We start from the raw sequence: 113,452 nt of genomic DNA on the forward strand, positions 1-113,452 counted from the left end.
GCTGTCGCCGGTCAGCGTGATCTTGTCGAGCAGCCAGACCGCGACGGCCAGGGCCCCCGCGTTGGCGATCGTCTTGACTACGAAATTCATCATGTGTCTGATCGTGGCAGACGAGACCAGTGGCACGACGGTGACGAGTGTGGACAGTGAGGTCGACGAGGCGATGAAGGCATTCCGGCTGGACGAACTGGAGGCGGAGCGCGTCGCCAACGACGGCGCGTATCTGCAGTTCCTGCGCGAGCGGAACATGTCGGTCGGGTTGTACGCGCTGGACGCGGGGGAGCCCGACCCGCAGCAGCCGCACCAGCAGGACGAGGTCTACCTCGTGGTCAGCGGGCGCGCCTCGATCACCGTGGGCATGGAGACCACGCAGGTCGGCCGCGGCAGCGTGGTGTACGTGCCGGCGGGCGTCGCCCACAAGTTCCACCACATCAGCGAGGACCTGCGGGTTCTGGTCGTCTTCTCTCCCCCGGAGAGCTGACCCGGGACTCCGGGGTTCCCTAAGGGGCGGGTCAGGGGAGGACAAGGGATCGCCGGGCCCCACAGGATCCCCGGGCGTGCCAGCATCGATGCAGGAAGTCGGAAGAGTCCCGGCAAGGGCCTCGAAAGCGAAGGAGCGATGGCAGTGCGAGAGATATTCGCGAGCATGCCGTGGTGGGTGAAGTGGGTCGCGGTGCCGGTCATCGCCCTGGTCGTGTTCGGCGGGCTGATCGCCAGCGTCGTCGGATTCGTGATCGGCCTGCTCTTCAAGGTGCTGGTGTTCGCCGCGCTGGTCGGTGGACTCATCTACGTCGTACGGAAGTTCATGGCGGGGTCGTCCTCGCGCGGCGACTGGTGAGTCGCGGCGCGACGGTGGGTGAGAGTCGGGGCGGTCGCGCGGGGCGACCGTTCGCACGACCGGGGGAAGTTTCCGTTCCGGGCCCACCCCGACCGGTGGCCAAGGATTAAAGTCCGGAATCCGACGGCTCCACCCCCGTGAGCCAGGGGTACGCGGGGGACCCTCGCGTACCGGGAGTGAACCTTGGCCACGGCTGATCCCGCCTCCGCAGCCCCGCAGACGCTCATCGGCTCGGTCCAGCGCGCCATGCGGTTGCTCGAAGCGGTCGCCACGCACGACGGAGGCGCTCCTGCCAAGCAACTCGCCCGGGAGGCCGGGGTCGCCCTTCCCACGGCGTACCACCTGCTGCGCACGCTCGCCCACGAGGGCTACCTCCGCAAGGAGAAGGGCGTCTTCATGTTCGGGGACGCGGCCGAGCGGCTGAGCACCAGCGGAGCGCAGCAGAATCGTCGCGGCATGATCACCGACGCGCTGCGGCACTGGCGGGACGCCCTCGGGGTCCCCGTCTACTTCGCGATCTACCGTGAGGGTGAGATCGAGATCATCGCCGTCGCCGACTCCCCGGCCAGTCCGGCCGTCGAGGAATGGGCGGATTTCCGCGAGACCGGCCACGCGCACGCCATCGGCCAGTGCCTGCTCTCCCAGCTCGGCGAGGAGGCACGCCGGGACCACCTCGACCGCTACCCGGCCCGGTCCATCACCCCGTATTCGGTGCGTGACGGCCGGACACTGCTGCGCAAGCTGCGGACCGTGGGGCGGATGGAGCCGCTGATCGAGCGCCAGGAGTACGCGCTCGGCACGGCCTGTGCCGCTTTCCCCGTCACCATCGGTTCGACCGCGGCGGCCCTGGCCATCTCTCTGCCTTCCCGTCAGGCCGACAAACTGCTGCCCGTCGCACGCCGGTTGCAGGACGAGATCGGCGCCCTCGTAGGGACACTCGCCTTCTCTATCAGCATCTGAAAACTCACTCCTTGTAATCTCCCGTGTACGTTGAGCAAGATGCCAAGCAGTGTCAGGAAGGTCATTCCTGGCCAACGACGGCAAGTTGACGGGGTAGGCGATGCGCGAGTCAGTCCAGGCAGTTCAGGCAGAGGTCATGATGAGCTTCCTCGTCTCCGAGGAGCTGTCCTTCCGCATCCCGGTGGAGCTCCGGTACGAGGCCGGGGATCCGTACGCGGTACGCCTCACCTTCCATCTCCCCGGCGACGCGCCCGTGACCTGGGCGTTCGGCCGGGAACTCCTCGTCGACGGGGTCAACGGGGCGACCGGCGACGGCGATGTGCGGATCTCGCCGGTGCAGCTCGCCGGGGGCGGCGACACCGACGAGCTGCCGGGCGAGGTGCACATCCGGCTCCAGGTCGGCGTCGATCACGCGCTGTTCCGGGCCGGTGTCGCGCCCCTCATCGCCTTCCTCGACCGCACCGACAAGCTCGTCCCGCTCGGTCAGGAACAGGCACTGGCCGACTACGAAGCCGAACTCGACGAGGCGCTCGACCGGATCCTCGGCGAGGAGCAGAACGCCGGCTGATCCTCGAAGGAGACCGGGCAGGGCAGTTGACGTAACGCTTCAGCAGCGCGGTGCACCCGAGCCGTTCCGCGCCGCTCAGCGCTTGCGTCGCCGCCCTCTGCCACCGCGGGCCGGCGCGGGCTGCGCGGTGCCAGGGGCCCCCGGCCGGTCGGCGGAGACCACCAGCGCGGCCAGCGCCGTGGTCACCGGTACCGCGGCCACCAGTCCGATCGAGCCGACCAGCGTGCGCACGATCTCCTCGGCCACCAGCTCGCTGTTGGCGACGTCGACCACGCTGCTCTGCGCGATCGAGAAGAGCAGCAGCAGCGGCAGCGCCGCACCCGCGTACGCGAGGACCAGGGTGTTGACCACGGACGCGATGTGGTCGCGGCCGATCCGGATACCCGCCCGGTACAGGCCGCGCCAGCCCATCGTGGGGTTGGCCTCGTGCAGCTCCCACACGGCCGACGTCTGCGTCACCGTCACGTCGTCCAGGACGCCCAGGGAGCCGATGATGACGCCGGCGAGCAGCAGACCGCTCATGTCGATGTGCGGGTACAAGCCGTGGATGAGGCCGGTGTTGTCGTCCGTGTTGCCCGTCAATGCGGCCCAGCCGATGAACAGCGAACCCAAGAGGCCGATGAGCAGCAGCGAGACGAGGGTGCCGAGCACGGCGACCGAGGTGCGGGCCGTCAGGCCGTGACACATGTAGAGCGCGATCAGCATGATCGCGCTCGCCCCGACCACCGCCACCACCAGCGGGTTCGAGCCTTGCAGGATCGCCGGAAGGATGAAGAGCGTCAGCACCAGGAAGCTGACCGCGAGCGCGACCAGTGCCATCACACCGCGCAGGCGCCCCACCACGACCACGGCCAGGGCGAAGATCCCGGCCAACAGCGCCATGGGGAACTTACGGTTCACATCGGTGACCGAGTACTGCAGATCCTTCGGCGCGTCCGGCGCGTAGGCGACGATCACCTTCTGCCCCTCGCTCAACTGCCGCGGCGAGTCGGGCTGGACGACATCCGTGAACGTACGGCCCTTGTCCTTGCCGGTCTCGACCCGGATGGTCGCCTTGCCGCAGGTGCCGGCGGCCTGTTGCTGCGTGACCGCGCCTTCGGCCGTGGAGGTGGGAGCGGAGCCCGGGGCGTTCACGGACTTGCAGTCGACCTTCTCGACCCGTGCCACCGTGGCCTGCTGCGTCTGCCGGTCGAAGCCGACGCCGGTCCGCTCATGAGCCGGGGCGCCTCCGGGCCACAGCACCGCGAGACCGACGACGACCGCGACGGAGAACGGCACCAGGATCGCCGCGATGACCTTGCGCAGATGCTTGGAGACGGGTGTCGCAGGACCATGACTGTGCGAGTGGCCATGTCCGCCGGGGCCGTGCCCCGCGCCGGACGGGCCCGAACCGTGCGGCGGTTGGGAGGGCGGAGGCGGGGGCTGTTGCGTGGTGGTCACCGCCCGATCATCGCAAGAACGGCAGAGGCCCTCTGTTCAACGCGTCCGAAGGGACGCTAGCGTGGAGGCACCTTTGCAAACGCGGGAGCTCGGAGCACCGGGCTGAGAGGGCGCTGACCTTCGTCCCAGCGCGTTTCACGTGAAACAACGTGGAGCGCCCATGGCGAACATCGCTGCGTCGACCGCCGAACCTGTTACCGGGTAATGCCGGCGTAGGGAGTAGGTCTCATGACCACCACGGACGTAAGCACGCCTGCCTCCAGCGGCTCCGAGCCGGAGACCGGGAAGTCCATCGGCTGGCACAAGGGGTACATCCAGGGCTCGCGCCCCGACCTCAACGTGCCGGTCCGCCAAGTGCATCTCACCAACGGCCAGGCCGTCACGGTGTACGACACCTCCGGCCCGTACACCGATCCGACCGTCGACACCGACGTCCGCAGGGGCCTCGCGCCGCTCCGGGAGAACTGGATCATCGCCCGGGGGGACACCGAGGAGTACGCGGGCCGACCCGCCCGCCCCGAGGACGACGGCCTCAAGCACACCTCGCCGCGTGGCGGGCTGCGCAACCTCGACGCGGTCTTCCCGGGCCGCCCGCGCCAGCCGCGCCGCGGCAGGAGCGGCGAGCCCGTGACCCAACTCGCGTACGCCAGGCGGGGGCAGATCACCCCGGAGATGGAGTACGTGGCCATCCGGGAGAACGTGGCCCCCGAGGTCGTGCGCGAGGAGATCGCGGCCGGCCGCGCGGTCCTGCCCGCCAACGTGAACCATCCGGAGATCGAGCCGATGATCATCGGCAAGCGGTTCCTGGTGAAGGTCAACGCCAACATCGGCAACTCCGCGGTCACCTCCTCCATCGAGGAGGAGGTGGAGAAGATGACGTGGGCGACCCGCTGGGGCGCCGACACCGTCATGGACCTCTCCACCGGCCGCAACATCCACACCACGCGCGAATGGGTGCTGCGCAACTCCCCCGTCCCGATCGGCACCGTGCCGCTCTACCAGGCCCTCGAAAAGGTCGACGGCAAGGCCGAGGAGCTGACCTGGGAGATCTACAAGGACACGGTCATCGAGCAGGCCGAGCAGGGCGTGGACTACATGACGGTCCATGCCGGCGTCCGCCTGCCGTACGTCCCGCTGACCGCCAACCGCAAGACCGGCATCGTCTCGCGCGGCGGCTCGATCATGGCCGCGTGGTGTCTCGCGCACCACAAGGAGAGCTTCCTCTACGAGAACTTCGAGGAACTCTGCGACATCCTCGCGGCGTACGACGTCACGTACTCGCTCGGTGACGGCCTGCGGCCCGGCTCCATCGCGGACGCCAACGACGAGGCGCAGTTCGCCGAGCTCAGGACCCTCGGCGAGCTCAATTCCATCGCCAAACGGCACGGCGTCCAGACCATGATCGAGGGCCCGGGCCACGTCCCGATGCACAAGATCAAGGAGAACATCGACCTCCAGCAGGAGATCTGCGAGGAGGCGCCGTTCTACACGCTCGGCCCGCTGACCACGGACATCGCTCCGGCGTACGACCACATCACGTCAGGGATCGGCGCCGCGATGATCGCCTGGTGGGGCACGGCGATGCTCTGCTACGTCACGCCCAAGGAGCACCTGGGCCTGCCCAACCGCGACGACGTGAAGACCGGCGTCATCACGTACAAGATCGCGGCCCACGCGGCGGACCTCGCCAAGGGGCACCCGGGCGCGCAGGACTGGGACGACGCGCTCTCCGACGCCCGCTTCGAGTTCCGCTGGGAGGATCAGTTCAACCTGGCGCTCGACCCGGACACGGCACGGGAGTTCCACGACGAGACGCTCCCCGCCGAGCCCGCGAAGACCGCGCACTTCTGCTCGATGTGCGGCCCGAAGTTCTGCTCGATGAAGATCTCCCAGGACATCCGGCGCGAGCACGGCTCCACCAAGGCCGAGGTGGAGGCGGGCATGGAGCAGAAGTCGAAGGAGTTCGCCCAGGCGGGCAACCGCGTCTATCTGCCGCTGGCCGACTGACCGGCGTACCGGCGCTCGATGGGCCGGCATGACGCGGGGCTCGGGGCCATGGTTCGCCCCGAGCCCGGTCATGGTTCGGCGCTTTCACCGGCGGTTCAGTCGGGCTGATGCTCCGGGCCGCCGAAGTCCGGGCTGGAGAAGTCCGGGCTGGAGAAGCCGGCGCGCTGCCCCGTGGCGGTTCCCCCGCCGTCGGGGCTGCTGAAGCCCGGCCTGTTGTAGCCGAGCTGGGGCATGCGGTTGGCGCCGCCACCCCGGCCGCCACCGAGCGATGTGCCGCCCGTGGGAGGGCCCGCCAGGGCTTCCCGCAGGAACGGCACGATGCCGCGTTCGAGAAGTGCCGCGCCCCAGGCTTCCCTGGCGCGCGTCACCTCCTCGCTGGCCTCGCCGTCGGCGCCTGCCTGGAGCGAGGTCGACCCGTTGCGCAGGGCCGTCAGGAGCAGGCACACCGCGGCGACGAGGATGCCCGCCGCGGTGAGCGCGCCGAAGAACCAGCCGACCGACAGCAAGGTGTCGGCGAAGTCCGGCGGCGGGTTGAGCATCTTCAGGATGTAGCCGACCAGCAGGAAGATCGCGGCCGCGGTCCCGGCGAGGACCGGGGCGAGTACGACGGCGACCGCGGCGACACCGGGCCCTGTGGTCTCCGCGACCTCGCCGACGGTGGCGGCGAAGCCCAGGGAGCCGCCGCCTGACTCGGCCGTGCTGGAGGTGCCTCCTTCGCGTAGCGGACGGGCGGGCCGCGGGCCGGGGCGCAGCTCGTCGCGGACCTTGGTGTAGTGCTCGTACTCGGTAGCGGCCGCGGTACTTATCAGTGCTGCCGCGTTGAGCGCCATGGTGCGCAGTTGTTCGGGGTTGAGCCGCTGGCCCACTGCGGCGAGATCCGGACGGTTGGGTGCGGTACGCAGCGCCTCATCAAGGATCCGCTCGAACTCGGGCCGGTCCTCGTTCAGCAAATGCGGAGCGCTGTTCATGTGCATCCCCCGATGCTCCGTAGGGCTTGGTGGCCCGCATGGTTACGAGCCGTCGGGCAGAAACGGAGGGGAGCCTGCTACGGATACGCCGATGGTAGAGCGGTCACGGCAAGCGGTGACAGGGGGTTTCCGGAAATTGGCCCGCCGGCCAGCCGGATCCTCCGTTTACCGCGACTGCCCAGGGAAGACCCGGCTATCCATGGGCAGTTGCTGGACCAGCAGCTTTCCGGCCATGGTCACGCCGCCGTCCATGGCGATGGCCAGTCCGTCCGCGTACACATGGGGGCCCTCGACGACGGGCCCGCTGTCCTCGCCGTCGGCGTCCTCGGTGCCGACATCGCCCAGGAGGTAGGGGATCGGGCTGTGACCGTGTACGACGCGCGAGCCGCCGTAGGCGCCGAGGAGTTCGCGTACGGCGCCGGGGCCCGACTCCCCGTCCCGGAACGCGAAGCGCTTGGTGAGCTTGCGGAACAGGTCCCAGCACTCGTCCGCGTCGTTGCGCGTGAGCGTCTCGCGGACCGTGTCGTTGACCGCCTCGATGGAGTCGCCGTAGTCGAGGTAGGCGGTGGTGTCCGAGTGCATGAGCAGGTGGTCGTCCTCGATCTCGATCGCGTCGAGCCGGGACATCCACTGCAGGTGTACGTCCTGGAGGCGGTCCATGTCGGACTTCTGGCCGCCGTTGAGCAGCCAGGCCGCCTGGAAGGTGGCGGTGCCCGCGCCCGAGTTGACGGGGGTGTCGCCGAACCGCTTCGCACCGAGCAGCAGGAGCTCGTGGTTGCCCATGAGCGCCTTGCAGTAGCCGCCCGCCGCCGCCGCCTCGGCGCTCAGCCGCATCACGAGGTCGATGACGCCGATCCCGTCGGGCCCCCGGTCGGTGAAGTCGCCGAGGAACCACAGGCGCGCGTTGCCCGCGGCCCAGGTGCCCTCCGCGTCGACCAGGCCCTTCTCGTGGAGCGCCGCGAGCAGCTCGTCGAGGTACCCGTGCACGTCGCCGACGACGAACAGCGGGCCCATCTCGTCGCCCGTGCGGGGCACCGGTTGCACGACCTCCACCTGCACCGTGTCCCCTCGGTTGATGACCGGCAGGTCGCGCTCCGTCGGGGTGTATCCGTCGGGGAGATCCGCCGGCTCGGGGGAGTCGGGAGCGGGATCGGTCGGCATCACGTTCGCCGGTACGTCATGGACGTACGCGGGAACGCGGAAGTCGCGCAGCGTCTCCGTGCGCACTGCGGGTCCCTGACCGGCCCCCTGAGTCATCGACCCCTCCACCATTGCGCCGCCTGTGCACCGGATCGGACTGCCTGGTCGCAGCGGCCCGCGGTGTCGTCCGCCCATCATAGGAATGCGGCTCGCGCTGTGTGATGCACCAGGGGTGGTGAATCGGTGACGGGCGGCTGTTCACCACACTTTTCTCCCGAATTGGTGTGGACTTTTCCTCTCGTCCGCCGGGGGCGGCGACGCGTGACGGCGGGGGGTGGGGCCGGTCAGCCCTGCCCCGAGGAGCGGGGCGGGCTGACCGTGGTGCGGGGTGGGCGGCGCTGCGACGAGGTCCGCACGATGAGTTCGGTCGGTATCACCTGCTCGACCGGCCGGTCCGAATCGACGCTCTCGATGGCGTCGATGAGCAGCTGGACGACGGCCGTGCCGATGCGGCGCGGTTTGAGCGAGAGGGTCGTGATGGGTGGCTCGGTGGTCGCGTACACGGTCGACTCGCTGCAGCACACGAGCAGCAGATCCTCTGGGACGCGCAGACCGTAGCGGCGGGCAGCGGCCAGCAGGTCGGTGCCGTTGGGGTCGAAGAGGCCGTAGACCGCGTCGGGGCGGTCGGGCCGGGCGAGCAGCCGGTCGGCGGCGACGGCGCCCGCGCACGGATCGTGCGCGGGGTAGGACTCGTAGACCGGTTCCTGCCCGATCCGCTCGCACCAGTGCAGATACGCCGAGGTGGAGAGGTGGGTGTAGGTGTCCGTGGTGGTGCCGGTGAGCAGGCCGATGCGGCGTGCGCCGGCCTCGGCGAGGTGGTCGAGGATGCCGAGCACGGCGGCCTCGTGGTCGTTGTCGACCCAGGCGGTCACGGGCAGGGTGCCCGCGGGACGTCCGTCGGAGACGACGGGCAGGCCCTGGCGGACCAGCTCGCTGACGACCGGGTCGTGGTCGGAGGGGTCGATGACGACGGTGCCGTCGAGAGCGACGTTCGACCACACGTCGTGACGTGAGGTGGCGGGCAGGATGACGAGGGCGTAGCCGCGGGCCAGCGCGGCTGACGTCGCGGCTCTCGCCATCTCCGCGAAGTACGCGAACTCGGTGAAGGTGAAAGGTTCATCCCCGTAGGTCGTCACTGTCAGGCCGATCAGGCCCGACTTGCCGGTACGGAGCGTGCGGGCGGCCGCGGAAGGGCGATAGCCCAGCCGGTCGGCGACCTCGCGGACATGGCGTCGGGTGGCGTCCGGGAGCCGGCCCTTGCCGTTGAGCGCATCGGAGACAGTCGTGATCGAGACCCCGGCGGCGGCGGCAACGTCTCTGATGCCTGCGCGACCCGGCCGGGTGCCCCTGCGGGTCGTCTCCGCCCGGCTCACCTGGTGCTTCCCTGCTGCTGTCATGGCGAGCCGATAGTAGGGCTCATGCGGCTGCATGGCAGGGGTGCATATGCACGCGTTGACAGGCACGTTTCTGCAAGGTGATACCCCGTCAGTGACCATGGAACACAAGGGAGTTGCTGGGCTTCGCGGGGCTACGTCACGTGTCGGCGCGCGCGGGCCTGCCAAGTCGGCGATGTTGCGAGTAGGTCTCAACTCACCTTCACGGGTGATGCGCGCCACGGCGCGAGCCACCGGCGCGCGCCAGCAAGTGGAGCGCTCCCCCCTCTCCGTACGCCTCGCTCCGGCCTCCTCACGGGCGGAGCGGACCGGCCCATTGGGGCGGGCGGCCAATCCTCTTAAGGTGAGCAGTATTGGAACGGTGGCCACAAGGAGGACTGCGGTGAGCGAGACGAACCCCAAGCTGCGTGCGGAGCTGGCGGGGATCCCCACCTACAAGCCGGGCAGGCCGGCGGCGGTCGGGGGTCCGGCGGCGTACAAGCTGTCCTCCAACGAGAACCCGTATCCGCCGCTGCCCGGGGTGATGGAGCGGGCGATCGCCGCGGCCGGGACCTTCAACCGCTACCCGGACATGGCGTGCACCGGCCTGATGGCCGAGCTGGCGGACCGCTTCGGGGTGCCGGTCACGCATCTGGCGACCGGCACGGGCTCGGTCGGTGTCGCCCAGCAGCTGCTCCAGGCGACCAGCGGCCCTGGCGACGAGGTCATCTACGCGTGGCGGTCCTTCGAGGCGTACCCGATCATCACGCAGATCAGCGGCGCCACGTCGGTGAGGGTGCCGCTCACGCCGGACGAGGACCACGACCTCGACGCCATGGCCGACGCGATCACCGAGCGCACGCGGCTCATCTTCGTCTGCAACCCCAACAACCCCACGGGCAATGCCATCCGCCGGCCCGAGCTGGAACGATTCCTCGATCGCGTGCCCTCCGACGTGCTGGTCGTGCTCGATGAGGCGTACCGGGAGTTCATCCGCGACCCGGAGGTGCCGGACGGGGTGGAGATCTACCGGGACCGGCCGAACGTGGCAGTCCTGCGGACCTTCTCCAAGGCGTACGGGCTCGCGGGGCTGCGGGTCGGCTTCGCCATCGCGCACGAGCCGGTTGCGGCTGCGCTGCGCAAGACCGCGGTCCCCTTCGGTGTCAGCCAGCTCGCGCAGGACGCGGCGGTGGCGTCGCTGCGGGCGGAGGACGAGCTGCTCGGCCGGGTCGGCTCGCTGGTGAACGAGCGCACCCGGGTGGTCGAGGCGCTGCGGACGCAGGGCTGGACCGTGCCGGAGACGCAGGCCAACTTCGTCTGGCTGCGCCTGGGCGAGCGGACCATGGACTTCGCCGCCGCGTGCGAGCGGGCCGGGGTCGTCGTCCGGCCGTTCGCCGGTGAGGGGATGCGGGCCACGATCGGGGAGACCGAGGCCAACGACATCTTCCTGCACGCGGCGGAGGCGTTCCGCAAGGAGCTCTGAGACCCGCAGGACACGGTGAACGGGCGCGTGAGGCGGAATGTGCCGCCTCGCGCGCCCGTGCGTGCTCCGAGCCCCGGCCGCGGCCCACTGTGGCGTTGCTCGCAGTAGGGGGACCCCCCTTCGGATTCCGACAACCAGTACGACATAATGCTTGTGAATGTGAACGCGTTCACAAGCGCGTCCCGGTTCCTCCGGAAAAGTGCGGGATTTTTAGGGACAAACCGCTGCTGTGGCCGCGGTGATGTAAGGAGATGACGCAGTGGACCTGGCTCTGGCGCCGGAGACCCTGGCGCGATGGCAGTTCGGCATCACCACCGTCTACCACTTTCTCTTCGTTCCCCTGACGATCTCGCTCGCGGCGCTGACCGCCGGGTTGCAGACCGCCTGGGTGCGTACGGAGAAGGAGAAGTACCTCAGGGCCACCAAGTTCTGGGGGAAGCTCTTCCTGATCAACATCGCGATGGGCGTCGTGACGGGCATCGTGCAGGAGTTCCAGTTCGGCATGAACTGGTCCGACTACTCGCGCTTCGTCGGTGACGTCTTCGGAGCGCCCCTGGCCTTCGAGGCGCTGATCGCGTTCTTCTTCGAGTCCACCTTCATCGGCCTGTGGATCTTCGGCTGGGACAAGCTGCCGAAGAAGATCCATCTGGCCTGCATCTGGATGGTGTCCATCGGCACGATCCTCTCCGCGTACTTCATCCTCGCGGCCAACTCCTGGATGCAGCACCCGGTCGGCTACAAGTACAACAAGGCCACCGGACGGGCCGAGCTCACCGACTTCCTCCAGGTGCTCACCCAGAACACGGCGCTCACCCAGGCCTTCCACACACTGTCCGCCTCGTTCCTCACCGGCGGCGCGTTCATGGTCGGCATCGCGGCCTTCCACCTGGCGCGCAAGAAGCACATCGCGACGATGAAGACGTCGCTGCGCCTCGGACTGATCACCGTCGTCATCGCCGGCATGCTCACCGCGATCAGCGGTGACCAGCTGGGCAAGGTCATGTTCAAGCAGCAGCCGATGAAGATGGCCTCCGCCGAGGCGCTGTGGGACGGCCAGAACTCCGCGCCGTTCTCGATCTTCGCCTACGGAGACGTGAGCAAGGGACACAACAGCGTCGAGTTCTCCATACCAGGAGTGCTGTCCTTCCTCGCCGACGACAACTTCACCTCGTACATCCCCGGCATCAACGACACCAACAAGGCCGAGCAGGAGAAGTACGGGCCCGGCGACTACCGGCCGATCATCCCCGTCACCTTCTGGGCCTTCCGCTGGATGATCGGCTTCGGCATGGCGTCCTTCGCCATCGGCCTCGCCGGGCTCTGGCTCACCCGCAAGAAGTTCATGCTGCCGCAGCATCTGAGGACGGGCGAGGACGAGGCACCGAACCTGGTGCTCTTCAAGAACAAGGCGCTCAGCCCGAAGTTCACCAAGCTCTACTGGATCGTCGCCCTGTGGACCATCGGGTTCCCGCTGATCGCCAACTCCTGGGGCTGGATCTTCACCGAGATGGGCCGTCAGCCGTGGGTCGTCTACGGCGTCCTGCAGACCCGCGACGCGGTCTCCCCCAGCGTCTCGCAGGGCGAGGTCATCGCCTCGATGACCGTCTTCACCCTGCTCTACGCGGTGCTCGCCGTCATCGAGGTCAAGCTGATGGTCAAGTACATCAAGGCCGGACCGCCCGAGCTCAGCGACGACGACCTCAACCCGCCCACCAAGATCGGCGGCGACCGTGACGCCGACAAGCCGATGGCCTTCTCCTACTAGGGCCAAGGGAGCGCTTCAGTCATGGAACTCCACGACGTCTGGTTCGTCCTCATCGCGGTCCTCTGGATCGGCTACTTCTTCCTGGAGGGCTTCGACTTCGGGATCGGTGTCCTCACCAAGCTGCTCGCCCGCGACCGCACCGAGCGGCGGGTCCTGATCAACACGATCGGCCCCGTCTGGGACGGCAACGAGGTGTGGCTGCTCTCGGCCGGCGGTGCGACCTTCGCCGCCTTCCCCGAGTGGTACGCGACGCTCTTCTCCGGCTTCTACCTGCCGCTGCTGCTGATCCTGGTCTGCCTCATCGTGCGCGGGGTCGCCTTCGAGTACCGGGCGAAGCGGCCCGAGCAGAGGTGGCAGACCAACTGGGAGCACGCGATCTTCTGGACGTCGCTGATCCCGGCGCTGCTGTGGGGCGTGGCCTTCGGGAACATCGTGCGCGGCGTGAAGATCGACAAGAACTTCGAGTACGTCGGCAACCTCTGGGACCTGCTCAACCCGTACGCCATCCTGGGCGGCCTGGTCACCCTGACGCTGTTCACCTTCCACGGTGCGGTGTTCGCCTCGCTCAAGACGCTGGGCGACATCCGGGTGCGGGCGCGGAAGCTGGCGCTCACCCTCGGTCTGGTCACCGCGGTGTTCACGCTGGGGTTCCTGATCTGGACCCAGGCCGACAAGGGGGACGGCGGTTCGCTCATCGCGCTCATCGTGGCCGTGGTCGCGCTCCTCGGGGCGATCGGCGCCATCAAGATGGGCCGCGAGGGCTGGTCGTTCGCGTTCTCCGGCATCACCATCGCGGCGGCCTTCACCATGATCTTCCTGACAATGTTCCCGAACGTCATGCCGTCGTCACTCGATCCGGAGTGGAGTCTCACCGTCTCCAACGCCTCGTCGAGCCCGTACACCCTGAAGATCATGACGTGGCTCGCGGCGATCGCGACGCCGCTCGTGCTGCTCTACCAGTCGTGGACCTACTGGGTGTTCCGCAAGCGCATCGGCACCAAGCACATCGCCGACGCCGCGCACTGAACCCTGACCTGCCTACGTGAGGGTGTGTTTCACGTGAAACCGATCGACCAGCGCCTGCTCCGGTACGCCCGGGCCACCCGCCTCTTCCTGTTGGCGGTGGTCGTCCTCGGCGCTGCCGGGGCCGGGCTGGTCATCGCGCAGGCGATGCTCATCGCCGAAGTGGTGGTGGGGGCCTTCCAGCACGGCTTCGACGTTGCCGGACTGCGCTCGCCCTTGCTGCTGTTGGTGTTGGTCGCGGCCGGGCGGGGGCTCGTCTCCTGGCTGACCGAGCTGGCCGCGCACCGGGCGAGCGCGGCGGTCAAGTCGGAGTTGCGCGGGCGGCTGCTGGAGCAGGCGTCGCAGCTCGGCCCGGGCTGGCTGAGCGGGCAGCGCACCGGTTCGCTGGTGGCGCTCGCCACGCGCGGAGTCGATGCGCTCGACGACTACTTCTCGCGTTATCTGCCGCAGCTGGGGCTCGCGGTGGTGGTCCCCGTGGCGGTGCTCGCCCGGGTCGTCACCGAGGACTGGGTGTCGGCCGCGATCATCGTCGGCACACTGCCCCTCATCCCGATCTTCATGGTCCTGATCGGCTGGGCCACCCAGTCCCGGATGGACCGGCAATGGCGGCTGCTCTCCCGGCTGTCGGGGCACTTCCTCGACGTGGTCGCAGGGCTGCCGACCCTGAAGGTGTTCGGCCGCGCCAAGGCACAGGCCGAGTCCATCCGCACGATCACCGGCCAGTACCGCAGGGCGACCGTACGGACCCTGCGGATCGCCTTCCTGTCGTCCTTCGCGCTGGAACTGCTCGCGACACTGTCGGTCGCCCTGGTCGCCGTCAGCGTCGGCATGCGGCTCGTCCACGGCTCCATGGACCTCTACGTGGGGCTCGTGATCCTCGTCCTCGCGCCCGAGGCGTATCTGCCGCTGCGCCAGGTCGGGGCGCAGTTCCACGCGGCGGCCGAAGGGCTCGCGGCGGCCGAGGAGATCTTCGCCGTCCTGGAGACGCCCTTGCCGCGGACCGGGACGGAGCCGGCCCCGGCCGCTTCTGATGTCGTGTTCGACGACGTCTCTGTCCGCTATGAAGGGCGCACCGACGACGCTGTCTCCCACGCCTCCTTCGAGGTCGCCGCCGGCGAGACCGTGGCACTCGTGGGGCCCAGCGGAGCGGGCAAGTCGACGCTGTTGAACGCCCTGTTGGGGTTCGTACGTCCTTGTGGTGGACGGGTGCTGGTCGGGGGCGCCGACCTCTCCGGCCTGGAGCGGGAACAGTGGCACGCGCGCGTGGCGTGGGTCCCGCAGCGACCGCAGCTGTATGCCGGGTCGATCGCGGACAACGTGCGGCTCGCCTGGCCGGCGGCCGACGACGCGGCGGTGCTGGCCGCGCTGCGGGAGGCCGGGGCGCTGGAGTTCGTCGAGGCGCTGCCCGACGGCGTGCGCACCGAACTGGGCGAGGACGGGGCCGGGCTGTCGGCCGGGCAGCGCCAGCGCCTCGCCCTGGCCCGGGCGTTCCTCGCCGACCGGCCCGTCGTGCTGCTCGACGAACCGACGGCCGCACTCGACGGCGCGACCGAGGCGGGCATCGTCGAGGCGGTGCGCAGGCTGGCCGTCGGCCGGACCGTGCTGTTGGTCGTGCACCGGCCGGCCCTGCTGGCCGTCGCCGACCGTGTGGTCCGCATCGAGGCGCCCGGCGCGGCGCGGCTGCCGCGGCAGCACCTCGCGGCTGCCCCGGCTGCGCCCGAACCGGAGCGGGCCGTCACTGTTCCCGCGGCTCGGCAGGGGCAGGACGCGCCGGCCGAGTCGCGCAGGCACGTCCTCACCCGCCTTCGGGCCGCCGCGCGTCCGCGCCGCTCGCGCCTGGCTCTCGCATGGCTGCTCGGGGCGCTCGCGCTCGGTAGCTCGGTCGGCCTGATGGCGACCAGCGGATGGCTGATCTCGCGGGCCTCGCAGCAGCCGCCCGTGCTCTACCTGATGGTCGCGGTGACGGCCACGCGCGCGTTCGGCATCGGCCGGGCCTGCTTCCGGTACGCGGAGCGGCTCGTGTCGCACGACGCCGTGCTGCGGATGCTGGCCGACACCCGGGTCGCCGTCTACCGGCGCCTGGAGCGGCTCGCGCCCGCCGGACTGCGGACGACGCGCCGCGGTGACCTGCTCTCCCGGCTCGTCGCCGACGTGGACGCCCTCCAGGACTACTGGCTGCGCTGGCTGCTGCCCGCGTCGGTGGCGGCACTCGTCGGGGCCGGTTCCGTGGCGTTCACCGCCTGGCTGCTGCCCGCGGCCGGCGCCGTGCTCGCCGTGGGGCTGCTGCTCGCCGGGGTCGGTGTGCCGCTGCTCTCCGGCGCCGTGGCCCGCCGCGCGGAGCGGAAACTGGCTCCCGCGCGCGGGGTGCTCGCGACCCGGGTGGCCGAGCTGCTGACCGGGACCGCGGAGCTCACTGTCGCTGGCGCGCTCCCCCGGCGTACGAAGGAGGCCGGACGGGCGGACTCCGCACTCACCCGGATCGCGTCGCGCGCGGCTACGGCGACCGCGCTCGGCGACGGCCTCACCGCCCTGATCACCGGCCTGACCGTGGCCGCCGCGGCACTGGTCGGCGTGGACGGGGTCCGCGCAGGACAGCTGGACGGGGTGACGATGGCGGTCGTCGTCCTGACACCGCTGGCCGCGTTCGAAGCGGTGCTCGGGCTGCCGCTGGCCGTGCAGTACCGGCAGCGGGTCCACAAGAGCGCCGAGCGCGTCCACGAGGTCCTCGACGCCCCCGAACCCGTGCGGGAGCCCGAGCGGCCCGTACCGGCGCCGCAGGACCCCTTCCCGCTCATCGTGCGGGACCTCGCCGCCCGGTACGAGGGGCAGGCGCGGCCCGCGCTCGACGGCGTCGGCCTGACGCTGGAGCGTGGCCGCAGGATCGCCGTGGTCGGCCCCTCCGGGTCGGGCAAGACGACTCTGGCCCAGGTGCTGGTGCGCTTCCTCGACGCGGACGCGGGGAGCTACACGCTCGGCGGGACCGACGCGTACGCCCTCGAAGGAGACGCCGTACGGCGTCTTGTCGGGCTGTGCGCCCAGGACGCCCACCTCTTCGACAGCAGCGTCCGCGAGAACCTGCTGCTCGCCAAGAAGGACGCCACGCAGGACGAACTGCGGGCCGCACTCGCTCGCGTACGCCTCCTGGAGTGGGCGGACGCGCTGCCCGACGGGCTCGACACCCTGGTGGGCGAGCATGCCGCGCGGCTCTCCGGCGGGCAGCGGCAGCGGCTCGCGCTGGCCCGCGCGCTCCTCGCCGACTTCCCCGTCCTGGTCCTGGACGAGCCGGCCGAGCACCTCGACCTGGAGACGGCGGACGCACTCACCGCGGATCTGCTGGACGCGACCCGGGGGCGTACGACAGTGCTGATCACGCACCGGCTCGCTGGTCTCGACGCCGTCGACGAGGTCATCGTGCTCGACGGCGGGCGGGTCGTGCAGCGCGGCTCCTACGCGGAGCTGGCCGCTGTCGAGGGGCCGCTGCGGGAGCTTCGCGAGCGGGAGAGCGCGGCGGAACTGCTGGTCGGTCCGGGGGCGCGCCGGTGAGTCCGGCGCGCGATGCCGGTAAGTCCGACTTTCCTCGCTAAGTATGACTAACTAGGCTCAAGGGTATGGCAGCATCCGCGGGGTCCTCCGCTCCGAACCCGGCCGAGCCCCCCGTGGACTCCACGGCTGCGGCGACCGAGGCGACCCGCAGCCTGCAAGGGCTCTCCACGGAGCTGACCGCGCGCGTGCCGCAACTCCTCGAAGCGATGCGCTCCGTGGGCACCGGTCTGGAGCTGCACTCCACGCTCGACCGGATCTGTGAGACCGCCGCCGAGCTGGCGGACGCCACGTATGCGGCGATCGGCGTCATCGCCGAGGACGGCGAAGGGCTCTCGGACTTCGTCCACCACGGCATCGACGCGGAGACCGCGCTGCGCATCGGACGGCTGCCCGACGGGCATCGGGGCGTGCTCGGCGCGCTCATCCACGACCCCGTACCGATGCGCCTGGCGAACCTCGCGGACGACCCGCGCTCGTGCGGGTTCCCCGCGCATCATCCGCCGATGCGGACCTTTCTCGGCGTCCCCATCCGCGTACAGGGAGAGATCTTCGGAAACCTCTACCTCACGGAGAAGCGCGGGGGCGGCGAGTTCAACGACTACGACCTGAACATGGTCCGGGTGCTCGCCACGGAGGCGGGCATCGCGATCGGCAACGCGCGGCTCTACGAAGCGGCCAGACAGCGCGAGCGGTGGATCGACGGGTCCGTGGCCGTCACCACCGCGCTGCTCTCGGGCGGCGACGCCGACGAGGCGCTGCAAGTGGTCGCCGAACAGGCCCGCAAGCTCTCGGAGTCGGCGGCCGGCATAGTGCTGCTGCCGACCGAGGAGGGCGGCATGGAGATCGTCGCCGTCGCCTCGGACGAACCCTCCGCCGCGCTCGGCGTGATCATTCCGCCGGAGAGCGAGATCATCTCCGAACTCATGGGCGGCGAGGCCGTCTTCATCGACGACGCCGCCGCTGACCCCCGTGCGATGACCGACCTCGCGCGGGGATACGGCCCGGCCATGCTGTTGCCTCTCCAGAGCGACGGACGCGTGCTGGGGACGCTGGTGACGCCCCGCGCGCGTGGGGGGCGTCCCTTCTCGGAGGTGGAGCGCACGCTTGCCACGCAGTTCGCCTCGCAGGCCGCGTTGGCGCTGATGATGGCCGAGGCGCAGCGCGACCGGGAGCGGCTCGCCGTCTTCGAGGACCGGGACCGCATCGCCCGGGACCTGCACGACCTGGTGATCCAGCGGCTGTTCGCCACCGGGATGATGCTGGAGACGGCCGCGCGCCGCTCCGTGGTGCCCGAGGTGCAACAGGGCGTCGGCAAGGCCGTCGACGAGCTGGACGTCACCATCCAGGAGATCCGCACCGCCATCTTCGCGCTCCAGCAGGGGCCGGCCGAGGCGCCGTCCAACCTGCGCACGCGCGTGCTGCGAGAGATCAACACGGCCGCTGTGCCGCTCGGGTTCAAGCCCTCGCACCGCTTCCTCGGGCCGGTCGACGCGGTGGTCGGCGAACTCACCGGCAAGAACCTCATCGCGGCCCTGCGGGAGGCTCTCTCGAACGCGTTCCGGCACGCGGAGGCCGCGCGGATCGAGGTCGTCGTGGACGCGACCGTGCTTCTGCCGGACGGCCTGCGGGGCGTCCGCCTGACGGTCGCCGACGACGGCGTGGGCATCCCGGAGGGCGGCCGGCGCAGCGGCCTGAAGAACCTCAAGAGGCGGGCCGAGTCGCTCGGTGGCGACAGTTGGTACGGGCCGGGTCTCGGGAACGACGGGGGCGGCACGACGGTCGTCTGGCAGGCCCCGTACTGACCAGGGGGTTACGGGGCGGGGCCCGATGTACCTGGTCTGGCGGTACGTTTCTGCACCGTACGGGGCAACGGTTCCCCCAGCCGTACGAGTCCCCCAGGGACGGCGACCGCGCTACGGGCAGGCATCCCGGACATGCGCCAACGTCGCCGCTCTCCCGTCGTCCCGGCGCTGCTGTGCGCACTTTTCACACTGCTCGCTCTCGGCGGGCCGCCCACGTCTTCGCAGGGCGCGGAGGGCCCCAGGGCGAGCACCGAAGTGGCGCGCCTCTTCGAGGAGGCGTCGGCGGCGACGCAGCACTATGAAGTAGGCCGCAGAGCCGCCCACGTACAGAAGGTCAAAGCACGGCGCATGGAGCGGCTGCTTGCGCGGGAGCGGCGCGAGGTCGCCCTGCTCCACAACGACCTCGGCCGCATCGCCCGCGCCCAGTACCGCAGCGGCGGTGACCTCCCGCTCACGGCGCAGATGCTGCTCTCCACCCGGCCTGAGGAGCTGATGCACGGCCAACGGGCCGTATGGCAGGCCGATCTGGCGCTCAACAATGCCGTGGGCAAGAGCCGCCGCGCCGAGAAGAAACTCGCAGAGGGCCGGCGCGAGGCGACCGCCCAATGGCACACCCTGCGAGAGCGCACCGTTCGACTGGCCCGACTGAAGAAGCGCATCGCGAGCAAACTCGCACACGCGCAGGCGGTGTTGCAGGGCGACGCCGACCGGTCGGTGACGGCCGGGCGGTGCCGTGGTGCCGTGCGCCTCGCACAGCCGAAATTCCGCGCTACGCGCGCGTGGGTGGCACCGGTGGAGAAGTACGAGCTGTCCGCGGGGTTCGACAGGGCGGGTGAACGCTGGTCGCACCGGCACACCGGACAGGACTTCGCGGTCGACATCGGCACGCCCGTGCGGGCGGCGGGCGCCGGGCGCGTGGTGAGTGTGGCCTGTGGCGGCGGCTTCGGCATCGAGGTCGTCGTGCGCCATCCGGGCGGCTACTGCACGCAGTACGCGCACCTCGCGGCCGTCACCGTCGACCAGGGAGAGAAGGTGCGGACCGGACAGTGGCTCGGGCAGTCGGGAACCACCGGCAACTCGACCGGGCCGCACCTGCACTTCGAGGTGCGGCTCACGCCGTACTGGGGATCCGGGGTGGACCCGGTGAAGTGGTTCGGCGCACGCGGTGTGCGGCTTTAGAACGTTCCTGGCGGATGACCGTGGGCGGCCCAGGTGGATGGTCGTGGGCGGCACTGGTGGATGGTCGTGGGCGGTCCCGGTGGGTGGTCGTGCGAGCAAGGAGCCGCGTGTGGTGAGGGTGTGTGCCGCGGCGTCGTGCCGTGATGTCGTGCCGCGGCGCCGTACCGACGCGGAGATCCACCGGAAGCGCCTGTGGTTGTCCGCGCCTGCCGTGGTCCGGGGCAGGCAGGTTCAGCGGGCGGCCAGGATGGACTCGATGACGCGGGCCACGCCGTCCTCGTTGTTGGTCGCCGTGACGCCGGTCGCCGCGGCCAGCAGGTCGGGGTGCGCGTTTCCCATCGCGTAGGAAGTACCCGCCCAGGCGAGCATCTCCATGTCGTTGGGCATGTCTCCGAACGCGACGACCTCGGCGGCGGAGATACCGCGCTCCGCGCAGCACAGTTCGAGCGTGCTCGCCTTGGAGACGGTCCGGCCGCTGATCTCCAGGAGAGCGCTCGGGCTGGAGCGTGTGATGGCCGCCAGATCGCCGACGGCGGTGCGCGCCAGGGCCAGGAACTCGTCAGGGCCGAGCTCCGGATGGAACGCGAGGACCTTCAGTACCGGCTGGTCCGCCACGGTCGAACCCTCGCGGTCCGCGGCGAGCAGCTTCTCGGCCGGCGCGATGCTCTCGCCGGGGTCGAGGTGCAGCGGCGGATACGTCGGCTCGTGGTGCAGGCCGCCGGTCCGTTCGACCGCGAAGGAGGTGCCGGGGGCGGCCGCGCGCAGGACGCGTACGACGTCGAGCGCGTCCTGGGCGGGCAGTTCCCGGATCTTGACGAAGCGGTGGTTGCCGGGGCCGCCGTGCAGGTCCACGACGGCGGCGCCGTTGCCGCAGATCGCGAGTCCGTGGCCGTGCAGGTGGTCGCTGACGACGTCCATCCAGCGGGCCGGGCGGCCGGTCACGAAGAAGACCTCGATACCGGCCTCCTCCGCGGCGGCCAGGGCCGCCACCGTCCTTGGCGAAACGGTTTTGTCGTCGTGCAGCAACGTGCCGTCGAGATCCGTGGCGATCAGCCGGGGCGCGGAGGCGGAGGGGGCCGGGGGCCGGGTCCCAGGAGTCGGTGAGGTCACCGCTCCATGGTCGCTCATCTGGGTGCACGGGCGTGCGGCGGGGCGCGCAGATGAGTGGTCCCCTGGCGCATGCGCCCCGCCTGTCGCGTGCGGTGTGCCGTGTCTCGCCTGCCGCTGGCCGCTTGCCGGGTGCCGTGTGCCGGGTGTCGCCTGCCGTCGCGGACCCTGATCCGGCCGAACCGACAGCTGAGGTGTCGGGCGGGCCGGGTGGGAGTGTCAGTCGAGCTGGTCCGGAGTCCGAAGCGGAGCGAGGTGTCAGTCGAGCTGGGCGAGGGCCTGGGTCGCGATGTCCTCGAAGACCTTCTGGTCGGCCGCGAAGGCGGTGTCCGGGATCGGCCAGTGCAGAACGATCTCGGTGAAGCCCAGCTCACGGTGGGCGCCCGCGAAGTCCACGAAGGCGTCGACGGACTCCAGGGGGCGACCGCGGTCCGGAGTGAACCCGGTGAGCAGGATCTTGTCGAGTTCGGTCACGTCCCGGCCGATGGCGTCGCATGCGGCGGTCAGTTTCCCAACCTGGCCGCGAATGGCTTGAATCGACTCCTGCGGCGTGCCCGTTTCGTACAGTTTCGGGTCGCCGGTGGTCACCCAGGCCTGTCCATGGCGGGCGGCGAGCTTGAGCCCGCGCGGCCCGGTCGCGGCCACCGCGAAGGGCAGCCGGGGGCGCTGCACGCAGCCCGGAATGTTCTGGGCGCCGCCCGCCGAGTAGAAGGTGCCGTCGTAGGAGACCGTGTCCTCGGTGAGCAGCCGGTCGAGCAGCGGGACGAACTCGCCGAACCGGTCGGCCCGTTCGCGCGGCGTCCATGATTCCTGGTCGCTGCGGGAGAGGGCGCTCGCGTCGAAACCGGTGCCGCCCGCGCCGATGCCCAGCGTGATCCGGCCGTCCGAGATGTCGTCGAGCGTGATCAGTTCCTTGGCAAGGGTGACCGGGTGCCGGAAGTTCGGCGAGGTCACGAGGGTGCCCAGGCGCATCCTCTCGGTGACTCCCGCCGCGGCGGTCAGCGTCGGGACGGCGCCGAACCATGGGCCGTCGCGGAACGGCACGCGCCAGGACAAGTGGTCGTACGTGTACGCGGTGTGGAATCCCAGCGCCTCGGCGCGCAGCCATGTCTCCCGGGCACCCTCGTGCCAACGGCGGTGGGGCAGGATCACGGTGCTCAGGCTGAGTGGGGTCTGGGGCGTGCGGGCCGTGTCTGTCATGACTGTGAGCGTATGCGGACGCGGACGTGGACGCGGGGGCGGCCCGTGGAGCCGGGCAGTTGGTCGGCGGCGGCGGATCCGGCGTGCGCTCCGTATCGTTCGCGGGCGGCGGAAGCGTGCTCGGTCAGGTGGCCGAGACCGCCTGCGGGAGGAAGCGTCCTCAGTCAGGTGGCCGAGACCGCCTGCGGGAGGAAGCGTCCTCGGTCAGGTGGCCGAGACCGCCTGCGGGAGGAAGCGTCCTCGGCCACGGGGCCAGCACCGGAGACATAAGGGCGCGCTCAGTCACGAAGGCGCAGGTAACGGGCAGGGACGGTGGCGGTGAGCCAGACGCCGTTGGCGCTCACGCGGAACGTGTGGCCGTCCCGGTGCATCGACCCCGCGTCGACCGCCAGGACGACGGGCCTGCCGCGGCGGGCGCCGACACGGGTGGCGGTCTCGCGATCCGCTGACAGGTGTACGTCGTGCCGGCTCATGGGGCGGAGCCCTTCGGCGCGGATCGCGTCGAGGAAGCGGGCGACGGTGCCGTGGTAGAGGTACGCCGGCGGCTCCTCCGGTGTCAGGCCCAGGTCGACCTCGACCGTGTGTCCCTGATTGGCGCGGATGCGGGTGCCGTCGACGGTGAAGCGCCGCTTGTCGTTCTCCGCGACCGCCCGGTCCAGCTCGGCTCGGCTGACACGGAAGCCGTGCGCGGCTGCCGCCGTGAGCAGCTCGTCGATCTCCACCCAGCCGCCCTCGTCGAGCGTCAGGCCGATGCGGTCCGGCTGGTGTCGCAAGTGCTTCGAGAGGTACTTCGACACCCTGACGGTGCGTTGTTGGTTCATGGCGCCAGGGTGCCCGGGAGGTCGTCCGCCGTGCACGCACATTTCATGAGCGAGATCGAGCTCGGATGTTTGATCCACAGCCAAGTCCGGTTATCCACAGGGCAATTGGCTTCGCTGTGGACAACTCGCGCTCGATAAAAGGCTATTAGTCAATAGGTGGCGTATAAGTGCCATTTGGGGTCAATGAGTCCAATGTCCGTGCTTGTACTTCACGTTCGGTAGCAGCGGCAACGAACGCCGACACGTTCTCCGGGCCAACCAGCCTCTGGACCGCGCGCATTGTGCCCACCGGTATCGCCACAGACTGCAGCTCATCCGTCTGCGCGGGCACCGGGCCCTCGGAGAGGTGCTGGTGCAGGTGCTTGGTGGCGAACAAGCGCATTGCACGCGCAAGTTCGGCGTCGACCGACTGCTGCGCGAGCGGGCGTAGCCGACGTACGAGTGACGCGGCTTCGGCGGCTTCCGTGTCCGTCGGCGGGTACGGACCGAGATAGCGCGCGAACACATGCTCGGTCGTGAACTCCAGGAAGCGAGCGGCGATATGTTCGACCTGCCCGCGCAACTCCCGTAGATGACCGCTGATTGCGGACAGCGGCACGCCCGCCGCGTACAACTCCACCGCGACAGACAGCTCTTGAGGGCTCGGGACGAGGAACTCGTCGTCGCGACCCGGGACCGGCTCCAGCACGCCGAGTTCCAGCGCGTCCTGCACCGCGGCCTCGTCGGGGTGGCCGCCGAAACGCTTGTCCAGCTCCGCCCGGGTGATGCGGCCCGCCCGCTCGTCCGTCCACGGCCCGTTCACCTCGGCGACCAGGCCGAGCACCCCGCCCAGGCCACGGCCCGCGTCCCAGGCCTCCAGGAGCTCCTTGATGGAGGCCAGGGTGTAGCCGCGGTCGAGCAGGTCGGCGATCTGGCGCAGCCGGGACAGGTGCGCGGACGTGTACACGTTGGCCCGGCCGCGGCGCTCGGGTCGTGGCAACAGCCCGCGGTCCTGATAGGCGCGGATCGTGCGGACCGTGGCGCCGCTGTGATGGGCGAGGGCCTCGATCCGGTACTCGGCGACCAACTGCTGCTCCGTCACACTTCACGCCCCTCGGCCGTCTCTGCTCGTACTCGCGGGAGCCCTGCCCGCTCTCGCGATGGCCGACCCGTCGACCGACCAGTTCATCGCATACCCGACTGACTGGCTGCCTGACTGGCTGACCGGCCAGCCCGTTGGAGGCCGACCGATCGCACCCACCGACCGCCCCGACAGCGGATCCGCCCGCGTTCGGGTAGCCAGAAACGCTTCGGCCCTGGTGCCGCGAACCCTCTTGCGAGGGATGGTACGACCGGCGCGGACGTCGGGGCACGGCCGCACGAGACTCGCGCCCGCCGGGCAGCGGGCGGTATCGGAGTCGCCCGTTCGTACCCGGCCGGCGAGCAGCGCAGCCGTCCGGCGAGCGGGTCGTGACGGGTGGGACAGGTGGCTTCCCGCGCGGGCAGGAGCACGGCATCACGGGAGCGGCGACTCACCGGCGCCGTACGTGCTGTCGGCCGGGTTCACAGCGGTGGCTCCAGCCGCGCGATCGCCCGCAGCGCTCTGGGGGCGAAACGGGACATGAGATGAGCGCCGCGGGCCTCCGGCGTCACAGGCACCACCGCCTTGTTGTGCGCGACGGCGCCCAGGATCGCGTCGGCGACCTTCTCCGGCGGATAGTTGCGCAGGCCGTACAGGCGGCTGGACTTCTTCTGGCGGCGCTTCTCCTCGTCGGCGTCGACCCCGGCGAAACGGGCGGTCGCGGTGATGTTCGTGTTGACCAGGCCGGGGCAGATCGCGGAGACCCCGATGCCCTGGCCGGCCAGCTCGGCGCGGAGGCATTCGCTGAGCATGAGCACGGCGGCCTTGCAGGTGGAGTAGGCGGGGAGCGCCTTCGAGGGCTGGTACGCCGCCGCGGACGCCGTGTTGACGATGTGGCCGCCCTGCCCGCGCTCGGCCATCTGCCGGCCGAACAGGCGGCAGCCGTGGATGACGCCCCACAGGTTCACGTCGAGGACCTGCTTCCAGTCCTCCGGGGTCGTGTCGAAGAAGGACCCCGACAGACCGATCCCCGCGTTGTTCACCAGTACGTCGAGCACGCCGTACTCGGCCGCGACCTTCTCGGCGAGCTTCTCCATGGCCTGCGCGTCCGAGACGTCGACGGTCTCCGACCAGGCCTCGGGGGCCCCGAGGAGCTGCGCCATCTCAGCGGTACGCGAGGCACTCTCGGCGTCCCGGTCGACGGCGACCACGCGCGCGCCGGCCTCGGCGAACGCGAACGCGGTGGCCCGGCCGATACCACTGCCCGCACCGGTGACCAGGACGAGCTGCCCGCCGAACCGGTCCGCGTACTTGCCGTCGGCTGCTCTGCGCGGCGCCGGCACACCCGCTTCCTGCTCCTCATGCGCCGTGACGAACTCGCCGATCCAGGCCGTGAGCTGGTCGGGCCGGGTGCGCGGTACCCAGTGCTTGGCAGGCAGTGTCCTGCGCGTCAGCTGGGGCGCCCACTGCTCGAGCCGGTCGTAGAGCCGGGGCGAGAGGAAGGCGTCCCCGAGGGGCGTGATGAGCTGCACGGGCGCGTGCGCGTACGCGTCGTCACGCGGCCGGCGCAGCCTCGCCCGCACGTTGTCCCGGTACAGCCATGCGCCGTGCGCCGCGTCGGACGGGAGCGACGCCGTCGGGTAGTCACCCGCCGGGACCTTCTCCACGCGCTCCAGGATCTTCGGCCAGCGCTTGCCGAGCGGTCCGCGCCACGCCAGCTCCGGGAGGGCCGGGGTGTGCAGCATGTACACGTACCAGGACTTGGCGCCCTGCCCGAGCAACTGGCCCACCTTGCGGGGCGTGGGCCGCTTCAGGCGTTGCTTGATCCAGTGCCCGAAGTGATCGAGCGAGGGACCCGACATCGAGGTGAAGGACGCGATGCGGCCCTGGGTGCGGCCGACCGTGACGAACTCCCACGACTGCACCGACCCCCAGTCGTGCCCCACGACGTGCACGGGCCTGTCCGGGCTCACCGCGTCGATGACCGCCACGAAGTCGTCGGTCAGCTTCTCCAGGGTGAAGCCACCGCGCAACGGGGACGGCGCTGTGGAGCGCCCGTGCCCTCGGACGTCGTAGAGCACGACGTGAAAGCGGTCCGCGAGGCGCGTGGCAACCTCCGACCAGACCTCCTTGGAGTCCGGGTAGCCGTGCACGAGGACGACGGTCGGCCGTGCCACGTCTCCCAGTTCGACCACGCACAGCTCGATCCCGCCGGTGCGCACCCAACGCTCCCGCGCGCCATGGATCTTCATGAGGTCCGTCATCAGATGCCCTCCGCCCAGCGCCGCACGTGCGGCAGATCGTCGTCCAGCCAAAAAGCGCTCTCCTCGGGGTCCTTCGCATCGGTCACCACGAGGAGCTCCTCGAACTTGGCGCCCGTGCCGCGGAATCCGAGATGCGGCTCCACCGCCCACAGGCCGGGCCGCGGGGGATGGTCGGAGAACCGGTACGGCGACCACAGGGGGGACCAGCCTTCCCGGTGCCCGTGCAGCGCGTCGCTTGCCAACCCTCTCAGCGACTGCGTGCCGAAGCCGAAGAGCGTGAGATTGATCCGCCGCTCCTTGACCCGGTCGACCTTGTGCGCGATGACGCCGAAGGGATACGCGCGGTGCCGGTTGGCGTAGCCCTGGCGGACCATCAACCGGTCGACGTCCTCGTAGATCTCGCGCAACGGACGGCGCTCGCGCACTTCCCGCAGGAGCAGCTCGCGGTGGGCCCGAAGATCCGAGAGCAGCTTGTCGTGCAGGGGGTTGAGACCGAGGCAGCCGGAGTACCCGATGTCCGCCGTGCAGCCGTTGTGTACAGGCGCCATGTCGAGGATGAACGGCATGCCCGGCTCGAGCCTGCGGTTCGTGGGGAAGAACTGGAGCGGCACCCGGAAGTTCGCGAACGCCGTGCGGTCCCCGAACCAGGCGAAGGGCAGATGGAACCAGTCCCGCACCCCGCGCTCGCGCAGCCACTCCCGCTGCATCCGCGCCGCTTCCCGCTCCGTCACGCCGGGCTTCAGCTGCGCCGCCACTGCTTCCGCGCACTCGTACGCGAGTCTCTGGACCGCTCTGAACCCCCGTAACTCCGCGGAGAGTTCCCCTATCCCTGCTGAGGCCATGCCACCGTCCGTCCGGGTCGCGGCCGCCCGTGACCGGGCCGTCGCCGTACGCGCTCGTAACTTGACACTGATGAATGTGACAATGCCTGGCGGCGGCGTCAAGGGGTTCGCGACAGTCTGTGGAGAACGGCCGTGATGTGCACAGACCCGGCACCGTCACGGGTGAAGAGACGGGGCGCGGAGGGCTACTCAGGGAGGATCCCTAGGGACCCGTAATACTCAGGTCTCATAAGAGGTCGACCCTGTGGTCTGACGATTCCATGTGGCCTGCGCCACTACGGTCGAACCGTGACTGTGATCGCGACCGAAAGCCTGAGCAAGCGGTTCCCCCGGGTTACCGCGCTTGACCGGCTGACCATGGATATCGGGCCCGGGGTGACCGGACTCGTCGGAGCCAATGGTGCCGGCAAGTCCACCATGATCAAGATCCTGCTGGGTCTCTCCCCCGCCTCGGAAGGCCGTGCCGAAGTGCTCGGCCTCGACGTCGCGACCAAGGGCGGTGAGATCCGCGAGCGCGTGGGATACATGCCCGAGCACGACTGCCTGCCACCCGACGTGTCGGCCACCGAGTTCGTCGTGCACATGGCGCGCATGTCGGGGCTGCCACCCACCGCGGCCCGCGAGCGCACCGCCGACACACTGCGCCACGTCGGACTGTACGAGGAGCGCTACCGCCCCATCGGCGGCTACTCGACGGGCATGAAGCAGCGCGTGAAGCTGGCCCAGGCCCTCGTCCACGACCCGCAGCTGGTTTTTCTGGACGAGCCGACGAACGGCCTGGACCCGGTCGGCCGCGACGACATGCTCGACCTCATCCGTCGCGTCCACAGCGACTTCGGGATCTCGGTCCTGGTCACCTCGCACCTGCTCGGTGAGCTCGAGCGCACCTGTGACCACGTCGTCGTCATCGACGGCGGCAAGCTGCTGCGCTCCAGTTCCACCACCGACTTCACCCAGAGCACGGCGACGCTCGCGATCGAGGTCACCGACAGCGACGAACACCCCGACGGGACGACGGCGTTGCGCGAGGCGTTCGCGCTGCGCGGCATCGAGACGACCACCGGCGGCGAGCTGCCCGGTGCGGGCCACACAGTCCTCCTCACCGCGCAGGGCGAGGAGACGTACGACATCGTCCGCGACGTCGTCGCGGACCTCGGCCTCGGCCTGATCCGCATGGAGCAGCGCAGGCACCACATCGCGGAGGTCTTCCGCCCCACCGACCAGCAGGCCGAGCCGCAGCAGGAGCAGGTCCCCGAGCGCGCCGCCGCCTGGGCGGCCACCGCCGCCACACAGCAGACGGGAGGCTCGCGCGATGACCACTGAGCCCATGGCCCCGGACCGTGCGTCCACCCAGATCCACAACATCGGCTACCGCCACTACGACGGCCCGCGCCTGGGCCGCGCGTACGCCCGCCGCTCCCTCTTCTCGCAGAGCCTGCGCGGTGCGTACGGACTCGGCCGCTCGGCCAAGTCCAAAGTGCTGCCGATGCTGCTCTTCGTCGTGATGTGCGTCCCCGCACTGATCATGGTCGCGGTCGCCGTCGCCACCAAGGCGAAGGACCTCCCCGTCGACTACACGCGCTACGCGATCGTCCTCCAAGCGGTGATCGGCCTCTATGTGGCGTCCCAGGCACCGCAGGCCGTCTCCCGCGACCTGCGCTTCAAGACGGTGCCGCTGTACTTCTCGCGCCCCATCGAGCGTGTCGACTACGTAGTCGCGAAATACGCCGCGATGGCGTCGGCCCTGTTCATCCTCACGGCCGCCCCGCTGCTCGTCCTCTACGTCGGCTCTCTGCTCGCCAAGCTGGACTTCACCGAGCAGACCAAGGGATTCGCCCAAGGACTGGTATCCGTGGCGCTGCTTTCGCTGCTCTTCGCCGGGCTCGGGCTCGTCGTCTCCGCCATCACGCCGCGCCGCGGTTTCGGTATCGCCGCCGTCATCGCCGTCCTGACCATCTCCTACGGAGCGGTCTCCACGGTCCAGGCGATCGCCGACACGCAGGACAACGGGAGCGCGGTCTCCTGGCTCGGCCTGTTCTCGCCGATCACGCTCATCGACGGCGTACAGAGCGCCTTCCTCGGCGCCACCTCCGCCTTCCCCGGCGCCGACGGCCCCTCCACGGGCCAGGGCGTGCTCTATCTGCTCGTCGTACTCGGGCTCATCGCCGGCTCCTACGGACTGCTGATGCGCCGCTACCGGAAGGTCGGACTGTGACCGCGATCAACATCGACCACGTCTCGCGCTGGTTCGGCAACGTCGTGGCCGTCAATGACGTCACGATGACGATCGGCCCCGGCGTGACCGGCCTGCTCGGCCCGAACGGCGCGGGAAAGTCCACGCTCATCAACATGATGGGCGGCTTCCTGGCCCCGTCGAACGGGACGGTGACACTCGACGGACAGCCGATCTGGCGCAACGAACAGATCTACCGCCACATCGGCATCGTCCCCGAGCGCGAGGCGATGTACGACTTCCTCACGGGCGAGGAATTCGTCGTCGCCAACGCCGAACTGCACGGCCTCGGCAAGAAGGAGGCCCAGAGGGCGCTCGCCACGGTCGAGATGGAGTACGCGCAGGACCGCAAGATCTCGACGTACTCCAAGGGCATGCGGCAGCGCGTCAAAATGGCCTCCGCACTCGTCCACGAGCCGTCCGTGCTGCTCCTGGACGAGCCGTTCAACGGCATGGACCCACGCCAGCGCATGCAACTCATGGATCTGCTGCGACGCATGGGGGACGAGGGGCGCACCGTGCTCTTCTCCTCCCACATTCTCGAAGAGGTCGAGCAACTCGCCTCCCACATCGAAGTGATCGTCGCCGGACGGCACGCGGCCAGCGGCGACTTCCGCAAGATCCGCCGTCTGATGACGGACCGCCCGCACCGCTACCTGATCCGCTCCAGCGACGACCGAGCTCTGGCCGCCGCACTGATCGCGGACCCGTCCACAGCGGGCATCGAGGTCGACCTCAAGGAAGGCGCGTTGCGGGTCCAGGCCGTCGACTTCGGCCGGTTCACGACATTGCTGCCGAAGGTCGCACGGTCGCACGGCATCCGCCTGCTCACGGTCTCGCCGTCCGACGAGTCCCTCGAGTCCGTCTTCTCGTATCTCGTCGCGGCGTAGGAGGCCCTGATGTACGACCCCACTGTCGCCCGGCTCACCTACCGGGCCCTGCTCGGCCGCCGCCGGGCCCTCATCCTCTTCGCGCTGCCGGTGCTGCTCGTCGTGATCTCCGCGCTGGTGCGCGGCCTCACCGGCGCCGACGACCAGACCGCGTCCGACGTCCTGGGCGGCTTCGCGCTGGCCACGATGGTGCCGCTCATCGGCGTCATCGCGGGCACGGGCGCCATCGGCCCCGAGATCGACGACGGATCCGTGGTCTATCTCCTGTCCAAGCCGGTCAAGCGCCCCACGATCATCTTCACGAAGCTCATCGTGGCGGTCGCCGTGACCATGGTGTTCTCGGCCGTCCCGACGCTGATCGCGGGCCTGATCCTGAACGGGAACGGGCAGCAGATCGCCGTCGCCTACACGATCGCCGCCCTGGTGGCCTCCATCGCGTACGCCGCGATCTTCCTGCTGCTGGGCACGGTGACCCGGCACGCGGTCGTCTTCGGCCTGGTCTACGCCCTCGTCTGGGAGGCCCTGTTCGGCTCCCTGGTCGCCGGGGCCCGGACCCTCAGCGTGCAGCAGTGGTCCCTCGCGGTCGCCCACAAGGTGGCCGGCGGCGACCTCATCACCTCGGACGTGGGCCTGCCGGTCGCGACGGTGCTTCTGGTGGCCGTCACCGTACTGGCGACCTGGTACGCGGGACAGCGGCTGCGGTCCCTGAAGCTGGCGGGGGAGGAGTAGGAGCTGCCGTGCGGGTCCGCGCCGACGAACCTCGCGGCGGGTCCGCCTGCGCGCCGCAGGCGGGTTCGCCTGCGCGGCGCGCCGCCGGTGGCCATCCGCGATTAATTCGATGGCGCCCGACCCGGCGCCGCGGCACAGTAGTTGACGTCACACCGCGCCGGCCGCCCACCGGCGTCCGTCCACCGGGAGAGGAGCGCGACGATGTCCGTCAGTAGTCCGTCGAGCTCCCTGCAGGGCAGCCCGAGGCAGTCTCCGGAGTAGTCATCGGACTCCGTCGAGGACCGCCCAGGGGTGTTGCCCGGGGCGGCCGCTTCGAGCGCGTGTCCTCAGCGGCACGCGGGCCGCCCACCCGGAGGATTGGCCGAGTGGTAAGGCAGCGGCTTGCTAAGCCGTCGTCGGGGTCACGCCCCGCGCGCGTTCGATCCGCGCATCCTCCGCAAGTGAACCGCGCCGCGCATCCCGCCGTTGAAGGCCCCCGGCTCAGCCCAGCAGGCGCTCGAGCACCACCGCGATGCCGTCGTCCTCGTTCGACGTCGTGACCTCGTCCGCGACGGCCTTCAGGCTCTCGTGCGCGTTGGACATCGCGACGCCGTGCGCGGCCCAGGCGAACATCGGGATGTCGTTGGGCATGTCACCGAAGGCGATCGTGTCGGCGGCCTTCACACCCAGGCGACGGGCCGCCAGCGAGAGGCCCGTGGCCTTGGAGAGGCCGAGCGGGAGCAGCTCCACGATGCCCTCGCCCGCCATCGTGACGCCCACCAGATCGCCGGCCACGGTACGCGCGACCTCCGCGAGCTGGTCGTCGCTCAGGCCGGGATGCTGGACGTACACCTTGTTGAGCGGGGCGGCCCACAACTCCGCGACGTCCGTGAACGGGATCGAGGGCAGCCCCCCACCCCGGTAGCCGGGGCCGATGATGACCTCGCCGTCCAGCCCGTCACGGCTCGCGGCCAGCGCCAGCGGGCCGATCTCCGCCTCGATCTTGGAGAGGGCGAGCCCGGCGAGCTGCCGGTCGAGCGTCACCGACGTGAGGAGGCGCTGCTCCCCCGCGTGGTAGACCTGTGCGCCCTGTCCACACACCGCGAGACCGTCGTAGCCGAGGTCGTCGAGGATGCCGCGGGTCCAGGGCACGGCCCTGCCGGTCACGACGATGTGCGCGGCGCCCGCCGCGGTGACCGCGGCGAGCGCCTCACGCGTCCGCTCGGAGACCGTGTCGTCGGGGCGCAACAGCGTCCCGTCGAGGTCGGTCGCGACGAGCTTGTACGGGAAGGCGGGGGCGGGGGGAGCGGGATGGCTCACTTGGTGTTCGGCTCCAGGCTGCGGTTACTTGGGGTCAAGAGTGGTGCGTCCCCCGAGGTAGGGCCGCAGCATCTCGGGTACGCGCACGGAACCGTCGGCCTGCTGGTGGTTCTCCAGGATGGCGACGATCGTGCGGGGCACCGCGCACAGCGTCCCGTTCAGGGTCGCGAGCGGCTGAAGAACCTTTTTGCCGTCGCGGTTGTCCCGCATCCGGATCGACAGACGGCGGGCCTGGAAGCCGTCACAGTTCGACGCCGACGTCAGCTCGCGGTACTTGCCCTGCGTGGGGATCCACGCCTCGCAGTCGAACTTGCGCGAGGCCGAGGAGCCGAGGTCGCCCGTGGCCACGTCGATCACCTGGAAGGGCAGTTCGAGGCCGGTCAGCCACTGCTTCTCCCACTCCAGGAGGCGCTGGTGCTCGTTCTCCGCGTCCTCGGGGGCGACGTACGAGAACATCTCGACCTTGTCGAACTGGTGCACACGGAAGATGCCGCGGGTGTCCTTGCCGTAGGTGCCCGCCTCGCGCCGGAAGCACGGCGAGAAGCCGGCGTAGCGCAGCGGCAGCTGACCCGCGTCGAGGATCTCGTCCATGTGGTACCCGGCGAGGGCGACCTCGGAGGTGCCCACCAGGTAATAGTCGTCCTTCTCCAGGTGGTAGACGTTCTCCGCCGCCTGGCCGAGGAAGCCGGTGCCCTCCATGGCGCGCGGGCGCACCAGCGCCGGGGTCAGCATCGGCGTGAAGCCGGCCTCGGTGGCCTGCGCGATCGCCGCGTTGACCAGCGCGAGTTCGAGGAGTGCGCCGATGCCCGTCAGGTAGTAGAAGCGCGAGCCGGAGACCTTCGCGCCGCGCTCGACGTCGATGGCGCCGAGCGCCTCGCCGAGCTCCAGGTGGTCCTTGGGCTCGAAGCCCTCGGCACCGAAGTCGCGGATCGTGCCGTGCGTCTCCAGGACGACGAAGTCCTCCTCGCCGCCGCGCGGGACCTCGGGGTGCACGATGTTGCCCAGCTGGAGGGCGAGACGCTGGGTCTCCTCCTCGGCGTCGCGCTGGTCGGCCTCGGCGGCCTTCACGCGCGCCTTGAGGCCCTCCGCGTTCTGGAGCAGCTCCGCGCGCTCCTCGGGCGTGGCCTTGCCCATCAGCTTGCCGAGCGACTTCTGCTCGGAGCGGAGTTCGTCGAAGCGGAGCCCGGACGACCTGCGCCGCTCGTCGGCGGAGAGTACGGCGTCGACGAGCGCGACGTCCTCTCCACGGGCGCGCTGGGAGGCGCGAACACGGTCGGGGTCCTCACGGAGCAGGCGAAGGTCAATCACCCCACCAGGCTACCGGTGCGGGGTTCCGGCTCTCGACCCGATATCCAGTGGATGGCTTTATGCCCCATTTGCCGGAATGCGAATCAAGGACAGAACGCGACCGGAAAAGATCGTTAAGGGGCCTCTTCGGCGCACGTCAATAAAAACGCCCACTTTCCCCGAAAGGGCCAGGTGGACGGTGGGATCTTGACCCTACTTCCTTGCGAGAGGCGGGACTTGAGGCTTCGTTGTCCACAGGGGTGCGAGGTTCTGGGTAGTTATCCACAGGCTGTGAGGAAAGTCTGTGGATGCTGGAATAGATCGTTCCGAAAGCCGCATGCATTGCGAAGGGTTCCCGATCCAAACCCGCCCCATGTTCACTTTCGGGTGGAAATGCTTCACTCCAAAGAGTTGATCAAGGGAAAAGAGTGGACGAGGGGTGACGTGTGGCGCTGTGGACTCACTTGGGAGCTGTAGGGCGATTTGTCGACCATGTCACGTCTTCCTGTCGACTTGTCCCCAGGTCGAGAAGGGTGCCTGTGGATAACTTTTGTGGACGAAGAAAATCCGCTGGTCGGACCGGGTGACGCGGCACAAGGACGCCGGACCCGGCAGTGGAGAACCCGAGTCCGGCGCGGCGCCGACGCGCGTGTGAGCGGGTTAGAACCGGCCGTCCTGGCAGCGGGCCAGCCAGTCGGACGCCGCCGCGAACTCGTCGTCCGACGTACCCGTCCGCAGCGGCCGCACCTCTTCGACGGCGACACCGGCCCGCGGGTACGAGCCGAGGTAGCGCACCTGCGGGCACGCCCGCTTCAGACCCATCAACGCCTCCGCCACCCGGCGGTCCGAGATGTGGCCCTCCGCGTCAATGGCGAAGCAGTAGTTACCGATGCCCTCACCGGTGGGCCGGGACTGCAACAGCATCAGGTTGACCCCGCGGATCGCGAACTGCTGGAGCAGCTCCATGAGCGCGCCGGGATGGTCGTGGGACTGCCAGATGACCACCGACGTCTTGTCCGCGCCCGTCGGCGCCGCGGGCCGGGCGGGCTTGCCCACCAGAACGAACCGGGTCTGCGCGTTCTCCGCGTCGTGGATCTCGGTGACCAGCGGCTCGAGCCCGTAGCGCGCGGCCGCGAACTCGCCCGCGAAGGCGGCGTCGTAACGCCCCTCCTGGACGAGGCGCGCCCCGTCCGCGTTCGACGCCGAGGACTCCCAGGTCACGTCCGGCAGATGGGCCTTCATCCAATTGCGGACCTGCGGCTGCGCGGCCGGATGCGCGGTGACCGTCTTGATGTCGCCGAGCTTGGTGCCGGGGCGCACGAGGAGCGCGAACGTGATGTCGAGCAGCACCTCGCGGTAGATCATCAACGGCTCGCCCGCGACCAACTCGTCGAGGGTCGTGGTGATGCCGCCCTCCACGGAGTTCTCGATCGGCACGAACGCGGCCTCGGCCTCGCCGACGCGGACGGCGTCGAGCGCCGCGGGCACGGAGACCATGGGAACGAGTTCCCGGGTAGCCGCCTCCGGGAGCGTGCGCAGGGCGACTTCGGTGAAGGTGCCCTCGGGGCCGAGATACGCGTAGCTGGCTGGCATGAGGTCACCCTAATGGGGCCGCTCACGCCTCCAGCAGTTCCTGTCCCACGTAGCCGCCCTGCCGCGCCCCGCCCGGTACCGCGAACAACCCGCTCGCCTCGTGCCGGATGAACGGCGACAGGGCGTCACCGCGGTCGAGCTTGCGCTGGACGGGCACGAAGCCGCGCAGCGGGTCCGCCTGCCAGCAGACGAACAGCAGACCGGCGTCGGGGGCGCCGTCCTGGTCGAACCCGTCGTGGAAGGAGAACGGGCGGCGCAGCATCGCGGCGCCACCGTTCTGGTCGGGGCGGCTGATGCGGGCGTGCGCGTTGATCGGGACGACGAGGTCGCCGTTCGCGTCCGTCTTCTCCAGGTCGGGATCGGCCGTCTCAGCGCCGCCGGTCAGCGGGGCGCCGGTCGACTTCTTGCGTCCGATCACGTCCTCCTGCGCCGCGGTCGACTGTTTCTCCCAGTCGTCGAGGAGCATCCGGATCCGCCGTACGACGACGTACGAGCCGTTGGCCATCCACGCGGGTGAGCCCGAGCCCGGCACGAAGATCCGCTTGTCGAAGTCGGGGTCGGCGGGCACGGGGTTGTTGGTGCCGTCGATCTGGCCCATCAGATTGCGGGTCGTCATGGGGCGGGTGGTGGCGCCGGGCGAGCGGTTGAAGCCGTTCATCTGCCAGCGCACCTTCGCCGCCCCACCCGCGTCCTTCTGGAGCGCGCGCAACGCGTGGAAGGCGACGAGGGAGTCGTTGGCGCCGATCTGGACCCACAGGTCGCCGTTGCTGCGGGTCTTGTCGAGGCGGTCGGAGAAGAAGTCCGGGAGCGGGTCGAGAGCGGCCGGGCGCTGCTTCTCCAGCCCGGTACGGGAGAAGAAACTGTGGCCGAAGCCGAAGGTGACGGTCAGCGAGGACGGGCCCGCGTCGCGGGCGATGTCCGTGTCGTCGGACGTCGGAGCCTCGCCCGCCATCAGCCGTTCGGCCGTCGCCGACCAGCGGCGCAGCAGGGCGGTGGCCTCCTTGCGGCCCGCCCCCGCGGCCAGGTCGAAGGCGACGAGGTGGCCGCATGCCTGCATCGGCGTGGTGATTCCGGGCTGATGTTTCCCGTGAAACATCACCTCGTCCGCGCCGAGCGACGTCAACGCGGTCTCCCGCTCGGGCGCGTTCGAGGAGGCCACCGCGTATCCCGCGCCCGCGCCGACGGCACCGAGGGCGACACCGGTGGCGCCCGCCGTCCCGATGAGACGGCGTCGGGTGATGCCCCCGGACGTCGCGGAATCCGTCTGCGGAGCCGTACGGCTTTCGGTGTCAGCCATGGTGGTTCAGCCGATCTTCGCGTTCTTGGTGACAGTCACTTGGTCGATGTCCGAGGTGCGCACGGTCACGGCGATCTTCCAGTCGCCCGCGCCGGGGACCTGCACGTTGCTCGCGCTCCAGTGTCCCGTGGCGATGCGGTCGGGCAGGACGGCCAGCGGGCCGATCTTCTTCGCCTCCAGGGTGAGGGCGACCCTCACCTCGGGGACGTCGAAGACCTTGCCGCCCGGCCGTTCCACGTAGACGTGCATCTCGTTGTTGCCGGTGCGGCCGGGGTCCAGGTCGAGCAGGACCGTGCCCTTGCCGTCCGGGGAGCCGGTGTCGAACGGCAGTTTCAGCGACAGCGGCCCGGACTGGCTCTGCGCGGCGGACGTGGCGGACCTGGCCTCCTCCTCGGTGCGGCCCGGTTCGGTCGACGTCAGCACCGTGGTGACAGCGAGCAGGACGACAGCGACGCCGGCCTCGGCGAGCACCGAGCGGCGCAGGCCGAAACGGTGCGGATCGGAGTCGCGGGCGCGCCTCTCGCGGGTAGTGGCGACCGCGGCACGCTGCCGGGCGAGCTGCGCGGCGCGCACGGGGTCGTCCGCTTTCTCGCCGCTGTCCTTGCCGTCCCTCGCGTCGCCGCTGTGCTTGGCGTCATCCGCGCCGGGGACGCCGGTATCGCCGTCACCCGCGCCGGGGACGCCCGCGTCGGTGATGCCCGTATCGGCGTCGCCTGTGCCGGTGTCGTCGCTCTGCCCACCGGCGCCGACCGTGACCGGCTTCTTCTTCTCAGAAGTGCGCTGCTCAGAAGCGCGCTGCTCGGCGGTACGCGGCTCGGCGCTGCGCTGCTCGGCGGTATGCGGCTCGGTCTCGCGCTCCTCGGACGTACGTTGCTCCACCACGGCCGCGGCGGCAGCCTCGGGAGACAGGCGCTCGGAGAGCCGGCCCGTCCACCGGCGGGAGATCCAGGCGATGCCGACGAGCACGGCGATGAGCCCCACCTTGAGCAGCAGCAACTGCCCGTAGCGCGTCCCGGTCAGCGCGGACCAGGAGCCGACCTGGCGCCATGCCTGGTAGAGCCCGGTCACAGCCAGCGTCACGACACTGCAGAACGCCACTCGCGAGAAGCGGCGTACCGCCGAACCCTCGATGGAAGGCGCCCGGTACAGCGCGACGAGCAGGGTCGTCAGACCACCGAGCCACGCGGCCACGGCCAGCAGGTGCAGGACGTCGACGGGCATGGCGAGCCCGGCCTGGATACCGGTCGAGGCGTGCTCGGCCATGGCCCAGGTCGCGCCGAGTCCGGCCGCGACGACGGCCCCGCCGATGGCGAGCCCGAAGGTGAGGTCCCTGACCTCCTTCTTGTCGCCCTCTTCGGCCCTCTTCACATAGGCGCCGAAAAGCACCGCGATGAAGAGAGCGGCCGCGGCGAGCAGCAGAAGACGGGACGTGAGCGCAGCCCCGGTCTTCGTCTGCAGTACCTGGCCGAGCAGCGCCATGTCGAAGATGTCACCGACCTTCCCCGAGCCGGTGTACGAGCCGCGCATCAGCAGCAGGGCGAGGGTGGCCGCGGTGAGGGCGGTCCAGCCGCCGACGACGACCCGCTGCACCGGCTTGATCCCGGCACCGCGCGGCCAGCAGCCGAGGACGAACGCGGCGCCGCCCACGAGCAGGACGAAGCCCGCGTACGAGACGTAGCGCCCGACGCCGTAGAGGCCGCCGACGACGCCACCACCGGCGTTCTGGTCACTCAGTACCGCGGAGGTCTTGGAAGGGGCGCCGACGGAGAAGGTGAAGGCGCCGGAGACGGGGTGGCTGTCGGCCGACACGACCTGGTAGGCGACGGTGAACGTGCCGTCTGGCAGGCCCGCGTGGAGGCCCACGGTGTACGTCGTGCCGCCGGGGTGGCCGATCTTGCCGCTGTCGACGCGCTTGCCCGCGGGGTCGAGCACGCGGACCGCGCCGCTGGACATGGCGACGTCTTCGGAGAAGGTCAGCGACACCTGCTTGGGCGCCGCCTGGACCACCGCTCCCTGCTGGGGGTCGCTCCCGGTCAGCGCGGCGTGCGCGGACGCGGGTGCGGCACCGGCCAGGAGCGCGCCGGTGACGGCGAGGAACAGCAGCACCAGGTGCCGGAAACGGGGAGCGATGGTCTTCACGTGCGGGTCAGCCCCTTCAGTGTGAAGCGTGCGACGCGTGCGACGTCGGGTTGTAGGTGGCGGCCTTCACCGGGAAGGAGACGGTGACGGTGCCGGCCTTGGTGAAGTGCAACTGCACCGACACCTTGTCGCCCTCCTTCGGCTTCCGCTTCAGGTTCTCGAACATGAGGTGATTGCCGCCCCGCTCGAAGTCCAGCTCGCCGTCGGCGGGCACGGCGAAGGACTTCTGTTCCTTCATCACGCCGCCCTCGGTGGTGTGCAGGGTGACCTGGCCGGCGAGGGCGCTGCTGACCGAGGAGAGGGTGTCGGCGCCGCCGCTGTTGTGGACGAGGAAGAACCCGGCCGCCATGTCACCGGAGGCCGGTTCGGGGATGAAGGCGCCCTCCACCTTCACGTCCGGCGCGTCGTCCGAGCTGCCGGAGGACCCGCAGGCGGTGAGCGCGAGGCCGCAGGCCAGCGCTATGGCGCCCAGGGCCGCGGAGGTGCGCCTCACGGCTTCGCCCCCTTGATGAGCTTGGGGAGGTCCTTGGTGTAGTCGTCGACGGTGGCTTCCTCGCCGTAGAGGACGTACCCGCCGTTCGTCTTCGGCGAGAACGCGATGACCTGCGTGCCGTGCATCGACACGAGCTTGCCGTTCTTGTCCTTCTGCGTCGGCTCGATGGAGATGCCGAGCGTGCGGGCGCCGCCCTGGATGGTGGCGAAGTCGCCGGTCAGGCCGATGAAGTCGGGGTCCTGCGCCTTGAGCCATTTGCCGAGCACGGCCGGGGTGTCACGGTCGGGGTCGGTGGTGACGAAGACGACCTGGAGCTTGTCCTGCTCGGCCTTGGGCAGGGCCTTCTTGGCGACGGCGATGTTGCTCATCGTCAGCGGGCAGACGTCCGGGCAGTGCGTGTAGCCGAAGTAGATCAGCGTCGGCCTGTCCTTGGTCCGCGCACGCAGGTCGAACTTCTTGCCGTGGGTGTCGGTGAGGACCAGGTCCGGCTTCTCGAAGGGCTTGTCGAGGACGGTCGCGGCCTGCTGCGAACCGGCCTCGGTGGATACGTCGGCGACGGCGCCGCCCTTGTCGTCACCGCTGCCGCAGGCCGTCAGGGTGAGGGTGGCCGCCGTGACCAGTCCGGCGGCGGCGAGCAGGGTCTTCCGACCCGTCCTCGTGCTCCTCCACGACGTCGGCGTCACACCCGCCTTCGGGGCCTCCACGGACTGGGCCCCGAAGGATTGAGCCTCGGCGGACTCGGCCCTGACGTACTCGGTCTCGACGGCCTTGGCCTTGATGGTCTTGGCCTTGGTCTTGGTCTTGGTCTTGATGGTCGTGCGCATAGAAAAATGTCCTGGATGTGAGTGGTTCGGCGGGTGCCGGGGTCGCCCACCGCGACCCCGGCACCCGCCGTGGGTGGCTCAGCTGGTGGTACGCCGACGGCCCGCCAGCACGCCGAACGCCACACCCGCGGCGCCGATGACGATGCCGACGATGCCGAGGACGCGGGCGGTGGTGTCACTGTCGGAGCTGTCGGACGACGTGGAGGCCGCGGCGGTCTCCGTCTTGTCGCCCTTGTCGTCCGCGTCGTCGTCGGACGCGCCGGACGCCCCGTGCTCGTCGTCGGCCGCAGCCGTCAGCGCGAGGGTGGGCGCCGGGTTCTCCGGCTCCTCCTGGCCCTCCTGCTGCGGCTCGATCCAGCGCACGACCTCCTTGTTGTCGTACGTCTGGATCGCCTTGAAGACGAGCTCGTCGGCGTCGGTCGGCAGAGCGCCGATGGAGACCGGGAACTTCTGGAAGTAGCCGGGCTGGACGCCCTTGTCCGAACCGGAACCGGTCGCGGTCCAGGTGACCTTGGAGACCGCCTCGGTGATCTTCTCGCCGTGCATCTCCAGCGGCTTGTCCAGCTTCGACTTCGTGACCTGCGACTTCCAGCCGGGCAGCGGCTGCGGCATCACCGAGGCGAGCGGGTGGTCGGTCGGGAAGCTGACCTCGAGCTTGGTGGTCGCGGCGTCGTCGCGCTCGTTGGGCACCTTGAAGTCGACCACGGCGTAACCGCCCTTGGCGGCGGCGCCCTCCGGCTGCACGCTCACGTGCGCGAAGGCGGGAGCGGAGACGAGGACGACGGAGGAGACGGCGGCGGCACTGACGAGAGCGGCGCGGGACATCTTCTTCATGACAGAGAGAACTCCACATTCAGCGGGATCCAGCGAAGAGTGAGGAGCGCGCCCGCTCAGCACCACCCCTGAAGGGCGGCACAAAAACGCACTACATAGCGAACCGCACTACATAGCGGCCAGAAAGCGGGTACGCGCGCGTGCCGCACAGCACGCACGCCCCACCCCGCGCACGGGACCACACGGGTCGCGCGGAAGTCAGGGAGACGCCTGCTGTGTCAGGCAGCGAGAAGGAACGCGTCGCCCGCGGCCGGCGGCCCACGCCGGATCACCGAGTGCTGAAGTGCCACCGTCCGCAGCGCGGGCAGCGCCGGGAACCCGGCACGGAACGCGCGCGGAAGGACCTCGGGCGCCCCGGGAAGCCCCGCCCGCAGAGCGCGTACGAGGGCGAGGGCCGCCCGCAGGGAACGCACGGGCGCCCCTTCCACGACCCCCTGCGCCGACAGCTTCGAGAGCCGCACGATCCGGCCGAGGGCGAGATCGCCGCGGCGCAGCAGCCATCCGGCGCCGACCGCGGCCAGCAGGTGCCCGAGGAACATCGGCAGGGACGGCAGCAGCGGCATCGAGGAGCCGGCCACGCCCGCCATGTCGTGGTGCATCCCGCCCGCGGCGTCCGACGGCACCCGCGCCTGGTCGAGGATCCGCTGCGCCTGCGCCGGGCTGAGCGCCGAGGCACCCGCCCCGCACATGAGCCGGGCGGCCCGCTCCACGACGGAGGGTTCACCGGCGCCCATGGCCATCGGGCCGTGCTGCCCGAGGGCGAAGAGGCTGTGCAGGCCGATCTGCCCGACCGCGAGCGGAAGGACGATGCCGGGCAGCGATCGCTCGCGGCCGGCCAGCGGAACGGCCACACAGAAGACGGCCAGGAAGCCGAGCGACAGCGTCCACAGCGGGACGGTGGCGGTCGAACCGAGGACGTGCCCCGCCGCGGACAGCACGACGCAGACCGCGGCGAACATCGCGGCCCTGAGCAGCCGGAGATCGGCCGCACTGCGCGCCTGGCGCTGGTGGGGGGCAGTCATGGCGGGGTCATCATCCCACTGGCCTTACCCGTCCCATACGGCAGGTCCACAAGGTCCGGAATCTCCCCTACCGCGCCGACTGCCCCGCTCGCGTCGGCCATATGGGCGGTATCACGCCAACTCCGCGATTGCGCAAGGGCGGAGGCGGCAATACGTATCGGTATGTCGAGCCGCGGCCGGGAGGCTGGAGCATGAGCATCTGGTGGTCCCTCCATCTGCGGCGCGAGGCTGCGAGCGTTCCGCTCGCCCGACGCCTTCTGATCGGCACCATGGAGACGGCGGGCGTCGACCCGGACGTCTCCTACGACCTGTCGGTCGCTCTCAGCGAGGCGTGTGCGAACGCCGTCGAGCACGGCGGCGACGCCGCCACGAGCGAGACTTCGGGCGCCTACAGGGTCACCGCCTACCTGGACGGCGAGAAGTGCCGCATTGAAGTGGCCGATTCCGGTCCAGGTATCCCCGGCCACATCCACAGGGGCCGCGCGGCTCTCCGTCAGGCACCGGCCGACGCCGAGAGCGGCCGCGGTCTCTGTCTGATCCACGAACTCGCCGACCATGTGCGGGTCGACCACAAGCCCGGCAGGGCGGGGACCGTGGTCAGCTTCGACAAGATCCTGAAGTGGCGGAAGGACACCCCGCTCATGGCGGTGTGAGAACGGGCATCCATGGTGGTGCGCACCGAGCAGCCATGACGGTGTGCACCGGACAGCCAGGCCATGACGGTGTACGTGCACCAGCCACCCCTCCAGCGCCCCACTCAGCTCGACGCACGGACGGGGTCGTGAACAACCACCGTGTCCACGACCCCGCCCGATGACGCCTCTCGCAGGACGCCTCTCGCAGGACGCCTCTCGCAGGGCGCCTCTATGTCGAGATCAGCCCTTCAAACCTGCCATCCACGCCTCGACCTCGTCGGCCTGGCGCGGCAGGCCGGCCGACATGTTCCGGTTGCCGTCCTCGGTGACGAGGATGTCGTCCTCGATGCGGACGCCGATGCCGCGGTACTCCTCCGGCACGGTCAGGTCGTCGGCCTGGAAGTACAGGCCCGGCTCGACGGTGAGCACCATGCCGGGCTCCAACGTGCCGTCCACGTACGTCTCGGTCCGCGCGACCGCGCAGTCGTGGACGTCCATGCCGAGCATGTGACCGGTGCCGTGCAGGGTCCAGCGGCGCTGCAGCCCCAGCTCCAGGACGCGCTCGACCGGGCCCTCGACCAGGCCCCACTCGACGAGCTTCTCGGCGAGCACGCGCTGCGAGGCGTCGTGGAAGTCGCGGTACTTGGCGCCCGGCTTGACGGCCGCGATACCGGCTTCCTGGGACGCGTACACGGCGTCGTAGATCTTGCGCTGGATCTCGCTGTACGTGCCGTTGATCGGGAGCGTGCGCGTGACGTCGGCGGTGTAGTACGTGTGCGTCTCCACTCCTGCGTCGAGCAGGAGCAGGTCACCGGAGCGGACCGGGCCGTCGTTGCGGACCCAGTGCAGGGTGCAGGCATGCGGGCCCGCGGCGCAGATGGAGCCGTAACCGATGTCGTTGCCCTCGACGCGGGCACGCAGGAAGAACGTGCCCTCGATGTAGCGCTCGCTGGTCGCCTCGGCCTTGTCGAGGACCTTCACGACGTCCTCGAAGCCACGCACCGTCGAGTCGACGGCCTTCTGCAACTCGCCGATCTCGAACGCGTCCTTCACGATCCGCGCCTCGGAGAGGAACGTCTTCAGCTCCTCGTCGCGCTCGGCGGTGACCTTGTCGGTCAGCGCCTCCTCGACGCCGGCGTCGTAACCGCGCACGACGCGCACCGGGCCGGTGGCCTCGCGCAGCCGGTCGGTGAGCTCGCGCACGTCGGCGGCGGGGATGCCGTGCAGCTTCTCGGCCTCGGCCAGGGAGTGCCGGCGGCCCACCCACAGCTCGCCGTCGCCGCCCAGCCAGAACTCGCCGTTCTCCCGGTTCGAGCGCGGCAGCAGGTAGAGCGTCGCCCGGTGCCCGCCGGCCGTGGGCTCGAGCACGAGGACGCCGTCCTCGGTCTGGTTGCCTGTGAGGTACGCGTACTCGACGGACGCGCGGAAGGCGTACTCGGTGTCGTTCGAGCGGGTCTTGAGGTTGCCCGCGGGCACGACGATGCGCTCGCCCGGGAAGCGGGCGGAAAGGGCGGCACGCCGGGCGGCCGTCTCGGCGGCCTGGGCGATCGGCTTCAGGTCGTGCAGCGCGGTGTCGGCCCAGCCGGACTTCATGTTCTCGGCGAGCTCGTCGGACACACCGGGGTAGAGGCCGTTCTTGCGCTGCTTGATGGGCTCGTCGCCCTCGGGGGCCTCCATGATCTCCGGGTTCTCCGGGGTGAGCTCCTCCGACACGGTTCCTCCTTGACGCGGTCCGTTGAATGACCTGGGTATGGCCTGATATGGCAGTGGACCCCCTCCATCGTACGAGCGTACGGAAGGGGGTCCAGGGCCGGAGGGCCTCTTGCCGGGCGTGCGGACACGCCTAGGGCCAGGGCCTGTCTGACAGGTCCTAGGCGAAACGGGCCGCCAGCAGAACGACGTCCTCGTCGCTGTCGGCCGCGTCGAGCCCGTCGGGGAGCATCGCGTGCAGCACATGGTCGGCGATCGCGCCCGGGTCCTCGCGGATCGCCTTCGGCACCCCGGCGGCGGCCGCGTGCAGGCGGGCGAACGCGCGGTCCATCGGGTCATCGGTGCGGCGCAGCAGGCCGTCCGTGTACAGCAGCACCGTCTCGCCCGGGTGCACGGAGATCTCCGTGCTCGGCGCCTCCCAGCAGGCGAGCATGCCCAGCGGCGCGGACAGCGTCGTCTCCGCGAACTCCGTGCGGCGCTCCCCGATCACCAGGGGCGGGCTGTGCCCGGCGCCCGCGAGGACGATCCTGCGCTGCGCCGGCTCGCAGTAGGCGAACAGGGCGGTCGCGCTGCGCGCCGGTTCGGTCAGCCGGAGCAGCAGCTCCAGGTCGGAGAGGACCGCGACCGGGTCCTCCCCCTCCATCACCGCGTACGCCCGCAGCGAAGCGCGCAGCCGGCCCATGGCGGCGAGCGCGCTCGCGCCGGAGCCGGAGACGGAGCCGACCGCGAGGCCGAGCGCCCCCTCGGGCAGCGGCAGCGCGTCGTACCAGTCGCCGCCGCCGCGCGGCCCGCTGCGGTGCCGCATGGCGAGCTGCACACCGGGGACGCGGGGCAGCCGCGCGGGCAGCAGTTCGTCGGCGACGGTGCGCGACCACGCGCGCGTGCGCTCCAGTTCGAGCAGGCGGGCCAGGTGCTCGGTGGCGTAGCGCGCGTAGAGACCGATGAGGTGACGCTGGCGTTCGACGGGCGCGGCCGGCTCGTCGTAGAACCAGACCGCCGCGCCGAGCCGGCCCGCCTTCTCGGTGGCGAGCGGCAGCGCGTAGCTCGCCGCGTATCCCAGGCGCGCGGCGACCTCGCGGTGGCGCGGGTCGAGCCCGTCCTCGGAGAGCAGGTCGGCCCGCGTCTCGTCCTCGGTGCCGAGCCCGTCGATGATGCGCCCGTACGACGTCTCGGCGCGCGGCACCGTCTCGATGTGGCCGAGGTCGGGGCGGGAGAGGCCGAGGCCGACGGTGGCGCTGGGGCCGAGCCCGTCGCCGGGCTCCAGGACGACGAGACCGCGCCGGGCGCCCACCAGGGCGGCTCCGGCGCGCAGGAGTTCGTGGAGTGCTTCGTCGAGTGCTGCCGTGCGGGCCAGCCGTTCCGTGAGTTCGTGCAGGGTCGTGAGGTCGGAGACCCAGCCCGCGAGTCTGTCCTGGATCACGACTCCCGGGGCCGCCGGTGCGGAAGCGGCAGGTGAAGCGGCGGGCGCGGGCGCGACGGTGTGGGCGGGTGGGGGCACCTGTCCAGGAGGGGAATCGATTCCAGCCACTTTCGGCAAGCGCGGGGCTGTCATGGCTTCCGGCTTTCCGGCCGGTGCGTATTGCTCAATAGCATCGCAAACCCCCATGTCGTTCTGCGCCGCCAGCAATGTCTCCACATGTACACGCACTGGAGAGGGGATGTCCAGCATTGTCCTGCCGGGTTTCCTGGTGTCCATGGTGCTCAAGTGACTTCTGCGGTAATGCGATCTCTGCTCTCCCCCTTGTTCTCGCGCCGATCCGAAGCGTTCCAGGTTGGCCAAAAACCGACTCGGGGAACGGCGTACTGAGGTCGACTGGCATCGTTCGACGGAGCGTCATAGCGGCCGCGGTGGGTACGTACTCGGAGAAGACCAGGGGCAGTTGGGATCCACCCGGAACCTGGTGCCGGACCCGGGCGTCATAACCATCGACGACCGTGCCCCATCCTCCCGTGGGGGAGGCGACGAGAAATACGCGGGACGGCAAACGCCAGGCGCCGCCACCCCACGCCAGGCTTTTGAAAGACCCAGCAGGCGCTCGGACTATAGGGGTTACCCCTGCCTCAGGCCGACGGCCCCGGCTGAGGTCAAGCGCTCAGCACGTACGCACAGTGACTGTTCGACACATTGTGTGATGTGGCCCACAGCGTTCTCTTCGGTCAACGGAAAGGAACGAGCGCTCATGCGCGAGATCCCCGGAAGGCGACGCAAGCTCCTGTCCAGGCGCGACAGCGGGAAGTCCGACCTGATCAGCGCGGCCCTCACGTTCGGGACGGCGTGGCGGTGGCCGGTGCTGCCAGGTATAGCGCTCGCGGCGGCGGGACGCCGCGACGGCGTCCGCTGCGCCTGCCCCGACCCGGAGTGCACGGTGCCCGGCGCCCACCCCTTCGACCCCGGACTGCTCGCAGCGACGACCGACGAGCGCATGATCCGCTGGTGGTGGACCAACCGGCCGCAGGCGCCGATCGTCCTCGCCACCGGCGCCTCGTCGGGTGCTTCCGGCGGGCGTGCGCCCTGCGCCGTGAGCCTCCCCGCTGTCGCGGGCGCCCGCGCGCTCGCCGCGCTCGACCGCGCCGAGGTCCGGCTCGGCCCGGTGATCGCCACGTCCGAGCGCCTCGCGATCCTCGTGGCGCCGTACTCCCTGGAGCAGCTCGGCGAGCTGCTGTACGCCCAGGACTTCGTGCCCGGCTCGCTGCGGTTCCACGGCGAGGGCGGCTACCTCGCTCTGCCGCCGTCCGCGACGGGCGCGGGACAGGTCCGCTGGGAGCGCGCGCCGCTGCCCGGTTCGGCGGCGCCCTGGACGCCCGACGTGGAGGCCGTGGTCGACGCGGTCGTGGACGCACTCACTCGTACGGGTGTGAGCGCGCCCGAGTTGTAGCGGTACCGAGCGCGCGGCGCGCCGCCGCGACGGGTGTGCGCCGATATCTTCGGCGCATGCCTGCCGCGCCCCCACTCCCCGAGTTCTCGAACGGGCACGAGCAGGGAAGGCCCGCCTCGCGCCTTCGACTGTTCGGTCTCCTCACCGCGGTGGTGCTCGCCGCCGGGCTTCCCCTGGCAGGCGCGTTCGCGGGGCCCGTGGGCGGCGGGCCCGGCCGCCCGGCCGCACCTCCGGAGCCGGAGTCCGCGCCGAGGCGCGCTGCCGACGAGGCCGCTCAGGCCGATGACAAGACGGACCGCGTGGCGGGCGGCCCCCAGTGCGGCCCGCAACTCACCTCCCCCGAGGGCATCGAGGCGCAGACCTGCGTACTCCGTCAGGAACGGGACACCTGGGCGCGCACGTACTACCGGAACACGACGGGCGCGGGGATGAGCGCTGTGCTGACCCTGATGGCGCCCGGCGGGCGCACGGTGCAGATCACCTGCGCCGTGAGCGCCGAGGACGAGCCGGGCATGTGCGAGACGCCGCACGGGCGGACCCTGGCCGAGCCGGCGCGGTACGCCGCGGTGGCGGAGTACGCGGCCGACGGCGACGGCCCGCTGCTGCTGCGGTCGGGGAGCAACTCGGCGCCCACGTACGGGCGTTGAGCCTCGCCGAGCGGGCGCGGGCATAAAAGCGCCCGGTTGCTGGCGACGGGGGATGCACCAGCAACCGGGCTACCTGAACGGTAACAAGAGATCGGCAGTTAGCAAATTCGATCTCTTCTATTCGGACATGGATTTACCTGCAACTACCGGGAGTTGTGACCGGAGTCACCCATTCCGGGAGGGCTTTCCTGGGCCCGGGCGGCTGACCGGTCGGTCAGTCCGCGCGGGCCGTCCGAGGCGTCCTGTGTGTCAGCTGAGCGTCACCTGTCGATTGGTGAGGCCCCCGCGCGCGCGGCGCTCCTCCGCGGTCAGTGGAGCGTCCGAGGCGAGCGCGGCGGCGAGCCGCTCGGCGAACTCGGCGGCCGGCTTCTCGACATCCTCCGCCTTCACCGCGCTCGGCAGGTCCCATACCGGAACGGTCAGGCCATGTGCCCGGAAGGAACCGACGAGGCGCGTGCCCTCGCCGAGCGAGGAGGCGCCCGCCGCGTGCAGCCGCGCGAGCGCGTCGAGAAGCTTCTCCTCCGGGTGCGGCATGACCCAGCGCAGGTGGTTCTTCTCCGGGGTCTCGCACCAGTAGGCGCTGTCCACGCCGGCGAGCTTCACGGTCGGGATGGCCGCGGCGTTGGCCCGCTCCAGGGAGGCGGTGACCTCACCCGACGCGTTCTCCGAATCGGGCACCCAGAACTCGAAACCCGTGTGCACGACCGGCTCGAAAGTGCCGTTCGAATCGAGGAGGTCCTGGAGGCGCGGGCCGTCGGCGGGAGCGCGGCGCGCCTGCACCGGGCTGCCCGGCGCGGCGGTCAGCGCGCGCTGCAACGTGTCGGCGAGGTCGCGGCTGATGTCACCCGACGACGTGTCGTTCTGCAGGCCGAGCAAAACCGAGCCGTCGTCGCGGCGCAGTGCGGGCCACGCCATCGGCAACACGGTGGCCAGGGTGACCGAGGGGACGTCCTCGGGCAGCTTCTCCTTCAGCGGCAGCTCGACCGTCGCCGCGGGCACCAGCTCACGCAGCGCCACCCAGTCGCCCTCGCCCGGCAGGCCCTCGAAGGGGCGCTGCACCAGCTCGGTCACCGCGTGGGCGGCCTCCCGGCCGTGGCACGCCTTGTAGCGGCGGCCGCTGCCGCAGGGGCACGGCTCACGGGCACCGACAACCGGGATCTCTCCACTGGTGACTTGCGGCTTGCCCTTGGTCTGCGGGCGCTTCTTGGCCATCTTGGACGTCTCCCGGATACGGCTCTCGTACGTACGGGCGCGAGCCTAGCCGCTCGTACTGACAAGGGTGTGATTCGGACCGAGTGCCCTCTATCGGCCGCGGTCAGCTCAGGTCGTCCAGCGCGTCCGCGAAGTCGAGACCCACCAGCTCCGCTGCGGACGGCGAGGCGATGCGGGCCGCGAAGTCGTCACGACGGTGCGCCGCCGCCTCCGCGTGCACGTCCTTGTGCACGACCACCCAGACCGTGACCTCACCGCACGCGTCGTCGCGTACGCCCCAGTCGTCGGCCAGCGCCGAAATGATGTTGAGCCCGCGGCCACCGCGTGCGGTCACCGACGGAGTGGCCGGAACCGGACGGGTCGGGCCGCCGCCGTCCGTCACCTCGACGGTGAGACGGCCCCGGCCGTTCACCTGCCACGCGGCTCGTACGCTCCCGTCGCCGGCCATGTCGTCGCCCAGCGGTCTGCCGTGCCGGCAGGCGTTACTGAGCAGCTCGGAAAGGATCAGAACCGCATCGTCGACAACCGTGTCCGACACCCCACTGCAGCGCAGCTGGTCACGCATCTTGTGTCGTGCTTCGCCCACGCCCGCAGGGCCATGGGGAACGGCCATGCTCGACGACGCCGGCACCTCCTGTGCCACCACCAACGCCACCCCCGAGACCTCCTTTGCCCCACGCCACGGTGTGGATGCCCCAATGGACTGGACCGGAAACCGGCCAATCCACGTCCGGTGACGCACTCGTAACGATCGAACACGGAGCGAATGCGCCGGGGCACTCCCTGTGAGGAAGGGGAGTGAAAGTGGCCGGAAATCAACCCCTGCCGAGGTGACGCAGTACCGCCGCGGGCCGATTCGTGATGATCGCGTCGACGCCGAGCCGGACGCAGAGGTCAACGTCCTCGGGCTCGTTCACCGTCCAGACGTGAACCTGGTGACCCGCGCGCGTGAGCTTCTCGATGTACGAGGGATGGTTGCGCACGATCCGGATGCCGGGGCCCGCGATGCGCACCCCCACGGGGAGGCGTCCCTCACGATGGCGGGGCGAGACGAACTGCATCAGATAGACCGTCGGCAGCGTCGGCGACGCCTCCCGGACGCGCAACAAGGAGCGGGCCGAAAAGCTCATCACACGTACCTGGGACGGCCCGTCCTGAGGTGGTGCGTCCAGGCCGAATCGCTTGAGCAGGAGCAGGAGCCGCTCCTCCACCTGCCCCGCCCACCGGGTGGGGTGCTTGGTCTCGATGGCCAGCTCCACCCTGCGCCCGGCGTCGGCGACCAGTTCGAGGAGGCGCTCCAGGGTCAGTACGGACGTGTCGGCCGAGCCTGGCGCCCAGAGGGAGTCGGGGCTCTCCTCGAGGTCCTTCCAGGAACCGAAGTCCAGGGCGGCCAGATCCGCCAGCTCCAGGGCCGAGACCGCCCCGCGACCGTTCGACGTACGGTTGACGCGACGGTCGTGCACGCAGACGAGATGGCCGTCCGCCGTGAGCCGCACATCGCATTCGAGGGCGTCGGCACCGTCCTCGATCGCCTTCTTGTATGCGGCCAATGTGTGCTCGGGAGCGTCCTGCGAAGCACCGCGGTGGGCGACGACCTGGATGCGTTGCTGTCGTGCGTGGGTCACCGCGTCATGGTGCCACCGCGCGGCCGGCCACCGAGAAAGTTCGGCCTAGCGGATGCGTCCGTTTCGCCCGGCATAAAGGATGATCGCGGATGCACAGGAACGCCTTATGGTGCCCTGACGTCCCATGGGAAAAGCTGACCGCGTACAACTGCACAACTGGACCGTGACAGGACCATGCCGGAACGGCGGGTGCCAGCGGTCGGCCGCGCGCCGCCGCAGAGACCGGGCGGCGATCGAGGACGATGCGACCGCCCACCCTGTCCGGACCGACGACGTAGACAGCCGTGGATCGAGGAGAGAAAGCTGTGAGCACCGAGAACGAGGGCACTGCGGTCCCCCCGGCCCCGTCCGCACCTCCCGTGCCGGTGGACGCTCCCGCTGCTCCCACCCAGGCACCGGCCGGGCCCCCGCCGCAGGCCCCAGAAGGCGGCGGATACGACACGGTGCACCAGGGCGCGCCGGCCGCCGGCCACGGAGCGCACGAGGCGGGCCCCGCCCCCGCCGAGCACGCCGGGCCCGCGCCCGCCGGTGACTGGCCCCCGCCGCCGCCGGCGATCCCGTCCTACGTGGGCGGTGGTGGCGGTTCGGAGTGGGGCGCCTCCTACCAGCAGCCCCAGCCCAGGCCGGGCGGCCGCCGCGGCGGACTGCTCGCCGGAGTCGTCGCGGCCGCGCTGATCGCGGGTGCCGTCGGCGGCGGCGTCGGCTACTGGGCCGCGGAGCGGGGCGACGACGCAGGCACCGGCTCGACGACCGTCTCCGCCTCCAACCCCGCCGACCTCAAGCGCGACCCGGGCACCGTCGCGGGCGTCGCCGCCAAGGCGCTGCCCAGCACGGTCACCATCGAGGCCGAGGGCAACAACGGCGAGGGCGGCACCGGCACCGGCTTCGTGTACGACACGCAGGGCCACATCCTCACCAACAACCACGTGGTGGCGGAGGCCGTCGACGGCGGAAAGCTTTCGGCGACGTTCTCGAACGGCAAGAAGTACGACGCCGAGGTGATCGGCCATGCGCAGGGTTACGACGTCGCGGTCATCAAGCTGAAGAACGCGCCGAACAACTTGAAGCCCCTCGTGCTCGGCAACTCCGACAAGGTCGCCGTCGGTGACTCGACCATCGCGATCGGCGCGCCCTTCGGCCTGTCGAACACGGTGACCACGGGCATCATCTCGGCGAAGGACCGCCCGGTGGCCTCCAGCGACGGCACCGGCAGCAGCAAGGCCTCGTACATGAGCGCCCTGCAGACCGACGCGTCGATCAACCCGGGCAACTCCGGCGGGCCGCTCCTCGACGGGAACGGCAGCGTCATCGGCATCAACTCGGCCATCCAGTCCGCGGCCAGCGGCGGCATGGGCGGCGGTTCGGGCCAGGCCGGGTCGATCGGCCTCGGCTTCGCCATCCCGATCAACCAGGCCAAGATGGTCGTCCAGCAGCTCATCAAGACCGGCCAGCCGGTCTACCCGGTGATCGGCGCCTCGGTCTCCCTGGAGGAGGGCACCGGCGGCGCGAAGATCACCGAGCAGGGCGCGAGCGGCTCCGCCGCGATCACGGCGAACGGACCGGCGGACAAGGCCGGCCTCAAGCCCGGCGACGTCATCACGAAGCTGGACGACTCGGTGATCGACTCCGGCCCGACCCTGATCGGCCAGATCTGGACGCACAAGCCGGGCGACACGGTGAAGCTCACCTACACGCGCGACGGCAAGGAGCGCACCACCGACGTGACCCTCGGGGAGCGCAAGGGCGACAGCTGACGGACCCCGTTCCCGGACCCGCTACCCTGGTCCCGCGCCACCGGATCGCCGTCGTACGGCTTCGGGGGCGCGGGGTGGGTTGCCCGAGCGGCCTAAGGGAACGGTCTTGAAAACCGTCGTGGCGAGAGTCACCGTGGGTTCAAATCCCACACCCACCGCCCAGTTGAACGGCCCCTGACCAGGTACCTCGGTCGGGGGCCTTCGTGCTGTGTGCTGTGCTGTGCGGCGTCCGGGCGGGGCCCGTGGGCCGGCCGAGGTTCTTGACCGCCTGGTGGTACGTCCAGGCCAACGAGTCGCACGTCGCCTTCGGAACGGAGCCGAGGGGGCGCAGACGCACTTCAAGTCCCGTAGAAGGCGCTGTCGACGCGTGACTTGTCGGCGTAGGGCCGCAGCACGGCCCGAGCGAGTTGCCCGACGTACCGGCCGAGTGAGCACCTCTTCAGGAGCGAGCAACCGTGGACACCCCTCAGGCCATCGACCCCGCATTGCCGCGCGCCGGCTCTCCCGAGCGGGTCTGGTACACGTCGTACGGCTCGAACACGCACCTCGACCGGCTGGCCGCATACCTGTGGGGCGGCCGACCGGACGGTGCGAGGCGGACTTTTCCCGGTTGCCGCGACACCGCCATGCCGACTCGTTCCCTCCCGGTGGAGCTGCCGGGACGGTTGTACTTCGCTACGGAGTCTCCCGTGTGGGGAGGGGGCCGCGCGTTCTATGACCCGGGGGCGGAGGGGCGCGTGCTGGCGAGGGCGCACCTGGTGACCCCTCAGCAGTTCGCGGACATCGCCGCCCAGGAGATGTACCGGGAGCCGGGCGCTGATCTCGGCCTCGCCGAGGTCCTGGCGACGGGCCGTGCTGTGCTGGGAGAGGGTCGGTACGAAACGTTGGTGTGCGCGGGGCAGATCGACGAGTCGCCCGTGGTCACCTTCACGGCCCCTTGGGACCTGGGCGAGGTGCCTTGGGTGGCGCCGTCCTGGGCCTACCTGCGCCTCCTGGCATCGGGGCTGCTCGCGGCGGGCGCGTGGACGGTTCCGGAGATCGCGGCGTACCTTGCGGCCTGTCCCGGAGCGGAGGGGCATTGGTCCCAGGAGCGCGTGACCGACCTTCTGCGCGCGGAGGACGAGGGACACGGCCGGGGAGGCGCGCGGCGTGGACCGTAGATGCCTCCAGGCGATCTTCCGCCGCCCCAGCGACCCGCCGTCTTTTACGCAGGCCGGGCACTCCCCAGAGCCCCTACGCAGGCCGCCCCGGCCAGGCGCTCGTCCCTACCGCCCTGATGTGAGCCGCGCCGCCGAGGTGACCGTCGAGCGGGCCTCTCGTTCGGTCAGGCCGGTGTCGACCGCGGCCTGCACCAGCGCTGCGGTGAGGGCGGGGCCGAGGCGGCTCTCGTAGGCGCGGCAGGCTGCCCAGAAGAGGCGGGTGTTGCGCTGCCCTTCCTGCGCGTCGAGGACGAACTGGACGAGGCCCACACCGTGCTGCCCCGCGCGCGTGGGTTCGGGATGGCGCGTGCGTGGCGGGGGCGTGAGCAGCCGTAGGAGCGATGGCGGGCAGGGCGCGGGGGACAGGTGGGCCGTGCCGGGCACCGTGGCGTAGACGCCGTGCTCGGTGCGGGAGCCGGGGCCGACCAGGTAGCCGCCGGCGCCGCGGATGTCGATGCCGGGGGCGAGGCGGCCCGCGGAGTTGGGCACCACGATGTGCGGCGGCCCGGACAGCCACAGGTGCCGGCCGCCGCTCGGCGTGGCCACGACCACCGTGTCGGGGATCGTGAACAGATGACGTAAGGCCAGCTCACGCAGGGAAGCGGAGGAATCCGTACCGGTCTTGGTGTCGAGGTCGACGCCGATGAGGTGGTGCGGCGGCAGGCCGCAGGCGATCCCGTATCCGGTCGCCCTGGGTGCGGCGGCGAACAGTGCGCGGACGCGGCGCGGATCGCTCGTCGCGTCGTACACGCCATGGCCGGGGAGGCCGCATTCGCCGTGGCAGCGCGGGGCCGAAGGGGGGTCTTCGCGATGCGGCGAAGGCAGAGCAGGGAGCTTGGTGCGGGAGAGCGGGATGACGGCGAGCCCGCGCGCGGCGGCGGACAGGGCGTGCGCGAGGGCCAGGGTCGCCAGGGATGCGGACGGGACGGAGGGCGGATGCCGGTCGGTGGTGGCCATGGGTCTATTTTCGTACAGACGTTCGAAGGAAGGAAGAGGCCGACCTGCGCGAGGTGCCTATTTATCGAGAATGTGCCGAAACGCTTCACCGCTTGGGAGGGTTGGGCCGCGATCACCCGAAGCCGACATGTTCGGGCTGAGCTGGTGACTTATGAGTGGCAAGCATGTTTATCGACAAGTACTCACGCTTGCGAGCGAAAAGCGGCTTCCGGTCTGGTTCGCCGGGGATTCGATGGGCAACTCTGATCTCGCGACGTCGTGAACATCACCGAGGTGGTCGGCCAACTGCCTTGGAGTAATCCGTACTTGCCGGGTGCCGGACAGCCGTCCGTCCCCCCGGTGTACTGCTTCTGGAGGAAAAGACATGGCTTCCATCCGTACCGCCCGCGTTGTCGCCGCCGTCGCCGCTCTGCCCCTCGCCGCGGCCCTGTTCTCCGGGGTGGCCATCGCCGACAACGGCTCGTTCGCGGACAACGGATCGAACGCGGGGGTGGCGACGGTCAGTGGCAGTGGGGTCGGGCACACCAACAACGGCAACTCGTCGACCACGCAGCAGCAGGCGGTCGGCAACGGCGCCTCGAACCAGAACAACACCGCGCAGGTGAACGGCTCCGCGTTCACGGCGATCCACCAGACCAACGAGAACGTCGTGCTGAACTTCAGCGAACTCTGGTGACGTCACGGTCCCTGTCCGGCAGGGACCTCCTCGGGGTGCGTCACAGTCTGCGCGGCGGTGCTTCGGCACCGCCGCGCAGGCATTTTCCGGGCCTGTGAGCGGCCCGCCGTTCTCCCGGTCGGCCGGCGGCCCGGCCGATCTCTTGACACCCCACGGCATCTGACGGACAGTCAGAAACCCTTGTCCGTCCGAGGTCCGGGAGGGCCGCCGCCGTGCACCTCGCTCCCACCGAGCGCCAGCGCGAGCTGCGCGCCCAATTGCGCGCGTACTTCCGTACGTTGATGCCGCAGGGGCCACCCGCGGCCGACGACACCGGGGCGCAGCGAGAAGTACTGCGCCGCATGGGGGCCGAGGGGCTGCTGGGGCTCGGCTGGCCGGTCGCGTACGGCGGTCAGGGCCGCGGCCCCGACGAACAGTTCGTCTTCTTCGACGAGGCGTACCGCGCGGGCGCGCCGGTCTCCATGGTCACGCTCAACACGGTCGGCCCTACGTTGATGAAGTACGGCACCGAGGCGCAGCGGGCGTACTTCCTGCCCCGCATCCTCAGCGGTGACCTGGTCTTCGCGATCGGCTACAGCGAGCCGGAGGCCGGGACGGACCTCGCGTCGCTGCGGACACGGGCCGTGCGGGACGACGCCTGCGGCGACTGGCTGATCGACGGACAGAAGGTCTTCACGTCGAACGCGCAGAACGCCGACTGGATCTGGCTCGCCTGCCGCACCGACCCGGGGGCCCCCAAACACCGGGGCATCTCGATCGTCCTCGTGCCGACCGACGCGCCGGGCTTCTCGTGGACCCCGATCGAGACGGTCGGCGGACTGGCCACGACGGCCACGTACTACGACGGGATCCGCGTCCCCGGCTCGAACCTGGTCGGCGCGGAGAACGGCGGTTGGGAGCTGATCACCAACCAGCTCAACCACGAGCGGGTGGCGCTCGCCGCGATCGGGATGCAGGCCGAGGACTTCTACGCCCAGGTCCTCACGGCCGCACGCACACCCGATCCAGTGACGGGCGAACGGCGGGTTGACGCTCCCTGGATCAAATCTCAACTGGCCGAAGCACATGCCCGGCTGGCGGCAACGCGCCTGCTCAGCTGGCGTTTGGTGGGGGATGCCGGGGCCGGTGGTCCGGCCCCCGGAGACGCCAGCGGCGTGAAGTTCGCGGGAACGGAATCGGCGGTCGAGACGTATCAGATATGTCAGCAGATCGCGGGTGAGAGCGGGTGGCTGCGGAGGGGATCGTCCGGCGCGTTCGACGCGGGAAGCGGCGATCTCGGGGCGGGGGCCGGGGAGTTGGAGCGGATGAACAGGGCGGCGCAGATCAACACGTTCGGGGGCGGGGTGAGCGAGGTGCAGCGGGAGATCGTCGCCACGATGCGGCTCGGGATGAAGCGGGGCGGACGGTGAGCGGGGTGGCGGGCGCCGGGCAGCGGGCACAGGCGGCGAGCGCGGAGACGGCGCGGGCGGAGAAGGGGCGCGGGGCGGCGGGCGCGGGGCGGGAGACGTTGGCGTACGAGGGGCTGGCGTACGACGGGCTGCGGGCGTTCGAGGGGCTGGCGGCGGCCGCGACGGGCGAGGGCCGGGACCCGGTCAACGCACCGATGATCCGGCACTGGTGCGAGGCCCTGGGTGACACCAGTCCGGCGTACGAGGGACCGGACGCCATAGCGCCGCCGACCATGCTCCAGGCGTGGACGATGGCGGGCCTGGCCGGGGGCGCGGGCCGCTCCGGGCCCTATGACGACCTGCTCTCACTGCTGGACGGCGCCGGGTACACCTCGGTGGTCGCCACCGACTGTGAGCAGGAGTATCTGCGGCCGTTGCGGCCCGGGGACGCGATCACGTTCGACGCGGTGATCGAATCGGTGTCGCCGCTGAAGACGACGAAGCTGGGGACGGGGCACTTCGTCACGACGCGGATGGATGTCCGGGCGGGAGGGCAGCTCGCCGGGACGCACCGGTTCCGGATCCTGAAGTACGCGCCCGCGGAGAGGGGCTCGGCGGTGAAGAAGCCCGAGCAGGCACCGCGCGGAGCGAAGCAGCTCCGGCCCCGGCCCGTCGTGAACCGGGACAATGCCGGGTTCTGGGCAGGCGTCACGGACCACCAGCTCCTCGTCCAGCGCTGCCGCGACTGCGACACGCTGCGCTTCCCCTGGCTGCCGGGGTGCAATGCGTGCGGCGGCCAGGAGTGGGACACGCTCCAGGCGAGCGGCGAGGGCACGGTCTTCAGCTACGTCGTCATGCACCACCCGCCCTTCCCGGCCTTCGACCCGCCCTACGCGGTGGGCCTGATCGAGCTCGCGGAAGGCGTACGCATCGTCAGCAACGTCATCGGGGTGCCCTACGACAAGGTGCGCATCGGCATGCCGGTCAGGCTCGAATTCCTGCGCGTGGACGAGGACTTGGAGCTGCCCGTCTTCCGGGCTGTCGAGGGCGGGGAGGCGGGACATGGACTTCACCCCCACCCCTGAGCAGGCGGCGGCCCAAGGGCTGGCCGCGCGGATCTTCGGCGATCTCTCCACGCCCGAGCGGCTCGCGGAGCTCGGCGGCGCCGCGGACGGCGAGCTGTGGAAGGCGCTGTCGGACGCCGGACTGGTCGGCGCCGTGGAGGAGACCGGGCTGCTCGGGCTCGTACTGATGCTGGAGGAGCAGGGCAGGGTGACGGCGCAGGTCCCGTTCGCCGCGAGCTGTGTGTACGGGTTGCTGGCGGTGGGCGCGCACGGCAGCGCCGAGCAGCGGGAGCGGTTGCTGCCGGGCCTGCGGGACGGTTCGGCGGTGGCCACCGGGGCCCTCCCCGCGCGCGGTGGGATCGCGGTGAGCGCCGCGGACCCGTCCGGGCAGGCGCGACTGACCGGGGCCGTGCCCTGGGTGCCCTGGCTGCGGGAGGCGACGCAGGTGCTGGTGGCGGTGCGGGGCGGGCCCGGCGCCGTTGCCCACAGCCTGTGGATGGTGCGGGCGTCGGACGCGCACTGCGAGCCGGTCGAGCTCACCGCACCCTGGTCGGCGGGGCGGCTCGTGCTCGACGGGGCCCCGGCGGAGCGGGTCGGCGGCCCGCGGGCGTACGAGGAGGTGCGGGCGGCGGCACGGACCGCGTTCGCCGGGCTGCAGGCCGGGGTGTGTGCCGGTTCCCTGGCCAGAGCGGTGCAGCACACGAACCAGCGGGAGCAGTTCGGCCGCCCTCTCGCCACCAGGCAAGCGGTCCAGCTCCGCGCGGCCGAGGCCCATATGGACGTCGAGGCCATCCGGGTCACCGCGTACGAGGCGGCCTGGCGGCGCGACGAGGGGCTCGCGTATCGAAGCCATGCCCTGACCGCGGCCTGGTGGGCGGCCGAGGGTGGCCGGCGCGTCGTGCACACAGGTCAGCATCTGCACGGCGGGACGGGAGCCGACCTCGACCATCCGGTGCACCGGCACTTCCTGTGGGGCCGCCAGCTCGACGGGTACCTCGGCGGCGGCCGCCAGGTCCTGGAGGAGCTGGGCGAGCTGATAGTCGAGGAGGCGGACGCGGACGGGGGCGAGGGCGCGGACCCGGGCGTCGGTGAAGGCAGGGGCGCAGTGGCGGACGCGGGTGTCGAGCGGGCGGAAGGAGAACGCGTATGACCGGGCGTGAGGTGCTGCTGAAGGCGGGCGCGGAGCTGCCGCCGCTCACGATCCCGGTCACCCGGACCCTGATCGTCGCCGGGGCGATCGCCTCCCGTGACTACCAGGACGTGCACCACGACACGGAGCTGGCCCGGCAGAAGGGCTCCCCCGACATCTTCATGAACATCCTCACGACGAACGGGCTGGTGGGCCGGTACATCACCGACCACTTCGGCCCGACGGCCACGCTCAGAAAGGTCGCGATCCGCCTGGGCGCGCCGAACTATCCGGGGGACACCATGGTGCTGACGGGGACGGTGACCGAGGTCGTGGGCGAGGACGGCGGCGACACGGTCCAGGTGAGGGTCGTCGGGAAGAACGGCATCGGCAGCCATGTCACCGGGACCGTGACCGTGACCGTGGCGCGGGCCGAGGGAGGTCCGTCATGAGCGTGCGCACCAGGGACCGGCTGGGCTCCAGGGCAGCGATCGCCGGCATCGGCGCCACCGAATTCTCCAAGGACTCCGGCCGCAGCGAGTTGAAGCTCGCGGTGGAGGCGGTGCACGCGGCGCTCGACGACGCGGGCCTGTCCCCCGCCGACGTGGACGGGCTGGTCACTTTCACCATGGACACCAACCCGGAGATCACCGTGGCGCAGGCCACCGGGATGGGAGAGCTCTCCTTCTTCTCGCGGGTGCACTACGGCGGCGGCGCGGCCTGCGGCACCGTGCAGCAGGCGGCTCTGGCGGTGGCGAGCGGGGTGGCCGAGGTGGTGGTCTGCTACCGGGCCTTCAACGAGCGGTCGGGGCGGCGGTTCGGCTCGGGGGTGCAGCACCGGGAGCCCTCGGCGGAGGGTGCGGCGCTCGGCTGGAACCTGCCGTTCGGGCTGCTCACGCCGGCGTCCTGGGTGGCGATGGCGGCGCAGCGGTACCTGCACACGTACGGGCTGGCCCCCGAGGCGTTCGGCCAGGTCGCGGTGGTGGACCGCAAGTACGCGGCGACCAACCCCGCCGCGTACTTCCACGGGAAGCCGATCACCCTCGCCGATCACGCGGCGTCCCGCTGGATCGTCGAGCCGTTGCGGCTGCTCGACTGCTGCCAGGAGACCGACGGCGGGCAGGCGATCGTCGTCACCAGCGTCGAGCGGGCCCGCGATCTGCCCCGGCCGCCCGCGGTGATCGCCGCCGCCGCGCAGGGCGCGGGCCGTGCGCAGGAGCAGATGACCAGCTTCTACCGGGACGGCCTGACGGGGCTGCCCGAGATGAATGTGGTGGCCCGGCAGCTGTGGCGGACGGCCGGGATCGGCCCCGGTGAGGTGGATGTCGGGATTCTGTACGACCACTTCACGCCGTTCGTGCTGACGCAATTGGAGGAGTTCGGGTTCTGCGCGCCCGGCGAGGCGGCCGGCTTCGTCGCCGAGGAGGCGCTGCCGCTCAATACCCACGGTGGACAGCTGGGAGAGGCGTATCTGCACGGGATGAACGGCATAGCGGAGGGCGTGCGACAGTTGCGGGGCACCGCCGCGAACCAGATACCCGGTGCGGCCACGGCTCTGGTCACCGCGGGCACCGGGGTCCCCACATCGGGTCTGATTCTGCGGTCGGACGGCTGAACCCGGCGCGTCTCCCCGGCCCGCGCGGGTGATCGACCCCTTCACTCGGTCCATGTATCGGCAAAAGATGATCATTGGACTGGTGGTGCTCGTCCTGGGGATCGGCGCGTCGCCGGTGGGCGCGGCGGAGCGGCCGACGGGCTCCCTTCCCTGGGGCCCCCAGGTGCGCACCTTCCACGGCTGGGCGTTCGACGTCTGCAGGACGCCGTCCCAGGACACCATGGGGCGCTGGCGGGCATCCAAGTACCAGGCGGTGGGCGTCTACTTCGGCGGGCGGGGCAGGGCTTGTGCGCACCAGCCCGCGTTGAACCGAAGCTGGACGCGGACGGTGGACCGCATGGGGTGGGGGGTGCTGCCGGTGTACGTGGGGTCGCAGTCGCCCTGTGTCGGAGCGAAGCACAAGAAGGAGGTGCGGATCGGACGGTACCCGTGGTCGCAGGGGACGTCGGAGGCGCGGGACGCGGTGCGCCGGGCCGGGGCGCTCGACATCCGGCCGAGCAGTCCGCTCTACCTGGACATGGAGGCGTACAACCACCACAAGGCGAAGTGCGCGCAGACGACGCTGTCGTTCGTGCGGGCCTGGAACAGGGAGGTGCGACGCCACGGCTACCTGCCCGGCTACTACAGCAGCGCCGATTCGGGGGTACGGCACATGGAGGCGGCGCGCCGGGCGGGGGTGCGGGATCTGCCGTCGGTGATGTGGTTCGCCCGCTGGCACACCAAGCCCGACCTGTACCGCGAGGCGGCGCTCGCGAAGAACGCCTGGCATCCGCAGCGCAGGATCCACCAGTACGCGGGGAACGTGAAGGAGCGGCACGGCGGGCGCACCATGCTGATCGACCGGAACCTGGTGCACGCCCCGGTGGCGCGCATCGGCTGACCGCGAACCCTCAGAGGACCTCATCCTCTCCTCCACCTTCAGGAGGTGGGGTTACCACCCCGCGTACAACCTGAGGGGGAGGTCGCTTCGGGACCTCCGGCCGATCCGCGGAAGGAGGGGCGCTCATAGCGTGGAGCCATGACCGCAACCCTGGCGCCTGTCTGCACCAGCGCATCGGAGCCGGCGACGCGCGCCCCCGCGGGGACGCATGCCGCGCACCCCGCGCACGCAGCACATTCGGCGTACCCGTCCTTCGCGTCGTACGTCCGGGCGCGCCAGCCCGTGCTGCTGCGCACCGCCCGGTCGCTGACCGCGAACCCGTGCGACGCCGAGGACCTGCTGCAGACGGCGCTCACGAAGACGTACGTCGCGTGGGACCGGATCGAGGACCACCGGGCCCTCGACGGGTACGTCCGCAGGGCTCTGCTGAACACGCGGACCTCGCAGTGGCGCAAGCGCAAGGTCGACGAGTTCGTCTGCGACGAGCTGCCGGAGCCGACGACGCCGGCGTCCGGCGACCCGGCCGAGCAGCAGGCGCTGCACGACGCGATGTGGCGTGCCATCACGAAGCTGCCCGGGCGCCAGCGGGCGATGGTCGTACTGCGGTACTACGAGGACCTGAGCGAGGCCCAGACGGCCGAGGTGCTCGGGGTCTCCATCGGCACGGTCAAGAGCGCGGTGTCGCGGGCGCTCGGCAAGCTCCGCGAGGACCCTGAGCTGGTGCCCGCACGCAGCTGAGCGGGGTGTCCGGTGCGGCCGTGCGCTGATCGATCATTCCCGGGAGTAGTGACATACCGAGTGGTATGCGGTGAGAATCGGCGGAACCCTACTGCTCCGTAGCGCCCACCGGGAGGACGCCGTGCTGAGCACGATGCAGGACGTACCGCTGACCGTGACCCGTCTCCTGAATCACGGGGTGCGCGTGCACGGCGCCTCGCTGATCACCACCTGGACGGGGGAGGGCGAACCGCACCGCCGTACGTTCGCCGAGGCGGGCGCCCGCGTGTCCCAGCTCGCGCACGCGCTCCGGGACGACCTGGGCGTCCGTGACGACGACCGCGTGGCGACGCTGATGTGGAACAACGCGGAGCACGTCGAGACCTACTTCGCCGTCCCCGCCATGGGCGCCGTTCTGCACACCCTCAATCTCCGCCTCCCCGCGGACCAGCTGACGTGGATCGTGAACCACGCCGCCGACCGCGTGATCATCGTCAACGGCTCACTGCTGCCGCTGCTCGCGCCCCTGCTGCCCGGCCTGACGACGGTCCAGCACCTCGTCGTCTCCGGCCCCGGCGACCGTTCGGTACTCGAAGGCACCCGGGCCACGGTCCACGAGTACGAGGAGCTCCTCGCCGGGAAGCCGGCCGCCTACGACTGGCCGGAGCTGGACGAACGCCGGGCCGCGGCCATGTGTTACACCTCCGGCACCACGGGGGACCCCAAGGGCGTCGTCTACTCGCATCGTTCGATCTACCTGCACTCCATGCAGGTGAACATGGCCCAGTCCATGGGTCTGACCGACGCCGACACCTCGCTGGTCGTGGTTCCGCAGTTCCACGTGAACGCGTGGGGGCTGCCGCACGCCACGTTCATGACCGGCGTGAACATGCTGATGCCGGACCGGTTCCTCCAGCCCGCGCCGCTCGCCGAGATGATCGAGGCCGAGCGGCCCACGCACGCCGCGGCCGTGCCCACCATCTGGCAGGGCCTGCTGGCCGAGCTGACCGCCAAGCCGCGCGACGTCTCCACCCTCACCCAGGTCACCATCGGCGGCTCGGCCTGCCCGCCCTCCCTCATGAAGGCCTTCGACGACCTCGGCATGCGCGTCTGCCACGCCTGGGGCATGACCGAGACGTCGCCGCTCGGCACCGTCTCGCGGCCGCCGGCCGGGGTCGAGCCCGGCAGCGAGGAGGAGTTCGCGTACCGGCTCACGCAGGGCCGCTTCCCGGCCGGGGTCGAGGCGCGGCTGAGCGGCCCCGGCGGCGAGCACCTGCCGTGGGACGGCGAGTCAGCGGGCGAGCTGGAGGTCCGCGGCAACTGGATCGCGGGCGCGTACTACGGAGGCGCCGGCGCGGACGGCGAACCGCTGCGCCCCGCCGACAAGTTCAGCGAGGACGGCTGGCTCAAGACGGGTGACGTCGGCACGATCAGCCCCGACGGCTACCTCACCCTCACCGACCGCGCCAAGGACGTCATCAAGTCGGGCGGGGAGTGGATCTCCAGCGTCGACCTGGAGAACGCGCTGATGTCGCACCCCGACGTCGCCGAGGCGGCCGTCGTGGCCGTCCCCGACGACAAGTGGGGCGAGCGGCCCCTCGCCACCGTCGTGCTGAAGGAGGGGGCGAGCGCCGACTTCGAGACGCTGCGCGCGTTCCTCGCCGAGAAGGTCGCCAAGTGGCAGCTGCCGGAGCGCTGGACCATCATTCCCACGGTCCCGAAGACCAGCGTCGGCAAGTTCGACAAGAAGGTGCTGCGCAAGCAGTACGCGGCGGGAGAGCTCACCGTCACCAAGCTGTGAGGCGCCGCCTGTAAGCCACCTCTGTAAGCCACCTCTGTACGGCACCTCTGTACGACACCCCTGTGCGGCACCTCTGTACGACACCCCTGTGCGGCACCTACGTGCGGCACCTCCGTAGAACACCGTCCGTGGGGCGCTGTTTCACGTGAAACAAGGGCGGCCCGCAACGGGCCGCCCTTGTCCGGCAGTTGTGTGTCTGTGCTGTGCGTCTGTGCGTCAGTTGGTGCCGATCTTCGCCAGCAGGTCCACGATCCGGCTCTGCACCTCGGTGCTCGTCGACCGCTCCGCGAGGAACAGCACCGTCTCCCCCGCCGCGAGCCGCGGCAGGTCGGCGCCGTCGACGGCGGCCGTGTAGACGACGAGGGGCGTGCGGTTCAGCTGCCCGTTCGCCCGCAGCCAGTCGATGATGCCCGCACGCCGACGGCGTACCTGGAGGAGGTCCATGACCACCAGGTTCGGCCGCATCTGCGCCGCCAGCGTCACCGCGTCGGCGTCGCTCGCGGCCCGCGCGACCTGCATCCCGCGCCGCTCCAGCGTGGCGGTCAGCGCGAGCGCGATCTCCTCGTGCTCCTCGATGAGCAGCACCCGCGGCGGATGCTGCTCGCTGTCCCGCGGCGCCAGCGCCTTCAACAGCACGGCGGGATCGGCCCCGTACGCCGCCTCGCGCGTCGCCTGACCGAGGCCCGCGGTCACCAGGACCGGTACCTCGGCGGCGACGGCGGCCTGCCGCAGCGACTGGAGCGCGGTGCGGGTGATCGGCCCCGTCAGCGGGTCGACGAACAGCGCGGCCGGGAACGCCGCGATCTGCGCGTCGACCTCTTCGCGCGAGTGCACGGTCACCGGACGGTAGCCGCGGTCGCTCAGCGCCTGCTGGGTCGTCACGTCCGGCGCGGGCCAGACGAGAAGCCGGCGCGGGTTGTCGAGCGGCTCCGGGGGCAGCTCGTCGTCCATGGGCTGGGGGTGCGGCCGGTTGGCGATCTCCACCGCGCCACCCGGGCCGTCCAGCGGCTCGGGCCCTTCGTCGGCGTCCTGGTCGGGCGCGCCGATCGCATAGGAACGACCGCGGCCCTCCGAGGAGTTCGGCGACAGCAGAGACGGCTGAGGCTGAGGATGCTGCCGAGCCGTCGTCCCCCGCGGCGGGGTCGGCGGGGTCGGCCCGGTCGGCGGCGTCCCACCGGCGGGGTTCTGCGGCGTCCCGCCCGGCGGGGTCTGCGCCGTGCCTTGCGCGGGCGTCTGCGTGTCGGGGGCGTCGGACTGCTCCTGCCGGGTGCCCAGCCTGCGCCGCCGCCCGGAACCGCCGCCCTGGGTCTGTCCCTCCGGCGGCACGCCCTGCGACGGCGTGGCCCCGGGACGGGCCGTCGGCTGCGCCGGGGCGGGGCCCTGCGGACGCCGCTGCTGGTCGGCGGCCTGCCGTCCGAACGGGACACCCTGCCCCAGGGTGCGCACGCTGAAGGCGCGGCCCTGCGTCGAGTTCGTGTCCCCGGACGGCTGCTGCGGAGCCTCGGCGGGCAACGGCTGAGCGGCACGGGGCGGCCGCGGCGCGTTCTCCGGCGGCAACGGGGCCGGGGCGGGCGTCCCCTGCGGGGGCGTGCCCTGCGCCGGGTGCGGCTGCGGCGGCGTGTGATCCTCCGCCGGGTGCCCCGCGGAGGCGTCGTGCCGCTGTGCCTCGTCCGGCAACGGCAAGGGCTGCGCGCCGCGGTCCTGCACCGCGTGACCGGCAGGCGTGCCCTGCGGTACGCCTGCGCCGGGTGCGCCCTGCGGTACGCCTGCACCGGGAGCCCCCTGCGGTACGCCTGCGCCGCCTGCGCCGGGTGCGCCGGGTACGTCGGTGGGGGCGGAGGCCGGGGCCGGGGCGGGGTGGGGCTGGGTCGGCGGGGCTGCCTCGGCTGGGGCCGGTTCGGTCGTCCGGTCGGCCTGCGCGGGCGGCAGCGCGAACACCTCGCGGGGCGCCGCCGTCTCGTCCGTGGCCGGGGACGCCTGCGCGGTGCCGAGCGCGCGCCGCGCCCGGCGGCCCGAAGGCTGCCCGGCGCCGGCGCCGGCGCCGGTCCCCGCTCCCGCCAACTCCAGCTCGCCGTGGCCTGCCTGGCCATGGCCCGGGCCGGCCTGCCCGGCCCCTTGCGCGGAACCCGAGGGCAGGGCGGGCAGCGCCGCCTGCTCCGGGTCGCCCGCACGCCTGGCCCGCCGCCCGCTCGGCGCGGGCACGCCCTGCGGCGGCACCGTCTGGCCGAGCGCCGGGGAGCCCGCCGCGTGTTCGGCCGCCGTCATCACGGAACCCTCGGCCGCCGCACCGCCCTGCGCGGAGCGCGCCCGGCGCCGTCCGGTACCCCCGGCAGGACCCTCGGGCCCGTCCGCCGTCGGCTCGGGAAGCCCGGGCCGCGGGTCGTGCTGCGCGTCGTACCGCGTCCCGTGCTGCGTCTCGTTCTGTGTCTCGTTCTGCGGGTCGTTCTGTGTGTCGTTCTGTGTGTCGTGCGGCAGGTCAGGCCGCGCGACGACCCCGGGCTCCTCGGGGGCGCGCCGCCCGCGCCGCCGGCCCGTACCGCCGGAGGTCGGCTCGCCGGCCGGCAGCCCGCTGTCCAGGAACGAGTCGACGGAGGGCCCCGAGGCCCGCCGGGCCCGGCGCCGCCCGCCTGCCGCGCCGGCCTGCTCGGGAAGGTTCGGGGTGGCCTGGGCGCCCGGCCCTGCGACGAGCCCGGTGCCCGGCTCCGTGGCCGATCCGGCGAACGGCTCCATCTGCCCGCCGCCCGGCTCCGTGACCGGCTCGGCGAACGGCTCGACGGGGGCCGCGACGACCCCCGCACCACTCCCGATCGGCACTTCGAGCACATACGCGCTGCCGCTCATGCCGGGCATCTCGTGCGTCTGCAAGACACCGCCGTGCGCCCGCACGATGCCCTGGACGATCGGTTCGTGCACCGGGTCGCCACCCGCGTACGGGCCGCGCACCTCGATGCGTACGCTCTCGCCGCGCTGTGCGGCGGCCACGACGACGGTCGAGTCGACGTAACCGGCACCGGAGGGGACGCGCGCGTTGCCGGTGGCGTCGATCCCGGCGACATCGGCGATCAGGTGGGCGAGCGCGGTGGCGAGCCGGCCCGCGTCGACCTCGGCCTCGATCGGCGGCGCGTGCACGGCGAACTGGACGCGCCCGGGGCCGATCAGCTCCACGGCCCCGTCGACACCGGCGGCGACGACGGCGTCCAGCATCACCGGCGTACGGACCAGCTGTTCGCCGCCCGCGTCCAGGAGCTGGTAGGCGAGCACGTTGTCGACGAGGGTCGTGATCCGCGAGTAACCCGCGGAGAGGTGGTGCAGGACCTGGTTCGCCTCGGGCCACAGCTGTCCGGCGTCGTCCGCGGCGAGCTGCCCCAGCTCGCGCCGCAACTCGTCGAGCGGCCCGCGCAGCGACTGGCCGAGGACGGCGAGCAGTTGCGTGTGGCGCGCGGCCAGCTCCTCGAAGCGGTCCTTCTCCCGCTCGGCGAACGCGGCGCCCCGCTCCCGCTCGGCGGAGAGCTCCTCGGCGTGCTTCTCGCGGGTCGCGGCGAGTTCCGCGGTCAGCTCGTCGCGGGTCGTGGCGAGTTCGGCGGCCAGTTCCTCGCGTACGCGCTCCAGCTCGGCGGCGCGCTCCTCGCGCTCCAGCTCCGCGGCCTCGTCGCGCCGGGCCAGCTCCTCGGCGTGCTCGGTGACCAGCTTGTCGTAGGGGCGCCGGTCGGTGAAGGTCATGACGGCGCCGACCAGTTGGTCGCCGTCGCGCACGGGTGCCGTCGTCATGTCGACGGGCACCTTTTCGCCCTTCTTGTTCCACAGGACCTGGCCGCGGACCCGGTGCTTGCGCCCGGAGCGCAGGGTGTCGGCGAGCGGCGATTCGGCGTAGGGGAAGGGGTCGCCCTCGGGCCGCGAGTGCAGGACGAGCGGGTGCAGTTCCTGTCCGCCGAGATCGCTGGCGCGGAATCCGAGGATCTGCGCGGCGGCCGGGTTGACGAGAACGATCCGGCCGTCCGTGTCGGTGCCGACGACCCCCTCGGCGACGGCCCGCAGAATCATCTCGGTCTGCCGCTGCGAGCGGGCCAGTTCGGCCTCGGTGTCGAGAGTCCCCGACAGGTCGCGGACGACGAGCATCAACAGTTCGGAGCCGCTGTAGGAACCGCCGCCCACGCTGTACGGGTCCACGGCGTCCCGGGCGCCGTCGGCGACGTTCGCGCTGGTCACCTCGACGGGGAACTCGCTGCCGTCGGTCCGCCGGGCGATCATCCGCGTCGGCTTCGTGCGCCCGCGCTCGTCGGTCGCGGTGTCGGGGCTGCGCATCGATCCGGGGATCAGCCGGGAGTCGAACTCCGGCAGCAGATCGAGCAGTCCACGCCCCACCAGGGCGGTGCCCGGGGTCTCGAAGGTCTCCAGGGCGATGGAGTTGGCGTTGACGACCGTCCCGTTGGTGTTGACCAGCACCAATGCATCGGGGAGCGCATCGAGTATGGCTGCGAGGCGAGCAGCGCCTCGGGATGGCCTGCTGCTCACGACGACGCTTCCTCCCTGATTCACCGCGACTTGCCGACCGTGCGGGCCATCTTGCCTCGCGGCCCGCAGCGTGTCACGGGAGGGAGTCTACGGGCAGTGGTTGCGCTCGCGGCGCCGGATGAGAGGGAGCCCACGTAGAGGATGTGCGGACCCCGTGCACGCCCGGTCACGGCAGTGTGACCCTGGGACCCACGGTCACGAGGTCGTCGCAGGCAGCACGGGGACCAGCCGGCGCCACCGGGAGATCTCGCAACCGTCGGTCAGTTTGTACGAGGCGTCGACGGCCCGCCCGTGCCAGGTCCCGGTGATGTGCGCGGTGGCGCTCCCGCCGTACTGCATCGTGCAGTACGTCCCCTTCGGCACCGGCGCGAACGGGTCCTGCCCGCTCTCCGTGAGCTGCTCCAGCCGGTCACAGGCCGCGGCCGGATCGGGGTGGGTGCCGCCGTCGGGGTCGCACTCCAGCTCGTACGTACCGTCGCTGCGGCCGCCCGAGCCGGCGACGGAGACGGTCAGATGGTCGGGGCCGAAAACACCGGAGCTACCGAAGCCACCGGGGCCGCCGGGGCCGCCGATCTCCGCGGGCCCGTCGAGGGAGCCGAACGGGGGTGGCGGCATCCGGGTCGGCCCGGTGTCGGCGTGCGCGGCGCCGGGCACGGCGGCGAGCGCCGCGGCCGAGGCGAGGGCGGTGACCAGCAGGCGGGAGGAGACGCGGGAGGAGCGGCGGGAGGGCACGCGGGAGGAGAAACGTCGCAGCAACATGCCCCGTCTAACGCGCGTGACGCCGCAGCGTTGCGCCCCGTCTCTGGGCTTTGCTCTCCAGCCCGCTCGCCTAGTACCGTGGGAGGCGATTGGTGACGCGGCACTCAGCTGTGTCATCATCTGCACGCACCGATTCGCGCTCGCGCGGCCGGTTGTGCTGGAGGCGTCGCCTAGTCCGGTCTATGGCGCCGCACTGCTAATGCGGTTTGGGACTTAAATCCCATCGAGGGTTCAAATCCCTCCGCCTCCGCAGCAAGATCCGAAGCCCCGGTCCACACGGACCGGGGCTTCGGCGTTTCCTCCGGGCTCTCACCGCGTTTCCGCAGGTCACAACGGGTGCGGCTAACGGATTTCACATGGCGGCGGCAGTCATGTAATGTTCTTCCTGTCGCCGCGAGCGGGCCGAAAGGCCGGGGAGCGAAGACAAAAACTAAAGACAAGCACTCGTAGCTTAACGGATAGAGCATCTGACTACGGATCAGAAGGTTGCAGGTTCGAATCCTGCCGAGTGCACACAGAGAAGAAGCCCCCGGAGATCCTCCGGGGGCTTCTTCGTGTGCGCGGTGGACGCCCGGGGCGTTGTCAGTGGTCTTGGGCATGCTGGTCGTATGACGTGGTGGTGCAGCGGGATGCGGTGGGGTGGAGGGCGGCCCGGGTTCGGCTGGACGGGGGACGGGGGTGAGCGGGAGAGCGGGGTCCGGTTCGGGGAGCCGGTGGCTTTTCGGGTCGGTGGGGCGCGGCGGTGCCTGGGTGTCCGGCGGGCCGGGCGGCGCACACCGTGTCCGGGGCGGGAGGCCGTGCCGGTGCGGGGGACGCGGGCGCAGTGCGGGGAGTGCGCGGCGATCGACCGGGCGCGTTCGGTGGCCGCCGACACCATCGCCGATGACCCGCGGCCGTACCACGTCTATCTGGCGTGGTTCGGGGACGGACTGGTGAAGGTGGGCATCACCGGGGTGGGGAGAGGGGACGCGCGGCTGCTGGAGCAGGGGGCTGTCGCCTTTACGTGGCTGGGGCGCGGGCCGCTGATGGCGGCCCGGCGGGCGGAGGAGTTGCTGCGGGTGGCGCTCGGGGTGCCCGACCGCATTCCGTACGAGCGCAAGCGCGGTGTCCGGGCCGGCCTTGCGCACGTGGCGGACCGGGGTGCCGAGCTGGTGCGGGCCCATGCCGTGGCCGCGGGGCTCGGGGACGGGTGGCCGGAGTCGTTGGAGCGGCTGCCGTGCCGGGTCGTCGATCACGGGGAGGCGTTCGGGCTCGCCGCGATCGACCGGGTCGACGCCGTGGTGAGCGGGCTCGCCGAGGGCGCCGTCGTGGCCGGGACCGTGGTGGCGGCCGCCGGGCCCGATCTGCATCTCGTCGAGCCGGCCGGGCGGCGGCTCGTGGTGGACACCCGGGTACTGGCCGGTTGGCCGCTGGAGCGGGCGCCGGCCGATGCGAGCGGGGCGGGGCTGGTCGTGCGGGAGGTTCCGGTGGTGCAGGGCGGGTTGTTCTAGGGGGGTAGACAGGCGCGGGCCGTCGCGTTGCCCGGTGGCGGCTGGTCGGTGAGCGCCGGTCGCGCGGAGAGTGGCTGACATAGACCGTCGCGGGGAGAGGCACGTAGACCGTCGCGGGGAGAGGGACGTAGGGAGTCGCGGAGAGACTCGCGCAGAGACAGACGCGTGGGGCGAGGGGGCCGGAGCCGGCGGTTCCTGGGGCGTGGCGTCCGTCCGGGCATGGTGGGCCCGTGCGCTGAGAACGGCCTGTGCGTTTCTCAGGGAATTCACAGGTTCGGGAAAGGGTGTTCTCAGAGGCCCGCCGCAGGGTTGCACCATGACCACGACCTCGCCCCAGGGGCGTACCGAACTGCTGAGGCCGGACGGGAGTCCCGTCCGGGTGCTTGTCGTGGACGACGAGCAGTCCATCACCGAGCTGTTGTCCATGGCCCTGCGTTACGAAGGCTGGCAGATCCGGGCCGCCGGTGACGGCGCCGGAGCCATGCAGACCGCGCGTGAGTTCCGGCCCGACGCCGTCGTGCTCGACATGATGCTGCCGGACATGGACGGGCTGAGCGTGCTCGGGCGGCTGCGCCGCGAGCTGCCCGACGTGCCCGTGCTCTTCCTGACCGCCAAGGACGCCGTCGAGGACCGGATCGCCGGGCTGACGGCGGGTGGCGACGACTACGTGACCAAGCCGTTCAGCCTGGAGGAGGTCGTCGCGCGGCTGCGCGGGCTGATCCGCCGGACCGGGGCGGCCGACCGGCGCAGCGAGTCCGTCCTGGTCGTGGGCGACCTCATGCTCGACGAGGACAGCCATGAGGTGTCGCGGGGCGGCGCCAACATCCACCTGACCGCGACCGAGTTCGAGCTGCTGCGCTTCCTGATGCGTAATCCGCGGCGCGTGCTCAGCAAGGCGCAGATACTCGACCGGGTGTGGAGCTACGACTTCGGCGGCCAGGCCAACGTCGTCGAGCTGTACATCTCCTATCTGCGGCGGAAGATCGACGCGGGGCGTGAGCCGATGATCCACACGCGGCGCGGGGCCGGTTACCTGATCAAGCCCGCGGCCACGACGGTGTCGTGAAGCGCGGCCGCACCCGGACGCTGCGGACCCGGCTCGTTGTCACCGCCGTGGGGCTTATCGCCCTGGTCAGCGTGGTGATCGGGACGGTGACGACACTGGCCCTGCACACGTACCTGTACAAGCAGTTGGACAGCAAGGTCGACCAGGTCGTGCGCATGGCCGACGGCGGGGGCCCCGGAGGCCGGCAGCCCGGCGCGGGGATGCGGGAGGCGAACCTGGCGTTCCTGGGCGGACCAGGACCCGGCGGCGATGCCACGGTGGGCGCGCTGGTCGAGGACGGGACCGTCACGAAGGCGGAGCGCTCCGACCACGAGTCCGCCACGAACACCACCGACCTGACCGAGTCCCAGACCGACGCCCTCGCCTCCGTCCCCCGCGACGGCCGGGCGCACAGCGTCAGCATCCCCGGTCTCGGTGACTACCGCGTCCAGTCGTCCAAGAGCGGCGATCTGCTCGTCGGTCTGTCCGCCGAGGACGTCGAGTCCACCCTCAACACCCTGATCCTCGTGGAACTCTCCGTCACCGGCGCCGGCCTCCTCGCCGCCGGAGTGACCGGCATCGTCATGGTCGGCGTAGCCCTCCGCCCCCTCCGCCGAGTCGCGGCGACAGCGACCCGCGTCTCCGAGCTCCCCCTCCACAGCGGTGAGGTCACCCTCTACGAGCGGGTCCCGGACGCCGAGGCCGATCCGCGTACCGAGGTCGGGCAGGTGGGGGCCGCGCTCAACCGGATGCTCGACCATGTGCACGGGGCGCTCCAGTCGCGGCAGCAGAGCGAGACGCGGGTGCGGCAGTTCGTCGCGGACGCCAGCCATGAGCTGCGTACGCCCCTGGCCTCCATCCGGGGGTACGCCGAACTGACCCGGCGCGGACGCGAGGAGACCGGGCCCGACACCCGGCACGCGCTGGGCCGCATCGAGTCCGAGGCGCACCGGATGACCGGCCTGGTCGAGGATCTGCTGCTGCTGGCCCGGCTCGACTCGGGCAGACCCCTGTCGTACGAGCCGACGGACGTGTCGCCGCTGGTCGTCGACGCGCTCAGCGATGCCCGCGCCGCCGGCCAGGACCACCTCTGGCGCCTCGAACTGCCCGATGAACCGGCCACCGTGCTCGCCGACTCGGCGCGCCTGCACCAGGTCCTCGTCAACCTGTTGGCGAACGCCCGTACGCACACGCCGCCCGGCACCACCGTCACCGCCCGCGTGCACCGGCACGGCCCCTGGGTCTGCCTCGACGTGCGGGACGACGGGCCCGGGATCCCCGCCGAGCTGCTGCCGCGCGTCTTCGAACGGTTCGCCCGCGGCGACTCGTCGAGGTCGCGCAAGGCGGGCTCCACCGGCCTCGGCCTGGCCATCGTGCAGGCCGTCACGGCCGCGCACGGCGGGGCCGTGACGGTCGACAGCGGGCCCGGCAGGACCGTGTTCACCGTGCATCTGCCCGCCCACGCCGAACCCGTACCCGTACCCGTGCCGGTACCGGTACCGGTACCCGTCAGGTACTCACAGGCGGGGCAAAGGCTCACCACACAGCGCTAACAGGGCAGTTGGCGAATGTCGGTGGCATGCGAACCGACTCTTCTGAAGGCCTCGGTCCTACGGGTGACCGCCTCGGCCCCACGAGTGACCGCCTCGGCCCCACGGGTGGCAACCTCGGTCCCACGGATGACGGCCCCGGCCCCGCCGCCGCGAGGTTCGGGGCGCTGCCGGCCCGGGAGCACCTCCCCGCGGGCAGCGGCGACGTCCCGATTCTGGACGTCGTCGTCCCCGTCTACAACGAGGAGAAGGACCTCGGCGCCTGTGTCCGCAGACTCCACGACCACCTGGTCCGCACCTTCCCCTACCGCTTCCGCATCACCATCGCCGACAACGCCTCCACGGACACCACGCCCCAGGAGGCCGGCCGGCTGACCGCGGAGCTGCCCGGGGTCCAGTACTTCCGCCTCGAACAGAAGGGGCGCGGGCGCGCGCTGCGCACGGTGTGGTCGGCGTCCGACGCGCCGGTCCTCGCGTACATGGACGTGGACCTGTCCACCGACCTGAACGCCTTGCTGCCGCTCGTCGCCCCGCTCATCTCCGGCCACTCGGACCTGGCGATCGGGTCCCGGCTCGCCCGCAGCTCGCGGGTGGTGCGCGGGCCGAAGCGCGAGTTCATCTCGCGGGCCTACAACCTGATCCTGCGCGGTTCGCTCCAAGCCCGTTTCTCCGACGCGCAGTGCGGCTTCAAGGCGATCCGGCGCGATGTCGCACAGGTGCTGCTGCCGCTCGTGGAGGACACCGGCTGGTTCTTCGACACGGAGATGCTGGTGCTCGCCGAGCGGGCCGGACTGCGGATCCACGAAGTGCCCGTCGACTGGGTCGACGACCCGGACTCGACCGTCCACATCGTGCGGACGGCGACCGAGGACCTGAAGGGCGTGTGGCGCGTCGGCAAGGCGCTCGCCACCGGCTCGCTCGCCCTCGACCGCCTGGCGCGCCCCTTCGGCGACGACCCGCGCGACCGCCAACTCCCGGGCGTGCCCAAGGGGCTGGCCCGCCAGCTGGTGGGTTTCTGCGTCGTCGGCGGCCTGTCCACGCTGCTCTACCTCCTGCTCTACTCCGGCTTCCGTACGTTCTCGGGGGCGCAGGTGGCCAACGCGCTCGCGCTGCTCGTCTCCGCGGTCGCCAACACCTCCGCCAACCGGCGCCTGACCTTCGGGGTCCGCGGCCGTGACCGGGCCGTGCGCCACCAGGCCCAGGGCCTCGTCGTCTTCGGCATCGGGCTCGCGCTGACCAGCGGTTCCCTCGCGGCGCTCGACGCGGCGTCCGGCGCCCCGGCCCACTCCACCGAACTGGCCGTGCTCATCGCGGCCAACCTCGCGGCGACGGTGCTGCGCTTCCTGCTCTTCCGCGCCTGGGTCTTCCCCGACCGGACGCCCCCGGCACCGGCGCGGACCTCGTCCCCGACCCCTCAGGTTCCGCAGGCCTGGGACGCCACCGTGCGGGTGCCCCTGGCGGGCAGCCGCACGCCCGACCCCGAACCCAGGAATCTCCGATGACCACAGACATCCGACCGTTCGACCCGTACGGCAGCGCTCCGACGGATTCCGCTGCGGCCCCGGGCCACAGCCGCCCCGGGGCCCGCCTCCACCAGCGCGTCTGGCGCGGCAGGCCCGAGGACGCGCGCTGGGTCCGTCCGGCCTTCCTCGCCCTGCTGCTCGTCGTCGGCCTCGCCTACCTCTGGAACCTGTCGGCCTCCGGCTACGCCAACTCCTTCTACTCGGCGGCCGTCCAGGCGGGCAGCGAGAGCTGGAAGGCGATGTTCTTCGGCTCGTCCGACGCGGCGAACGCCATCACCGTCGACAAGCCCCCGGCCGCGCTCTGGCCGATGGCCCTGTCCGTGCGGATCTTCGGCCTGAACTCGTGGGCGATCCTCGTCCCCGAGGTCCTGATGACGCTGGCCACGGCCGGTGTCCTGTACGCGGCCGTGCGGCGCCGTTTCAGCGCCGCCGCGGGTCTGGTCACCGTGGTGGTCTTCGCCACGACGCCGGTCGCCGCGCTGATGTTCCGCTTCAACAACCCGGACGCGCTGCTCGCCCTGCTGATGACCGTCACGGTCTACTGCGTGCTGCGCGCCATGGAGCACACCCGCACGAAGTGGCTGGTCCTCGCGGGCGTGGCCGTCGGTCTCGCCTTCCTGACCAAGACGTTGCAGGCCTTCCTGATCCTGCCGCCGCTGGCCGTTCTCTACGCGGTCTTCGCGCCGACCCGGCTGCGCAGGCGGCTCGGGCAGCTCGGCCTCGCCGGGCTCGCGATGGTCGTCGCGGGCGGCTGGTGGGTGGCGGTCGTGGAGCTGTGGCCCGCGTCCTCCCGCCCGTACATCGGCGGCTCCCAGAACAACTCGTTCCTCGAACTGACCTTCGGCTACAACGGCCTCGGCCGGATCAGCGGCGACGAGACCGGCTCCGTGGGAGGCGGAGGCGGAGGCGGTGGCATGGGCGGCGGCACCGGTCAGTGGGGTGAGACCGGCCTCGGCCGGATGTTCAACTCCGAGATCGGCAGCCAGATCTCCTGGCTGATCCCGGCCGCACTGATCCTCCTCGTCGCGGGTGTCGTGCTGACGTGGAAGGCGAAGCGCACGGACACGGCACGCGCCGCGTTCCTCGCGTGGGGCGGCTCGCTGCTCATGACCGGCCTGGTCTTCAGCTTCATGGCCGGCATCTTCCACCAGTACTACACGGTGGCCCTGGCGCCCTACATCGCGGCGCTGGTCGGCATGGGCGTGACAGTCCTGTGGGAGGAGCGGTCGCGCGTCACGGCCTCGGTGACGCTGGGTGTCTGCGTCGCCGCCACGGCGATCTGGGCGTACGTGCTGCTCGGGCGGACGCCGGACTATCTGCCGTGGCTGCGCTGGGCCGTGCTCGTCGGGGGCCTCGCGGCGGGGCTCGGCCTCGCCCTCGTCGGCCGCCTCGACCGGCGACTCGCCCTCGGTGCGGCCGGGCTCGGCCTGGTGACCGCCCTGGCGGCGCCGACCGCGTACACCCTCAGCACGCTGAACACCGGGCACACCGGCTCGATCGTGACGGCCGGGCCGTCCGGGGCGAGCATGATGGGCGGCGGCGGCCCCGGCGGGGGCGGGGGCGGCCGGGGCGGTGGCCCCGGCGGCGGTGGCATGCGGCCGCCCACGGGCCAGGGGCAGCAGGGCAAGCAGCAGGCCGGTGGTTTCCCCGGCGGCGGGATGCCCGGCCAGAACCAGCAGACCCAAAACAAGAGCCAGCAGAACCAGAACCAGGGCTCGGCGGGCGCCCAGCAGAAGGGCGGTATGCCCACCGGCATGGGCGAGGGCGGGCCCGCCGGCGGCGGCGGCGGCATGGGCGGCCTGCTCAACGGCGCCGAGGTCAATGCCAAGGCCAAGAAGCTCCTGGAGAAGGACGCCGACGACTACACCTGGGCGGCGGCCACGGTCGGTTCGCAGAACCAGGCGAGCTATCAGCTGGCCACCGGCGACCCCGTCATGGCGATCGGCGGCTTCAACGGAACGGATCCCTCCCCGACGTTGGCCCAGTTCAAGCAGTACGTCGAGGACGGGAAGATCCACTACTTCATCGGGAGCGGTTCCGGTGGCGGCATGGGCGGGTCCTCCTCCGGTTCGGCGGCGAAGATCACGTCGTGGGTGGAGGACAACTTCAAGAAGGTGACGGTCGGCAGCGCCACGTTCTACGACCTGACCCAGCCCAAGAGCTGACCGGGTTCCGGCCCTGCCCCAAGAACTGACCAGGCTCGGGGTAGGGCCGCCCGCCCGTGTCGTTCGTCGGCGCCCTACCGGCGCACCGCCACCTCCGCGACCACCGGCCGGTGGTCCGACGCCGCCGGCTCGTCCGGTACCGCGGCCGAGCGCACCCGGACCCCCTCCCCCGCCGCGACGTAGTCGATCCGCCGTACCGGGGCGGCGGCCGGGAAGGAGCCGCCCTCGGCCGGGCCCGCGTCCCGCAACTCCCGCCACAGCGGCGCGAGTTCGGGCGCTTCGGGGCTCGCGTTGAAGTCGCCGAGCAGCACCTGGCGCGCCCCCGGGACGGCGCGCCGCTCGCTCGCCATGATCCGCCGGGTGTCCGCGACCTGTGCCACCCGGACCGCCGGGTCGGGCCGGTAGTCGAGGTGCGTCACGAAGACCTGGACCGGCACCCCGCGCACCTTCAGCGTGACCTCGCCGAAGCCGGGCGCCGGTGCGGGCACGGGGTTCGGGTCCTGCGTGGACAGGCGGGTGATCTCGTGGTTCGCGGCGGCCCGGATCGGATACCGGGAGAGCACGGCCACCCCGAACTCGCGCCGCGGCCCGCCGGCCGTCGCCGGGTCGAGGCTGTATATCGGGGCGAACGACACCCGCATGCCGAGCCGCCCGGCCAGTTCCCGGGCCACGTCGAGGCCCTGGCTGCGCGCGCCCCAGTGCACGTCGACCTCCTGGAGGCCGATCACGTCCGCGTGGAGCGCGCGGAGCGCCGCCGCCTGCCGGTCGAGATCGAAGACCTCGTCCATGCCGGACCCGGCGTGGATGTTGTACGTGGCGATCCGGAGCGGGACGAAGCCGTGGTGCCGGGTCGCCGCCGCCGCGGGCGGTGCGGTCGCGAGGAGTCCGAGGAGGGCCGCGGACAGGGCCATGGGAGGCAGTGCTCGGGTGCGCGTCGGCATGCCGGAACCGTATGCGGAAAACCCTCTTGTACACCGTAAGGCTTGCCCTCTACAGTGTAGAGCGCAACAAGCTGTACACCGTAGAGGCAAGGGGGACGCATGACCACGACGACCACCGAGAACACGACAGAACCCGGACCGGGCACCAGCCACCCCCAGCGCTGGCTGATCCTCGGTGTCATCTGCCTCGCGCAGCTGACCGTGCTGCTCGACAACACCGTGCTGAACGTCGCGATCCCCTCCCTCACCAAGGAGCTGCACGCGTCGACGTCCGACATCCAGTGGGTCATCAGCGCGTACTCGCTGGTGCAGTCGGGTCTGCTGCTCACCGCGGGCAGCTCCGCCGACCGTTACGGGCGCAGGAAGATGCTCGCGACGGGGCTCGTCCTGTTCGGTGCAGGCTCGCTCGTCGCCGGGCTGGCGGACTCCACCGGGCAGTTGATCGCCGCCCGCGCGGGCATGGGCATCGGCGGCGCGCTGCTGGGGACCACGACGCTCGCCGTCGTCGTCCAGGTCTTCGACGACGCCGAGCGGGTGCGGGCGATCGGCCTGTGGGCGACGGTCAGCTCGCTCGGCTTCGCCGTCGGCCCGCTGCTCGGCGGCGTGATGCTCGACCACTTCTGGTGGGGCGCGATCTTCCTCGTCAACATCCCGGTCGCGGTCATCGGGCTCATCGCCGTCCTGGCGCTCGTGCCCGAGTCGAAGAACCCCAGCGGCGACCGGCCCGACCTGCTCGGCGCCGTGCTCTCCACGATCGGTATGACCGGGATCGTCTACGCGATCATCTCCGGGCCCGGCGAGGGCTGGACGTCCACGACCACCCTCACCTCGGCCGCGATCGGCGTCGTCGTCATGGCCGCGTTCGTGACGTGGGAGCTGCGCATCCCGTACCCGATGCTGGACATGCACTTCTTCCGCAACCAGCGGTTCACGGGCGCGGTGGCGGGGGCCGTCCTGGTCGCGTTCGGCATGGGCGGCTCGCTGTTCCTGCTCACCCAGCACCTCCAGTTCGTGCTCGGCTACGGGCCGTTGGACGCGGGGCTGCGGACCGCGCCGCTCGCCCTCACCGTCGTCGTGCTCAACCTCACCGGCATCGGCGCACGCCTGCTGCCCAGGATGGGCACGCCGCTGACCATCGCCTCCGGCATGACCTGCCTGGCGGCGGGGCTCGCGGCGATCTCGCTGCTCGGCGGGGACAACTACGGCGGCATGCTGGCGGGCCTGATCATCATGGGCGCGGGGATCGCCCTGGCGATGCCGGCCATGGCCAACGCCATCATGAGCGCGATCCCGCCGGAGAAGGCGGGCGTGGGCGCGGGCGTCAACGGCACCCTCGCGGAGTTCGGCAACGGGCTCGGCGTCGCCGTCCTGGGCGCCGTACTCAACGCCCGGTTCGCGGCGCTCGTCCCGGTCACCGCTGCCTCGCTCCCGGCGGCGCTCGCGGCGGCGCGACCGGGTGCGGAGAGGGCCCGGATCGCCGACGCGTTCGCCTCGGGCCTGGAGACCAGCCAGATGGTCGGAGCCGTCGCCGTGCTCGTCGGCGGACTGCTCGCCGCGGCGTTGCTGCGGCGGGCCGAGAGGGCAGACTCTGCCCCGGTGGCTTCGGCATAGCATCGACAGCGGGCGGACGGACGGATTCCGCGGGAGGTCCGCCCGCACCCGCGAACGAGGAACTCTGGGAGGGTGCGCCATGGCGAAGGCAGCGCGGATGAGCGTCTGGCTGGAGGAGTCCGAGCCCAAGGCGGCGCGTACCAGGCGCAGCGAGCAGCCCAGCGGCCTCGACCGGGACCGGATCACCGAGGCCACGGTGAAGCTGCTCGACGCCGAGGGGCTCGGCAAGTTCTCCATGCGGCGCCTGGCGGGCGAGCTGGGGGTCACCGCGATGTCCGTGTACTGGTACGTCGACACCAAGGACGACCTGCTGGAACTCGCCCTCGACCGGGTCTTCGGCGAGCTGGTGGTGCCCGAGCCGGCGGCCGTCGACGCCGGGGACTGGCGGGTGCAGGTACGCCAACTGGCGCGCGTCTACCGGGATCTGATCGTCCGCCACCCCTGGATCTCGCCGCAGATGGGCAACTACCTCAACATCGGGCCGAACTCGCTGCGGTTCTCGCGCGCGGTCCAGCGGGTCGTCGCCGCCACCGGGCTCTCCCTCGCCCGGCAGCGCGGCGCCATCGCCTCCGTCTTCCAGTTCGTCTACGGCTACGGCACCATCGAGGGCCACTTCCGTCAGCGGTGCGCCGAGGCCGGACTGTCCCAGGACGACTACTTCCGCGAGGCGATGTCGGCGTTCCGGGTGCCGCCGGAGATGGCCGAGGACTTCCGGCAGGCCGAGGAGATGGTGGCCGCGGTGGAGAGCGGCCTGACGGTCGAGCAGATGCGCGACGCGGACTTCCAGGTCGCGCTCGACCTGCTCGTCGCGGGCATCGAGACCCTGGTCGCCCAGGAGGCCGCCGCCCGCTGACGGCGCCGCGCCGGCCCGCGCCGGTGTCAGTCCTGCGGTGCCAGCCGCGCCGGGAAGCCACCGGTGGCGATCGGGCCCCACTTGTCGGGGGGTCACGCGGATGATCGACTTGCCCTGCTTGCGCATGGCCTCCCGGTACTCGTCCCAGTCCGGGTGCTCGCCCGAGATGTTCCGGAAGTACTCGACCAGCGGCTCGACCGAATCGGGGGAGTCGAGGACCTCGGCGGTCCCGTCGACCTGGACCCACGGGCCGTTCCACTCGTCACTGAGGACCAGCACGCTCACGCGCGGGTTCCGCTTGGCGTTGCGCGTCTTGGCGCGCTCGGGGTACGTCGAGACGACGATCCGCCCCGAGTCGTCGACCCCGCAGGTCAGCGGTGAGGCCTGCGGGGTGCCGTCGGCGCGGGCGGTGATCAGCAGAGCGCGGTGACGGGGGCGTACGAAGTCGAGCAACTCGGCGAGGGGGACACGGGTGTTGGTCGCGATGTTCGGAGCCATGATCCCAGCGTAAGCCGCACCCGGCGCGCGCGCCGCTCACACCCCGCCGGCCCTCAGCGCCTCCTCCGCGCTGTCGTGCATGGGCACGTCCCGCCGCACCTGCGAGAGGGTCAGCACCCGGTGCACCGGCCCGCCCGGGAGGACCGCCACCCGCATCAGGGCGCCGTAGCGGTCCTGGAGATGGCGGCGCAGGTCGAGCAGGAGCCGTACGCCCTGGGAGTCGAGGAACGTGGTGCGGGTCAGATCCAGGACGAACTCCCGGCGCTGCCCGGACCGCTCGTCGGCGAGGGCACATGCCTCGGCGAGCAGGGCCCGCGCGTTGCCCAGGTCGATCTCGGGCGGGAACGCGATGAGCGTGCGGTCCGCGATGTCGACGGGCGCCAGATGAAGGGGTGTGGCCACGGGGGCTCACCTGCCAGACCGGTACTGGTGGTCGGTCGGGGGACGTCGAGCCGCTTCCTGACCCACATCCATTGCACCACCGATGGGGGCACCGCGTCGTCCTCCTTGCGAAATCCACGTCTTGTTAAGGAAACGGCTAGAGTTTGATCCGTCCTGCGCTCGCAGTCGGGAATGTGCTGCGGAGCTCTCCCCGCGCATGGCCATTTGGTCATGCTCGCTGAAGAGGTTCGTGGTGGTTGCGCCCAGTTTTCCCGAAGTGCCGCCCTCGGTTGCCGATTTCCGGCTGGCCGAGGCGATCACCGTCGCAGCTCGACAGCTGCACGAGCAGACCGGCCCCCGTGCCACCCTGCGCACCGCCGTACGCCTCGCCGTACATCTGGTGCCGGGTACCGACCACGCCGGCATCGTCACCGTCGGGCGCGACCTCGTACCCGAATCCGTCACCTGGAGCGACGACGTCGCGTGCAGCGCCCAGGCGCTCACCGGGATGCCGGGCCACCGCGCCTTCTGGGAGAAGCTGTGGACCGCGCCCGTCGCCACCCTCGACGACACCGCCGCCGTGCAGGGCCCGGGGCAGAGCCTGGGCGTACTCGGTGTGCGCTCCGTGCTCGCGCTGCGGCTGCGGACCGACCGGCGCCGGCTGACGGCCCTCATGCTGTACGGCCGTGAACCGGGCGGCCACGACGAGGCGAGCCTGCGCGTGAGCCGGATGCTCGCGGCACACGTCTCGCTGGCGCACGACTCCGCCACCGTGCAGGAACAGCTCACCGAGGCGATGCGCACCCGGGACCTCATCGGACAGGCCACCGGGCTGCTCATGGCGCGCGAGGGCGTCGACGCGGCCGAGGCGTTCGCCCATCTCGTGCGGGCGTCGCAGCAGCAGAACATAAAGCTCAGAGACCTGGCGCAGCGGTACGTGGACGCCGCGGCGCCCTCTCGCGAAGCGTGAGCACCCGATTACGGGACATCTGTAGGGAATGAACAGTCCCGCCGAGACCCCAGCCGGAGTGAGCGAGAACGGCCGAGCCGAACCGCGGACCCTCGACACCGGGGCCCTCTACCGGGCGCTCGCCGAGTGCGACGGTCTCGACGGCTTCCTCCAGGAACTGACCGAGCGCGCCGCGCACGTCGTGGAGCCGGGCGCGTGCAGCGTCACGCTGCACCGCGCCGACCGGCTGCGCACCGTCGCGGCCAGCGAGGGACTGGTGAGCGGCCTCGACGAGCTCCAGTACGAGGCCGATACCGGGCCGTGCGTCACGGCGGCCAGGGAGTGCGCCGAGCAGCACGCGCCGGACCTCGGGGCGGAGGAGCGCTGGGCTCCGTTCCCCGCCGAGGCCCGGGAGCGCGGCGTACGGTCCATGCTGGCGCTGCCGCTCACCCTGAACCACGGCGTCTACGGCGCGCTCAACTTCTACGCCGGTAACCGCGACGCCTTCCGCGACCGGCGGGAGAGCGCCCGCCGGCTCGCCGCGCAGGCCTCCGGCGCGGTGGCTGTGGCGCTGCGGATCGAGCACGAGCGGGAGGTCGGCCTCGACCTGCGCGCCGCGATGCTCTCGCGCAGCGTCATCGACCAGGCCATCGGCATCGTGATGACGCAGCGCCGGTGCGACGCGGACGCCGCGCTCGGCCTGCTGAGCCGCCGCTCCCAGGACGAGAACATCAAACTCCGGGAGCTGTGCGTCCAGTTGGTGACCCGGGTGGGCGGAGTGCCGCCGCGCCGGGGCGAGTTCGTCGAACGCCTCCCCGGCTGACCCGGCTGACCCTAGACCTGCGGCAGCGCGTCGCCCTGGACCGCCTGGATGTCCAGCTCCACCTTGAGCGTCGCGCCGATCGCCGCGATGCCGGCCTGGACGACCTGGTTGTAGTTCATGGCGAAGTCCTCGCGCTTCAGCTCGGCCGTCGCCTTGAACGCCGCACGGGTGCCGCCCCACGGGTCGGCGCCGGTGCCCAGGTAGCTCAGGTCGAGGTCGACCTGGCGGACCACGCCGTGCAGGCTCAGCTCACCGTGGACGGTCCAGCGGTCGGGCCCGGCCGGGCTCAGCGAGGTGGACCGGTAGGTGATCTCGGGGTGCGTCTCGACGTCCAGGAAGTCCGGCGACTTCAGGTGGCCGTCGCGCATGCCGTTGCCGGTGTCGATGGACGCGGCCTTGATCACGGCCTCGACGCGGGACTTCTCCACGTCCTGGGCGATGTCGACGCGGGCGGTGAAGTCGGTGAACCGGCCGTGCACGCTGGTGATGCCCAGGTGCTGCGCGGTCGCCGCGACCGAGGAGTGCGCCGGGTCGACGGTCCAGGGCCCGGGCGGCGGCAGCTCGGCGCCACCCTGCCGGGCCAGTACGACCGCGCCCACCTCGGCGCGGCCGGTCGCCGTCACCAGCGCGGTGGAGGCCGCGGGGGCGTACCCGACGGCGGTCACGATCACGGTGTAGGGGCCGGGGGTGAGGGTGGTCGCGTCGTGCACGGCCCCCTCGTCGTCGGCCTCGGCGCGCAGCACCTGCGCGCCCGTCATGTCGGTCACCGTGACGACGGCGTGCGGCAGGGCCCAGCCGTCCCGCGTACGGATCCGCGCACTCAGTCCCATCAGTCACAACTCCTAGCTCAAGTTCTCACACACGTAAGGGAATCGGGCGATCCCCGGACGCGAACGGGCCCCGGCCCGTGACGTCTGCGGCCGTCCCCTGCCGTTAACGACGCCACCGGGTCCGGGGCCCATTTCCCACAACCGGGCCGGGAGGCTCACGTCTCCGCTCGAAGCGTGAGCCGCCCGGTCCGGGGCCTTGAAGGGACTACGCGAACTACTCGCCGGGGTGCGAGAGTTCGATGTCGTGACCGTCGACGCCGCTGCCCTGCACGCTGAGGTGCGTGGCCACCGGCGGGTAACCGGTCGCGATGACCGTGTACTCGCCGCCGTCGAGGTCGGTGAAGGCGTACGCGCCGTCCTCACCGGTCGTCGACGTCGCCACGACGTTGCCCGCGGCGTCGATGAGCGTGACCCGCGCGTCGTTCAGCGAACGGCCCGCGGCCCGCACGGTGCCCTGCACCTGGGAGCCGGAGTTCAGCTCGATCTCGACGCGGGTGACACCCGTGCCGCCGACCTCGACGGGCAGGGCGAGCGGACGGTGTCCGGCCGCGTTCACCGCGACGGTCACCGCACCGGGCACCAGCTCGGCGAAGGTGAACTCGCCCTCCTGACCGGAGAGCCCGGTGGCGAGCACGTCACCGCGGACGTCGGTCACGATCACCATGGCGCCGACGACGGCGGCCTTGGTCTCCGCGGCCTTGACGACACCGCTCAGCCCGCTCGTGCCGCTGAGCAGGATGTCGTACGTGACCGGCTCCTCGCCGACCACGACGGTGGAGGCCTGCGGCTGGTAGCCGTCGGCCGAGGCGATCAGCACGTAGGAGCCTGCGCCGGGGGCGTCGACCCCGTAGGAGCCGTCGCCCTGGGCGACCGCGCGGCCGAGCTGGCGGCCGCCGAGGGAGATCAGCGTGACCGCGGCCCGCGGGACCGGGGCGGACTCGGCGCCGCGGACGAAGCCGCGCACCGGGGTGCCGCTGCCGAGCGCCTGCGCCGGGAGGTCCCCGGTGGTGGCGGCGACGGCGGAGAGCCGCTGGGTCTGGGTGTCGGCGGCGGGCTCACCCGCGCCGACCAGGCTCGGCACCCGCTCGTCCTGGCCCTGTACGGGCTGGGCGGCGGTGGCCGGGGCCGGGGTGCCGGACTCGGCGTCGGCGGCCTGCTGGAGAGCACCGGACGTACGCAGCGGAACCTCCTTGATGAAGATGGTGACGATGAAGGCCAGGAAGGCGATCGGCGCGACGTAGAGGAAGATGTCGGCGATGCCGTGCCCGTAGGCGCTCTCCAGCCAGGTGCGGATGTGCTCGGGCAGCAGATCCATGTTCGGGATCGCGCTGCCGCCGACCGACTTGGCGGCCGCCGCCTGCTCCTTCGGGTCGAGGGACCCGATCGAGTCGGTGGCGTAGTGGGTGATGCGGGTGGTCATGACGGAGCCGAGCGCCGAGACGCCGATGGCGCCACCGAGGGACCGGAAGAACGTCACCGTGGAGGAGGCGGAACCGAGGTCCTTCGGCGCGACCTGGTTCTGCGTGCTCAGCACGAGGTTCTGCATCATCATGCCGACGCCGAGACCCATCAGCGCCATGAAGATCGCGATGCGCCAGTACGGGGTGTCGTACCGCATGGTGCCGAGCAGCCCGAGGCCCGCGGTCAGGAACGCGCCGCCGGCGACCAGCCACGCCTTCCACTTGCCGGTCCGGGTGATGACCTGGCCGGAGACGGTGGACGAGATGAACAGGCCACCGATCATCGGGATCGTCATGACACCCGACATCGTCGGCGACTTGTCGCGCGCCAGCTGGAAGTACTGGGAGAAGTACACGGTGCCCGCGAACATCGCGACACCGACGAACAGCGAGGCGATCGAGGCGAGCGTGATCGTGCGGTTCTTGAAGAGCCGCAGCGGGATGATCGGCTCGGACGCCTTGGACTCGGCCAGGACGAAGAGCAGCACGAGCACGATCGAGCCGCCGACCATCGTGTAGGTCTGCCACGACAGCCAGTCGTACTTGTCGGAAGCGAAGGTGACCCACAGGAGCAGCAGGCAGGCCGCGGCGGTGATGAAGAAGGCGCCGGCCCAGTCGACCTTGACCTTCCGCTTCACGACCGGCAGGTGCAGCGTCTTCTGGAGCACGATCAGCGCGATGAGCGCGAACGGCACACCGACGTAGAGGCAGTAGCGCCAGCCGAGGAAGCTGGTGTCGGTGATGACACCGCCGATGAGCGGGCCGCCGACGGTGGCGACGGCGAACGTCGCACCCAGGTAGCCGGAGTAACGGCCACGCTCACGCGGGGAGATCATCGCGGCCATGACGATCTGCGCCAGGGCGGAGAGACCACCGGCGCCGATGCCCTGGATGGCACGCGCGGAGATCAGCATCGTCGGGTTCTGCGCGAGACCGGCGATGACGGAGCCCGCCACGTAGACGATCAGGGCTATCTGGACGAGCGCCTTCTTGCTGAAGAGGTCGGCCATCTTGCCCCACAGGGGCGTGGTGGCCGTCATCGCGAGCAGCGAGGCGGTGACGACCCAGGTGTAGGCGGACTGACCGCCGCCCAGGTCGCCGATGATCTCCGGGAGGGCGTTGGTGACGACCGTCGAGGAGATGATGGCGGCGAACATGCCGAGCAGCAGCCCGGACAGCGCCTCCATGATCTGCCGGTGTGTCATCGGAGCGCCGCCGTCGGAAGGCGCGCCTCCGTGCTTGGCGGCATGGCTGCCCCGCACACCGGACGGTGTGGATGTTGCCATGGGATTCCTTTTCTTACGTTACGCGGGTGTACGGGTGGTCTGAACTGAGGCCGGGGCCTGCGCGGCGCCGGGGAACTGTCCGCGGGACGCCGTCGTCCGGCAGTCCCCGAAGCTGTCGCGCAGCCGCGTCATCAGAGCGATCAGTTGGTTGACCTCGTCGTCGGACCAGTCGCTCAGCCGGTCGGCGAGCAGCTCGGTCGTCCGCACATTGAGGTCTTCCATCCGCTCGTGTCCCTCGGCGGTGAGGGTGAGAATGCGCGAGCGCTTGTCAGCCGGGTCGGGGCGACGCTCGATCCAGCCGCGGTCGGCGGTGTGGGCCACGTGGCGGCTGGCCACGGACATGTCCACCGCGAGGAGCTCGGCCAGCCTGCTCATCCGCATGTCGCCGTACCGCTCGATGAGCGTGAGGACGGCGGCCGAGCCGGCCGGGCAGTCGTGGGGCAGGATGCGTGCCATATCCCTTTTGACGGCGCCGAAGGCACTGAGCTGTCGAGCCAGCTCGTCGTAATGACGCTGTGCGGCCACAGCACCTCCTGACCAGGATGTTATTCGTTGCTTAGGGCAACCATAGAACCAGTTGGTTGCCGCAGGCAAACTAAAAGGGACGTTCAACCCTAAAATCGCGGCAAAGGCAAGGTGTGGGAGAGTAAAGCCGCAGCTCAAGTGAGGTCCGGGAGGACTGTGGCGCCCGTGGCGCCGATTCGCTAGGGTCCTGGCCCATGGCAAACAACCCCCAGGGCCAGAACCCCGAAGGCAACTACGACCCCGCGGGCAGCACCCAGATGTTCCGCGCCTTCGTCGACGAGGGCGGCACCCCCACCCCGCGCGCGCAGGCCGCTCCGGTCAAGTCCGGACCCGGCGCCGGCCTGATCCTCGGCATCGTGGTCGCGGTCGTCGTGATCGCGGCGGTGGCGTGGCTGGCGCTCAAGTAGGACGTACGTCCCGGCAGCGGCCGGTCACTTCCGGGCGGTAGCGCCCGGCTACTTCCAGTCGACGGAGACGACGCGGGTCTCGACATGCATCCCGAGCGGGACCCGCCAGGACTCGACGCAGACGGTCCACGTCTTCTCTCTCTCCTCCCCGGCCCCGAGGGGCACGGGGAGCTTCTCGGTGGACTCGACGGTCGCCCAGTCGATCCCGAGCGAGCCGATGATGTGCGCCCCGAACGTCACCGTGCCCGAACGCACCGCGCTGCCACCGGAGTTGCGGAGCGTCAGGGTCACGTCCTGGCACCAGCGCTTGTCGGCGTCCGCGAGAGCGGGTGCGCTCACCTTGAGGGCGGCGGGCCCGGCGGGGGACGGCGTGGAGCCGTTCGCCGGGGCTGAACCGCCGGGTGAAGCAGGGGCGTTGGTCCCCGATCCGGGGGTGGCGGTGCCGCTCTCTCCAGGGGTGCCGCTGCCGCTCCCCGTGCCGACGGCCCCGGACGTCGACCCGCTGCCGGGTGCGCCCGGCGCTGTGGCGCCGGCGGTGCCCGCCCCTGCCCCTGCCTCGGGGGTGGCGCCCTCCTCGGTCCCGGTGCCCTTCGCGCCCGGTGCGGCCGGAGCCGCGGGTGCCTGGCGGGGCTGGGGGGAGCGGGGGGAGCCGGGCTCGGCCGGGTCCAGCGGCACGAGCCGTACTTCTCCGGTGGGCGCGACGCTCGGCCCGGCTTCGGCGGGGGAGCCTCCGGCGGCTCCCACGGCGGCGTACCCGTCCGGTCCTTCGCCCCCGCCGAAGACGGCGACAGCGCCGAGACAGACCATGGCGGCGGAGGCGGCCCCTACGGCGGCCCCGCGACGCCCTCGTACCCACGTCCGCAACATCGCGCCAGTGTCTCTGACGACCCGTCAATTAGGAACCCCGCACACCCCACGAACCGACGGGCGTCGGCGAAGTGGGGCCGGGGGACCCGGCAGAGGGGGCGTCAGTCCGCGATCAGGCCCGCGCGCAGCTGCGCCAGCGTCCGCGTCAGCAGCCGGGAGACGTGCATCTGCGAGATGCCGACCTCCTCGCCGATCTGCGACTGCGTCATGTTGGCGAAGAAGCGGAGCATGATGATCCGGCGCTCGCGCGGCGGCAGCTTGGCCAGCAGCGGCTTCAGCGACTCCCGGTACTCGACGCCCTCGAGCGCCGTGTCCTCGTAGCCGAGCCGGTCCGCGAGCGAGCCCTCGCCGCCGTCGTCCTCCAGGGCGGGCGAGTCCAGCGAGGACGCCGTGTAGGCGTTTCCCACCGCGAGGCCGTCGACCACGTCCTCCTCCGAGACGCCGAGGACCGCGGCGAGCTCGGGGACGGTGGGCGAACGGTCCAGCTTCTGCGCGAGTTCGTCGCTGGCCTTGGTCAGGGCGAGCCGCAGCTCCTGAAGGCGCCGGGGCACCCGCACCGACCAGGACGTGTCCCGGAAGAAGCGCTTGATCTCGCCGACCACGGTGGGCATGGCGAAGGTCGGGAACTCGACGCCGCGCTCGCAGTCGAACCGGTCGATCGCCTTGATCAGCCCGATCGTGCCGACCTGGACGATGTCCTCCATCGGCTCGTTGCGGCTGCGGAAGCGGGCCGCCGCGTACCGCACCAGCGGCAGGTTCAGCTCGATGAGGGTGTCGCGGACGTAGGCCCGCTCGGCACTGGTCGCCGACTGCTCGTCGAGCGCGGCGAGGCGCAGGAACAGGGAGCGGGACAGGGTGCGGGTGTCGATAGACGCAGTCGACACGGTCGACACTGTCGACACGGTCGGCGGGGACGACACGGCCGGCGGGGACGGCGCCGCGGCCACGGTGGGCTCGGGGGTCTGTGGCGCCTGCGCCGGAAGCAAGGCCGGAACAGGAGTGTCGATCAGCACGGCGGTCGTGGACGCACTCGCGTCATCGGACGCGCCGGGCGTGAGCGTGAGCACCTTCGAGCTGCCCTGGTCTGCGGACATGCCACCCCCTTGAGGTCGCGGACGGTCGCGGCGGACGCTCCCGTCAGGTAGGAGCGCAGCCTCCACCTGAATACCGGACGTGGAGCCGCGCCAAACGCCGTTCCAGCAGAATGTCACATGTCGGCAACACGCTGTAGTGACATGTCGACATGGAAGGGGCGAATCACCGCAGGATGCAGGGGGTGTGGCCAAAGGGGACGGGGTTTTCCGCGGGAAATCCCCGTGGGTACGGTCTACCCGTTCCAGCTACGCATCGATCCTGTTTGCGGATCGAAGTCGAGCGAAACTACGGGCGAGGAGTCTTGACACGTGCATCTGGGAGACGCCCAGTTCGGCGCTGATCTGTGACTGCGTGAGGTTGCTGTAGTAGCGCAGCAGCAGGATCCGCTGCTCGCGCTCGGGCAGCTGGACGAGCAGGTGCCGGACGAGGTCGCGGTGCTCGACGCCGTCCAGCTCGGGGTCCTCGTAGCCGAGCCGGTCGAGCAGGCCGGGCATCCCGTCGCCCTCCTGCGCGGCCTCCAGGGACGTCGCGTGGTACGAGCGCCCCGCCTCGATGCAGGCGAGCACCTCGTCCTCGGCGATGCGCAGCCGCTCGGCGATCTCGGCGGTCGTGGGGGAGCGCCCGAAGGCCGTGGTCAGGTCCTCGCTCGCGGCGTTCACCTGGACCCACAGCTCGTGCAGGCGGCGCGGCACGTGCACGGTCCGCACGTTGTCGCGGAAGTAGCGCTTGATCTCGCCCACGACGGTCGGCATGGCGAAGGTCGGGAACTGCACCCCCCGCTCGGGGTCGAACCGGTCGATGGCGTTGATGAGCCCGATCGTGCCGACCTGGACGACGTCCTCCATCGGTTCGTTGCGGCTGCGGAAGCGGGCCGCCGCGTATCGCACGAGCGGCAGGTTCGCCTCGATGAGCGCGCCGCGCACCCGGGAGTGCTCGGGGCTGCCCGGCGGCAGATCCTTGAGCTGAGCGAAGAGGACCTGTGTGAGGGCCCGTGTGTCGGCACCGCGAGTGGTCTTCGCGGGCGGTGCCTGAGGCGCAGTACTGGCCGGCACGGTCAACCCCACCTCTGTATCCGTCAACTCATCGGTCAAAAGCGGTCATAGCATCACAAGACATGTGCACTGTGTGCAAGCACCTAATAACCTCGTGTTGCAGGGCAAGTTGGGACAGTTAGGGATCAGGGCATGAAAAAGCCCCCCGCTGTTCCAGCGAGGGGCCGTTTGGCCGCAGGGCCGACCGGCAGCGGCGGCGGGGGCCGGTCAGAACGCGTAGTCGGCGATCACCCAGGTGGCGAACTCCCGCCACAGCGCCACACCAGCCTGGTGCGCGGGGTGCTCGATGTACCGCTTCAGCGCCTCGGTGTCCTCGACCGCCGAGTTGATCGCGAAGTCGTACGCGATGGGGCGGTCCGTGATGTTCCAGTCGCACTCCCAGAACGTCAGCTCGGGGATCTGCTCGCCCAGCGCGCGGAAGGCGGCGACGCCCTCGACGACACGCGGTTCGTCACGGCTCACGCCGTCGTTGAGCTTGAAGAGGACCAGATGGCGGATCACGGCTGTGCTCTCCCTCAGAGGGCTCGGGGGCCGGGGGTTACTTGCCGCCGTTGGCGACCCAGGTCATGAAGTCGCCGATGGACCGCGCGGCGGACGAGACGCCCTCGAAGCCTATCTGGACGTAGTCGGCGGCCGTGGCGGGGTCGGTGATGACCACGTACAGCACGAAGACGACCACGACGAACAGACCAATTTTCTTCGGCTGCACTACGTTCGGCCTCCCCATGCCCGCGCCTGCGCCACGTCCGTGCTCCGTGTGGCCCCTGTTGCCGGGCGCGAGTCTATCTCGGACACCTGTTCTGTCGGTCTGATTGAACGACCGGTCGCGGCGGCCAACGACCCATGTGCACAAGCCCTTTGCCGTTTCCTCACCCCGACGCGCCCGGAGGACCCCCGAACGGCACGCAGAACGCCCCCCTTCCTCGGTGAACCCGTGGAAGGGGGGCGTTGTCAGCGGTAGCGGAGGGATTTGAACCCTCGGTGAGTTTCCCCACACTCGCTTTCGAGGCGAGCTCCTTCGGCCGCTCGGACACGCTACCGAGAGGAATCCTAGCCCAAGGTGGGCCGTGCTCTGAAATCCGTATCCCGGAAGAAGCTCGTGAGGGGGCGCGCGCACTCCTCGGCGAGTACGCCGGCGACGACCTCGGGCCGGTGGTTGAGGCGCCGGTCGCGGATCACGTCCCACAGGGAGCCGGCCGCCCCGGCCTTGTCGTCGCGGGCGCCGTAGACGACCCGGTCGAGCCGGGACTGGACGACGGCGCCCGCGCACATGGTGCACGGCTCCAGGGTGACGACGAGCGTGCAGCCGGTCAGCCGCCACTCCCCGACGACCGCCGCCGCCCGCCGGACCGCCAGGACCTCGGCGTGGGCGGTGGGGTCGCCGGTCAGCTCGCGTTCGTTGTGCGCGGCGGCGAGCACGGTCGTCCCGTCCGGCGCCAGGAGCACGGCGCCGACCGGTACGTCACCGCCGGCCGCGGCGAGCCCGGCCTCGGCCAGGGCCTGCCGCATGGCCGGCCGCCATGGATCCCGTACGGGGTCGGGCACGGGATCGGCCACGGACCAGGGGTCGGGTTCCGGGTCGGGGACGGAGTGGGTCTCGGGCTTGGGGGGTGTCACGGCCAGGAATCTATCCCTGTCCGCTCAGCGCACCGTCTCGAGCACCTCCGCGGCGCCCAGCGCGTCCGCGATCTCGCTCAGCGCGTCCACCCCGTCGAGGGCCAGCAGTTCCTTCTCCGGGACGCCCAGATCGGCGAGGATCTCGGTGTCCCCGAGCGGTCCGGCGGGCACGACCTCGGCACTCGCGCCGACGTCGCTCACGTCGTCCTCGTCGTCTCCGTCGTCGGCCGCCGACTTCGATTCGCCGTCCTCCGTACCGTCCAGGTCGAGAACGTCCAGGTCGTCCTCGACGGCGTCCGGATCCTTGCCGAGCAGCTCGTCGGTGAGCAGGATCTCGCCGTAACTGCTGCGTGCGGCGGCGGCGGCGTCCGAGACGTAGATACGAGGGTCGTCCTCGCCGTCCACGCGGACGACGCCGAACCACGCGTCCTCCTGTTCGATGAAGACGAGGACGGTGTCGTCCTCGGCGCCGGCCTCGGCCAACGCCTCGCGGGCCAGGTCGGACAGGTCCGACAGGGTCTCCACGTCGTCGAGCTCTGTATCGCTCGCTTCCCACCTGTCTTCGGTGCGCGCGAGCAGTGCGGCGAAGTACACCGTGACTCTCCCACTGGTCTCAGGTGCCGGTCGGGGGTCCCCCCGGCCCAGTCTTGGAGACGGGGAGCGCAGTTCACGCCCCGCCCACTGGGAATCGTGGCAGAAAGTACGGCTCCAAGAGAGGTCTTCCGCGCGCTGTGTTCGCGTCGCGCCCCGACGAGAGGGGCTGGTGTGAGGCGCGTCACCTGTACGTAACCCGTGCGTCACCAGCGAAACGTGCGCATCCTCATCTGGCGCCGCATCCGTGCGGCCCGCGCGCGGCGCGGCTGGACCCGGGCGCGCAGTTCGCGCGCCTCGGTCAGTTCGCGCAGGAACATGGCGCGCCGGCGCCTGCGTTCGGTGTCCGACGCCATGGGCTCCCCGGGCACCGGACCCTCCTGCACCGACCCTCCGACGGGCCGTTCCTGCCGCTTCTGGTCGGGCATCGCCGCACCACCACCCCAGTCCCTCGCTGCTGACGAGTTCCTTCCACTTTCCCCCGGGCCGGGCCGTTGATGCCACCGCGCGGGGGAGCCGGCGCCGTGGGCCCCGGTTACTGTTGACGACATGCGGATTCATGTCGTGGACCACCCGCTGGTGGCGCACAAACTCACCACGTTGCGCGACCGGCGCACCGACTCCCCCACCTTCCGGCGGCTCGCCGACGAGCTGGTCACCCTGCTCGCGTACGAGGCGACCCGGGACGTGCGCACGGAGCAGGTCGACATCGACACTCCCGTGTCCCGGACGACCGGTGTGAAGCTGTCGCACCCGCGCCCGCTGGTGGTGCCGATCCTGCGCGCCGGCCTCGGCATGCTGGACGGCATGGTCCGCCTGCTGCCCACCGCCGAGGTGGGCTTCCTCGGCATGGTGCGCGACGAGGAGACGCTGCAGGCCTCCACGTACGCGACCCGGATGCCGGACGACCTCTCCGGCCGGCAGGTCTACGTGCTCGACCCGATGCTCGCCACCGGCGGCACGCTCGTCGCGGCGATCCAGGAGCTGATCAAGCGCGGCGCGGACGATGTCACCGCCGTGGTGCTGCTGGCCGCGCCGGAGGGCGTCGAGATCATGGAGCGGGAACTGGCGGGGACGCCGGTGACCGTGGTGACCGCCTCGGTCGACGAGATGCTGAACGAGAGCGGCTACATCGTCCCCGGCCTCGGCGACGCCGGTGACCGTATGTACGGGGCCGCTGAATAGCGGACCCGAGAGGGGCGCGGGAAGCCGCGCCCCTTATCGATGGTTCGGCTATTTGTCGGCAGACCGGCGTGTTGTCGGCGGGCCGGCGTCTTATCGGTGGGCCGGCGGCCTATCGGCAGGACGGCGACGAAGAGGGCGCCGGCTTTGGCTGGGTCAGCGCGTGGAGCGCCTTGTCCGCCGCGGGCTGTGCCGTCAGCGACGTGAACGCGGTGCCGATGATCAGGTCGACCTCGGCCGGCTTGGCACGGGTGTCCGTCTTCTGATCGGCGCCCGCCAGCTGCGTACCGAGCACCGGCAGCGCCGCACTGGTCGCGCTCTTCGCGCCCAGGAGTATGCCGACGCCCTTGACCTTCTTGTCGTACTCCTTCGCCGCGTTGCCCACGTCGCCGATCGCGAAGCCGCGCTTCTTCAGCTCGTCCGCGGTCTTCTTGGCCAGACCGCCGCGGGGCGTGGCGTTGAGGACGTTCACCTTGATCTGCGCGGGGGCGGGAAGCTTGGCGTCCGCGGGGTGCGTGGAGCCCGTGGGGGTGGGCGAGGCGCCCGGCCGCTTCGTGCAGGCGCCGGTGGCCGAACTCGCGGCCGAGGCCTTGCCGCCGCCGGTGAAGACGTCGACGAGCTGGAACGATCCCCAGCCGATCAGGCCGATGACGGCGACCGACGCGACGACGGCGAGCACGATCCTGCTGCGCGAGCGGCCCCGACGCATGCGGGGGTACTTGTCCCCCGTGATGCGGTACTTGCCGCCCATGCCGGGGGGAGTGAGCATGCTCATGAGCGCAGCGTAATGCCGCGTAGCAGTGATGCCTATTAAATGATCACGGCTCGGCGGTCAGGCCAACCCAAAAGGGCCAATGCGGACTTGTGTGCGGTTCCGCGGGCGTCAGCCGAGTTCGAGGACGCGGGCGTGCAGCACCTGGCGCTGCTGGAGCGCTGCGCGGACCGCGCGGTGCAGGCCGTCCTCCAGATACAGGTCGCCCTGCCACTTCACGACGTGCGCGAAGAGGTCGCCGTAGAAGGTGGAGTCCTCGGCGAGCAGCGTTTCGAGGTCGAGCTGGCCCTTGGTCGTCACCAACTGATCGAGGCGGACCGGGCGCGGCGCGACGTCCGCCCACTGCCGGGTGCTTTCCCGGCCGTGGTCGGGGTACGGCCGGCCGTTTCCGATGCGCTTGAAGATCACACGGAAAGCCTACCGGGCGAGGCTCTCCGGGCGCAGCCATGGAGACGGAGTGCGAGTCTGGGAAATACTGCCGTGAACCGGGTCAAAGTGTGAACACTCAAGACGGGGCAGGGCCGGGGACGCGTCCGGCGAGCCGATGGCGGGCGGACCGGTGAACGAGGCGGGCTCGTCCGGGGGAGCGGCGGTCACCGTGTTGACGAGCGGGTGCGTGTTCGCCCGGGCCGGGACGTGTCTGGGCGCGGCCGGGTGCGGTCGGGCGCGGTCGGGTGGCGGGCCGGCCGCCTCTGGGGTCGTCGGCCGGCCCTCGTCCTCAGTGTCCGTTCTTCTCCTGCGAGGTCTGAGCCCTCCGGTGGTTCTTCGACGGGGGCGCGGCGGCCTTGGCCGCGCGGGTCTCGCGCGCCGCCTCCGCGCGCAGCAGGGCGCGCAGCACCGCGTACGGGTCCTTGGGCATGGGGTGTCCTTCCGAAGTCGTGCGTCGGTACGTGACGGATCCGGGGCGGGGATCCGTCAGCAGCGCAGGACGACGGTGCGCAGGGCGCGGTGGGACTGGCGTGCCGGGTGTGCGGCGGGGCCGGTGCCGGGTGCGGCCGCCCGGGCCGGACGGCGGTGCCGCGGATCTTCGGGGAGGCGCGTGGCGTGGCCCGTCGGGAGGCGGAGGGTGGCCTCGGGGGTGTCCTGATGGAGTTCGCCGGGCTCGATGGAGGACGCGGCGGCCGGGCGCGGGGCCGGTGCCTCCGCCGGTGCCGCGATCGAGGGGGCGATCAGCAGGGCGAGCCCGAGTACGAGCACCAGTACGAGCGCACGGGCCCAGGCCCCGGCGGGGCGGCCCGGGCCCGGGCGTGACGTGGCGGCGCTCATCTACGTCTTGTCCCCGGCCCCGCCCGTGACGTGCTCTTTGAGCGGCCAGATCCGCTCTCATGGGCTATGAGGGGTCTTGGTGGCCTATGTCGCCTTGGAGGCGCTGGGGGCCTTGGGGGTCTTGGCGGTTCTGGCTGCTTTGTCTGCCTTGGCCGCCGCCTTCATCTCTTGTTTGTGTGCGCGGACCTTCGTGAGGGACTCGGGGCCGGTGATGTCGGCGACCGAGCGGTACGCGTCCGCCTCGCCGTAGGCGCCGGCCGCCTCGCGCCAGCCCTCGGGGCGCACCCCGAGCTGCTTGCCGAGGAGGGCGAGGAAGATCTGGGCCTTCTGTCTGCCGAAGCCGGGCAGGTCGGTCAGGCGGCCGAGCAGCTCCGCGCCGGTGCCGACGCCGTCCCACACCGCGCTCGCGTCACCGTCGTACCGGTCGACCAGGTACTGACAGAGCTGCTGGACGCGCTTGGCCATCGACCCGGGGTAGCGGTGCACCGCCGGCTTGGCGGAGAGCAGCGCGGCGAAGGTCTCGGGGTCGTGGGCGGCGATCTCGTGCGCGTCGAGGTCGTCGGCGCCGAGGCGGTCGGCGATCGTGCGCGGGCCCGCGAACGCCCACTCCATGGGTACCTGCTGGTCGAGCAGCATTCCGACGAGCGCGGCGAGCGGGCTGCGCCCGAGCAGTTCGTCGGCGGCGGGTTCCTGGGCGAGGTGGAGGGTGACGTCCATACGTCGATGATCGCGCCGCCGGGGACGCGCTGCGACCGGGCCCCGCGGAGCTACCTTCCCGGGCGACCCTCCCGTCGCACGTACGGGGATTTAGGTTAGGCTCACCTAACGAATTGTGGAGAAGGGGTGGGAGTCGCGTGACCGTCGGCGGCGCAGCGCGCTTCGAAGTCTTCCGGGACCCGTACGGGATACCGCACCTGCGGGCGGGCGACGCCTCGGCGCTCGCCTACGCCCAGGGGCAGGTGACCGCCGTCGACCGCGCCTGGCAGCTCGAGGTCGAGCGGCACCGGCTGCTCGGCACCTCGGCCGGCCTGCTGGGGGCCGGCGCGCTCGGCTGGGACGGGTTCGCCCGCCGGGCGCGGCTCGCCGACACCGCGCGGCGCTGCTACGACGCCCTGGACGAGAAGACCCGGGCGTGGGTGGCCGCCTACGTGGACGGGGTCAATGCCGGCCTCGGCCACCGGGGCGCCCGCGCACCGGAGTTCGCGCGCGCCGGGGTCGCGCCGGGGCGGTGGGAGCCGTGGACGCCGCTCGGGGTGTGGCTGTCGACGCACGTGCTGTTCGCGGGGTTCCCGGCGAAGCTGTGGCGGGACGAGGTCGCGCGGCGGCTCGGGGCGGACGCCGTCGGCCTCTTCGCCACCGACGGGCCCGGGACCACGGGGAGCAACGGCTGGCTCGTCGACGGGGCACGGAGCACGGGGGGCGGCGCGCTCATCGCCGGGGACCCGCACCGGTTCATCGAGGACCCGGGCGTGTACCAGCAAGTGCGGCTCGCCTGCCCGGAGTTCGACGTCGTGGGGCTCGCCGTGCCGGGGGTGCCGGGCATCGGGCACTTCGGGCATACCGGTTCGGTCGCCTGGGCCATCACCAACGCCATGGCCGACTACCAGGACCTGTACCGGGAGCGGCTGCGGCGCGTGGCGGGCGGCGGCGTGGAGGCCCTCGGCCCCGACGGATGGCGGGCGGCCCACGCGCACGTGGAGCGGCTCACCGACGGGGAGCCCGTCGAGGTGATCGAGACCGCGCGCGGCGTCGTCGTCATCGGCGGCCCCGACGAGGGCGAGGGCGTCAGCCTGCGCCAGCCCGCCCGCGTCCACGCCGACCTGGGCTTCGCCGCACTCCCCGAACTGCTGCGGGCCCGCACCGTCGCCGACGTCGACCGGGCCTTCGACCGCTGGGCCGAGCCGGTCAACGTCGTCCTGGCCGCCGACACCGAGGGCGGGCTGCTGCACCGGGTCGCGGGGACCGTGCCCGTGCGCGACCAGGAGAACATGCTGCGCGTGGTGCCCGCCTGGGAGGAACGGCACGCGTGGCGGGGCACGTACGGGCCCCTGCCGCGCGCCGAGGTCGACGGGGTCGCCGTCATGGCCAACGAGTGCTCCCTCGCCGCGCCGCTGGGCGTCGAGTTCGCGCCGCCGCACCGGGCACACCGTGTGCGCGCGTTGCTCGCGGAGCGGGAGACCTGGGGCGCCGAGGACATGGGCGCCGTGCACACCGACACGGAACTCGCCTCCTGCAAGCCCCTGTTGGAGCTCGTGGAAGAGCTCGACGGGCTGTCGCCCGCGGCGGCCGGGCTGCGGGAGCGACTGCTGAACTGGGACCGGCGGATGGCGGCGGGCAGCGTACGGGCGGCGGCGTACGCGCGCGTGCGCTCCGGTGTCGTACGGCGGCTGGCCCGGCACGAGCTGTTCGCGCCGCTGGCGGACCTGGCGCCGGCCTATCCGGAGGTGTTCCGGCCGTGGCTCGCGCTCGTACCCCGGATCGCGTTCGCGCTGGAGCACCTGCTGGCCGGTGCGCGGCTGCCGTACGAGGACCGGCTCGCCGCCGTCCGCGCGGCGGTCGAGGAAGCGGCGATCGTCCCCGGCACCACCTGGGGTGAGCTGCACCGGCTCGCGCCCTGGCAGGCGCTGCCGGACCCGGACGCCGCCCGGCCGGCCCTCGACGGCGACCACGACTGCGTACTGTCCACGTCGAGCGTGCCCGGACTGACCGACCTCAGCGTGCGGGGCCCCGCGGCCCGGTACGTGTGGGACCTCGCGCGGCGCGACGACAGCCGCTGGATCGTGCCGTTCGGCGCGTCCGGGAACCCGGACTCCACGCACCACCGGGACCAGTTGCCGATGTGGCTGCGCGGCGAACTCGCCCCGGTGATCACCGACTTCGACCGCCTCACCCAGGAGCCCCCCGTGCCGGACGCGACGAACGACTTCACCACCGCACCCGCTGCCGACGCCGACAACGCCGACAGCGCTGATGCCGTCGCGGGGGTCGCGGGTGTCGAGTACGAGCAGCGCGTCGACGGGTTCGGGACCTTCCGGCTGACGCGTCTGGACCCCACCGGCGCCGACATCGACGTGGTGCACGCGTGGGTGCGTGAGGAACGCGCCCGGTTCTGGGGGATGACGGGCATCGGCCGTGACGACGTACGCGAGATATACGCGCACCTCGACTCCCTCGACACGCATCACGCGTACCTCGTCCGGCTCGACGGCGTCCCCGTCGCGCTCTTCCAGACGTACGAGCCCGAGGCCGACCGGGTCAGCGAGTGCTACCAGGTCCAGGGCGGGGACCTCGGCGTCCACCTCCTGCTGGGCCCTGCCGGGGCGGGGGGCGTCGTGCACGGGTTCACCAGGGCGCTGGTGGCCGTGCTCGTCTCGTACGCCCTCGACGGCCTGGGGCGCAAGCGCCTGGTGGCCGAGCCGGACGCCCGCAACGACAAGGCCATCGCGCTGTTCGCCCGCGCCGGGTTCGAGATGGCGGGCGAGATCGTGCTCCCCGAGATAGATCTGCCCGAGGTGCGGCTGCCGGAGAAGAAGGCACAACTGGCTTTCTACACCCGGTAGTTGCGGGCTCTCGGTGTGCGCACCGGCGGGTTCACGAGCGGGCGATCAGCAGGGCCGACGCCGAGACGCCGACCGTGACGATGATCGCGCGCATCGCGGCCGGGGGGAGCCGCCGGCCGACGCGGGCGCCGATCAGGCCGCCCGCCGTGGAGCCCGCCGCGATCAGCGCCGCCACGGTCCAGTCGACGTCGGCGACGGCGATGAAGACGACCGCGGCGACGCCGTTGACCAGCGAGGCGAGGACGTTCTTGGCGGCGTTCAGGCGCTGGAGGTCGTCGCGGAGCACGGCGCCGAACATGCCCATCAGGAGCACCCCTTGGGCCGCGCCGAAGTAGCCGCCGTAGACACCGGTACCGAGGACGCCGAGCCACATGGGGACGCCGCCGTCGGCGCGCGAACCGGCGTGCCGGCGCGCGCTCGTCCACCGGTTCAGGCGCGGCTGGAGCAGGACCAGGACGCAGGCGGTCAGGATCAGTACGGGCACGATGGCACGGAACGCGGCGTCCGGCAGCCGCAGCAGGAGCACGGCGCCGACGAACCCGCCGAGCAGGGAGGCCGCGCCGAAACGCAGCAACCTGCCGCGCTGGCCCCGCAGTTCGCGCCGGTAGCCGTAGGCCGCGCTGAGCACGCCCGGGACCAGGCCGACGTTGTTGGAGACGTTGGCGAGGACGGGCGGGTAACCGAAGGCGAGCAGCGTCGGGAAGGTGATCAGGGTGCCGGAGCCGACGACGGCGTTGATACCGCCCGCGGCGATTCCGGCGGCGCCGATCGCCACTGCTTCGACTATGTCCACGAGGTCGCTCCGTGCGGGCAGGCTGAGGGGGGCAGGGGAGCGGAACGGGTCGGCACCCGGCGGGAGTTCGCGACCTCCACGACGGGTTGCCGCCCTGGGCGCGTCCCGAGTTGATCGTGCTCCTGCCCGTTATCCAAGTCAATCCTAGGATCCCCTTGCACACACCCAAGCTGTAGCTTGGGCCGGTGACCCTCGACGACCTCCGCGTCTTCGTCGCCGTCTGCCGCGCGGGCAGTCTCAGCGCCGTCGCACGCGACCTGTCCTGTACGCAGTCCGCGGTCAGCCAGCACGTCAAACGGCTGGAGAAGGAAGTCGGCATCGGCCTGCTCGAACGGCACGCCCGCGGCGTCGTGCCCACCCCCGCGGGCCGCATCCTGCGCGCCGCGGCGGCCGAAGGACTCGGCACCCTCGACCACGCGCTGCGCCGCCTCGGCGATCTGGCGCGCGGCGAGAGCGGATCGGTGCGGGTGACGACGGGCGCCACCTCCGTGCGCCACTTCATGGCGGAGGCGATCGTCGCGTTCCGCCGGACACACCCCCAGGTCAGCCTGGAGTTCCAGACCGTCAGCTCCAGCCGCGGCTGCTTCGAGGCGCTGGCCGCGCACGACCTGGACCTGGCGTGGATCACCATGGGGGCGCCCGAGCGCGGCATAGAACTGCGCCCCGTCGTCGAGTTGCCCTGGGTGCTGGCGGTCCGCGACGACGACGACCTGGCGGCGCGGCCCTTGGCGGACCCCGATGATCTTCGGGCCTCCGCCCAGCTGATCCTCCCGCCCGAGCACTCCACGTCCCGGGCCCATCTCGACGAGCGCTTCGCCGAGCTCGGCCTCGCGCAGGGGCCCGCCTCCGGCACCGGCATCGCCGACTGGGACACCGCCGTGCACCTGGCCGAACTGGGCCTCGGCCACGCCGTCGTCCCCGACCTGCCGGGCCTGCGCCGCCCCGGCGGCGACCCCTGGCCCGGCCTGACCCTGCTCCCGGTCCCCTGCCTGCCACCGCTCCAGGTCGGCTGGGCGGTCCGCCGCTGGTCCGCCCTGTCCCCACTGGCCAGAGCCTTCGCGGACACCGTCGGTCATAGCTGCCCGGGGCGGCGGGTCTGAGCGGTGTGCTGGGCGCTGTAGCTGGGCGCGGTGACCGTGGGGAGCTGTAGCTGAGCGCCGCGAGCGCTGAACGCGGAACCCGGAGCCCGGAGCCCTGGGCCCTGGGCCCTGAGCCCTGGGCCCTGAGTTTTGCCCTGTGCCCCTGAACCGATCGGCTGAGTGGCGTCGCGTTCCGGCGCCGTCCGGGCCACCCTGAGGCCATGACGACGACTCCGTACGACCTCACGGCTTTGGCCGACGACCACTTGGCCGCCGCCCACCGCTCCGCGCACGGCCGCAGCGCCGAACTCCTCGTCCGCGAGGACCCCCTGCGCCAGAGCGTCATCGCGCTGACGGAGGGCAGCGCCCTGGAGGAGCACAACGCCCCTCAGGCCGCCACGCTCCTCGTCCTGCGCGGCCGCGTCCGCCTGACCGCGCTCTCCGGCGACACCGACCTGGCCCCGCACGAACTCCGCGCGATCCCCCAGGAACGGCACGGCCTGCTGGCCCTGACCGACGCGGTGGTCCTGTTGACCGCGGTGACGGCCTGACCGGAGAACCGGAGAACGGGTCAGCCGGGCATCGCGGTCTCGGGCGTCCGCGACCGCCGTGCCGGGCGGTTGTCCAGCTCGGTGAGGTGGGTGACCACCGATCCGTAGAAGCGGTCCACGGAATCGTCGACGCTGCGGATGAAACCGGACTCGGCGTTGCCCCGTGCCCCGCCCATCCCCTTGAACAGGGAGAGCCGGAAGCCCGTGATGGTGGCACCGTCCCTCGGCAGCAGGTCCCCGGGCTCGGGACGCAGCCTCTCGAGGGAGCTGCGCGGCCCCCCTCCGCCGTCGGTCAACGTCTCCACGTGCAGATCCGCCGGAGCGTGGGTCAACGCCTTGAGCAGCCGCTTCGCGGAGGTCAGCGGATAGCTCCCTTCGGGAGGCGCCACGTCGATCGAGGTCCGCAGTTTCCCCGTCCGCAGGTCCGCGATGATCGCGAGGATCCCCGGCGAGCCCTCCACCCGCAACGCGGCCGCGAGCCGCCCCTCGGCGCACAGCCGGTCGGCCAGCACCGTCCGCCGGGCCGCGGGGTCGCTGCCGCGTCTGCTGCGCTGCACGGGAAGCGCCTTCTGCCCGAGCTCCCCACCGAGACGCAGACAGACCTGCCGGATCAGCCGCTCCCAGCTCTCCACCACCTCGACCGTACGCGGATCGCCGTGGCAGAGGGTCTCCGAGTCGATCGCGTTGCGTACCGGAACCCAGGTGGGCCCCATGTTCTGGAAGCCGTGGCAACCGGAGTTGTCATGCTGCAGGTAGTGCAGCAACTCCTGGAGCAGCCAGGCGTGCGCGGTGTTGGACACGCCCTCGTGCCGGATCAGCATCTGCGCTTGATGGGCCACTTCGGCCCAGGAGAGGTGCCAGAGAGTCACCTTGTGCTTGCGGCGACCGTCGATCTTGACGTCGACCAGGGGACTGCCTTCCAGGGCCACGTCGTTGGAGAGGGTGATGACGGCCTCGTAACCCCGGCGCGCCGCGATGTCGACGTAGTTCTGGACCTGGTCGGCCTTGAGCGGATTCCCGTTGGTCTTCGTCTCCAGGAGCGCCGTCCACAGCTTGCCCGCCCGCTCGACGCGGATCACGCCGTCCGGCCGCTTGGGGGTGTCGCCGTTGGGCAGAGAGACCTCGGTGAAGGTCTGCATACGGCCGACCGGTGCGCCGAAACCGGCCGTGAGCCGCCGCCCGAACTCGGGAACCTCCGTCATCACCGCGAGCAGCACCGAAGTCGCCCGCATCTCCCGGTCCTTGTCGCTCCGGAACGACGGGACGGGAAAGAGTCTCGCGGGGTTCCACGCGTCATTCTCCGCGAGGGACTTCTTGGCGGCCCGGGGCAGCGTGACCTTCTTCTTCGCCGTGCGGGCAGTGGTCCTGCGGGCAGGCGGGGCCAGGGGGGCCGGCGGGGCGGCCGGGGCGGAGGCCGAGGGCGCGTCGACCGGACCCGGCTGCGCGGGCATCGCCGACATCGGTGACCGGCCTCCCGGGAGCACGGGGTCGACGGCCCCGGGCGAGGCCGGGACGGGGGCCTCGGTCGCCCTCCCCGAGTCGCTGTCGCTGCCGCTACCGCTACCGCTACCGCTACCGCTACCGCTATCGGTGTCGGTGTCGGTGTCGGTGTCGTCCACGATGTGGATCCCGAAGTCAGTGGCGAGTCCCGCGAGCCCGGTCTCGTAGCCCTGTCCGATGGCCCGAAACTTCCACTCGCCACTCCTGCGGTACAACTCGCCGAACACGAAAGCCGTTTCGATGCTCGCGTCGCCGATGGAGAAGCCGAGGAGTGTCTCGCCCGACCGGTCGGAGAGGGTCAGCCGAAGGCCGTCGAGGTCGCCGAAGACCCCGGATCCGTACTGACTCGCCGCGACGACCACGCGGCGGACGTCCTCGGGCATGGCCGCCAAGTCGAGTCCGATGCGGTCCTCGCTGCCGTCGCCCGTGGGCGATTTCCCCAAGAGGTGCACAGTCCCGTCGGCCGCGGACGGGTGATTGTAGAAGTAGAAGTCGTCGTCGCCGCGCACCTTGTCGCCAGGGCCGAGCAGGAGGACGGACACATCCGCGTCACCATCCCCCGCGGTGCTGCTCCAGTTCAGGCTCACGGTGACCGAACCGGTGTCCTCCCCCAAGGACGCCAGGCCGATATTGGCCCCTTTGGACATCTCGTACACGTAGCCCCCTCGCGCACCACCGCGTCATTGACACGGTGCATATGACGCAAGGTAGCGCCCGAAGAGGGCATTTGAGGAGGTGTCGTGTAGGTCGGGATGAGGTATTGACCGAGGGGTGATCGCTGCCAACCTCGTCGAAGGGCCGAGTGGGTACCGACGACAGGCGAGGGGCGCAGATGAGGCCGTACGGCGCGTCGTACGAGGAAGTCTTCCGCGCGAGTACCGAGGACCCCGAGGGGTTCTGGCTCGGTGCTGCCGCGGGGATCGACTGGGACGTGGTTCCGGCGCGGGCGCTCGACGCGTCGCGGGCGCCGTTCTACCGGTGGTTCCCGGACGGTGAGCTGAACGTGTGCCACAACGCGCTCGACCGGCACGTCGCGGCGGGCCGCGGGGCGCAACCCGCGCTGGTGTACGACTCGCCGGTGACGGGGACGCGGCGCACGTACACGTACGCGGAGCTGACCGAGCAGGTCGCCGCCTTCGCCGGGGTGCTGGCCGGGCTCGGGGTGGGGCGCGGGGACCGGGTCGTCGTCTATCTGCCGATGGTGCCGGAGGCCGTCGTCGCGATGCTGGCCTGCGCGCGGATCGGCGCGGTCCACTCCGTGGTGTTCGGCGGGTTCGCGGCGCACGAGCTGGCCGTGCGGATCGACGACGCCGCGCCGAAGGTCGTCGTCTCGGCGTCCTGCGGGATCGAGGGCGCCCGGGTCGTCCCGTACAAGCCGCTCCTCGACCGGGCCGTCGAACTGGCCGCCCACAAACCCGAGACCTGCGTGGTGCTTCAACGGCCGCAGTGCGTTGCCGAGTTGGGTGAGCGAGACCTGGACTGGGCGGCGGCCATGCGCGCGGCGAGCCCGGCGGCGCCCGTCCCGATGGCCGCCACCGACCCCCTGTACATCCTCTACACGTCCGGAACGACCGGCAGGCCCAAGGGAGTTGTGCGCGACTGCGGCGGTTATGCCGTCGCTCTGCGCTGGACCATGGCGGCCGTGTACGACGTCGGACCCGGCGAGGTGATGTTCACCGCGTCCGACGTGGGCTGGGTCGTCGGCCACTCCTACATCGTGTACGGGCCGCTGCTCGCCGGCGCGACGACCGTCCTGTACGAGGGGAAGCCGGTGGGGACGCCGGACGCGGGCCAGTTCTGGCGGGTGGCCGCCGAGTACGGGGTGAAGACGCTGTTCACGGCGCCGACGGCGTTCCGCGCCATCAAGAAGGTCGATCCGGCGGGGGAGCTGGCGCGCGGCCACGACCTGAGCCGCCTGGAGTACCTCTTCCTCGCCGGGGAGCGCCTCGACCCGGAGACGTACCACTGGGCGAGCGACCTGCTGCGCATCCCCGTCGTCGACCACTGGTGGCAGACCGAGACCGGCTGGCCGATCGTCGCCAACCCGGTGGGCATCGAGACGGCCCCCGCCAAGCCCGGCTCCCCCACCTGGCCGCTGCCCGGCTGGGACGTACGCGTCCTCGACGCGGGCGGGAACCCGGCGCCCGCAGGGGAGGACGGCGCGATCGTGGTGAAGCTGCCGATGCCGCCCGGGGCGCTGCTCACTCTCTGGAACGACGACGAGCGGTTCGTCGCCTCGTACCTCTCCGCGTACGACGGGTTCTATCTGACCGGCGACGGCGGGCACATCGACGAGGACGGCTACGTCTTCGTCATGGGCCGCACCGACGACGTCATCAACGTCGCGGGGCACCGCCTGTCCACCGGCTCCATGGAAGAGGTCCTCGCCGCCCACCCCGCTGTCGCCGAGTGCGCGGTCATCGGCGTAGCGGATCCGATCAAGGGCCAAGTGCCGCGCGGGCTAGTTGTGTTGAAGACCGGCGTCGCAGCGGACCCGGCTGTCGTCGAGGCCGAACTCGTCCAGCTCGTACGGGACCGGATCGGCGCCGTCGCCTCGCTCAAGGACGTCGCCGTGGTCACCGCGCTGCCGAAGACGCGGTCGGGGAAGATCCTGCGCAGGACCATGCGCGGCATCGCCGACGGGCTCGACGAACCGGTGCCGTCGACCGTCGACGACCCGGGTGTACTGGACGCGCTGCGCCCGGTACTCACGCGCCGGGCCTGACGGGGCGAGCAACGCGGGGTGCGCGGCGGGCGGCGAGCGGCGGGTGGTGTTCTGGCGTCAGTGGGGCGGGCCCGACGTGTGGTGGGGCCCGGGGCGGTGTCCCGTGCGGGCGCGCCGGAGCGCCGCCTCCGGGTCCAGCGCCGCGCCCTCTCCGAAGTACTCGGCGAACCGGTCCGCCCCGAGCGCGGCGGAGACCCGTACGGCGACCCGGTCGACATCCCCCCGCTCGGCCGCGGGCAGCGGCACGCCCACCCCCCGCCGGGCCGCGTCCGCCGCCCCGAGCAACAGCGCCGCGTCCCCGGCCGCCCCCGCCAAGGACACCGCCCCCGCCAGCCCCTCCAGCGTGAGGGCGAACGCGCGCGGCTCACCCAGGACCCGCGCGGCATCGAGGCCCCGCAGATGATGGGCGCGGGCCGTCGCCGCGTCGCCGCGCATCTCCGCGAGGAACCCGAACTCGGCGGCCAGCAAATGATCACCCGCGGGCGAGGACAGGTCGCCGTACCGGTCGCGGAGCAGGACGAGGAGACGTTCGGCCTCGTCGAGATCGCCGGAGCGTCTGGCGCCGAGCGCCAGTCCCATCCGGGCGTGGATCTCGCCGTACTTGTACCCCTGTTCGACGGCCCGCCGCAGCGCCTGTCCGTGCAGGTCGCGGGCGCGTTCCCAGTCGTGGTTCAGGAGTGCCAGCCTGCCGAGCCCAGAGAGCCGCGCGGACACCTCGGCGGCGAGCCCCAGCTCCCGCGCGATCCGCAGCCCCTCGCGGCCGAGCCGTTCGGCCTCCGCGTACGCGCCCCTGATCTCGGCGAGCGCGGCCAGCGGCTGGATCGTCTGCAACTCCCCCCAGCTGTCCTGGAGCCGCCGGAAGATCGCGGCGGAACGCAGCCCGTCGCGCCGCACGCTGTCCAGGTCGCCCCGGATGAGGGCGTGCAGGGCCCGCAGGGCGAGCGCGGCGGCGGTGGACCACGGGTCGTCGGGGTGCGGGGGATGCGCGTCGAGGTGGCGCCCGCAGGCGTCGGGGTCCCCGCCGTTGAAGAGGGCGTAGGCGTAGAGCCAGTGGGTGTGGGGTGGGGGTACGGGGCTTGTGGTGGCCGGGGCCTCTGCGACGACCGTGGCCTTCGTGGCGACCGTCGCCTCTGTGGCGTCTGTGGCGTCTGTGGCATCGGTCGTGTCCGTGGCGTCTGTCGTGTCCGTGGTCTCTGAGGTATCTGTGGTGGCCCGGTCCGTGGGGTTCGCGGCGCCGGTCAGGAGCTCGAACGCGGCGTGCAGGAGCAGCAGTTCACCGGTTGGAGTTCTCTGCTGGCTGACCACTGCGGACAACGCCCGGTACGCCTCCGTGAGCCGTCCGCGCAGCAACCACCACCAGGCCAGCGCGGAGCCGAGCCGCGCCGCCGCGGCCGGATCGTGCCGGGTGGCCGTGGCGAGCGTGGCGCGCAGATTGCCGGTCTCGGCGTCGAGCCGCGGCAGCAGGTCGCGCTGCCCGCCGTCGCGCAGGCGGGGCGCGGCGCGCTCGGCGAGCCCGAGGTAGTACCGCAGATGCCGGTCGCGTACGGCGTCGGTGTCGCCCATCTCATCGAGGCGTTCCAGGGCGTACGCGGAAACGGACTCCAGCAGCCGGTAGCGCGGCCCGGCCGGGGTGGGCACCGGGACGACGAGGGACCGGTCCACGAGCCGCGACACGAGGTCGAGGACGTCCGCGCGCTCCACGCCGTCCCCCGCGCACACCTCCTCCGCCGCCCGCAGCGTGCAACCGTCGCGGTGCACGGCGAGCCGCCGCAGCACGATCCGTTCGGGCGCGGGGAGCAGCTCCCAGCTCCAGTCGATCATCGCGCGCAACGTCCGCTGCCGCGCCGGCGCCCCACGCTGCCCGGCCCGCGCGCCGACGCCGAGCACGCGGAACCGGTCGTCGATCCGGGCCGCCAACTCCCTTACGCCGAGGGCCCGTACGCGGGTTGCGGCGAGTTCCAGTGCCAGGGGGATGCCGTCGAGGCGGCGGCAGATCTCGGCGACCGCATCGGCCACGGAGTCGGCCACGGAGTCGGCGACGGGGTCGGTGACCGAGTCGGCCACGGGGTCAGCCACGGGGTCGGCGACCGAGTCGGCGCCGGGAATCGGTTCGGAGCCGGGTTCGGAGTGGGGCTCGGGGTGGAGTTCTGAGCCTGGCTCGGAGTCGGGGTCGAAGCCGTGCCCGAAGCCGGGATCGAAGCCGGGATCGAGACCGGGATCGCAACGGGGATCGCAACCGGGATCGAAACCGGGTGAGGAGGCGCGGGCGCGGGCCGTGAACAGGGCGATGGCGTCGGCCGGTGCCAAGGGCTCGACGGCCTGGACGGTCTCACCGGCGGCAGCGAGGCCGAGCGGCTCCTGGCTGGTGGCGAGGATGCGCAGGCGGGGCGCGGTGCGCAGCAGCGCGTGCGTCAGTTCGGCGGCCGAGTCGACGACATGCTCGCAGTTGTCGAGGACGAGCAGGGTGCGCCGTTCACGCAGCGCTTCGGCGAGCCGCCGGGTGGGGCTGCCGCCCCGGGCCGGTTCGTCGCGGAGCCCGAGGGTGGCGGCGACGGCCCCCGCGAGATCGTCGGCGTCGCCCGTGACCCCGGCGAATTCCACGAGCCACACCTCTTCGGCCACGTCGGGGCCGACCTGCCGCGCCGCCTCCACCGCCACCCGCGTCTTGCCCACGCCCCCCGGCCCGGTGAGCGTGACCAGCCGCCGACCGCCGAGCAGCAACCGCCCCAGGGAACGGAGCGCGGCGGCACGACCGATGAGAGGAGTGGTGGGGGCGGGCACGTTTGATGGGGCTTGCGGGGCGGTGGTGGCCTTCGGGGTGACCACCCCCGAGCCGCCAACCCCCGGATCGATGGCGTCCAGGGTGGCCGCGTACGGGGTGGCGGCGTACGACGCACCGCCGTACGACATGGCGCCGTACGACACGGACGCGTGCGGAACGGTGGCGCGGGCCTCCCCTGTGGACGACCCGCCGTGCCCGGGCTCCGCGATGCCCCGGTCGTCCTGACGGAGGATCGCGGCGTGCAGCGCGCCGAGTTCCGGGGACGGGTCCACACCCAGCTCGTCCGCGAGGACCTTGCGCAGCCGCTCGTACGAGGTGAGGGCCTCACTCTGGCGCCCGGCGCGGTACAGGGCGCGCATCTGCAACCCGCGCAGCCGCTCGCGCAGGGGGTGGGCCTCGACCAGCGGCCCCAGCTCACCGGCGACCACGTCCCCCTCGCCCAGCGACAGCCGCGCCTCGGCCAGTTCCTCCAGTGCGACGAGCCGCAACTCCTCCAGCAGGCCGCCCGGCCCGCGCGCGAACTCCGCGTCGGCGAAATCGGCGTACGCGGGCCCCCGCCACAACTCCAGCCCCCGCCGAAGCAGTTGTACGCGCTCACCCGCATCCGGCACGGACCGAGCCCGCTCCACCAACCCCCGGAACGCCACCGCGTCGACCCCGACCCTGACCCTGTCAGCGAGCCCGAGCCCGAGCCCGAGCCCGAGCCCGAGCCCGGCCCCGGCCTCCGCCCCGACTTCGTCCAGCACCAGCCGGTACCCGGAGCCTTGCCGCAGAACGAGTTCGCGGCCGATGGCCCGACGCAGCTGGGAGACCTTGGCCTGGAGGGAGTTGGCCGGGTTCGAGGGCGGCCGCGCGCCCCACAACTCCTCGACGAGCCGGTCCACGGAGACGGCCCGGCCCTCATGGGCGAGCAGCACGGCAAGCAGGGCGCGGACCTTCGCCTCGGGTACGCCGAGCACACCGCCGTCGCGCCCGCGCACGACGAGAGTCCCCAACACCCCGAACCACATGCGGGAACGGTACCGGTCGGCTCCCCGAAAGGGACGGCCCCGCGGACAGCGGCCCCGGGCCGGTGCGAGCGAACCCAGAGCCCATGACAGCAGGCCCCCGAGCCCATGACAGTAGCCCCCCCGGGCCGACGAGAGCGCCCCGTCAGCCGACCGTAAGCGAACCCTCAGCCGACCCGAACCGCCGCACTCCAAAGTCCCCCCATGACCAAATACACCGGCCGCACCGCGGTGATCACCGGCGGAGCCCACGGCACAGGGCTGGCCATCGCCAAGCGTCTGGTCGAGGGCGGCGCCCGTGTCCTGGTGGCGGCCCGCGACCCGGCCGCCCTAGCGGGCGCCGGCGTCGAACTGGGCAGCGGCGCCCACCTGTTGGCGGGCGCCACGCCGTCCCCGGACGCGGTGGAGTCCCGGCTCGGGCACATCGACTACCTCTTCGTCCACGCGGGCAGCCCCGGCACCTCCCCGCGCACCACCGCCGCCGAGGTCCGCGCCACCCTCGACGCCCTGCTCCCGCTGCTCACCCCGGAGGGTTCCGTCGTACTGAGCGGCTGCCCGGCCACGCAACCCGCCCTGCGCGCCTGCGCCCGGGAGGCCGCGACGAGAGGGGCCCGCGTGAACACGGTCGCCGGGGGCCACGACGACGACCTGATGCAACGCCGCGGCTCCGCGGACGAGGCGGCCCGCGCGGCTCTGTTCCTCGCCGCGGACGCCCCGTTCACCTCCGGCACCGAACTCCCCGTGGACGTCACGCCAGAAACAGACGGAGGCCACCCCCATGCCTGACAAGCCAAATCTGAAGACAAAGACAAAGACAAAGCTGAGGCCGGAAACGGCAACGAAGCCGAAGCCGAAGCCGCAGCCGGAAACGGCAACGGCAACAAAGCCGACCAACCTCCCCCTCCCCGCCCTCCTCGCCCTGGCCACCGCCGTCTTCATCACGAGCCTCACCGAAACCCTCCCGGCGGGTCTGCTCCCGGCCATGAGCGGAGCGCTCGGCGTGAGCGAGTCGGCGACGGGCCAGACGGTCACGGTCTACGCGGTCGGCACCTTCCTCACCGCGATCCCGCTGGCCTCGGCCACGGCGGGCTGGCGCCGAGGCCGGCTCCTGCTCACCGCGATGGCCGGTTTCGCCGTCGCCAACACGGTGACCGCGCTCTCCTCCTCGTACGCCCTGACGATGACGGCCCGTTTCGCCGCCGGGGTCGCGGCGGGCCTGGCCTGGGCGCTGCTGGCCTGTTACGCGCGCCGCCTCGCCCCTTCCCACCTGGAGGGCAAGGCCATCGCGATCGCCATGGCGGGCATCCCGGTGGCCCTGTCGCTCGGCGTGCCGGCGGGTACGTTCCTCGGTTCGGCGCTCGGCTGGCGCACGGCGTTCCTTGCGATGACGGCGCTCACCGTGATTCTCCTGCTGTGGATCCGCCTGACGGTCCCCGACCACCCGGGCCAGGAACGCGCCGCCCGCACCCCGATGCGCCACGCCCTGCGCGTCCCGGGCGTCACGGCCGTCCTGACCGTGACGCTGGTCTTCGTCCTGGCGCACACGATCCTCTACGCGTACATCGCCACGTTCCTCGACGACCTGGGCCTTGGCGGCTCGACGGACGTGATCCTGCTGGTGTTCGGCGCGGCCTCGCTGCTGAGCATCTGGATCGTCGGGGCGCGGATCCACCGCAGGCTCCGCGCCCTCACTGTCACGGGCACGCTCCTGGTCGCCGCGGCCGCCGCACTCCTCGCCCTGTTCGCCGGGAGCACGCCGCTCGTGTACGTCGCGGCGGTCCTGTGGGGCCTCGGCTGGGGCGGTATCCCGACGCTGTTGCAGACGGCCGCGGGCCGGGCGGGCGGCGACCAGGCCGACGCCGCTCAGGCGATGCTCGTGACCTTGTGGAACGTGGCGATGGCGGGCGGCGGCGTGGCGGGCGGCGTCCTGCTCGACGTGGCGGGCACGGCGTCGTTCCCGTGGGCGGTACTGCTGCTGCTGGCCCCCGCACTGACCGTGGTCCTGGCCTCCCGAGCGCACGGCTTTCCCTCCACGACAAGAACCACGCCGGCAACAGAAGCAGCAACAGCAGCCGACACCCCCGTAACCCCCACAACCACCACAGCACCCCCCACCACGACAGAAGGAGTACGAGGATGACGCCGCCGCCGCCCGCGACCATGCCCCCGAACCCCATCACCCAGAGCCCCACGAACCCCACGGGTGGTCCTACGCGGGCATCACGCCGTACACGCGGGAGAGAGTGAAGGTCCGTTCCGCGCTGCGCAGGTGGCACCAGGCATCCACGTAGGGCGGGTCGAGCTCCAGGTCGCTGAGGGTGCGTACGGTCCGGTCGCCCGAGGTGGCGATGTACTCGATCGTGAGGGGCGTACCCGTGTCGATGGCGTACGCGACTTGGCGGACGTCGCTGTACAACAGGTTCTCCGCGTACGCGGCGACGATCTCCTCCGTGTCCGTCTTGTACGGCACCCCGCTGCCGAACGGGTCGGGTGCCGGGGCGATCGGCGGAGCTTCGAGCAGTCGGTCGGCCAGGGCTAGAAGCCTGCCCTCGGCGGACGTGTCCGCGGCGCGGGCGGCGGGGGTCCGGGGTCCGTTCCGTGGGGGAGGGGCGGCGTCGGCCGCCCTCTGCGGAGGGACCCTGTCGATGCGTACCGTTCCGTCGGCGGTCTCGGCGACCGGCGCGTAGCCCGCGGCGCGCAGTGCGGCGAGCGCGTCCGGGAGCGGACCACCGCTGACCAGGACCGTCGGGGCGAGACGGCGCAGGGCGAGCCCGGAGAGGGCGCGGTGGGCGGCGAGTTCGGCCAGGAGGGCGGGCTCGTCGCTGTGGATGACACAGGCCGCGGGGGCGACGCGCACCCGGCCGTGGCCGCGAGCGGTGTCGGCGATGAGATAGGCCAGCGGCTGCGGAAGGGTCTCCGTGGCGGAACAGGCCGTCAGGTCGGCGGTGATCTCGGCGGCGGAGCGGCCGGCGTCCAGGGCCCGGCGGACACCGGAGGCGCTGAACCGCCAGACGGACGCCGCGCCGCTGGTCTCCCGGTCGGCCACCGAATCCAGGAGGGCGGCGAGTCGCGTGGCGGGGGTGCCGGTGACGACGGCGGTGAGGTCGGCGCCGATCCGGGCCGTCCGGACGGCGGGCGGTACCAACCGTCGCACCGAGGCGTCGAGCCGGTCCCCGGCGTGGTCCGACAGCTGGGTGCCGAGCGGGGACAGCGCGCCCCGCGCCAGCACACCGAGCAGTTCGGCCTCGCGGATCACCGCGCTGAACGGGGTCGCGTCCTCCGGCGAGGCGTCGTCGGCGAGCGGCCGGTGCCAGGCCACGAGCGGCCCCAGCTGCGAGGAGACCTTCACCCCCTGCCCCGAGGGGAGCCCCGCCGCCGCGGCGAGCAACCCTTGCCGGGCCTGTCGGCAACCGTCACAGGGAGGCGTGTCGGCGAGG

Annotated in this window: 96 protein-coding genes, 5 tRNA genes and 1 pseudogene (2 of these 102 cut by a window edge); 50 read left to right on the plus strand and 52 right to left on the minus strand. The window is 71.4% G+C overall.

Going from position 1 to position 113,452, the window contains the following annotated elements; translation table 11 throughout:
- Nucleotides 1-93: the 5' portion of a phage holin family protein gene (locus ACZ45E_RS10320; RefSeq protein WP_468218875.1), read on the minus strand. 285 nt of this gene lie to the left of the window's left edge; 93 of the gene's 378 nt are visible here — the first part of the coding sequence; its start codon is at nt 91-93; the stop codon falls past the left edge of the window.
- Nucleotides 94-163: 70 nt separating this feature from the next.
- On the opposite strand from ACZ45E_RS10320, the gene ACZ45E_RS10325 reads away from it, so the two are divergent.
- The 4 genes from ACZ45E_RS10325 (at nt 164) to ACZ45E_RS10340 (ending at nt 2,366) form a co-directional block, all read left to right on the plus strand.
- Nucleotides 164-481, plus strand: a complete 318-nt coding sequence (locus ACZ45E_RS10325) for a cupin domain-containing protein (RefSeq protein ID WP_468219206.1) — start codon at nt 164-166, stop codon at nt 479-481.
- A 144-nt stretch (nt 482-625) separates the two neighbouring features.
- On the plus strand, nt 626-838 hold the full coding sequence (locus tag ACZ45E_RS10330) for a DUF5326 family protein (RefSeq protein WP_468218878.1): 213 nt from the start codon (nt 626-628) through the stop codon (nt 836-838).
- Nucleotides 839-1,021: 183 nt separating this feature from the next.
- Nucleotides 1,022-1,798, plus strand: coding sequence for an IclR family transcriptional regulator (locus tag ACZ45E_RS10335; protein WP_468218880.1), 777 nt, complete (start codon nt 1,022-1,024; stop codon nt 1,796-1,798).
- Nucleotides 1,799-1,898: 100 nt separating this feature from the next.
- Nucleotides 1,899-2,366 carry an SsgA family sporulation/cell division regulator gene (locus ACZ45E_RS10340; protein WP_468218883.1) on the plus strand — a complete coding sequence of 156 codons (468 nt, stop codon included), beginning with the start codon at nt 1,899-1,901 and terminating at the stop codon, nt 2,364-2,366.
- 75 nt (nt 2,367-2,441) lie between these two features.
- Here ACZ45E_RS10340 and ACZ45E_RS10345 read toward each other — a convergent pair whose 3' ends face one another.
- Entirely contained in the window at nt 2,442-3,806 is a 1,365-nt protein-coding gene (locus ACZ45E_RS10345) for a YibE/F family protein (protein WP_468218885.1), read from the minus strand.
- 228 nt (nt 3,807-4,034) lie between these two features.
- On the opposite strand from ACZ45E_RS10345, the gene thiC reads away from it, so the two are divergent.
- Nucleotides 4,035-5,813, plus strand: a complete 1,779-nt coding sequence (gene thiC, locus ACZ45E_RS10350; RefSeq protein ID WP_468218888.1) for a phosphomethylpyrimidine synthase ThiC — start codon at nt 4,035-4,037, stop codon at nt 5,811-5,813.
- 95 nt (nt 5,814-5,908) lie between these two features.
- Here thiC and ACZ45E_RS10355 read toward each other — a convergent pair whose 3' ends face one another.
- The 3 genes from ACZ45E_RS10355 to ACZ45E_RS10365 all read right to left on the minus strand — a co-directional run bounded on the left by ACZ45E_RS10355 (nt 5,909) and on the right by ACZ45E_RS10365 (nt 9,378).
- On the minus strand, nt 5,909-6,787 hold the full coding sequence (locus ACZ45E_RS10355) for a hypothetical protein (protein WP_468218890.1): 879 nt from the start codon (nt 6,785-6,787) through the stop codon (nt 5,909-5,911).
- Nucleotides 6,788-6,946: 159 nt separating this feature from the next.
- Nucleotides 6,947-8,053, minus strand: coding sequence for a metallophosphoesterase (locus ACZ45E_RS10360; protein ID WP_468218893.1), 1,107 nt, complete (start codon nt 8,051-8,053; stop codon nt 6,947-6,949).
- 212 nt (nt 8,054-8,265) lie between these two features.
- Complete coding sequence (locus ACZ45E_RS10365; RefSeq protein ID WP_468218894.1) at nt 8,266-9,378, minus strand: LacI family DNA-binding transcriptional regulator; 1,113 nt, start codon at nt 9,376-9,378, stop codon at nt 8,266-8,268.
- A gap of 379 nt (nt 9,379-9,757) precedes the next feature.
- On the opposite strand from ACZ45E_RS10365, the gene hisC reads away from it, so the two are divergent.
- From hisC to ACZ45E_RS10395, 6 genes are all read left to right on the plus strand, one after another.
- A complete protein-coding gene (gene hisC / locus ACZ45E_RS10370) occupies nt 9,758-10,837 on the plus strand; it encodes a histidinol-phosphate transaminase (protein WP_468218897.1) in 1,080 nt (359 codons plus the stop codon).
- 259 nt (nt 10,838-11,096) lie between these two features.
- Nucleotides 11,097-12,602: a cytochrome ubiquinol oxidase subunit I gene (locus ACZ45E_RS10375; protein WP_468218899.1), complete on the plus strand. Its 1,506-nt coding sequence runs from the start codon at nt 11,097-11,099 to the stop codon at nt 12,600-12,602.
- 21 nt (nt 12,603-12,623) lie between these two features.
- A complete protein-coding gene (gene cydB / locus ACZ45E_RS10380; protein ID WP_468218901.1) occupies nt 12,624-13,628 on the plus strand; it encodes a cytochrome d ubiquinol oxidase subunit II in 1,005 nt (334 codons plus the stop codon).
- A 33-nt stretch (nt 13,629-13,661) separates the two neighbouring features.
- A complete protein-coding gene (gene cydD / locus ACZ45E_RS10385; protein WP_468218904.1) occupies nt 13,662-17,168 on the plus strand; it encodes a thiol reductant ABC exporter subunit CydD in 3,507 nt (1,168 codons plus the stop codon).
- Between the two features lie 65 nt (nt 17,169-17,233).
- Nucleotides 17,234-18,970 (plus strand): GAF domain-containing sensor histidine kinase, encoded by a 1,737-nt coding sequence (locus ACZ45E_RS10390; protein WP_468218906.1) that lies wholly within the window; start codon nt 17,234-17,236, stop codon nt 18,968-18,970.
- Nucleotides 18,971-19,102: 132 nt separating this feature from the next.
- Nucleotides 19,103-20,149, plus strand: coding sequence for a M23 family metallopeptidase (locus tag ACZ45E_RS10395; protein WP_468218908.1), 1,047 nt, complete (start codon nt 19,103-19,105; stop codon nt 20,147-20,149).
- A gap of 231 nt (nt 20,150-20,380) precedes the next feature.
- Here ACZ45E_RS10395 and ACZ45E_RS10400 read toward each other — a convergent pair whose 3' ends face one another.
- The 6 genes from ACZ45E_RS10400 to ACZ45E_RS10425 all read right to left on the minus strand — a co-directional run bounded on the left by ACZ45E_RS10400 (nt 20,381) and on the right by ACZ45E_RS10425 (nt 27,443).
- On the minus strand, nt 20,381-21,277 hold the full coding sequence (locus tag ACZ45E_RS10400) for a Cof-type HAD-IIB family hydrolase (RefSeq protein ID WP_468218909.1): 897 nt from the start codon (nt 21,275-21,277) through the stop codon (nt 20,381-20,383).
- Nucleotides 21,278-21,514: 237 nt separating this feature from the next.
- Complete coding sequence (locus ACZ45E_RS10405) at nt 21,515-22,456, minus strand: LLM class flavin-dependent oxidoreductase (RefSeq protein ID WP_468218913.1); 942 nt, start codon at nt 22,454-22,456, stop codon at nt 21,515-21,517.
- Between the two features lie 278 nt (nt 22,457-22,734).
- Nucleotides 22,735-23,277 carry an RNA 2'-phosphotransferase gene (locus tag ACZ45E_RS10410; RefSeq protein WP_468218915.1) on the minus strand — a complete coding sequence of 181 codons (543 nt, stop codon included), beginning with the start codon at nt 23,275-23,277 and terminating at the stop codon, nt 22,735-22,737.
- A 145-nt stretch (nt 23,278-23,422) separates the two neighbouring features.
- A complete protein-coding gene (locus ACZ45E_RS10415; protein WP_468218918.1) occupies nt 23,423-24,358 on the minus strand; it encodes a MerR family transcriptional regulator in 936 nt (311 codons plus the stop codon).
- Between the two features lie 461 nt (nt 24,359-24,819).
- Nucleotides 24,820-26,589, minus strand: a complete 1,770-nt coding sequence (locus ACZ45E_RS10420) for an SDR family oxidoreductase (RefSeq protein ID WP_468219209.1) — start codon at nt 26,587-26,589, stop codon at nt 24,820-24,822.
- An 11-nt stretch (nt 26,590-26,600) separates the two neighbouring features.
- Complete coding sequence (locus ACZ45E_RS10425) at nt 26,601-27,443, minus strand: M24 family metallopeptidase (protein ID WP_468218920.1); 843 nt, start codon at nt 27,441-27,443, stop codon at nt 26,601-26,603.
- A 294-nt stretch (nt 27,444-27,737) separates the two neighbouring features.
- On the opposite strand from ACZ45E_RS10425, the gene ACZ45E_RS10430 reads away from it, so the two are divergent.
- The 5 genes from ACZ45E_RS10430 (at nt 27,738) to ACZ45E_RS10450 (ending at nt 31,732) form a co-directional block, all read left to right on the plus strand.
- Entirely contained in the window at nt 27,738-28,766 is a 1,029-nt protein-coding gene (locus ACZ45E_RS10430; protein ID WP_468219211.1) for an ABC transporter ATP-binding protein, read from the plus strand.
- Nucleotides 28,756-29,658 carry an ABC transporter permease gene (locus ACZ45E_RS10435; protein WP_468218923.1) on the plus strand — a complete coding sequence of 301 codons (903 nt, stop codon included), beginning with the start codon at nt 28,756-28,758 and terminating at the stop codon, nt 29,656-29,658. Before ACZ45E_RS10430 ends, ACZ45E_RS10435 begins: the two co-directional genes overlap by 11 nt.
- A complete protein-coding gene (locus ACZ45E_RS10440; protein WP_468218925.1) occupies nt 29,655-30,566 on the plus strand; it encodes an ABC transporter ATP-binding protein in 912 nt (303 codons plus the stop codon). Before ACZ45E_RS10435 ends, ACZ45E_RS10440 begins: the two co-directional genes overlap by 4 nt.
- A 9-nt stretch (nt 30,567-30,575) precedes the next feature.
- Nucleotides 30,576-31,295 carry an ABC transporter permease gene (locus tag ACZ45E_RS10445; protein ID WP_468218927.1) on the plus strand — a complete coding sequence of 240 codons (720 nt, stop codon included), beginning with the start codon at nt 30,576-30,578 and terminating at the stop codon, nt 31,293-31,295.
- A 351-nt stretch (nt 31,296-31,646) separates the two neighbouring features.
- Nucleotides 31,647-31,732, plus strand: a tRNA-Ser gene (locus ACZ45E_RS10450).
- A gap of 43 nt (nt 31,733-31,775) precedes the next feature.
- Here the strand turns inward: ACZ45E_RS10450 and ACZ45E_RS10455 are convergent.
- The 9 genes from ACZ45E_RS10455 to ACZ45E_RS10495 form a co-directional block, all read right to left on the minus strand.
- A complete protein-coding gene (locus ACZ45E_RS10455; protein ID WP_468218930.1) occupies nt 31,776-32,594 on the minus strand; it encodes an HAD family hydrolase in 819 nt (272 codons plus the stop codon).
- A 24-nt stretch (nt 32,595-32,618) separates the two neighbouring features.
- Nucleotides 32,619-33,902, minus strand: coding sequence for a serine--tRNA ligase (serS, locus tag ACZ45E_RS10460; RefSeq protein ID WP_468218932.1), 1,284 nt, complete (start codon nt 33,900-33,902; stop codon nt 32,619-32,621).
- 639 nt (nt 33,903-34,541) lie between these two features.
- Nucleotides 34,542-35,474: a prephenate dehydratase gene (pheA, locus tag ACZ45E_RS10465; protein WP_468218934.1), complete on the minus strand. Its 933-nt coding sequence runs from the start codon at nt 35,472-35,474 to the stop codon at nt 34,542-34,544.
- 22 nt (nt 35,475-35,496) lie between these two features.
- The gene (efeB, locus tag ACZ45E_RS10470; RefSeq protein WP_468218936.1) at nt 35,497-36,771 is read right to left on the minus strand and encodes an iron uptake transporter deferrochelatase/peroxidase subunit; all 1,275 of its coding nucleotides are present in this window, start codon (nt 36,769-36,771) and stop codon (nt 35,497-35,499) included.
- A gap of 6 nt (nt 36,772-36,777) precedes the next feature.
- Nucleotides 36,778-38,910, minus strand: coding sequence for a copper resistance CopC/CopD family protein (locus ACZ45E_RS10475; RefSeq protein WP_468218938.1), 2,133 nt, complete (start codon nt 38,908-38,910; stop codon nt 36,778-36,780).
- Nucleotides 38,911-38,926: 16 nt separating this feature from the next.
- The gene (locus ACZ45E_RS10480; RefSeq protein ID WP_468218941.1) at nt 38,927-39,403 is read right to left on the minus strand and encodes a copper chaperone PCu(A)C; all 477 of its coding nucleotides are present in this window, start codon (nt 39,401-39,403) and stop codon (nt 38,927-38,929) included.
- Nucleotides 39,400-40,086, minus strand: coding sequence for an SCO family protein (locus ACZ45E_RS10485; RefSeq protein WP_468219213.1), 687 nt, complete (start codon nt 40,084-40,086; stop codon nt 39,400-39,402). The genes ACZ45E_RS10480 and ACZ45E_RS10485 overlap by 4 nt, the downstream gene beginning before the upstream one ends.
- Nucleotides 40,087-40,305: 219 nt before the next feature.
- Nucleotides 40,306-41,061: a YcnI family copper-binding membrane protein gene (locus ACZ45E_RS10490; protein WP_468218943.1), complete on the minus strand. Its 756-nt coding sequence runs from the start codon at nt 41,059-41,061 to the stop codon at nt 40,306-40,308.
- 218 nt (nt 41,062-41,279) lie between these two features.
- Nucleotides 41,280-42,083: a hypothetical protein gene (locus ACZ45E_RS10495; RefSeq protein WP_468218945.1), complete on the minus strand. Its 804-nt coding sequence runs from the start codon at nt 42,081-42,083 to the stop codon at nt 41,280-41,282.
- Nucleotides 42,084-42,274: 191 nt separating this feature from the next.
- Between ACZ45E_RS10495 and ACZ45E_RS10500 the strand changes: the two genes are divergently transcribed.
- Nucleotides 42,275-42,736 (plus strand): ATP-binding protein, encoded by a 462-nt coding sequence (locus ACZ45E_RS10500; protein WP_468218948.1) that lies wholly within the window; start codon nt 42,275-42,277, stop codon nt 42,734-42,736.
- Nucleotides 42,737-42,958: 222 nt separating this feature from the next.
- Here ACZ45E_RS10500 and ACZ45E_RS10505 read toward each other — a convergent pair whose 3' ends face one another.
- Both ACZ45E_RS10505 and ACZ45E_RS10510 read right to left on the minus strand, forming a co-directional pair.
- On the minus strand, nt 42,959-44,431 hold the full coding sequence (locus ACZ45E_RS10505; RefSeq protein ID WP_468218949.1) for an aminopeptidase P family protein: 1,473 nt from the start codon (nt 44,429-44,431) through the stop codon (nt 42,959-42,961).
- Between the two features lie 157 nt (nt 44,432-44,588).
- Entirely contained in the window at nt 44,589-46,097 is a 1,509-nt protein-coding gene (locus ACZ45E_RS10510) for a PP2C family protein-serine/threonine phosphatase (RefSeq protein WP_468219215.1), read from the minus strand.
- Nucleotides 46,098-46,608: 511 nt separating this feature from the next.
- On the opposite strand from ACZ45E_RS10510, the gene ACZ45E_RS10515 reads away from it, so the two are divergent.
- Entirely contained in the window at nt 46,609-47,304 is a 696-nt protein-coding gene (locus ACZ45E_RS10515) for a bifunctional DNA primase/polymerase (RefSeq protein WP_468218951.1), read from the plus strand.
- A 56-nt stretch (nt 47,305-47,360) separates the two neighbouring features.
- On the plus strand, nt 47,361-47,951 hold the full coding sequence (locus ACZ45E_RS10520; RefSeq protein ID WP_468218953.1) for a hypothetical protein: 591 nt from the start codon (nt 47,361-47,363) through the stop codon (nt 47,949-47,951).
- Nucleotides 47,952-48,200: 249 nt separating this feature from the next.
- Here the strand turns inward: ACZ45E_RS10520 and ACZ45E_RS10525 are convergent, their stop codons facing one another.
- From ACZ45E_RS10525 to ACZ45E_RS10535, 3 genes are all read right to left on the minus strand, one after another.
- Nucleotides 48,201-49,163, minus strand: coding sequence for a DUF5926 family protein (locus ACZ45E_RS10525; RefSeq protein ID WP_468218955.1), 963 nt, complete (start codon nt 49,161-49,163; stop codon nt 48,201-48,203).
- A 103-nt stretch (nt 49,164-49,266) separates the two neighbouring features.
- Nucleotides 49,267-49,905 carry an ATP-binding protein gene (locus tag ACZ45E_RS10530; protein ID WP_468218958.1) on the minus strand — a complete coding sequence of 213 codons (639 nt, stop codon included), beginning with the start codon at nt 49,903-49,905 and terminating at the stop codon, nt 49,267-49,269.
- Between the two features lie 73 nt (nt 49,906-49,978).
- Nucleotides 49,979-50,788: a glycerophosphodiester phosphodiesterase gene (locus tag ACZ45E_RS10535; protein WP_468218959.1), complete on the minus strand. Its 810-nt coding sequence runs from the start codon at nt 50,786-50,788 to the stop codon at nt 49,979-49,981.
- A 305-nt stretch (nt 50,789-51,093) separates the two neighbouring features.
- Between ACZ45E_RS10535 and ACZ45E_RS10540 the strand changes: the two genes are divergently transcribed.
- From ACZ45E_RS10540 to ACZ45E_RS10550, 3 genes are all read left to right on the plus strand, one after another.
- On the plus strand, nt 51,094-52,542 hold the full coding sequence (locus ACZ45E_RS10540) for a S1C family serine protease (protein ID WP_468218961.1): 1,449 nt from the start codon (nt 51,094-51,096) through the stop codon (nt 52,540-52,542).
- Between the two features lie 73 nt (nt 52,543-52,615).
- Nucleotides 52,616-52,700: transfer RNA gene (locus ACZ45E_RS10545), tRNA-Ser, on the plus strand.
- A gap of 297 nt (nt 52,701-52,997) precedes the next feature.
- Nucleotides 52,998-53,702, plus strand: a complete 705-nt coding sequence (locus tag ACZ45E_RS10550) for a histone deacetylase (RefSeq protein WP_468218963.1) — start codon at nt 52,998-53,000, stop codon at nt 53,700-53,702.
- Nucleotides 53,703-53,807: 105 nt separating this feature from the next.
- Here the strand turns inward: ACZ45E_RS10550 and ACZ45E_RS10555 are convergent, their stop codons facing one another.
- Complete coding sequence (locus ACZ45E_RS10555; RefSeq protein ID WP_468218965.1) at nt 53,808-54,698, minus strand: bifunctional DNA primase/polymerase; 891 nt, start codon at nt 54,696-54,698, stop codon at nt 53,808-53,810.
- 364 nt (nt 54,699-55,062) lie between these two features.
- Here ACZ45E_RS10555 and ACZ45E_RS10560 point away from each other — a divergent pair, with 364 nt between their 5' ends.
- The 9 genes from ACZ45E_RS10560 to ACZ45E_RS10600 all read left to right on the plus strand — a co-directional run bounded on the left by ACZ45E_RS10560 (nt 55,063) and on the right by ACZ45E_RS10600 (nt 63,968).
- On the plus strand, nt 55,063-55,374 hold the full coding sequence (locus ACZ45E_RS10560) for a hypothetical protein (RefSeq protein WP_468218968.1): 312 nt from the start codon (nt 55,063-55,065) through the stop codon (nt 55,372-55,374).
- A 212-nt stretch (nt 55,375-55,586) separates the two neighbouring features.
- On the plus strand, nt 55,587-56,783 hold the full coding sequence (locus tag ACZ45E_RS10565) for an acyl-CoA dehydrogenase family protein (RefSeq protein ID WP_468218969.1): 1,197 nt from the start codon (nt 55,587-55,589) through the stop codon (nt 56,781-56,783).
- A 5-nt stretch (nt 56,784-56,788) separates the two neighbouring features.
- Nucleotides 56,789-57,847, plus strand: a complete 1,059-nt coding sequence (locus ACZ45E_RS10570; RefSeq protein WP_468219217.1) for a bifunctional MaoC family dehydratase N-terminal/OB-fold nucleic acid binding domain-containing protein — start codon at nt 56,789-56,791, stop codon at nt 57,845-57,847.
- Nucleotides 57,825-58,976, plus strand: a complete 1,152-nt coding sequence (locus tag ACZ45E_RS10575) for an acyl-CoA dehydrogenase family protein (RefSeq protein WP_468218971.1) — start codon at nt 57,825-57,827, stop codon at nt 58,974-58,976. The genes ACZ45E_RS10570 and ACZ45E_RS10575 overlap by 23 nt, the downstream gene beginning before the upstream one ends.
- Nucleotides 58,973-59,407: a MaoC family dehydratase gene (locus ACZ45E_RS10580; protein WP_468218974.1), complete on the plus strand. Its 435-nt coding sequence runs from the start codon at nt 58,973-58,975 to the stop codon at nt 59,405-59,407. The genes ACZ45E_RS10575 and ACZ45E_RS10580 overlap by 4 nt, the downstream gene beginning before the upstream one ends.
- Nucleotides 59,404-60,570, plus strand: a complete 1,167-nt coding sequence (locus ACZ45E_RS10585) for a lipid-transfer protein (protein ID WP_468218976.1) — start codon at nt 59,404-59,406, stop codon at nt 60,568-60,570. Before ACZ45E_RS10580 ends, ACZ45E_RS10585 begins: the two co-directional genes overlap by 4 nt.
- Before the next feature lie 67 nt (nt 60,571-60,637).
- Nucleotides 60,638-61,450 (plus strand): DUF1906 domain-containing protein, encoded by an 813-nt coding sequence (locus tag ACZ45E_RS10590; protein WP_468218979.1) that lies wholly within the window; start codon nt 60,638-60,640, stop codon nt 61,448-61,450.
- A 138-nt stretch (nt 61,451-61,588) separates the two neighbouring features.
- Nucleotides 61,589-62,188 (plus strand): SigE family RNA polymerase sigma factor, encoded by a 600-nt coding sequence (locus tag ACZ45E_RS10595; protein WP_468218981.1) that lies wholly within the window; start codon nt 61,589-61,591, stop codon nt 62,186-62,188.
- A gap of 133 nt (nt 62,189-62,321) precedes the next feature.
- Nucleotides 62,322-63,968, plus strand: coding sequence for a long-chain fatty acid--CoA ligase (locus ACZ45E_RS10600; RefSeq protein ID WP_468219219.1), 1,647 nt, complete (start codon nt 62,322-62,324; stop codon nt 63,966-63,968).
- A 216-nt stretch (nt 63,969-64,184) separates the two neighbouring features.
- Here ACZ45E_RS10600 and ACZ45E_RS10605 read toward each other — a convergent pair whose 3' ends face one another.
- On the minus strand, nt 64,185-68,480 hold the full coding sequence (locus ACZ45E_RS10605) for a hybrid sensor histidine kinase/response regulator (RefSeq protein ID WP_468218984.1): 4,296 nt from the start codon (nt 68,478-68,480) through the stop codon (nt 64,185-64,187).
- A 195-nt stretch (nt 68,481-68,675) separates the two neighbouring features.
- A complete protein-coding gene (locus tag ACZ45E_RS10610; RefSeq protein WP_468218986.1) occupies nt 68,676-69,239 on the minus strand; it encodes an SSI family serine proteinase inhibitor in 564 nt (187 codons plus the stop codon).
- A 159-nt stretch (nt 69,240-69,398) separates the two neighbouring features.
- Between ACZ45E_RS10610 and ACZ45E_RS10615 the strand changes: the two genes are divergently transcribed.
- The 7 genes from ACZ45E_RS10615 (at nt 69,399) to ACZ45E_RS10645 (ending at nt 77,012) form a co-directional block, all read left to right on the plus strand.
- Nucleotides 69,399-69,489 (plus strand) — tRNA-Ser (locus tag ACZ45E_RS10615).
- A 190-nt stretch (nt 69,490-69,679) separates the two neighbouring features.
- A tRNA-Arg gene (locus ACZ45E_RS10620) sits at nt 69,680-69,752 on the plus strand.
- A 95-nt stretch (nt 69,753-69,847) separates the two neighbouring features.
- Nucleotides 69,848-70,729: a DUF2797 domain-containing protein gene (locus ACZ45E_RS10625; protein WP_468218988.1), complete on the plus strand. Its 882-nt coding sequence runs from the start codon at nt 69,848-69,850 to the stop codon at nt 70,727-70,729.
- A 316-nt stretch (nt 70,730-71,045) separates the two neighbouring features.
- Nucleotides 71,046-71,795 carry a response regulator transcription factor gene (locus tag ACZ45E_RS10630; RefSeq protein WP_468218991.1) on the plus strand — a complete coding sequence of 250 codons (750 nt, stop codon included), beginning with the start codon at nt 71,046-71,048 and terminating at the stop codon, nt 71,793-71,795.
- A complete protein-coding gene (locus ACZ45E_RS10635) occupies nt 71,792-73,327 on the plus strand; it encodes a sensor histidine kinase (RefSeq protein ID WP_468218992.1) in 1,536 nt (511 codons plus the stop codon). Before ACZ45E_RS10630 ends, ACZ45E_RS10635 begins: the two co-directional genes overlap by 4 nt.
- 26 nt (nt 73,328-73,353) lie before the next feature.
- Nucleotides 73,354-74,826: a bifunctional glycosyltransferase family 2/GtrA family protein gene (locus tag ACZ45E_RS10640; protein WP_468218993.1), complete on the plus strand. Its 1,473-nt coding sequence runs from the start codon at nt 73,354-73,356 to the stop codon at nt 74,824-74,826.
- On the plus strand, nt 74,823-77,012 hold the full coding sequence (locus ACZ45E_RS10645; RefSeq protein WP_468218996.1) for an ArnT family glycosyltransferase: 2,190 nt from the start codon (nt 74,823-74,825) through the stop codon (nt 77,010-77,012). Before ACZ45E_RS10640 ends, ACZ45E_RS10645 begins: the two co-directional genes overlap by 4 nt.
- A gap of 74 nt (nt 77,013-77,086) precedes the next feature.
- On the opposite strand, the gene ACZ45E_RS10650 is transcribed toward ACZ45E_RS10645, so the two are convergent.
- On the minus strand, nt 77,087-77,953 hold the full coding sequence (locus ACZ45E_RS10650) for an endonuclease/exonuclease/phosphatase family protein (protein WP_468218998.1): 867 nt from the start codon (nt 77,951-77,953) through the stop codon (nt 77,087-77,089).
- Nucleotides 77,954-78,052: 99 nt separating this feature from the next.
- On the opposite strand from ACZ45E_RS10650, the gene ACZ45E_RS10655 reads away from it, so the two are divergent.
- Entirely contained in the window at nt 78,053-79,564 is a 1,512-nt protein-coding gene (locus tag ACZ45E_RS10655) for an MFS transporter (RefSeq protein WP_468219001.1), read from the plus strand.
- A gap of 79 nt (nt 79,565-79,643) precedes the next feature.
- Complete coding sequence (locus tag ACZ45E_RS10660) at nt 79,644-80,417, plus strand: TetR/AcrR family transcriptional regulator (protein WP_468219002.1); 774 nt, start codon at nt 79,644-79,646, stop codon at nt 80,415-80,417.
- Between the two features lie 26 nt (nt 80,418-80,443).
- Here ACZ45E_RS10660 and ACZ45E_RS10665 read toward each other — a convergent pair.
- Nucleotides 80,444-80,915, minus strand: a pseudogene (locus tag ACZ45E_RS10665) (PPOX class F420-dependent oxidoreductase).
- 36 nt (nt 80,916-80,951) lie between these two features.
- On the minus strand, nt 80,952-81,317 hold the full coding sequence (locus ACZ45E_RS10670; RefSeq protein ID WP_468219004.1) for an STAS domain-containing protein: 366 nt from the start codon (nt 81,315-81,317) through the stop codon (nt 80,952-80,954).
- 256 nt (nt 81,318-81,573) lie between these two features.
- On the opposite strand from ACZ45E_RS10670, the gene ACZ45E_RS10675 reads away from it, so the two are divergent.
- Entirely contained in the window at nt 81,574-82,266 is a 693-nt protein-coding gene (locus ACZ45E_RS10675; protein ID WP_468219007.1) for an ANTAR domain-containing protein, read from the plus strand.
- Nucleotides 82,267-82,324: 58 nt separating this feature from the next.
- A complete protein-coding gene (locus tag ACZ45E_RS10680; RefSeq protein WP_468219010.1) occupies nt 82,325-83,068 on the plus strand; it encodes an ANTAR domain-containing protein in 744 nt (247 codons plus the stop codon).
- Nucleotides 83,069-83,079: 11 nt separating this feature from the next.
- Here the strand turns inward: ACZ45E_RS10680 and ACZ45E_RS10685 are convergent, their stop codons facing one another.
- From ACZ45E_RS10685 to ACZ45E_RS10695, 3 genes are all read right to left on the minus strand, one after another.
- Nucleotides 83,080-83,898, minus strand: coding sequence for a YceI family protein (locus ACZ45E_RS10685; RefSeq protein ID WP_468219011.1), 819 nt, complete (start codon nt 83,896-83,898; stop codon nt 83,080-83,082).
- A 214-nt stretch (nt 83,899-84,112) separates the two neighbouring features.
- Nucleotides 84,113-86,563 (minus strand): MFS transporter, encoded by a 2,451-nt coding sequence (locus ACZ45E_RS10690; protein ID WP_468219222.1) that lies wholly within the window; start codon nt 86,561-86,563, stop codon nt 84,113-84,115.
- Nucleotides 86,564-86,662: 99 nt separating this feature from the next.
- On the minus strand, nt 86,663-87,169 hold the full coding sequence (locus tag ACZ45E_RS10695) for a MarR family winged helix-turn-helix transcriptional regulator (RefSeq protein WP_468219013.1): 507 nt from the start codon (nt 87,167-87,169) through the stop codon (nt 86,663-86,665).
- Between the two features lie 194 nt (nt 87,170-87,363).
- Here ACZ45E_RS10695 and ACZ45E_RS10700 point away from each other — a divergent pair, with 194 nt between their 5' ends.
- Nucleotides 87,364-87,576: a hypothetical protein gene (locus tag ACZ45E_RS10700; RefSeq protein ID WP_468219016.1), complete on the plus strand. Its 213-nt coding sequence runs from the start codon at nt 87,364-87,366 to the stop codon at nt 87,574-87,576.
- A gap of 48 nt (nt 87,577-87,624) precedes the next feature.
- Here the strand turns inward: ACZ45E_RS10700 and ACZ45E_RS10705 are convergent, their stop codons facing one another.
- The 9 genes from ACZ45E_RS10705 to ACZ45E_RS10745 all read right to left on the minus strand — a co-directional run bounded on the left by ACZ45E_RS10705 (nt 87,625) and on the right by ACZ45E_RS10745 (nt 93,226).
- On the minus strand, nt 87,625-88,443 hold the full coding sequence (locus tag ACZ45E_RS10705) for a hypothetical protein (protein WP_468219017.1): 819 nt from the start codon (nt 88,441-88,443) through the stop codon (nt 87,625-87,627).
- A gap of 101 nt (nt 88,444-88,544) precedes the next feature.
- Entirely contained in the window at nt 88,545-89,537 is a 993-nt protein-coding gene (locus ACZ45E_RS10710) for an RNA polymerase sigma factor SigF (RefSeq protein ID WP_468219019.1), read from the minus strand.
- A 246-nt stretch (nt 89,538-89,783) separates the two neighbouring features.
- A complete protein-coding gene (locus ACZ45E_RS10715) occupies nt 89,784-90,602 on the minus strand; it encodes an RNA polymerase sigma factor SigF (protein ID WP_468219021.1) in 819 nt (272 codons plus the stop codon).
- 195 nt (nt 90,603-90,797) lie between these two features.
- On the minus strand, nt 90,798-91,091 hold the full coding sequence (locus ACZ45E_RS10720; protein WP_468219023.1) for a Dabb family protein: 294 nt from the start codon (nt 91,089-91,091) through the stop codon (nt 90,798-90,800).
- 37 nt (nt 91,092-91,128) lie between these two features.
- Nucleotides 91,129-91,317 carry a hypothetical protein gene (locus tag ACZ45E_RS10725; RefSeq protein ID WP_468219024.1) on the minus strand — a complete coding sequence of 63 codons (189 nt, stop codon included), beginning with the start codon at nt 91,315-91,317 and terminating at the stop codon, nt 91,129-91,131.
- 228 nt (nt 91,318-91,545) lie between these two features.
- Nucleotides 91,546-91,630, minus strand: a tRNA-Ser gene (locus ACZ45E_RS10730).
- A 10-nt stretch (nt 91,631-91,640) separates the two neighbouring features.
- Entirely contained in the window at nt 91,641-92,099 is a 459-nt protein-coding gene (gene tadA / locus ACZ45E_RS10735; RefSeq protein WP_468219224.1) for a tRNA adenosine(34) deaminase TadA, read from the minus strand.
- Between the two features lie 132 nt (nt 92,100-92,231).
- Nucleotides 92,232-92,801: a tRNA adenosine deaminase-associated protein gene (locus tag ACZ45E_RS10740; RefSeq protein ID WP_468219026.1), complete on the minus strand. Its 570-nt coding sequence runs from the start codon at nt 92,799-92,801 to the stop codon at nt 92,232-92,234.
- A 203-nt stretch (nt 92,802-93,004) separates the two neighbouring features.
- Nucleotides 93,005-93,226, minus strand: coding sequence for a hypothetical protein (locus ACZ45E_RS10745; RefSeq protein WP_468219028.1), 222 nt, complete (start codon nt 93,224-93,226; stop codon nt 93,005-93,007).
- Nucleotides 93,227-93,347: 121 nt separating this feature from the next.
- Between ACZ45E_RS10745 and upp the strand changes: the two genes are divergently transcribed.
- Complete coding sequence (gene upp / locus ACZ45E_RS10750) at nt 93,348-93,983, plus strand: uracil phosphoribosyltransferase (protein ID WP_468219031.1); 636 nt, start codon at nt 93,348-93,350, stop codon at nt 93,981-93,983.
- Between the two features lie 109 nt (nt 93,984-94,092).
- Here the strand turns inward: upp and ACZ45E_RS10755 are convergent, their stop codons facing one another.
- The 5 genes from ACZ45E_RS10755 to ACZ45E_RS10775 form a co-directional block, all read right to left on the minus strand.
- Entirely contained in the window at nt 94,093-94,755 is a 663-nt protein-coding gene (locus tag ACZ45E_RS10755) for a LytR C-terminal domain-containing protein (RefSeq protein WP_468219033.1), read from the minus strand.
- A gap of 108 nt (nt 94,756-94,863) precedes the next feature.
- Nucleotides 94,864-95,160, minus strand: coding sequence for a type II toxin-antitoxin system VapB family antitoxin (locus ACZ45E_RS10760; protein WP_003955420.1), 297 nt, complete (start codon nt 95,158-95,160; stop codon nt 94,864-94,866).
- A 310-nt stretch (nt 95,161-95,470) separates the two neighbouring features.
- Entirely contained in the window at nt 95,471-95,611 is a 141-nt protein-coding gene (locus ACZ45E_RS10765; protein ID WP_468219035.1) for a hypothetical protein, read from the minus strand.
- 56 nt (nt 95,612-95,667) lie between these two features.
- Nucleotides 95,668-96,018, minus strand: coding sequence for a hypothetical protein (locus tag ACZ45E_RS10770; RefSeq protein WP_468219038.1), 351 nt, complete (start codon nt 96,016-96,018; stop codon nt 95,668-95,670).
- A gap of 84 nt (nt 96,019-96,102) precedes the next feature.
- Complete coding sequence (locus tag ACZ45E_RS10775) at nt 96,103-96,735, minus strand: HhH-GPD-type base excision DNA repair protein (RefSeq protein ID WP_468219039.1); 633 nt, start codon at nt 96,733-96,735, stop codon at nt 96,103-96,105.
- Nucleotides 96,736-96,872: 137 nt separating this feature from the next.
- Here ACZ45E_RS10775 and ACZ45E_RS10780 point away from each other — a divergent pair, with 137 nt between their 5' ends.
- Nucleotides 96,873-99,578 (plus strand): GNAT family N-acetyltransferase, encoded by a 2,706-nt coding sequence (locus ACZ45E_RS10780; protein ID WP_468219041.1) that lies wholly within the window; start codon nt 96,873-96,875, stop codon nt 99,576-99,578.
- Between the two features lie 31 nt (nt 99,579-99,609).
- Here the strand turns inward: ACZ45E_RS10780 and ACZ45E_RS10785 are convergent, their stop codons facing one another.
- Complete coding sequence (locus tag ACZ45E_RS10785) at nt 99,610-100,371, minus strand: sulfite exporter TauE/SafE family protein (RefSeq protein WP_468219043.1); 762 nt, start codon at nt 100,369-100,371, stop codon at nt 99,610-99,612.
- 185 nt (nt 100,372-100,556) lie between these two features.
- Between ACZ45E_RS10785 and ACZ45E_RS10790 the strand changes: the two genes are divergently transcribed.
- Nucleotides 100,557-101,471, plus strand: coding sequence for a LysR family transcriptional regulator (locus ACZ45E_RS10790; protein WP_468219044.1), 915 nt, complete (start codon nt 100,557-100,559; stop codon nt 101,469-101,471).
- A 200-nt stretch (nt 101,472-101,671) separates the two neighbouring features.
- Entirely contained in the window at nt 101,672-102,001 is a 330-nt protein-coding gene (locus ACZ45E_RS10795) for a cupin domain-containing protein (RefSeq protein ID WP_468219047.1), read from the plus strand.
- A gap of 20 nt (nt 102,002-102,021) precedes the next feature.
- On the opposite strand, the gene ACZ45E_RS10800 is transcribed toward ACZ45E_RS10795, so the two are convergent.
- Nucleotides 102,022-104,148: a TerD family protein gene (locus ACZ45E_RS10800; RefSeq protein ID WP_468219227.1), complete on the minus strand. Its 2,127-nt coding sequence runs from the start codon at nt 104,146-104,148 to the stop codon at nt 102,022-102,024.
- 185 nt (nt 104,149-104,333) lie between these two features.
- Between ACZ45E_RS10800 and ACZ45E_RS10805 the strand changes: the two genes are divergently transcribed.
- Nucleotides 104,334-106,226 (plus strand): propionyl-CoA synthetase, encoded by a 1,893-nt coding sequence (locus ACZ45E_RS10805; protein ID WP_468219049.1) that lies wholly within the window; start codon nt 104,334-104,336, stop codon nt 106,224-106,226.
- A 57-nt stretch (nt 106,227-106,283) separates the two neighbouring features.
- Here ACZ45E_RS10805 and ACZ45E_RS10810 read toward each other — a convergent pair whose 3' ends face one another.
- Entirely contained in the window at nt 106,284-110,018 is a 3,735-nt protein-coding gene (locus ACZ45E_RS10810; protein ID WP_468219051.1) for a BTAD domain-containing putative transcriptional regulator, read from the minus strand.
- Between the two features lie 201 nt (nt 110,019-110,219).
- On the opposite strand from ACZ45E_RS10810, the gene ACZ45E_RS10815 reads away from it, so the two are divergent.
- Both ACZ45E_RS10815 and ACZ45E_RS10820 read left to right on the plus strand, forming a co-directional pair.
- A complete protein-coding gene (locus ACZ45E_RS10815) occupies nt 110,220-110,801 on the plus strand; it encodes an SDR family NAD(P)-dependent oxidoreductase (RefSeq protein WP_468219053.1) in 582 nt (193 codons plus the stop codon).
- Nucleotides 110,794-112,155, plus strand: coding sequence for an MFS transporter (locus ACZ45E_RS10820; protein WP_468219055.1), 1,362 nt, complete (start codon nt 110,794-110,796; stop codon nt 112,153-112,155). The genes ACZ45E_RS10815 and ACZ45E_RS10820 overlap by 8 nt, the downstream gene beginning before the upstream one ends.
- A gap of 69 nt (nt 112,156-112,224) precedes the next feature.
- Here the strand turns inward: ACZ45E_RS10820 and ACZ45E_RS10825 are convergent, their stop codons facing one another.
- A protein-coding gene (locus ACZ45E_RS10825; protein ID WP_468219057.1) for a helicase-associated domain-containing protein crosses the window boundary here: on the minus strand, nt 112,225-113,452 show its 3' portion. The gene runs 1,190 nt beyond the window's last position; 1,228 of the gene's 2,418 nt are visible here — the last part of the coding sequence; its start codon lies beyond the right edge, outside the window; the stop codon is at nt 112,225-112,227.

It is taken from the genome of Streptomyces sp. NPDC030991, assembly GCF_055571235.1.

What these genes read in the sequence shown, in the direction of transcription:
- ACZ45E_RS10325 (WP_468219206.1), top strand. Translation starts at nt 164, where the DNA reads ATGAAGGCATTCCGGCTGGACGAACTGGAGGCGGAGCGCGTCGCCAAC.
- ACZ45E_RS10810 (WP_468219051.1), bottom strand. Translation starts at nt 110,018, where the DNA reads ATGTGGTTCGGGGTGTTGGGGACTCTCGTCGTGCGCGGGCGCGACGGC.
- ACZ45E_RS10510 (WP_468219215.1), bottom strand. Translation starts at nt 46,097, where the DNA reads ATGCTGGACATCCCCTCTCCAGTGCGTGTACATGTGGAGACATTGCTG.
- cydB (WP_468218901.1), top strand. Translation starts at nt 12,624, where the DNA reads ATGGAACTCCACGACGTCTGGTTCGTCCTCATCGCGGTCCTCTGGATC.
- ACZ45E_RS10400 (WP_468218909.1), bottom strand. Translation starts at nt 21,277, where the DNA reads ATGAGCGACCATGGAGCGGTGACCTCACCGACTCCTGGGACCCGGCCC.
- ACZ45E_RS10405 (WP_468218913.1), bottom strand. Translation starts at nt 22,456, where the DNA reads ATGACAGACACGGCCCGCACGCCCCAGACCCCACTCAGCCTGAGCACC.
- ACZ45E_RS10495 (WP_468218945.1), bottom strand. Translation starts at nt 42,083, where the DNA reads ATGACTGCCCCCCACCAGCGCCAGGCGCGCAGTGCGGCCGATCTCCGG.
- ACZ45E_RS10655 (WP_468219001.1), top strand. Translation starts at nt 78,053, where the DNA reads ATGACCACGACGACCACCGAGAACACGACAGAACCCGGACCGGGCACC.
- ACZ45E_RS10445 (WP_468218927.1), top strand. Translation starts at nt 30,576, where the DNA reads ATGTACGACCCCACTGTCGCCCGGCTCACCTACCGGGCCCTGCTCGGC.
- ACZ45E_RS10705 (WP_468219017.1), bottom strand. Translation starts at nt 88,443, where the DNA reads ATGTTGCGGACGTGGGTACGAGGGCGTCGCGGGGCCGCCGTAGGGGCC.
- ACZ45E_RS10650 (WP_468218998.1), bottom strand. Translation starts at nt 77,953, where the DNA reads ATGCCGACGCGCACCCGAGCACTGCCTCCCATGGCCCTGTCCGCGGCC.
- ACZ45E_RS10360 (WP_468218893.1), bottom strand. Translation starts at nt 8,053, where the DNA reads ATGGTGGAGGGGTCGATGACTCAGGGGGCCGGTCAGGGACCCGCAGTG.
- ACZ45E_RS10390 (WP_468218906.1), top strand. Translation starts at nt 17,234, where the DNA reads ATGGCAGCATCCGCGGGGTCCTCCGCTCCGAACCCGGCCGAGCCCCCC.
- ACZ45E_RS10700 (WP_468219016.1), top strand. Translation starts at nt 87,364, where the DNA reads ATGGCAAACAACCCCCAGGGCCAGAACCCCGAAGGCAACTACGACCCC.
- ACZ45E_RS10805 (WP_468219049.1), top strand. Translation starts at nt 104,334, where the DNA reads ATGAGGCCGTACGGCGCGTCGTACGAGGAAGTCTTCCGCGCGAGTACC.
- ACZ45E_RS10435 (WP_468218923.1), top strand. Translation starts at nt 28,756, where the DNA reads ATGACCACTGAGCCCATGGCCCCGGACCGTGCGTCCACCCAGATCCAC.
- ACZ45E_RS10710 (WP_468219019.1), bottom strand. Translation starts at nt 89,537, where the DNA reads ATGTCCGCAGACCAGGGCAGCTCGAAGGTGCTCACGCTCACGCCCGGC.
- ACZ45E_RS10685 (WP_468219011.1), bottom strand. Translation starts at nt 83,898, where the DNA reads ATGGGACTGAGTGCGCGGATCCGTACGCGGGACGGCTGGGCCCTGCCG.
- ACZ45E_RS10775 (WP_468219039.1), bottom strand. Translation starts at nt 96,735, where the DNA reads ATGGACGTCACCCTCCACCTCGCCCAGGAACCCGCCGCCGACGAACTG.
- ACZ45E_RS10815 (WP_468219053.1), top strand. Translation starts at nt 110,220, where the DNA reads ATGACCAAATACACCGGCCGCACCGCGGTGATCACCGGCGGAGCCCAC.
- ACZ45E_RS10410 (WP_468218915.1), bottom strand. Translation starts at nt 23,277, where the DNA reads ATGAACCAACAACGCACCGTCAGGGTGTCGAAGTACCTCTCGAAGCAC.
- ACZ45E_RS10770 (WP_468219038.1), bottom strand. Translation starts at nt 96,018, where the DNA reads ATGAGCGCCGCCACGTCACGCCCGGGCCCGGGCCGCCCCGCCGGGGCC.
- ACZ45E_RS10575 (WP_468218971.1), top strand. Translation starts at nt 57,825, where the DNA reads ATGGACTTCACCCCCACCCCTGAGCAGGCGGCGGCCCAAGGGCTGGCC.
- ACZ45E_RS10580 (WP_468218974.1), top strand. Translation starts at nt 58,973, where the DNA reads ATGACCGGGCGTGAGGTGCTGCTGAAGGCGGGCGCGGAGCTGCCGCCG.
- ACZ45E_RS10585 (WP_468218976.1), top strand. Translation starts at nt 59,404, where the DNA reads ATGAGCGTGCGCACCAGGGACCGGCTGGGCTCCAGGGCAGCGATCGCC.
- ACZ45E_RS10515 (WP_468218951.1), top strand. Translation starts at nt 46,609, where the DNA reads ATGCGCGAGATCCCCGGAAGGCGACGCAAGCTCCTGTCCAGGCGCGAC.
- ACZ45E_RS10560 (WP_468218968.1), top strand. Translation starts at nt 55,063, where the DNA reads ATGGCTTCCATCCGTACCGCCCGCGTTGTCGCCGCCGTCGCCGCTCTG.
- thiC (WP_468218888.1), top strand. Translation starts at nt 4,035, where the DNA reads ATGACCACCACGGACGTAAGCACGCCTGCCTCCAGCGGCTCCGAGCCG.
- ACZ45E_RS10725 (WP_468219024.1), bottom strand. Translation starts at nt 91,317, where the DNA reads ATGGGGAGGCCGAACGTAGTGCAGCCGAAGAAAATTGGTCTGTTCGTC.
- ACZ45E_RS10755 (WP_468219033.1), bottom strand. Translation starts at nt 94,755, where the DNA reads ATGAGCATGCTCACTCCCCCCGGCATGGGCGGCAAGTACCGCATCACG.
- ACZ45E_RS10645 (WP_468218996.1), top strand. Translation starts at nt 74,823, where the DNA reads ATGACCACAGACATCCGACCGTTCGACCCGTACGGCAGCGCTCCGACG.
- pheA (WP_468218934.1), bottom strand. Translation starts at nt 35,474, where the DNA reads ATGCCAGCCAGCTACGCGTATCTCGGCCCCGAGGGCACCTTCACCGAA.
- ACZ45E_RS10600 (WP_468219219.1), top strand. Translation starts at nt 62,322, where the DNA reads ATGCAGGACGTACCGCTGACCGTGACCCGTCTCCTGAATCACGGGGTG.
- ACZ45E_RS10795 (WP_468219047.1), top strand. Translation starts at nt 101,672, where the DNA reads ATGACGACGACTCCGTACGACCTCACGGCTTTGGCCGACGACCACTTG.
- ACZ45E_RS10595 (WP_468218981.1), top strand. Translation starts at nt 61,589, where the DNA reads ATGACCGCAACCCTGGCGCCTGTCTGCACCAGCGCATCGGAGCCGGCG.
- ACZ45E_RS10640 (WP_468218993.1), top strand. Translation starts at nt 73,354, where the DNA reads ATGCGAACCGACTCTTCTGAAGGCCTCGGTCCTACGGGTGACCGCCTC.
- ACZ45E_RS10800 (WP_468219227.1), bottom strand. Translation starts at nt 104,148, where the DNA reads ATGTCCAAAGGGGCCAATATCGGCCTGGCGTCCTTGGGGGAGGACACC.
- ACZ45E_RS10420 (WP_468219209.1), bottom strand. Translation starts at nt 26,589, where the DNA reads ATGAAGATCCATGGCGCGCGGGAGCGTTGGGTGCGCACCGGCGGGATC.
- ACZ45E_RS10425 (WP_468218920.1), bottom strand. Translation starts at nt 27,443, where the DNA reads ATGGCCTCAGCAGGGATAGGGGAACTCTCCGCGGAGTTACGGGGGTTC.
- tadA (WP_468219224.1), bottom strand. Translation starts at nt 92,099, where the DNA reads ATGCGGCAGGCCCTGGCCGAGGCCGGGCTCGCCGCGGCCGGCGGTGAC.
- ACZ45E_RS10610 (WP_468218986.1), bottom strand. Translation starts at nt 69,239, where the DNA reads ATGTTGCTGCGACGTTTCTCCTCCCGCGTGCCCTCCCGCCGCTCCTCC.
- ACZ45E_RS10340 (WP_468218883.1), top strand. Translation starts at nt 1,899, where the DNA reads ATGCGCGAGTCAGTCCAGGCAGTTCAGGCAGAGGTCATGATGAGCTTC.
- ACZ45E_RS10660 (WP_468219002.1), top strand. Translation starts at nt 79,644, where the DNA reads ATGGCGAAGGCAGCGCGGATGAGCGTCTGGCTGGAGGAGTCCGAGCCC.
- ACZ45E_RS10590 (WP_468218979.1), top strand. Translation starts at nt 60,638, where the DNA reads ATGATCATTGGACTGGTGGTGCTCGTCCTGGGGATCGGCGCGTCGCCG.
- ACZ45E_RS10630 (WP_468218991.1), top strand. Translation starts at nt 71,046, where the DNA reads ATGACCACGACCTCGCCCCAGGGGCGTACCGAACTGCTGAGGCCGGAC.
- ACZ45E_RS10525 (WP_468218955.1), bottom strand. Translation starts at nt 49,163, where the DNA reads ATGGCCAAGAAGCGCCCGCAGACCAAGGGCAAGCCGCAAGTCACCAGT.
- ACZ45E_RS10520 (WP_468218953.1), top strand. Translation starts at nt 47,361, where the DNA reads ATGCCTGCCGCGCCCCCACTCCCCGAGTTCTCGAACGGGCACGAGCAG.
- ACZ45E_RS10820 (WP_468219055.1), top strand. Translation starts at nt 110,794, where the DNA reads ATGCCTGACAAGCCAAATCTGAAGACAAAGACAAAGACAAAGCTGAGG.
- ACZ45E_RS10555 (WP_468218965.1), bottom strand. Translation starts at nt 54,698, where the DNA reads ATGGCCACCACCGACCGGCATCCGCCCTCCGTCCCGTCCGCATCCCTG.
- ACZ45E_RS10490 (WP_468218943.1), bottom strand. Translation starts at nt 41,061, where the DNA reads ATGAAGAAGATGTCCCGCGCCGCTCTCGTCAGTGCCGCCGCCGTCTCC.
- ACZ45E_RS10625 (WP_468218988.1), top strand. Translation starts at nt 69,848, where the DNA reads ATGACGTGGTGGTGCAGCGGGATGCGGTGGGGTGGAGGGCGGCCCGGG.
- ACZ45E_RS10355 (WP_468218890.1), bottom strand. Translation starts at nt 6,787, where the DNA reads ATGCACATGAACAGCGCTCCGCATTTGCTGAACGAGGACCGGCCCGAG.
- ACZ45E_RS10395 (WP_468218908.1), top strand. Translation starts at nt 19,103, where the DNA reads ATGCGCCAACGTCGCCGCTCTCCCGTCGTCCCGGCGCTGCTGTGCGCA.
- ACZ45E_RS10745 (WP_468219028.1), bottom strand. Translation starts at nt 93,226, where the DNA reads ATGCCCGACCAGAAGCGGCAGGAACGGCCCGTCGGAGGGTCGGTGCAG.
- ACZ45E_RS10690 (WP_468219222.1), bottom strand. Translation starts at nt 86,563, where the DNA reads ATGACACACCGGCAGATCATGGAGGCGCTGTCCGGGCTGCTGCTCGGC.
- efeB (WP_468218936.1), bottom strand. Translation starts at nt 36,771, where the DNA reads ATGGCTGACACCGAAAGCCGTACGGCTCCGCAGACGGATTCCGCGACG.
- ACZ45E_RS10765 (WP_468219035.1), bottom strand. Translation starts at nt 95,611, where the DNA reads ATGCCCAAGGACCCGTACGCGGTGCTGCGCGCCCTGCTGCGCGCGGAG.
- ACZ45E_RS10365 (WP_468218894.1), bottom strand. Translation starts at nt 9,378, where the DNA reads ATGACAGCAGCAGGGAAGCACCAGGTGAGCCGGGCGGAGACGACCCGC.
- ACZ45E_RS10500 (WP_468218948.1), top strand. Translation starts at nt 42,275, where the DNA reads ATGAGCATCTGGTGGTCCCTCCATCTGCGGCGCGAGGCTGCGAGCGTT.
- upp (WP_468219031.1), top strand. Translation starts at nt 93,348, where the DNA reads ATGCGGATTCATGTCGTGGACCACCCGCTGGTGGCGCACAAACTCACC.